The organism is Pseudomonas sp. Pseusp9, assembly GCF_059491265.1.
This window is the reverse complement of sequence record NZ_CP168500.1, coordinates 5,994,759-6,108,478: the sequence shown is the minus strand read 5'-3', so window position 1 is coordinate 6,108,478 and position 113,720 is coordinate 5,994,759. Positions and strand designations below refer to the sequence as shown.

Below are 113,720 nucleotides of genomic sequence, written 5' to 3'. Positions count from 1 at the left end.
GGCTGAGACCTTTGGCGCTCACGCCAAAGTGATGCCGGGCTGCTGCCTCAGCACCAAACACTCCTTCATCCCACTCGACACTGTTGAGGTACACCTCAAGAATTCGCTGCTTGGGCCAGAGCACTTCAATCAACGCGGTAAACCAGGCCTCCAGGCCTTTGCGCAGCCAGCTGCGACCGGACCACAGGAACAGGTTTTTCGAGACTTGCTGGCTCAGGGTGCTGGCGCCACGGATCGAACCGCCGCGTTCGTTATGGGCAAACGCTGCCTGAATTGCGCCGATATCGAAGCCCCAGTGCTCGGAGAACTTCTGGTCTTCCCCGGCAATCACGGCGACCTTCAGGTCATCGGAGATCTCGTCCCAGGGTTTCCAGGTCCGTTGCAGGTCAATGGGTTCGCCATCGAACCAGGATTCGATCTTGCGCTCGGCCATCAGCGCCGTCCCCGGTGGCGGCACCACGCGAAAGATCAGCACCAGCAATACGCTGCCGCCCATGAACCAGAGCACGGCCTTGGTGAAAAGACGAAAATAGATACGCAGCATAGAGATGGCTTGGCCGAACCCGTTGAGCGGGCCATTATACAGACACTGTTGATCGAGTCTGACTGGAGTTCTGCATGCTGCGTGGCTTTCTGCTGCTGACCGCTTTTTTCGGCTTCACCGGTGTCGGCCTCGGGGCCTTTGCCGCCCACGGCCTGAAAAGCCGTCTGACCCCTGAATATCTGACGATTTTTCATACCGGCGTCACCTATCAGCTGGTGCACACCTTGGCGCTGCTGGGCGTGGCGCTGCTGGCCACGCAGATTCCCGGCCGCTTGCTCACCTGGGCCGGTGCGTCCTTTGCCGTTGGCATCCTGCTGTTCTCCGGCAGCCTGTACGTGCTCACGCTGACCGGTATCAGCAAGCTTGGCATCGTCACCCCGTTTGGCGGCCTGGCCTTCCTCGCGGGCTGGCTCTGCCTGGGCCTCGCCGCCTGGCGCTTGCCGCTGACCACTTGACGCTTATTGCTGACCTTTAGGTCACGATCGGGCTAGAATGCCTGCCCCAAAAAATGATGGCGGCATCCGGCATGCGCATTCAGTTGAACGGCGAATCCTTTGAACTGCCCGACGGTGAAACCGTTGCGGCCCTGCTGACCCGTCTGGACCTGACCGGACGCCGGGTGGCGGTCGAACTCAATCTGGATATCGTCCCGCGCAGCCAGCACGCAGACACCAGGTTGAACGACGGCGACAACGTCGAAGTCGTGCACGCCATTGGCGGCGGCTAACAGCCTCGGCCGAGTGGCCACAGAATTCTGCAAGAACCTCACCCCTACAGAGGATTTCCCATGAGCATCGTTCGTAGCGACAAGCCTTTCGTCCTGGCCGGTCGTACTTACCAGTCGCGTTTGCTGGTTGGTACCGGCAAGTACCGTGACATGGAAGAAACCCGCCAGGCCATCGAAGCCTCGGGTGCCGAAATCGTCACTTTCGCCGTGCGCCGCACCAACCTCGGGCAGATCGAAGGCGAGCCGAACCTGCTTGAAGTGTTGTCGCCGGATCGCTACACCTTCCTGCCGAACACCGCCGGTTGCTACGACGCTATCGAGGCCGTGCGCACCTGCCGCCTGGCCCGTGAGCTGCTCGATGGCCACAACCTGGTGAAGCTGGAAGTGCTGGCAGATCAGAAAACCCTGTTCCCCAACGTGATCGAAACCCTCAAGGCCGCTGAAACGCTGGTCAAGGAAGGCTTCGACGTGATGGTCTACACCAGTGACGATCCGATCATTGCCCGGCAACTGGCGGAAATCGGCTGCATCGCGGTCATGCCGCTGGCCGGTCTGATCGGTTCGGGCCTGGGGATCTGCAACCCGTACAACCTGCAGATCATCCTCGAAGAAGCGAAAATCCCGGTGCTGGTGGATGCCGGTGTCGGTACCGCTTCCGACGCCACCATCGCCATGGAGCTGGGTTGTGATGCGGTGCTGATGAACTCGGCCATCGCCCACGCCCAGCAGCCGGTCATGATGGCTGAAGCCATGAAACATGCGATCGTCGCAGGCCGCCTGGCCTACCTCGCCGGCCGCATGCCGAAAAAACTCTATGCCAGCGCCTCTTCGCCGCTGGATGGTCTGATCAAGTAAGAGCCATTGATGACTGAATCGAACGACACGCCTATCCAGACGGAAGAAGGCGACGAGCGCCAACACCGCCGTATCAAGAGTTTCGTGATGCGCGCCGGGCGCATGACCGAAGGCCAGCAACGCGGCCTGGAGCAGGGCGCGCCACTGTTCGTGCTGCCGCTGGCCGACGCGCCGGTGGATTTTGACCAGGTGTTCGGTCGCTCGGCACCACGCTCGCTGGAAATCGGTTTCGGCATGGGCCATTCGCTGCTGGAAATGGCAGCGGCGGCTCCGGATCAGGATTTCATCGGCGTCGAGGTTCACCGTCCGGGTGTCGGGGCGCTGCTCAATGGCGTGCTGACCCAGGGTTTGACCAACCTGCGGGTCTACGATTGCGACGCCATCGAAGTGCTCAACCGCTGCGTGGCCGATAACAGCCTCGATCGCCTGATGCTGTTTTTCCCGGACCCGTGGCACAAGAGCCGCCACCACAAGCGCCGTATCGTTCAGGCGTCCTTCGCTGAACTGGTGCGCAGCAAATTGAAGGTCGGCGGCATTCTGCACATGGCCACCGACTGGGAACCGTACGCCGAGTACATGCTGGAAGTGATGAATGTCGCGCCGGGTTACCGCAACCTGGCCGAAGACGGCAAGTGCGTGTCACGCCCGGCCGAGCGCCCGATCACCAAGTTCGAACGCCGTGGCGAACGTCTTGGGCATGGCGTGTGGGATCTGAAGTTCGAGAAGCAGTCCTAAACTTCACGCAATCCAAACTGTAGGAGCGAGCCTGCTCGCGATGAATCCGAGAGCGACGCGGGCATTCAGAATCCCTGCGTCATCGTTCACGACCATCGCGAGCAGGCTCGCTCCTACAGTGGTTTCGTGTTGGTCAAAAATTCAGCGGCGATCGGCGACCACGCCGATCAGCACCAGCACCACCAGCAGTACCGGCGCCAGGCTGTAGTTGTTGAACTGACTCAAGCCGCGCACGACCCATGGCGTGGCGTAGATCAGCGCCGCGCCACTGCCGATCATGCACAGCAGGGACATCAGTGGTACGCGCAAGGCGCCGGCGATGCTGCCCAGGCGCTGCTCGACCCAGCCTTTGAAATCCGCACCGAACAGCACCAGCAGGCAGCCCACCAGGGCCAGGGCGATTTCCGAGAGGTTGCTGCGGCTCCAGCGGGATACTGTGGCCAGCAGGTCGAGTATCAGATCCATTCGATTTCCTTATGTCAGAAATTTTTGCAGCAAGTCGTTGAGGAAGAGCTGTCCGCGCTCGGTGGCCACCAGACGTGACGGTTCGACCTGTAACAGGCCGCTTTGTTCTGCGTCGCGGCGACCTTCGGCCAAGCTGTCCAGCGTCATGCCCGTGCGTTCCGGGTACAGTCGCGATTCGACACCCTCGGTCAGACGCAGGGCGTTCATCAGGAACTCGAACGGCATCTCTTCATTGCTCAGCGTTTTCTCGCCGGCCTTGAAGCTTTTCGCCGGATTCAGGTAATCCTTCGGCAGGCGGGTCTTCCAGGTACGGATGATGCGCCCGTCCGGGTGGCTGAGCTTGCCGTGGGCGCCAGCACCGATGCCGATGAAGTCGCCAAAACTCCAGTAATTGAGGTTGTGTCGCGCCGGTCGACCGGGCAGGGCATAGGCCGAGACTTCGTATTGTGCGTAACCGTGTTCGGCCAGCAGCGCCTGTCCGGCTTCCTGGATGTCCCACAGCGTGTCGTCTTCCGGCAGCGTCGGCGGCTGGTTCCAGAACACCGTGTTCGGTTCCAGGGTCAGTTGATACCACGACAGGTGTGTCGGTTTCAGAGCGATGGCTGTGCGCAGGTCGGCCAAGGCATCGTCCAGGGACTGATTCGGCAAGCCATGCATCAAGTCCAGGTTGAAGTTGTCGAACCCGGCCTGCCGCGCCATGCCGGCAGCGCGTACCGCTTCGTCACCGTTGTGAATCCGTCCCAGGGCCTCGAGCTTTTCTTGCTGAAAGCTCTGGATGCCGATCGACAGGCGATTGATCCCCAGTTTCCGGTACGCCACGAACTTGTCTTGCTCGAACGTCCCCGGATTGGCTTCCAGGGTGATTTCGATGTCGCTGGCAAAGGGGATGCGTTGCTCAACACCCTTGAGCAATCGGCCCAGAGACTCGGCGCTGAACAGGCTTGGCGTGCCGCCACCGAAGAAGATCGAACTCAGCTCACGACCATGGACGGCGTGCAGGTCCTGATCGAGATCGGCGAGCAAGGCGTCGACATACTCTTCTTCCGGCAGCACAGGGCTGGCGGTGTGGGAGTTGAAGTCGCAATAAGGGCATTTGCGTACGCACCACGGGATGTGGATGTACAGCGCCAGGGGCGGCAGTACAGGCAAGGCCGCCCGGGGCGATTGCGCATCGCCGCCGAAAATCAGCGGCGACGCGGATGATTCAGAGGTCATTTCAATCCCAGACGCTGGCGCAGCAGATCCATTGCACGGGCGCGGTGGCTGATCTGGTTCTTGTCGCTCGGGCTCAACTCCGCGCTGGAGCAATCGCGCTCCGGCACCCAGAACAGCGGGTCGTAGCCGAAACCGTGTTCGCCGCTGGCCTGGGTCAGGATGCGTCCGTGCCACAAACCTTCGCAGAGGATCGGCAATGGATCATCGGCGTGGCGCACCAGTGCCAGCACGCAGACGAACTGCGCACTACGTTCGGCTTCAGGTACGTCTTTCAACACGTCGAGCAGCTTGGCGTTGTTCGCCGCATCGCCCTTGCCATCGGCATAACGCGCCGAGTAGATACCTGGCGCACCGCCAAGGAAATCCACCGCCAGCCCCGAATCGTCGGCCAGCGCCGGCAGGCCGGAAATGCGTGCGGCATTGCGGGCCTTGAGGATGGCGTTCTCGACGAACGACAGACCGGTTTCTTCAGGCTCGACGCTGCTGAACTCGCCGATCGAGCGCAGTTGCACCGACTCGCCGAGCATGGCCTGGAGTTCCTTGAGTTTGCCGGCGTTATGGCTGGCCAGTACGAGTTGGGTGAAATTCATCATTGGCCGGGGAAAAGCTCTTGTTGGAAACTGATGGTGTTGGTTTTGTCGCCGGTCTGCACCTTGATATCGAAGGTGCGGACTTCCTGCTGATCCACCGGATACTGTGCAATGTAGTAGATCGCGCCTTGTTCGGTGATCTGTTTGAATTGCAGTGGCACGGCTTGGCTGGTCAGGTCTTTGACCGAACCGCTCACCTGGGCCATCAGTGGTTTGCCTTCCTTGAGTACCGCAATGTTGATCACGCCCTGGTTCTTGCTGCGGATCAGTTCGGCGGACTTGGCAATGTCCGGAGTCAGGTAGGTGGAATTGAAGGTGTTGTAATGCACCGTCACGTCACCGAAGGTTTCCTTGCGCTCGCCCTTGATGACGTCGGCGGCCATGGCGGTAACGCTCAGGCAGGCAGTGAGTAGAAATAACGCTAGACGACCCATGATCGTTCTCCTTGAAATGGGGTGGATCAGACCGCGACCTTGTGGTCGGAAAGTCCCGGGCTGCTGACGCGGTAGATTCCGATCTCACCTAACAGATTAGGCCATAGCTTACTGGCCCACCCGTGCCGATGCTGTTGATCCACGGCAAGCCGATCAATGACCTTCGCTTCACGTTCGCGACACAAGGCTTCAAAGTCCGCGAAGGTGCAGAAGTGAATGTTGGGCGTGTTGTACCAGGTGTACGGCAGGAACTCGGAAACCGGCATCCGGCCCTTGCTCGCCAGGTACCAGCGGCAGCGCCAGTGACCGAAGTTGGGGAAGGTGATGATGCACTGGCGACCGACGCGCAGCATTTCTTCGAGGATCCTGTCCGGGTAGTGCACCGCTTGCAGCGCCTGGGTCATGACCACGATGTCGAAACTGTTGCTGGCAAAGTTGCCCAGGCCCTTGTCCAGGTCCTGTTCGATGACGTTGATGCCCTTGGCCACGCACTCGGCGATGTTGTCGGCATCGTTTTCCAGGCCGTAACCGGTGACCTGCTTGTTATCGCGCAGCCAGGTCAGCAGTTCGCCATCGCCGCACCCGAGGTCGAGCACGCGGCTGCCGGCGGGGATCCATTCCTGGATGATTTCCAGATCAGCTCTCATGGCTTTCTCACAACGTAATGCGGTTCATGTAATTGCCGAATGCCTGCAGATAGCGCGGGATCGGAATCAGGAAGGCGTCGTGGCCTTGCGGTGCGTCGATCTCGAGGTAGCAGACGTCCTTGCGCGCAGCCATCAGTGCATCCACCAGTTCCCGCGAGCGGGCCGGGGAGAAGCGCCAGTCGGTGGTGAACGACATCACGCAGAACTTGGCCTTGGCACCTTCAAAGGTTTTTGCCAGGTTATCGTCGAAGTTCGCCGCCGGATCGAAGTAATCGAGTGCTTTGGTCATCAACAGATAGGTGTTGGCATCGAAGCGCCCGGAGAACTCTTCGCCCTGATAACGCAGGTAGCTTTCAACCTGGAACTCGACGCTGTGGAAGTCGTAGTTGAGCTTCTCGCTCTTGAGCCCGCGGCCGAATTTCTCGCCCATGGAGTCGTCGGACAGGTAGGTGATGTGCCCGACCATCCGCGCCAGCATCAGGCCGCGCTTGGGGATCACGTTGTGTTCCTGGAACGAGCCGCCGTGGAACTCAGGGTCGGTGAGGATTGCCTGGCGCGCCACTTCGTTGAACGCGATGTTCTGTGCCGACAGCTTGGGGGCCGAGGCGATGGCCAGGCAGTGGCGGATGCGGTCAGGGTAGGTGATGCTCCATTGCATCGCCTGCATGCCGCCGAGGCTGCCGCCGATCACGGCCGCGAACTGGGCGATGCCGAGTCGATCTGCCAGGCGCGCCTGGCTGTGCACCCAATCCTCGACGGTCAGGACCGGGAAGTCGGCGCCGAACGGCTTGCCGGTTTCCGGGTTGATGCTGCTCGGGCCGGTGGAGCCGTTGCAGCCGCCGAGGTTGTTCAGGCTGACCACGAAGAACTTGTTGGTGTCGATTGGCTTGCCGGGGCCGATGCAGCTGTCCCACCAGCCGGGTTTGCGGTCGTCCGGGCTGTGATAGCCGGCGGCGTGGTGGTGCCCGGACAAGGCGTGGCAGATCAGCACGGCGTTGCTCGCCGTGGCATTCAGCGTGCCGTAGGTTTCGTAGATCAGGTCATAGGCCGGGAGCGAACGACCACAGGCCAAGGCCAGCGGCTCGCTGAAGTGCGCCACTTGCGGCGTCACCAGACCAACAGAATCGGGGGGAAAGGCAGCTGGCATCGACCCTGCTCTCATTGAAATGAGGCGTAAGTCTAAAGACCGCTGGGGTTAGCGGCAAGCAAAGGCCGGGCCTGATTTCATCCAGCCAGGTGGAGGTGCGGCATTCGCGAGCAGGCTCGCTCCCACAGGGGGTATGCATTCCAATGTGGGAGCGAGCCTGCTCGCGAAAAACGATGACGCGGTCAACCCGCCGGGCGCACCAGCCCGGGCAAATCCGGCAGCTTCTTCGGTGAGCAAATCCGCACCCGTTTCTGCCGGTTCAACTCGCCACTGATCAGGCTGACCTGGCTCTTGGATACGCCAAAGGCCTTGGCCAGAAAGGCCATCAGGTGTGCGTTGGCCTTGCCCTCGACTGGCGGCGCGGTCAGGCGGATCTTCAGGCGATCGCCGTGCAGCCCGCAGAAATCATCGCTACGGGCTGCCGGTTGCAGGTGACACTCCAGAATCAGGTCGTCACCGTCCCAGTGGAAGTAGCTCATCAGATCAGGCCGAGCAGGCCCTGTGGCATGAAGGCATAGTACGCAAGGCGCGGGATCAGCCAGCTTTGCAGCAACTGGAGCGCGATGAACGCGAAGATCGGCGAAATATCGAGGCCGCCCAGGTTCGGGATGATGCGGCGGAACGGGGCGAGTACCGGCTCGGTAATCTGCGTGACCAGCTCAGCCCCCGGGTTGTGGCTGCCCGGAGCAACCCAGGACAGGATCACGCTGATGATCATCGCGTAGAACAGCACATTCAAAAACAGCGAGAACAGGGCGATCACCGACCATGGCACCAACAGCAGCCAGTCAACCTCGAAACCTTTGAGCGTGAGGATGACCGCCATCAGCAGCATCTGCACGATCAGCGCCAGCACCAGCGACGACATGTCCAGCCCGAACATGCTCGGAATGAACCGGCGCAGCGGCTTGAGCAACGGTTGGGTGGCTTTGACGATGAACTGGCAGAGCGGATTGTAAAAATTCGCCCGAACCAGTTGCAGGATGAAACGCATTAGCACGATCAGCAGATACAGGCTGCCCAGGGTTTTAATGATGAAAACGGCAGCGTCGTTGAGTCCTAGCATTATTGAGTCCTTTGTAAGAGCTGATTAGCGGCCAAGTTGCTCAGCCATCTCGGCCGAGCGATGCGCTGCAGCGCCGAGTGCTTTTTCGACCAGGGCTTCAAAGCCATTGGCCTGGAACGACTTGATTGCAGCTTCCGTGGTGCCTGCAGGCGAGGTGACACGGCGGCGCAACTCGGCAGCGTCGACGTCGCTGGAGACCGCCATGTGTGCGGCGCCCAGTGCGGTTTGCAAGGTCAGTTGCGCGGCGATGTCCGCTGGCAGGCCGAGTTTCACGCCGGCGGCGGTCATGGCTTCGATCAGCAGGAAGAAATACGCCGGACCGGAGCCGGAAACGGCGGTGACGGCGTCCAGTTGCTGCTCTTCATTCAGCCATAGGGCGATACCGACCGCGGAAAGCAGTTCCTGGGCCTGCTGACGCTGTTCGGCTGACACTTCGTCTGTCGCGAACAGACCGCTCGCGCCCTGACGCACCAACGCCGGGGTGTTGGGCATGCAGCGTACGATCGGCTGGGCGCCGAGCCAGTTGTTCATGCTGGCGCAGGTGATGCCCGCGGCAATCGAAACCACCAGTTGATCGGGCTTGAGGCTTGGGCGCAGGGCTTCGCACACGGCTTTCATCGCCTGAGGCTTGACCGCGAGAACGACAACGTCGGCGCCATCGATGGCCTGGGCGTTGTCGGCGAAGGTTTCGATACCGTGTTCGGCACTCACGCGTGCGCGGGTTTCTTCGCCCGGATCGCTGGCGCGGATCTGTGCGGCTTCCAGACCCTTGGCCCGCAGGCCGCCGATCAGGCTGGCGGCCATGTTGCCGGCACCGATAAAGGCAATACGTGTCTTGCTCATGTCAGGTCCTTGTTCAGAAGTGTGCCGGCCATGGTTCATGGCTGGCCGTGCATTGGTGAAGGGCCGCGAGCGCCGAACAGGGCGGTGCCGATTCGGACCCAGGTGGCGCCCATGGCGATGGCCGACTCGAGGTCGTGGCTCATGCCCATGGAAAGTGTGTCGAGCGGCAGGTTCAGGCTGGCTTGCAGGCTTTGCACGGCAGCAAATGCGGCATCCTGGGCGGCGCGATCTTCAGTCGGCTCGGGGATCGCCATCAACCCGCGCAACTTCAAGCGCGGCAGGGCGTTGATCGCGTTGGCCAGGGCCGGCAGGTCGGCCGGGGTGCAACCGGATTTGCTGGCTTCACCGCTCACGTTGACCTGAATGCAGATGTTCAGCGGCGGCAAGTCGGCGGGACGTTGTTCGGACAGGCGTTGTGCGATTTTCAGACGATCCACGGAATGCACCCAGTCGAAGTGCTCGGCGATGGCACGAGTCTTGTTCGATTGAATGGGGCCGATGAAGTGCCAGATCAAGGGCAGGTCGGCCAGTTCGAGCTGCTTGCCCAGCGCTTCCTGCAGGTAGTTCTCGCCAAAATCGCGCAGGCCGGCGGCGTAGGCTTCACGCAGGTCTTGCGCGGGTTTGGTCTTGCTCACGGCCAACAGCTGGACGCAGTTTTCGGCGCGATTGGCGGCGAGTGTCGCGGCATGGATGCGCGAACTAACTTCGAGAATGTTGTCTGCTATGGTGGACATCAAGAGGCGCCAGCGGTCTGAAGGTTCGCGGCATTCTACTGGAATTGAGGGGCGCAATGGATATCACCGAACTGCTGGCGTTCAGCGCAAAACAGGGCGCATCAGACCTGCACTTGTCCGCCGGCCTGCCGCCGATGATTCGGGTGGATGGCGATGTGCGACGCATCAACCTGCCGGCCATGGACCACCAGCAGGTACAGGCGCTGGTCTTCTCCATCATGAATGACGCCCAACGCATGGACTTTGAGAAACATCTGGAAATCGACTTCTCCTTTGAAGTACCCGGTGTGGCGCGTTTTCGGGTCAATGCGTTTAATCAGAACCGTGGTGCGGGCGCAGTGTTTCGCACCATCCCGGCAAAAGTGCAGAGCATGGACGAACTGGGCATGGGAGAAGTGTTTCGCAAGATGACCGACGCTCCCCGTGGCCTGGTGCTGGTGACCGGCCCGACCGGTTCCGGCAAATCCACCACGCTGGCGGCGATGATCGATTACCTCAATACCCATCGACATCATCACATCCTCACCATCGAGGACCCTATCGAGTTCGTTCACGAGTCGCGCAAATGCCTGATCAATCAGCGTGAAGTTCATCGCGATACCCGTAGTTTCGCCACCGCATTGCGTTCGGCGCTGCGAGAAGATCCGGATGTGATTCTGGTGGGGGAGATGCGCGATCTGGAAACCATTCGCCTGGCGCTGACCGCCGCTGAAACCGGCCATCTGGTGTTCGGCACGCTGCACACCACGTCGGCGGCGAAAACCATCGACCGGGTGGTCGACGTGTTTCCGGGGGACGAGAAGTCGATGGTGCGCTCGATGCTCTCCGAGTCGCTGCTGGCGGTGGTGTCCCAGACGCTGGTGAAGAAGGTCGGTGGCGGGCGTATCGCGGCCCACGAGATCATGCTGGGGACGTCGGCGATCCGGAACCTGATCCGCGAGGACAAGGTGGCGCAGATGTATTCGGCGATTCAGTCGGGAGGGGCGTTGGGAATGCAGACGCTGGATATGAGCTTGAAGGGCTTGGTGGCCAGGGGCCTGGTCAGTCGTGAGCATGCGCAGGAGAAGGCGCGGTCACCGGATGGGATTTGAGAGGAAATTGGCGCTTTCAAGGACGCCATCGCGAGCAGGCTCGCTCCCACATGGACTGCATCAATCCTGTGGGAGCGAGCCTGCTCGCGATGGGGTCATCATGTTCGATACGGGTTCAGGACACTGAAATCAGCGCTGAACCACACGCAACTGATTCGGCTCTTTCGGCAGAACCCGCTTGGCAACCACGTAGTGGTTTTCCCAGTACGGTTTCTTCAAAGTGTCGATGCTCACCGACTTGCCACGACGTGGCGCGTGGATGAAGCGGTCGTTGCCCAGGTAAATGGCAACGTGATTGACCCGACGGCTCTTGATGTTGAAGAAAATCAGGTCGCCCGGCTTCAGGTCGTCGCGATCGACTTTCTCCCCATGACCGCTGGCCATGGCGTTGGAGGTGCGTGGCAGGTCGAACGTGGCGTCATTGAACGCGTATTTCACCAGGCCGCTGCAATCGAAGCCCTTGCTTGGGCTGCTGCCGCCCCAACGATAGGGAGTGCCAAGGACGTTTACAGCGCGGCTCAGTACGTTGCTGCTGTCCTTGGTGCCCATCGGTGGAACCAGGCCGCTTTTGTCGCTGGCCAGGGTCGGAGCATGTTTAGCGGATTTTTTGTTTTTGCTCGTAGGGGCAGAAACGTGGGATTTGGGGGTGTAACCATTAACGTTAGGAAGACGTTGCTCACGATTGGTGGCGTGGGCGGCCAGTGGCATCAAAAGGCAAATGGTTAGCCATGTCTTGAAAAATGAACGCATTAGGCAAGGCTCTTAATAAGTTAGCGCGCAACTTTATAACAGCTTTTTTGCCGCCTCCGAGGCCGTTGGTCGATTCAATCTGGGGGGCAATGGCGGCAAAATAGCGGCAATTTGGCGCAATTGTCCGACACAAGTCAGGTGTTACAAGGCTTTGACGGGAGTGAAGGTAGCACCTGCCATACGTCGGGTGCCTGTAAAAAAGTCACAAAAAATTCAAGAATATTTATCTATCGCACGAATCGAGGTCATTCATGAACCCCTATCAACAGACAGTCCAGCAGCAAGACACCCACAGCAAAGTGATCGGTTACCTGCTGTGGATTTTCGGATTTACCGGCGCTCACCGCTTCTATTACGGCAAGCCGGTGACCGGGACGATCTGGTTCTTCACCTTCGGCTTGCTGGGCATCGGCTGGCTGATCGACGTTTTCCTGATCCCGTCCATGGACCGTGAAGCGGACCTGAGGTTCACCGCCGGGCCGATCGAATACAACGTGGCGTGGATTCTGCTGACGTTTCTCGGGGTATTTGGCGTGCACCGGATGTATCAGGGGAAATGGATCAGCGGGCTGCTGTACCTGCTGACGGGCGGGTTGTTCTTCATTGGCGTGCTGTATGACTTCTGGACGTTGAATGACCAGGTTTCCGTGCGTAACGCACAGAGTCGCTGATTTCTGCGGCGAGGGGTAGGCCCCCTCGCCGCAGGTTTTTACTTTTGGTGACTGGTCCAGCTATCTGCCCGCTTGAATTACAGCCTATGAGTGGTTACTGAAATGCTTTCAGTAATTGAAGCTGAAGCGTTAAAAATGCCATTGTGCTGAAGCTGTATAAGATTGAAATGATGAAGTGGTTTGGGATGGCCCAGTAATTTATGCTGTCGGCGAGAATCGCAAGCGATGCAATTGCAACTATTAATGCTGATATTTTTATCAAGGTTGAATTGGTGTGGCGGGCTTTTCTGTATAAAAATATTTGCATTAGGTGAAATATGAATAACACTAAGCCCGCAATCAGGATTGCGCCTACTGGTATTCCGATTGAGTCTCGATCTATGTCGTAAACACCTGCGCTCAAATTTCTTTCTATGGTAAATATTGCTACGCTGGAAGTGATCGCTAAAAGTAAAGGGTAGATGTAGTTCAGGTGTTTGTAGAGAGTCTTCATGTGGGCTCTTCCTGAGTGCGGAAGCTCATAAGTAAGGGTTTTTATACCACTTTTTTCATTTTGGCCAATCATGCAGCATATCCATTTCGGCTGAGGAAATAACGGGACCAACGCACAGTGGCAGTGAGTTAGTTTGCCCGTCGTTGGTGATGAAGACTTCACCGGCTCCCTGTCAGTCTGAAGTCGCATAGGCTCCCCAGTTGAACTCAAGGTTAACTGTAAGTCTGCCTGATTTTCCTTGTGCTGTTTTTATACTAAATGATGGGTATTGAATCTGCATTCAGTAACTTTGTAGGGTGTTTCTGTATGTTGCGAAGTTCTTTTCCTACAGATGAAGAGAAGTCAGTATTTTCTGTTTTTTTGGTGGTTTTATCCGTTATCGTTTGTAGAAGTATTCTTGAAGCGGATATGTTGTTTGGGGAAAGGCAGTGGAGGAGGGGCAGGAGGGTTCTATGAATTCTGGACGTTGAATGGCCAGGTTTCCGCGCGTAACGCACAGAGTTGCCGCATCCTTCAGTAAGTCTTCGCGAGCAGGTTCGCTCCCACAGTGGATTTGTAGTGACTCACAAATCTGCGGCTGTTCGCCAATCCTGTGGGAGCGAGCCTGCTCGCGAATGCAGGCGACGCAGTCTTAAGCCTGGTGGCTAATGCGGCCATCCACCAGGGTGTAACGCACCACACCCGGCAAACTGTGGCCAATGAACGGGCAGTTTTCGCCTTTGGACAACCAGCTTTCACCCGCCACGGTCGAGGCCATCGGGTCGAACAGCACGATGTCCGCCGCACCACCCACCGCCAGTTTGCCTGCCGGCAGGCGCAAGGCCTCGGCGGGGCCGACGCTCAGGCGTTTCAGTAGCGTCGGCAGGTCCAGCAAGCCGTCCTCGACCAGGGTCATTGCCAGTGGCAACAGCAGTTCGACGCTGCTGATGCCCGGCTCGGTCGCGCCGAACGGTGCCAGTTTGGCGTCACGCTCGTGGGGTTGATGATGACTGGAGATGGCCGAGACCACGCCCGATTTCACCGCTGCACGCAGGCCCTCGCGGTCGGCGCGGGTACGTAGCGGTGGCTGGACGTGATACAGGCTGCTGAAATCGATCAGCGCTTCATCAGTCAGGATCAACTGGTACAGCGCGACATCCGCCGTGACCTTCAAGCCGCGGGCCTGGGCCTGAGCGATCAGGGCTACGCCGCGGGCGCTGGTGAGCTGGCTGAAGTGTGCGCGCACACCGGTCTGTTCGACCAGCAGCAGGTCCCGGGCCAGGGCCACGGTTTCAGCGGTTTCCGGAATGCCCGGCAAGCCGAGGAAGCTGGCGGTAGGGCCTTCGTGAGCCAGGCCGCCCTCGGCCAGGTCGTGATCCTGGGAGTTGAAAATCACTGTCAGGTCGAAAGTCGCCGCGTATTCCAGCGCCCGGCACAGGGTTCGGGTATTGCGGAAACTTTCCAGGCCATTGCCGAAGGCCACGCAACCGGCATCTCGCAGTGCAACCAGCTCTGCCAGCTGTTCACCGTCCAGGCCTTTGCTCAGGGCGCCAATCGGGAAGACTTTGGTGTTGCCGGCCTCGCGGGCGCGGTCGAGGATCAGTTCGGCCACTGCGGAGGTGTCCAGCACCGGCTTGGTCTTCGGCGGGCAGCACAGGCTGGTCACGCCGCCAGCCGCCGCCGCGCGGGTTTCGCTGACAATCGAGCCTTTGCGGCTGTAACCCGGTTCGCGCAGGGCAACGTTGAGGTCGACCAGGCCGGGGGCGGCCACCAGGCCTTTGGCGTCAATGGTGTCGACGGCGACAAAACCGGCTGGCGCAGCACCAAGGGCGACGACTTTGCAGGCTTCAATGTGGATATCGGTCACTTGATCCAGGCCACTGGCCGGATCGATCACGCGGGCACCGAGAATGCTGAGCTTCACTGGGCGTTCTCCTGCTCGAATTGGCGTTGCGCAGTCTGCCCGCTCATGGCCATGGACAGTACCGCCATACGAATGGCGATCCCGTAGGTCACCTGATTGAGAATCACCGAGTGCGGGCCGTCGGCAACTGCCGACTCGATTTCCACGCCACGGTTGATCGGCCCCGGGTGCATCACGATGGCATCGGGCTTGGCGCCGGCCAGGCGCGCAGTGGTCAGGCCGAACAGGCGGTAGAACTCGCCTTCGCTCGGCAACAGGCCGCCGGTCATGCGTTCACGCTGCAGGCGCAACATGATCACCACGTCGACGTCTTTCAGGCCTTCGGCCATGTCGGTGTAGACCTTTACGCCGTATTGCTCGATGCCGATCGGCAGCAGGGTCTTTGGCGCGATCACGCGGATGTCCGGGCAACCAAGGGTTTTCAGGGCCAGCATGTTCGAGCGCGCGACCCGCGAATGCAGGATGTCGCCGACGATGGCCACCGAAAGGTTTTCGAAACCGCCCTTGTGCCGGCGGATGGTCAGCATGTCGAGCATGCCCTGGGTCGGGTGCGCGTGCCGGCCGTCGCCGCCGTTGATGATCGCCACTTGCGGGCAAACGTGTTCGGCGATGAAGTGCGCGGCACCGGAATCACCGTGGCGCACGACGAACATGTCGGCGGCCATGGCTTCAAGGTTGCGCAGGGTGTCGAGCAGGGTTTCGCCCTTGCTCGCCGACGACGTGGACACGTTGAGGGTGATCACGTCCGCCGAGAGCCGCTGGGCCGCCAGTTCGAAGGTGGTGCGGGTGCGGGTCGAGTTCTCGAAGAACACGTTGCACACGGTCTTGCCGCGCAGCAACGGGACTTTTTTCACGGCCCGGGCGCCGACTTCAAGGAAGGAGTCGGCGGTGTCGAGGATTTCCGTCAGCAGCTCGCGGCGCAAGCCGTCGAGCGAGAGGAAGTGGCGCAGCTGGCCCTGATCATTGAGCTGCAGCGGGCGCTTGGTTTCTAGAGGCGTCATCGCAAGGGGGACTCTCAATAGGGCGAATTAAAGGGCGAGGTCTTGCAGTTCGAGCGCGAGTTCCGGGCCGGACAGCTTTACCCGTTCGTGGGGCGCCAGCGACAGGGTGGCGCCAACCACGTTCGGGCGGATCGGCAGCTCGCCGGCGTCCAGATCCAGCAGGCACACCAGCGTCACGCTGGCCGGGCGGCCGTAGTCGAACAGTTCGTTCATGGCGGCGCGGATGGTCCGGCCGCTCATCAGCACGTCGTCGATCAGCACCAGGTGCTGGCCTTCGATCTCGAACGGCAGCGCCGATGGGCGAACCTGCGGGTGCAGGCCGCTCTGGCTGAAATCGTCGCGGTAGAAGGACACGTCCAGGGTGCCGAGGGGCTCCCTGCTGCCCAGTTCCTTGAGCAGGGCCTGGGCCACCCAGACGCCACCGGTACGGATGCCGATAAAACGCGGGTCGCTAATGCCTCGTTTGGCCAGATAAGCGTCAAGTCGGGTCGCCATCTGGCTGATCAGTTCGGCGGGATTTGGCAGGCTCATGGTTGCTCCTTCTTGGGCCCGGGCCGGTTGTGCTGCTGGTGGCTCGGGTTGTAGCTAATAGAGACGCGCAGCGGCTCTTCAGGATTCGAACAGTGCGCCATTCTCGTCGAGCCAGCCTTGCAGCAGCAGGGCGGCAGCGATGGCATCCACCGGGTTATCGCGGTAACTGCCTTTCTGGCCGCCACGAGCCAGGCGTTCGCCCTTGGCCTCGAAGGTGGTCAGGCGTTCATCGTGGGTATAAAAGGGCAGATTGAAGCGTCCGTTCAGGCGCCGGGCGAACTTTTCCGCGCGGGCGCACATGTCGCTGGGCGTGCCGTCCATGTTCAACGGCAGGCCGACTACCACGGCATCGGGTTTCCACTCTTTGATGAGCGCTTCGAGCTGGTTCCAGTCCGGAATGCCGTTCTGCGCTTTGAGGGTGCACAGCTCGCGGGCCTGGCCGGTAACCACCTGGCCGACCGCAACGCCGATCTGCTTGGTGCCGTAGTCGAATCCGAGAATCAGCCGCAGGGCCATCAGGCGTGCCCCGCCTGGCTGGTGAGCAGGCTGAGGTTGATGCCAAGGTGTTTGGCCGCCGCTTCCAGGCGCAGCTCGCTGCTGGTGTTGAACAGGATGTCGGCGTCAAACGGGCAGGTCAGCCAGGCGTTCTGCGCCAGTTCGGCCTCCAGTTGCCCGGCTTCCCAACCGGCATAGCCGAGGGCAATCAGGCTTTTTTCCGGGCCAACGCCGTCAGCGATGGCGAACAGTATGTCCTGGGTGGTCGACAGGGACAGGTCGTCTTCCAGATCAACGGTTGCCTGGAAAGTCTTGCCCGATGGGTGCAGGACAAAACCGCGATCGGTCTGTACCGGGCCACCGATAAAGATCGGCACATGCTGGCAGAGCGCCGGCGGCTCGATATCCGGGCGTAATTGCTCGAGGATATCGGCCAGGTTCAGCTCTTGCGGGCGGTTGACCACCAGCCCCATGGCACCATTGGCCGTGTGCTCGACGATGTAGGTCAAGGTGTGCGCAAAGTTCGGGTCGGCCATGTGCGGCATGGCGATCAGGAATTGATGCTTGAGGTAGCTGGGGCTGACGTTTTTCATGTGCGCTAGTGTGGCGTTCGGGGGGCGAACTGACAAGCTGGGGATGCACAGGAAATGCTGTAAACCTGTAATCAACCGGGATCAGATGTGGGAGCGAGCCTGCTCGCGAAGAGGGCGTGCCAGTGACATAAATGTTGCCTGACACACCGCATTCGCGAGCAGGCTCGCTCCCACAGGGATTTGTGGTGGTCAGTTGCTTGAGAGGCGATCGCCGCGGGCAAATTTCCAGGTGCGGATGATCTCCAGCCGGTCAACATCCGACAAATCCCCGGTAAACGGTGCGAATGGTGCTGCCAGCCGGACAATTCGCTGTGCGGCCTGGTCCAGCAGCGGCTGGCCGGAAGATTCCAGCACCAGCACTTCATACAGCGAACCGTCGCGATTGATCGAGACCATCAGGCGCAAATTGCCGTAGATCTGTTTGCGCCGCGCTTCGTCGGGGTAGTTGAGGTTGCCGATGCGCTCGACTTTCTTGCGCCATTCGTCCTTGTACCAGGCGCCCTTGTCGCGCATGGTCGAGGCCGCGCTCAGGCGGTGAATACGCGGGCGCTTGGCGTACAGCTGTTGTTCGGCGGCCAGTTCCGCTTCGAGGCTGGCGATGTCGCTGGACAGCTGCTCGCTGTCGAACGTCGGCGCCTGGACCTGGGGTTTGACCTCGGTCTTGGGCTCCTCGGTTTTGGCGGGGGCTTTTTTCGGCTTCGGCGCCACGGTGGTCACGGCCGCCTTCGGTGGCGCTTCCTGCACGTCAGGCTTTGCGGCCGGCGGTGGCGTGACTTTCTGTACCTTGTTGTCCTGGAAGGGCGCGACTTCGGTGGTCTTGGGAATCGCCTTTTTATCCAGGGTGCCGCTGCCTTGCTGATTCTCCTGGGCCAGGAAATCGGCTTTCTCAGGCTTCTTTTCGCTTTTGAAGGTGGCGAGGGTGATTTCCAGGGTTTTGCTGATCTGTTTGGGCTCAACCACCGCAAACCCGACACCCAGCAGCAAGGCCAGGTGGATCAGCGCTGCCAGAAACAGGGTAAAACCGAGGCGATCGGCCGGGCGCACGCCACGGTGGGCGAGTTCGGCAGGCAGATCGGACGGGAGTGTCATGACAAGGAAACCAACATCGCGTTTTTACAGGCCGCGCATGATAACGCAATGTTGGTTTGGCTAATCAACGTGCCTTGAGCTTCTGATCGATGGCGTCCATCAACAGGCCGCCGATGTCCGTGCCAAACGCATTGTCGATCTCGCGAATGCAGGTCGGGCTGGTGACGTTGATCTCGGTCAGGTGCTCGCCGATCACATCCAGGCCAACGAACAGCAGGCCTTTTTCACGCAGGGTCGGGCCGACTTGTGCGGCGATCCAGCGGTCCTTGTCGGTCAGCGGTCGGGCTTCGCCACGGCCACCGGCGGCCAGGTTGCCGCGGGTTTCGCCCTGGGCCGGAATCCGCGCCAGGCAATAATCCACAGGCTCGCCGTCGATCATCAGGATGCGCTTGTCGCCGTCCTTGATCGCTGGCAGGTAGGCCTGGCCCATGATCTGCTGGGCGCCGAGGGCGGTGAGGGTTTCGAGGATAACCGACAGGTTCGGGTCGCCCGCGCGGTGACGGAAAATCGAAGTGCCGCCCATGCCGTCCAGCGGCTTGAGGATGACATCGCCATGTTTGGCGGCGAACTCACGCAGTACGTCGGCGCGGCGGCTGACCACGGTCGGTGGCGTGCATTGCGGGAACAGGGTGGCGAACAGCTTTTCGTTGCAGTCGCGCAGGCTTTGCGGCTTGTTGACCACCAGCACGCCAGCGCGCTCGGCTTGTTCCAGCAAATAAGTGGAGTAGACGAACTCCATGTCGAACGGTGGATCCTTGCGCATCAGGATCACGTCCAGATCACTCAGCAACGCATCGCTTTCAGCGCCCAGTTCGAACCATTTTTCCGGGTTGGCGAATACCTGCAGCGGACGCATCCGCGCCCGCGCCTGGCCTTCGCCCTGATACAGGTCGCGCTGCTCCATGTAGAACAGCTCCCAGCCACGCTTCTGCGCGGCCAGCAGCATGGCCAGCGAGCTATCCTTTTTATAGGAAATGCTGGCGATAGGGTCCATGACAATCCCGACGCGAACGCTCATGGGTGTTTCCTCGAAATTTGGGGGCTATGGCGACTTGTAGGAGCGAGCTTGCTCGCGATGGACTTCAGAGCGCCGCGCTCATCCAGCGAATGCGCGTCATCGTTGACGACCATCGCGAGCGAGCTCGCTCCTACAAAAGATCAGCGTATAAAAGTGGCGTCAGAGTGGCGCCGAGTGTGTTCCCGGTCAAGGAAAAACCACCTTGCAGGCCGGCTGATAGATTGGTTCTGGAGACTGTGCTAAAAAGGCTGCCATGTCGTGCTGGCCCTTGAACTTCAAGGGTTTCGAGCCGAGTTAACCGGCAAACGGACAATTTGTTTCGCAAAGGCGACGGTAGAGCATTTTATGGAACGGCACCCCAGCGCCTTGAAGGTCATGGTGATCGACGATTCGAAAACGATCCGTCGCACCGCCGAAACGCTGCTCAGGAACGTGGGTTGTGAGGTCATCACGGCCGTCGACGGTTTTGATGCCCTGGCCAAGATTGCCGACAACCATCCAGGCATCATCTTCGTCGACATCATGATGCCGCGCCTGGATGGCTACCAGACCTGCGCCCTGATCAAGAACAACAGCGCGTTCAAGTCCACGCCGGTGATCATGCTGTCGTCCAAGGACGGGCTGTTCGACAAGGCCAAGGGGCGCATCGTCGGCTCCGACCAGTTTTTGACCAAGCCATTCAGCAAGGAAGAATTGCTTGATGCGATCCAGGCCCATGTTCCTGGTTTCGCCGCCGTTTTGCCGCAGTAGGACACGCACAGTGACGCTCGGTCATCGGGCCCGGCGTCGACAAGAAAATGGGGAAAACCATGGCACGTATTCTGATCGTCGATGATTCGCCGACCGAAATGTACAAACTGACCGGCATGCTGGAAAAGCACGGCCATGAAGTGTTGAAAGCCGAAAACGGCGCCGACGGCGTGGCCCTGGCCCGCCAGGAAAAGCCCGATGCGGTCCTGATGGACATTGTCATGCCCGGCCTCAACGGCTTCCAGGCGACCCGCCAGCTGACCAAGGACCCGGAAACCGGGCATATCCCGGTGATCATCATCACCACCAAGGATCAGGAAACCGACAAGGTCTGGGGCACGCGCCAGGGCGCCAGGGACTACCTGACCAAACCGGTCGATGAAGACACCCTGATCAAGACCCTGAACAACGTGCTGGCCGGTTGATCGTCAGGCCATGAACGAGTCGCTGACGGCATTCGAACTGCTGCTGCAAATCGACCAGCGCTGTCGGTTGCTGGCAGCGGACTTGCCGTCCCAGCTGGCCCGGCGGGACAGCTGGAGCGGTATCGGTTTTCGCTTGGGCGAACACTGGTATGTCGCACCCATGAGCGAAGTCAGCGAAGTCTTGCACGAGCCGCGCCTCACTCAGCTACCGGGGGTCAAACCCTGGGTCAAGGGCGTCGCCAACCTGCGCGGGCGTTTGCTGCCGGTCATGGACTTGTGCGGCTTCTTCGGGCACGAGCTTTCGGCGGTGCGCCGTCAGCGGCGGGTGTTGGTGGTGGAACATGAAGAGGTGTTCGCCGGGTTGCTGGTCGATGAAGTCTTCGGCCTTCAGCACTTTGTCCAGGACAGCCTGGAGCCGGTGCCGGCAGGTGAACTGAAGGGGACGATGGCGACGTTTGTCAAAGGCCGGTTTCAGCGCGAGCAGTGCTGGCAGGTGTTCAGCCTGTTTGCATTGACGCAGTCTCAGGGGTTCATGAACGTCGCGGTGTGACAGGAACAACACAGATCCAATGTGGGAGCGAGCCTGCTCGCGAAGGCGGTCGAACTGCCAATATGAGTGTCGACTGGTGCATCGCTTTCGCGAGCAGGCTCGCTCCCACAGATGCGGACCTCAGTAGACATCAAGGGTGTGGGTTAACAGGCGAGGAGCGATGATAAAAGCAAAAGCAGGCAAGCCAATGGAAGGGTCGCGCAGCAGGTCGCAGATTATCGTGCTGTTCATCGCGCTGATCGTCTTCATCATGCTGCTGTTCGCCAACTTCGCCTACCTCAACACCCAGGCTACCTACGACAAACAGTACATCGGCCACGCCGGCGAACTGCGCGTGCTGTCCCAGCGTATCGCCAAGAACGCCACCGAAGCCGCCGCCGGCAAGGCTGCCGCGTTCAAGTTGCTCAGTGATGCGCGCAACGATTTTGCCCAGCGCTGGGGTTATCTGAAAAAGGGCGACCCGGCCACCGGCCTGCCGCCTGCCCCCGCCACCGTGCGTCCAGAGATGCGCGCGGTGCAACAGGACTGGGAACGCCTGCTGAAAAACACCGACGCGATTCTCTCCAGCGAGCAAACCGTACTGTCGCTGCATCAGGTCGCCGCAACCCTGGCCGAAACCGTGCCGCAGTTGCAGGTCGAGTACGAAAAAGTCGTCGAGATTCTCCTGCAGCGGGGCGCCCCGGCGGCCCAGGTGGCGATGGCCCAGCGTCAATCGCTGCTGGCCGAGCGGATCCTTGGCGCGGTCAATACAGTGTTGGCCGGCGACGAAAACTCACAGCAGGCTGCCGATGCGTTCGGACGTGACGCGACGCAGTTCGGCAAGGTGCTCAACGGCATGCTCCAGGGCGACCCGGCGCTCAAGGTCAGCCAGGTCGAAGACCGCGATGCCCGTGCGCGGCTCGCGGAAATCTCCGAGCTGTTCGAGTTCGTATCGGGCTCGGTGGATGAGATCCTCGAAACCTCGCCGGAATTGTTGAAGGTCCGCGAGTCGGCCTCGAACATTTTCAGCCTGTCGCAAACCTTGCTCGATGAAGCCTCGCACCTGGCCAGCGGTTTTGAAAACATGGTCGGCGGGCGCACCACCGACACCATAGGCGGTTACGTGCTGGGCTTGTTGGCGCTGGCCTCGATCATCCTGATTGGCATGGTGATGGTGCGCGAAACCAATCGCCAGTTACGTGAAACCGCCGAGAAAAACGAGCGCAACCAGAATGCGATCATGCGCTTGCTCGACGAGATCGAAGACCTGGCCGACGGCGACCTCACAGTGACGGCCTCGGTGACCGAAGACTTTACCGGCACCATCGCCGACTCGATCAATTACTCCGTCGACCAGTTGCGCGATCTGGTCGCGACCATCAACCTCACTGCCGGCCAGGTTGCTGCCGCCGTGCAGGAAACCCAGGCCACCGCCATGCATCTGGCCCAGGCTTCGGAGCATCAGGCCCAGCAGATTTCCGAGGCCTCCATGGCGATCAACGACATGGCCGAGTCCATCGACCAGGTGTCGGCCAACGCGGCTGAATCGTCGGCGGTTGCCGAGCGCTCGGTGGAAATCGCCAACAAGGGCAACGAGGTGGTGCACAACACCATCCACGGCATGGACAACATTCGCGAACAGATTCAGGACACCGCCAAGCGCATCAAGCGCCTGGGCGAGTCATCCCAGGAAATCGGCGATATTGTCAGCCTGATCGATGACATTGCCGACCAGACCAACATACTTGCCCTCAACGCGGCCATCCAGGCGTCCATGGCCGGTGACGCCGGTCGTGGTTTCGCCGTGGTCGCCGATGAAGTGCAGCGGCTGGCCGAGCGTTCATCCGCCGCCACCCGGCAGATCGAAACCCTGGTGCGGGCGATCCAGACCGACACCAACGAAGCGGTCATCTCCATGGAGCAGACCACGACCGAGGTGGTGCGCGGCGCCCGGCTGGCGCAGGATGCCGGTGTGGCCCTGGAAGAAATCGAAGGCGTCTCCAAGACGCTCGCGGCGTTGATCCAGAGTATTTCCAATGCGGCGCAACAACAGACGTCGTCGGCCGGTCAAATCTCCCTGACGATGAACGTGATCCAGCAGATCACCTCGCAGACGTCGTCGGGTTCCACCGCCACTGCCGAAAGCATTGGCAACCTGGCGAAAATGGCCAGTCAATTGCGTCGTTCGGTGTCCGGTTTCACCTTGCCGGATGCCAAGGCGCAGGTTGTGGACAAAGCTTGAACCGCCCATGGGTATCTGAATTGTGATTGGAGTGGTTATGGGTGATCGGCACGACTATGTGGCCCTCGAGTGGGTCAAGGGCGAAATTGCCGAAACGCTGAAACAGGCTCATCACGCGATCGAAAACCTGCTCGATGACCCGCAGGCGACGCATGCGCTGGACTCTTGCCTGGCGTGCATCCATCAGGTCCACGGCAGTTTGCAGATGATCGAGTTCTACGGCGCGGCGTTGCTCGCCGAAGAGATGGAACAACTGGCCATGGCCTTGCAGGGCAACCGTGTCAGCCATCGCGACGAGGCGCTGCACCTGCTGATGCAGGCCCTTGGGCAACTGCCGATTTATCTGGACCGGGTGCAAGGCGCGCGCCGCGACTTGCCACTGGTGGTGTTGCCTCTGATCAACGACCTGCGCAGCGCCCGAGGCGAAAGCCTGCTGTCGGAAACCAGCCTGTTCAGCCCGCTGTTGCCCGAGTTACCGGCGTTGAACGCACAAACGCTGGCGCAGCTTGAACCGGACGAATTGCCCAATGTACTGCGCAAGCTGCGGCAAATGCTGCAACTGGCGTTGGTCGGGTTCCTGCGCGAGCAGGACAACGACACCAACCTCGATTACCTGGCCAAGGTCTTTACCCGCCTCGAAGCGCTGTGTGGCAACGCGCCCCTGAGCCCGTTGTGGCAGGTGGCATCGGCGCTGGTCGAAGGCATGCAGGGCGGTGTGATTGCCAACAGCCCGGCCTTGCGCAGCCTGTTCAAGGATGCCGACAAGGAACTCAAGCGCCTGCTCGAACAAGGCATGCACGGCATCAACCAGCCGGCCCCGCCGGAGCTGCTCAAGAGTTTACTGTTCTACATTGCCAAGGCCGAACATCCCACCGGGCAGATGCTGACCATGAAAGAACGCTACTCACTGGACGACGCGCTGCCCGACAGCGCGATGGTCGATGAAGAACGCGCGCGGCTGGCCGGTCCCGACCGGGACGCCATGCGCTCGGTGCTGGCAGCGCTGTGCGAAGAGCTGGTGCGGGTCAAGGAACGTCTGGATCTGTTCGTGCGCAGTGACCGCCAGCACACCTCCGACCTCGACAGCTTGCTGGCGCCGCTGCGGCAGATTGCCGACACCCTGGCGGTCCTGGGTTTCGGCCAGCCGCGCAAGGTGATCATCGATCAATTGGCGGTGGTGCTCAGCCTCGCTCAGGGCCAGCGCGAACCCAACGATGCCATCCTCATGGACGTTGCCGGGGCCTTGTTGTACGTCGAAGCGACGCTGGCCGGCATGGTCGGTACCGTGGAACCGGAGAGCCAGGACGACAACCGCCTGCCGACCACCGACCTGACGCAGATCCACCAGATCGTGATCAAGGAGGCCCGCATCTGTTTGCAGCAGGCCAAGGACATGATCGTCGACTACATCGACGCCGATTGGGACCGCCAGCATTTGCAGGCGCTGCCGGCCTTGCTGACCCAAGTGCGCGGCGCGCTGGCGATGATACCGCTGAGCCGCGCGGCGAGCCTGGTCGAAACCTGCAATCACTTCATTCGCGAGCACCTGTTGCTCGAGCCGGGTCAACCGGGCTGGCAGGAACTGGACAGCCTGGCGGACGTGATCACCAGCATCGAGTACTACCTCGAGCGCCTCAGCGACGACCCGCAAGCGCAGGGTGAAAACCTGCTCGATATCGCGCAAAAAAGCCTGGCGAGCCTCGGGTTCTTCCCCAGTGAGCAGCATGTGCCGGTGCTGGATGATGTGCTCAACCCGAGTGAAGCGCAGGTCATGCAGATGATGCAGGAGCTGGATGATCCGCAGATCGTCCAGACCCTGGCCGATGTACTCGCCAGCCCGGTTTCGAGCCTCAACCCGCCCGCGCTGAACACCCCGGGCAGCCTGCTGCCGCCGCCCTCGGGCGAAGAACCGGTGGACGAGGAGCTGCGCGAGGTGTTCCTCGAAGAAACCGACGAAGTCCTGGAAATCCTGCGCGAGTACTTGCCACGCTGGTCGATCAACCCTGACAACCGCTCGGCCCTGAGTGAGCTGCGCCGCGCCTTCCATACCCTCAAAGGCAGTGGCCGCATGGTGCGCGCCCTGGTGCTGGGCGAGCTGGCCTGGGCCGTGGAAAACCTGCTCAACCGCGTACTGGAAAGCAGCGTGGAGCCGGGCGCTACGGTGCAGCAACTGATCGGTGATGTGCTGCATCTGCTGCCGGAACTGGTGGCCGAATACGCCGCCAATGCCCAGCGCCAGCGCAACGATGTCGACCAGTTGGCCGCCCGCGCCCATGCCCTGGCCAAGGGCGAGGAGCCGGTGTCCGATGAGGATACGCAAGATGTCGCCGCCCTCGACCCGCTGTTGCTGGAGATCTTTCGCAAAGAGGCCGAAACCCACTTGGGCAGCCTCAATCGCTTCCTTGATCAGGCCGCCGAACATGTGCCGTTGCAGGCCAGCGACGAATTGCAGCGCGCCTTGCACACCCTCAAGGGCAGTGCCTCCATGGCCGGTGTGTTGCCGATTGCCGAACTGGCTGCACCGCTGGATCAACTGGCCCGGGAATACAAGGCGCACCTGATCACGCTGGATCTGGATGAAGTCGAATTGCTGCTGGAAGCCGAAGGACTGTTCCGTCTTGGTTTGCGCCAGCTCAAGACAGATCCGCTGGCGGAAATTCCCGGCGCCCGGGGTTTGTCCGAGCGAGCCAGGGTGCTGCTGGCCGAGCGTCTGGAAAACTTCCTGAGCACACCGAGCACGGGGCTGCGGATCAAGCGCGACCCGCAACTGATCAACAACTTCCTCGCCCAGGGCATGGACATCCTGCTGGACGCCGAAAGCCTGTTGCAGCGTTGGCAGCAACACCCCGGCGAGCGTCAGGAGCTCAGCGCGCTGCTGGACGAGTTGACCACCCTCGGCGAAGGCGCCCATCTGGCCGACCTGCACCCGGTGGATGAGTTGTGCGAGGCGTTGCTCGACCTGTACGGAGCCGTGGAAGAAAGCAGCCTTGCGGTCAGCGAACGGTTTTTCCATGAAGCACAGCATGCCCACGAAGCGCTGATCAACATGTTCGACGAACTGGCCGCCGGCCAGGAAGTCAGCCCGCAGCCGCAAAGGATCAGGGCCTTGCGCGAGCTGCTCGACGAGGGCCTTGATCCGTCGGCCATGGGTTTGATCCGCAGCGATGGCAGCCGGAGCCTGAGCATCCGCGAACTGGGTTCTGCCACCGAGGAACTCGAGCGCACGCTACCCCCTGTAGGAGCGAGCTCGCTCGCGATGGACTCAGATGCGCCGCGCTTATCCAATGACAACGCGTCATCGTTAACGCCCATCGCGAGCGAGCTCGCTCCTACAAAGGATCGCGCGGTCGAGCTGGACGATGAGATCGTTGCGATCTTCCTTGAAGAAGCGGTGGATATCCTCGAAAGCGCCGGTCAGGCCTTGCAGCGCTGGTTGCACGACTCGGACAACGCGGCGCCGCTGTCGTCGTTGCAACGGGATTTGCACACCCTCAAAGGTGGCGCACGCATGGCCGAGATCGGACCGGTCGGCGATCTGGCCCATGAACTGGAAAGCCTTTACCAAGGCCTGCTGGACCGTCGTTACGCCTTCAGCGATTCGCTGGCAGTGCTGCTGCAACAGAGCCATGACCGACTGGCGTTGTACCTTGAACAGTTGCAATTCAACCAGCCACTGCACGATTCCAATGAGCTGATCGAAGCCATTCGTGCCTACCGCCAAGGTCATGCGGGTGTCGCCGAGGCGGCCCGGCAAGCGATCGACAGCGACTCGGCTGCGCACGATCCGGAATTGCTGGAGATTTTCCTCGAGGAAGGTTTCGACATCATCGAAAGCTCTGGCGCGGCGCTGGAGCGCTGGCAGGCCCAGCCTTCGAATCGCCAGGAAGTGGAAACCCTGCTGCGCGACCTGCACACCCTCAAGGGCGGTGCGCGCATGGTGGAAATCGCCGCGATTGGCGATCTGGCCCATGAACTGGAGTTCCTCTACGAAGGCTTGTCCACTGGCGTGCTGCAACCGACGGAGCCGTTGTTCGCACTGTTGCAGCGCAGCCATGACCGCCTGGCGCAGATGCTCGACGCGGCCCGCGCCGGTGAGCCCATGCCGCCCGCTGACCGCTTGATCGACGCGATCAAGAACTTCAGTCATCCGGTCGAACCTGAAACACCCGCGCCGCTTGCGTCGCCGGCCACGCCCAAGGCCGAGCCGCTGGCGCCGCCGTCCGATGCTGGTGCGGACATGGTCAAGGTCTCGGCGGAGCTGCTCGACGATTTGGTCAACCTGGCCGGTGAGACCTCGATTTTCCGGGGGCGAATCGAACAACAGGTCAACGATGCACACATTGCCTTGAACGAGATGGAGACCACCATCGAGCGCATGCGCGACCAGTTGCGCCGCCTCGATACCGAAACCCAGGGGCGTATCCTCAGCCGCCAGCAAGTCGACGCCGAACGTTCCGGCTACGAAGAATTCGACCCGCTGGAAATGGACCGCCACTCACAGTTGCAGCAACTGTCCCGGGCGCTGTTCGAATCGGCCTCTGACTTGCTCGACCTCAAGGAAACCCTCGAACGCCGCAATCAGGATGCGGAAAACCTGTTGCAGCAGCAGGGCCGCATCAACACCGAATTGCAGGAAGGCCTGATGCGCACGCGCATGGTGCCGTTCGAACGCATGCTTCCGCGTTTGCAGCGCATCGTTCGGCAGGTGTCCAGCGAACTGGGCAAGGACGTGGATTTCATCGTCGATAACGCCGAAGGTGAGATGGATCGCAACGTCCTCGAACGCATGGCCGCGCCGCTGGAACACATGCTGCGCAACGCCGTCGACCACGGCCTGGAGTCCGTCGACGCGCGGCTGGCGGCGGGGAAACCGGCCAAGGGCAAGATCACCCTCGATCTGCTGCGTGAAGGCGGCGACATCATTTTCGACATCCGCGACGACGGGGCCGGTGTGCCGTTGGATGCGGTGCGACGCAAGGCGATCAAGCGCGGCTTGCTGGCCCCGGACAGCGTCATCAGTGATCACGACGTGTTGCAATTCATCCTGCAACCGGGGTTTTCCACCGCCGAGAAAATCACCCAGATTTCCGGTCGCGGCGTCGGCATGGACGTGGTGCACGAAGAGGTGCGGCAACTGGGCGGCACCATGAGCATCGACTCGGTGCCCGGGCAGGGCGTGCATTTCCGCATTCGCCTGCCGTTTACCGTATCGGTCAACCGGGCGCTGATGGTGCAGTGCGGTGAGGACCAATACGCGATCCCGCTCAATACCATCGACGGCATCGTTCGCGTCCTGCCCAACGAGCTCGAAGGCTATTTCCGTTTCGATTCGCCAACCTACGAATACGCCGGGCAACGTTACGAGCTGTGCTATCTGGGCGAGCTGCTGAAAACCAGTCCGCGCCCGAAACTGTTGGGCCAAAGCCTGCCATTGCCGGTGTTGCTGGTGCAGTGCAACGAGCGGCATATCGCCGTTCACGTGGATGCCATGGCCGGCACTCGCGAGATCGTGGTCAAGAGCCTGGGGCCGCAGTTTGCGGCGGTGCAAGGGGTGACCGGGGCGACGATTCTCGGGGACGGCCGGGTGGTGTTGATCCTGGATTTGCTGGCGCCGATCCGCGCCATGCAGGCGCGTATTCCCCAGCGTCCGGCGGGGCAGGAAGTCGAGGCCGAACCGCATCGTCCGCTGTTGGTGATGGTGGTTGACGACTCGGTCACCGTGCGCAAGGTCACCAGCCGTTTGCTCGAACGTCACGGCATGAACGTGCTGACCGCCAAGGACGGGGTCGATGCCATGCTGCTGCTGGAAGAACACATGCCCGACCTGATGCTGCTGGACATCGAGATGCCACGCATGGATGGCTTCGAAGTCGCGACCCAGGTGCGCAATGACGAACGCCTGCAACACCTGCCGATCATCATGATCACCTCGCGCACAGGGCAGAAACACCGCGATCGCGCCATGGCCATCGGCGTCAACGACTACCTCGGTAAGCCGTACCAGGAATCGGTGCTGCTCGAAAGCATCGCCTTGTGGAGCAAGACCCATGCTTGAGCACCGCACCAGCAACCTCACCGGCCTGCTGCTGCCGTTGGCCGACCGCATCCTGATTCTGCCCAACGTTGCCGTGGCCGAGCTGATCGATTACCAGCAGCCGGGGACTTTCGACCTCGACACACCGCCGTGGTACCTGGGTCTGGTGGCATGGCGCGACCGGCAGATTCCGCTGCTGAGTTTCGAGTCGGCCTGCGCGCAGAAAATCGTCATCGGCGAACGCGCGCGGATCGTCATCCTCAACACACTCGGCGGGCGACCCGAGCTGAAATTCATCGCGCTGCTGGTGCAGGGGATTCCGCGCTCCTGCAAGCTCGATAGCCAGTTGAGCTACGTGGATGTGCCGTTGTGTCCGCTGGAGCAGGCGGCGGTGCAGGTGGGCGAGCAAGTGGCCAAGGTGCCGGATCTGCTGGCGCTGGAGGAGCTGTTGGTGAATGCCGGGTTGACCTGACCGGCCCCTTCGCGAGCAGGCTCGCTCCCACATTGGAATGTGGTCCCCTGTGGGAGCGAGCCTGCTCGCGAAGGCGTCACTCCAGACAACCATTACCCTGAGCGTAACGATCCACCACTCTGCTTGATTGATGCCCCCACCCAACACTCCTAAGGTGATCCCCACGACAGCGAACCCGTGGAGTGGTCATGACAACAACAATATCCCCCGACTCGCGATGGACGCGGCGGCGCAGCGAAAAGCAGCGGCGCCTCGAGCTGGTGCGAGGTCTTGCCGACGGTGTGGTGTTGCCCACCGACAACATTGTCGCGGCGCTGGAGGCGTTGATCCTGCCCGGCGACCGTGTGGTGCTCGAAGGCAACAACCAGAAGCAGGCGGATTTCCTTTCGCGTGCCCTGGCCAAGACCGACCCCGCGAAGCTGCATGACCTGCACATGATCATGCCCAGCGTCGGCCGCGCCGAGCATCTGGACCTGTTCGAACGCGGCATCGCCCGCAAGCTCGACTTCTCTTTCGCCGGCACCCAAAGCCTGCGCATCAGCCAGTTGCTCGAAGATGGTCTGCTGGAAATCGGCGCGATCCACACCTACATCGAACTCTACGCACGGCTGGTGGTGGACCTGATTCCCAACGTCGTGTTGTCGGCCGGGTTCATGGCCGACCGCGCCGGCAACATCTACACCGGGCCGAGCACCGAGGACACACCGGCACTGATCGAACCGGCTGCCTTCAGCGACGGCATCGTCATCGTCCAGGTCAACCAGTTGGTGGACGACGTCAGCGACCTGCCCCGCGTAGACATTCCCGCTTCCTGGGTCGACTTCGTGGTGGTGGCCGACAAGCCGTTCTACATCGAACCGCTGTTTACCCGCGACCCACGGCACATCAAGCCCGTGCACGTGCTGATGGCGATGATGGCGATCCGTGGGATCTACGAAAAACACAACGTGCAGTCCCTCAACCACGGCATCGGTTTCAACACTGCGGCCATTGAACTGATCCTGCCGACCTACGGCGAATCCCTCGGCCTCAAGGGCAAGATCTGCCGCAACTGGACGCTCAACCCGCACCCGACCCTGATTCCGGCGATTGAAAGCGGCTGGGTCGAAAGCGTGCATTGCTTCGGTACCGAGCTGGGGATGGAGCACTACATTGCGGCGCGGCCGGATGTGTTCTTTACCGGGCGCGACGGCTCTCTGCGTTCCAATCGGATGTTCAGCCAACTGGCCGGGCAATACGCCGTGGACCTGTTCATCGGCGCGACGTTGCAGGTCGATGGCGACGGTCATTCCTCCACCGTCACCCGCGGGCGCCTGGCCGGTTTCGGCGGTGCACCGAACATGGGTCACGACCCGCGCGGTCGTCGTCACGGCACGCCTGCCTGGCTCGACATGCGCAACACCGACGTGGCCGAGCCGATGCTCGAACGCGGTAAAAAACTCGTGGTGCAGATGGTCGAGACCTTCCAGGAGGGCGGCAAGCCGACCTTCGTTGAAACCCTCGATGCGGTTGATGTGGCGAAGAAAAGCGGGATGCCCCTGGCACCGATCATGGTGTATGGCGACGACGTCACGCACCTGTTGACCGAAGAAGGCATCGCCTATCTGTACAAGGCGCGCTCGCTGGAAGAACGCCAGGCGATGATCGCCGCCGTCGCCGGGGTGACCGCCATCGGCCTGCGTCACAACCCCAAGGACACTGCACGCATGCGCCGTGAAGGCCTGATCGCCTTGCCCGAAGACCTCGGCATCCGCCGCACCGACGCCACCCGCGAACTGCTCGCGGCGAAAAGCGTGGCCGATCTGGTGGAATGGTCCGGTGGCCTCTACAACCCGCCCGCCAAGTTCAGGAGCTGGTAATGCACGCACTCAACCTGCAAGTCAAAACCCTGAGCCTGGCCGAACGGCTGGCGGACCTCGCGGTGGACGCGCTGATCGACGAGGCTGATCTGTCGCCGAAACCGGCACTGGTCGACCGTCGCGGCAACGGCGCCCACACCGATTTGCACCTGGGGCTGATGCACGCTTCGGCGCTGTCCTTGTGGTCGGCCTTCAAGGAAATGGCCGAAGCAGCCATCGAGTTCGGCGAAGTCGGATTGCCGCTGCGCGAGGCCGTGGGCCGCATCGGTCGTGAAGGCGAGCAGGCAATGCTCGACACCACCGGTGGCGTGAACACCCATCGCGGGGCGATCTGGGCCTTGGGCTTGTTGGTCACGGCCGTTGCACTGGACCCCAGGTCCACGGCTGCAAGCAGCGTATCGATTCGTGCCGCGCGTCTGTCGCTGCTCGACGACCGTCACGCGCCGCGCCCGCTGAGCCACGGCGCCCAAGTCGCCCAGCGTTTCGGCGCACGGGGTGCCCGTGAAGAAGCGCAACTGGGCTTCCCGGCGGTGATCCAGCGTGCGCTGCCGCAACTGCGTCGCAGCCGCGACGAAGGTCACGGCGAGCAAAACGCCCGGCTCGATGCACTGTTGGCGATCATGACCAATCTGGCCGACACCTGCGTGCTTTACCGCGCGGGTGAAGAGGGGCTGAACACCATGCAGCGGGGCGCCCGGGCGGTGCTCGATGCGGGTGGCAGTGCCAGCCTCGGCGGACGTCGCCGCCTGTATGAACTGGACCAACAACTGATCGCGTTGAATGCCTCGCCCGGCGGTGCTGCGGACCTGCTCGCAGCCTGCCTGTTCATCGACCGTATCGAGTCGGACGACGGCCTCATCCTCTGCCATTCAAGAAGGGAAGTGTTTTGATGGAAACTTTATCCTTTGAGTTCCCCGCCGGGCAGCCACCACGCGGCCGCACGCTGGTGGGCTGTGTCGGCTCGGGCGATCTGGAAGTGCTGATCGAGCCGGGTCAGGCCGGCAAGCTGACGATCAACGTGCAGACCTCGGTCAATGGCAGCGAACAACGCTGGCAGCATCTGTTCGCACGGATGTTCGACGGCCAGACGCCGCCGGCGATGGCCATCGACATCCATGATTTCGGCGCGACACCGGGCGTGGTGCGCCTGCGCCTGGAACAGGGCTTCGAGGAGATCGGTCATGACTGACAGCGCCTCTTTGCTGAACAAGCACAGCTTCGTCGAACTCGGAGCCCGGCAACGGGCCAGGGCCCTGCTCGACGCCGGAACCTTCCGCGAATTGCTCGACCCGTTCCAGCGCATCATGTCGCCGTGGCTCGAGCGCCAGGGCGTGGTCCCGCAAGCCGACGACGGCGTGGTGATCGCCAAGGGCAATCTCGCGGGCCTGCCCGTGGTGGTCGCGGCCATCGAAGGTGCGTTCCAGGGCGGCAGCCTCGGTGAAGTCGGCGGAGCAAAAATTGCCGGCGCACTAGAGCTGGCCGCCGAAGACAACCGCAACGGCATCCCGACCCGCGCCGTGCTGCTGCTGGAAACCGGCGGCGTGCGGTTGCAGGAAGCCAACCTCGGCCTGGCGGCGATTGCCGATATCCACGCGGCGATTGTCGACTTGCAGCAGTACCAACCCGTGGTCGGTGTCGTGGCGGGCAGTGTCGGTTGCTTTGGCGGCATGTCGATTGCAGCCGGGTTGTGCAGCTACCTGTTGGTGACCCAGGAAGCGCGACTCGGCCTGAACGGCCCGCAGGTGATCGAGCAGGAAGCCGGGCTCGAGGAATACGACTCCCGCGACCGGCCTTTCATCTGGAGCCTGAGCGGTGGCGAGCAACGCTTCGCCAGCGGTCTGGCGGACGGCTATGTCGCGGACGACGTGGCGCAGATCCGCCAGCAGGTCGGTGAATGGCTCAAGCAAGGTTTGCCGGCGCAACCCCGCAGCCGTCAGGCCGGGTTGTTCCTGCAACGCCTGGCGCGCCTGGATGCCGAACCGCAAATCGAGCCGTCGGTGGTTCGCGATCTGTACCAAGGAGAACGCCCATGAGTTCGTATTCCCTGCGTGGTTTGAACTGGTTCAACGCCTTGAGTGCCGGGGCGACACCGGTCGAGGGCTTGCCTGTTTCGCTGAAGGTCGCGGACGGTGCGCTGGGCGATCGGCCTGTGCGTTTCATCGCGGTGGTGGCTGACCCCGAAAACCGCTTCGTCCGGGCACGCAACGGCGAAGTGGGTTTGCTCGAAGGCTGGGGGCTGGCCAAGGCCGTGGATGAAGTCATCGCCGCCGATCAGGACAAGGCACAAAAACGCGCCCTGATCGCCATCGTCGACGTGCCGAGCCAGGCTTACGGTCGACGTGAGGAAGCCCTTGGCATTCATCAGGCGCTGGCCGCTGCGGCGGACAGTTATGCCCGTGCGCGTCTGGCCGGCCATGCGGTCATCGGTTTGCTGGTGGGCAAGGCCATGTCCGGGGCGTTTCTGGCCCACGGCTATCAGGCCAATCGCTTGATCGCCCTGCGCGATCCGGGCGTGATGGTGCATGCCATGGGCAAGGCGTCGGCAGCGAGGGTGACCTTGCGCAGCGTTGAAGAACTCGAAGCCTTCGCCGCCAGCGTGCCGCCGATGGCCTATGACATCGACAGCTATGCCAGCCTCGGGCTGCTGTGGGAAACCTTGTCGGTGGAACAGATCGAGCAGCCGACTGCGGCGGATCTGGCGCGGGTGACCGAGTGCCTGGGTCAGGCAATGGGTGACATCGCCGAGAAGGGCACGGATCTCAGTGGTCGTCTTGGTGCAGCCAACCGTGCGGCGTCGAGCAAGGTTCGCCAATTGCTGAGAGCGCAGTGGTGAATGCGCTTCTGGCTCACGACCTGCTGTGGGGCATGACCCCGCAGCAGTTGCCTGCGGATGCGCCTGCGTGGGTGATCGAGTCGACCAGTGCCGGCCAGCCGGTGGTGGTCCGTCGCGCCTTGAGCGCGGTGGGGCAGGTGGCGGTGGGCGTGCGCGGGCCGTTGCGCGAACAGCGATTTGCCGCACAGATGGAAGTCGCCGCCATCACGCGGCAAGTACGGCCGGAAGCGCTGTGCCATGTTCAAGGCCAGCGTGATTTCCCGGCACTACGTGCCTTGGCGCAGTTGCGCCCGCACCTCGATGACAGTGGCTGGGTCTGGGGTGTCAGTGGCAGTGCCGGGTTCGAGTTGGCCAGCGGATTTGCTGCATTGCACGAGGGCAGCGATCTCGATCTGATCCTGCGTACGCCACGTCCGTTGAGTCGTGCCGATGCGCAGGCCTTGGTGGCGATCCTGGACACGGCCGTGTGCCGCGTGGACCTGCAATTGCAAACACCGTCGGGCGCCGTTGCCCTGCGCGAGTGGGCCGGTGCTTCGTCGCGGGTCCTGTTGAAAAGTGCCACTCAAGCCAGCCTGGTCAGCGATCCGTGGAATCCACAGGAGCAAGCGGCTTGAGCAGCTTGCTGGTGTTCCCCGGCCAAGGCGCGCAACAACCCGGCATGCTGGCGCGTTTGCCTCGGGAAACGTTGAACGAGGCGAGCGACCTGCTCGGTGAAGCGGTGACGCAGCTGGATTCTGCCGAGGCGTTGCAGTCGACGAGGGCGGTTCAGCTTTGCCTGCTGATCGCCGGCGTCGCCGCTTCACGCCAGCTGGGCATGAACCCGGACTATGTGGCCGGCTTGTCGATCGGCGCCTACCCGGCCGCGGTGGTGGCCGGTGCCTTGAGTTTCAGTGATGCGCTGCATCTGGTCAGCCTGCGCGGTGAGCTGATGCAGCAGGCTTATCCACAGGGCTACGGCATGACCGCCATCATCGGTCTGGACCTGGCCACCGTGGAAGGGTTGCTGGCCCAGGTGCACAGCACGGAAATGCCGGTTTATCTGGCCAACATCAACGCCGAAAACCAGGTGGTGATTGCCGGTAGCGACGCGGCGATGAAGGCGGTGGCCGAGCTGGCGAAAGGTTGCGGAGCCGGCTTGGCCAAGCGTCTGGCCGTGAGCGTGCCGTCCCATTGCCCATTGCTTGAGGCCCCCGCGCAGCGACTCGCCGACGCCTTCGCCAAAGTGCCGCTGCATACACCGAAAATCGGTTACCTGAGCGGCAGTCGTGCGCGTCCGCTGATCAAGCCCGAAGCCTTGCGTGACGACCTGGCCTTCAACATGTGCCGCATCGTCGATTGGCGCGGCACGGTCCAAAGCGCTTACGAACGCGGGGTACGTCTACAGATCGAACTGCCGCCCGGTGCGGTGTTGACCGGGCTGGCGCGCCGGGTGTTCGAGCAGGGCACCGTGATTGCCTTCGACGGTGCGCGGCTCGATACCTTGCAGGCGCTGATGCGTGAGGAGGGAAGCCGCCACTCTTAAATCACCCGGCTTAAGGCTTCGAACAACAAAAACAACATTCGAAATGCACTTTGAGGACTACAACAATGATTATTTACGGTGTGGCGCTGTTGGCGATCTGTACGCTGGCAGGGGTGATCATGGGGGACATGCTCGGTGTATTGCTGGGTGTGAAGTCAAACGTCGGCGGTGTCGGGATCGCGATGATCCTGCTGATTTGCGCACGGTTGTGGATGCAAAAGCGTGGCGGCATGACCAGGGATTGCGAGATGGGCGTCGGCTTCTGGGGTGCCATGTACATCCCGGTGGTGGTGGCGATGGCGGCGCAACAAAACGTGGTCACGGCGCTGCATGGCGGTCCGGTGGCAGTGCTGGCGGCGATCGGTTCGGTGGTGGTCTGTGGTTGCACCATTGCCCTGATCAGCCGCACCCACAAAGGCGAACCCTTGCCCGATGAACCGGCGGAAGTAACGCCGGTTGGCACTCCAGTAGGAGGTCGCTGATATGTGGGAACTCATTGAGAAAGGCCTGGCAACCAACAGCCTGGTCACCGCATTCGCTTTTGTCGGCATCATCATGTGGGTGTCGGTCATTCTTTCCAAGCGCCTGACCTTCGGGCGTATCCACGGCTCGGCGATTGCCATCGTCATCGGCCTGGTGCTCGCCTGGGTTGGGGGCACAATGACCGGTGGGCAAAAAGGCCTGGCGGACTTGACGCTGTTTTCCGGCATCGGCTTGATGGGCGGTGCCATGCTGCGGGACTTCGCCATCGTCGCCACGGCATTCGAGGTGCAGGCCACTGAAGCGAAAAAAGCCGGCTTGATCGGCGTGATCGCGCTGCTGTTGGGCACGGTGCTGCCGTTTATTGTCGGTGCGTGCATGGCCTGGGCATTCGGGTACCGCGATGCGGTGAGCATGACCACCATTGGCGCCGGTGCCGTGACTTACATTGTCGGGCCGGTCACCGGAGCGGCCATTGGTGCCAGTTCCGATATCGTGGCGCTATCGATTGCCACCGGCCTGATCAAGGCGATTCTGGTGATGGTCGGTACGCCGATGGCAGCGCGCTGGATGGGCCTGGACAATCCGCGCTCGGCGATGGTGTTTGGTGGGCTGGCCGGGACGGTCAGTGGCGTGACTGCCGGGTTGGCGGCGACGGATCGGCGGCTGGTGCCTTATGGCGCGTTGACTGCGACGTTCCACACCGGGTTGGGCTGCTTGCTGGGGCCTTCGCTGTTGTACTTCATTGTTCGCGGGATTGTTGGGTAGATTCAGAAACCGAGTCGCACCCTTCGCGAGCAGGCTCGCTCCCACATTGGAATGCATTCTCCTGTGGGAGCGAGCCTGCTCGCGAATTGCCGCGATGCGGTTTCAGGCCTGCCGATTGGCATACATCCGGCATTCCGCCAGCAACGCCAGCAGGTTCGGATCCCGCTCCTTGGCCTTCAGGAACACCACGCCAATGTGCTGCTGCAAGCGGTACTTTTCCTGCAACGGGATCAGCTTCACCCGGTTCTCGTACACCGCGGCAATCCGCCCCGGCAGCAACGCGTAACCTACGCCCGAACTGACCATGCTCAGCAGGGTGAAAATGTCGTTGACCTGCATCGCCACCTTCGGCTCGAACCCTGCCTGCTCGAATACCCGCTTGCCGTCCTGGTGGGTGGCGAAGCCCTGGGTCAGGGTGATGAAGGTCTCGTCGCGAACCTCGGCCAGGTCGACTTCGTTGCGCTGGGCAAACCTGGAGTCGGCGGGCGTGGCGAGGAAGATGTCGTCGGAGAACAGCGGGATATGCTCGCAATCCGGATCGTTGATGCTGTCGTCCAGCGACACCAGGGCCGCATCGACTTCCATGTTCTTGAGCTTGTAGAGCAGGTCGATGTTGGAGCCCAGGATCAGGTCGATGTTGAGCTCGCTGCGGCGGATCTTCAAACCCATGATCAGCTGCGGCACGGTCTTCACCGTCAGTGAATACAGCGAGCCCAGTTTGAAGCGTTCGGCCGAGAACCCGGCGGCTTCGCGGGTCAGGCGCACACTTTCAACGACATCCTGAATCAGCTTCTGCGCCCGTTCTTCCAGCACATAGGCACTTTCCAGCGGTGTCAGGCTGCGCCCTTCGTGCTTGAACAACGGGCAGCGCAGGGCGCTTTCCAGGGAATGGATCGCCCGATGCACACTGACATTGCTGGTCTGCAGCTCGGCAGCGGCGCGTGCCAGGTTGCCGGTGCGCATGAAGGCCAGGAACACCTCGAGTTTTTTCAGGGTCAACTCTTCATCGATCAGCATGGGCCGGACTCTTTCTGGAATGACTCGATTGTGCCCAATTACGCCGGGCCCGTCGTACAGAAACATTGCGCTTTTACGCTCCAGGCCTGAGCCTTGCGCGTTGCAGCAATGAAATTCGAGGTGAGCAACACATGTATCACGGGGAACGATTGAATGCCTGGACGCATCTGGTCGGGGCAGTGGCGGCGTTTGTCGGAGGGGTGTGGCTGATTGTGCTTGCCAGCCTCGACGGCAGCCCGTGGAAGATTGTCAGCATGGCGATCTACGCCTTTACCCTGCTGGTGCTTTACAGCGCATCGACCGTGTACCACAGCGTGCGCGGGCGCAAGAAAGCGATCATGAAGAAGGTCGATCATTTTTCGATCTATCTGTTGATCGCCGGAAGCTATACGCCGTTCTGCCTGGTGACCCTGCGCGGGCCGTGGGGCTGGACGCTGTTCGGGATTGTCTGGGGGCTGGCGCTGATCGGCATCCTGCAGGAGATCAAGCCGCGTTCGGAAGCGCGGATTCTGTCGATCGTGATTTACGCGGTGATGGGCTGGATTGTGTTGGTGGCAGTCAAGCCGCTGCTCGCGGCGCTGGGCGCCGCCGGATTTGCGTGGCTGGCATCAGGCGGGGTGTTGTACACGGTGGGGATTATCTTTTTTGCCCTGGACGACCGGTTGCGCCATGCCCACGGGATCTGGCATCTGTTCGTGATTGCCGGCAGCCTGCTGCATTTTGTGGCGATTTTCTTTTATGTTCTTTAGACCGCGTTGCTGCCCTTCGCGAGCAGGCTCGCTCCCACAGTAGATCTCCAGTGAACGCCGATCAAATGTGGGAGCGAGCCTGCTCGCGAAAGCGGACTAGAAGTCACCCCAAAGCTGCTGAGCCACCGCCAACGCCACAACCGGCGCGGTCTCGGTACGCAACACTCGAGGACCCAGTCGAGCCGAATGGAAACCTGCCGATTTGGACTGATCCACCTCGGCATCCGACAAGCCGCCTTCCGGCCCGATCAAAAACGCCAGTGTGGCGGGCTTTGCATGGCTCACCAGCGGCTCGGCCACCGGATGCAGCACCAGCTTCAACCCGGCCTCTGTCTGTTTCAACCAATCGGCCAACAGCACCGGCGGATGAATCACCGGTACCCGTGAACGCCCGCATTGCTCGCAGGCGCTGATCGCCACCTGGCGCCAATGCAGCAGGCGTTTGTCGGCGCGTTCGTCCTTGAGTCGGACTTCGCAGCGTTCGGTGAAGATCGGGGTAATTTCAGTGACGCCCAGTTCCGTGGCTTTCTGAATCGCCCAGTCCATGCGCTCGCCCCGGGACAGGCCTTGGCCGAGATGGATTTGCAGCGGCGACTCGATCTGTCCGGCGAAGCTTTCATCGATCTGCACCACGACGCGCTTTTTGCCGACTTCGACCAGGGTGGCGCGAAACTCGTGTCCGGAACCATCGAACAGTTGCAGCGCATCGCCTTCGGCCATGCGCAGCACGCGGCTGATGTAGTGGGCCTGGGCTTCGGGCAGCTCGTGCTCGCCGGTGCTCAGGGGGGCGTCGATGAAGAAGCGGGACAGTCTCATTTTGGTTCTCTGTAGTTCATGTGTAGATCATGTCGACGCTTTCGCGAGCAGGCTCGCTCCCACAGTTGAGCGAATTCCCTGTGGGAGCGAGCCTGCTCGCGAAGACGTCAACACTGACGCCACGAAAGCTCAAGTGAAATCAATCAACCCGGATCACGGAACCCCGGATGGAAGTCCTTCGGCACGGCCACGCTGACGCTGTCACGGGTCGCAATGTCGATCCCTTCGCTGGCCACTTCGGCCAGGAAGTCGATCTGCTCCGGAGTGATCACATACGGCGGCAGGAAATACACCACACTCCCCAATGGACGCAGCAAGGCACCACGCTCCAGGGCGTGCTGAAACACCTTCAGGCCGCGACGTTCCTGCCACGGCCAAGCTTCTTTGCTGGCCTTGTCCTTGACCATCTCGATGGCCAGCACCATGCCGGTCTGGCGCACTTCGGACACGTTCGGGTGGTCGACCAGATGCGCCGTCGACGTCGCCATTCGCTGCGCCAGGGCTTTGTTGTTCTCGATGACGTTGTCTTCTTCGAAGATGTCCAGGGTCGCCAGGGCCGCCGCGCACGCCAGCGGGTTGCCGGTGTAGCTGTGGGAGTGCAGGAAGGCTCGCAGGGTCGGGTAGTCGTCGTAGAAGGCGCTGTAGACCTCGTCGGTAGTCATGCATGCTGCCAGCGGCAGATAGCCGCCGGTCAGGGCTTTGGACAGGCACAGGAAATCAGGGCGGATACCGGCCTGTTCACAGGCGAACATCGTCCCGGTACGGCCGAAGCCGACGGCGATTTCGTCGTGGATCAGGTGCACGCCGTAGCGGTCGCAGGCTTCGCGCAGCAGCTTGAGGTACACCGGGTGGTACATGCGCATGCCACCGGCGCCCTGGATCAGCGGCTCGACGATCACCGCCGCAACCGTGTCGTGGTTTTCGGCCAGGGTCTGTTCCATGGCCGCGAACATATTGCGCGAATGCTCTTCCCAGCTCATGCCCTCGGGGCGCAGGTAGCAATCCGGGCTCGGCACCTTGATGGTGTCCATCAGCAGCGCTTTATAGGTCTCGGTGAACAGCGGCACGTCGCCCACCGACATCGCCGCCATGGTTTCGCCGTGGTAACTGTTGGTCAGGGTGACGAAGCGTTTCTTGTTCGGCTGACCGCGATTGAGCCAGTAGTGAAAGCTCATTTTCAGCGCGACTTCGATGCAGGACGAGCCGTTATCGGCGTAGAAGCACCGGGTCAGTCCTTCCGGTGTCATCTTCACCAGGCGCTCGGACAGTTCGATCACCGGTTGATGGCTGAAACCGGCAAGGATCACATGCTCGAGCTGATCGACCTGGTCCTTGATGCGCTGGTTGATCCGCGGGTTGGCATGCCCGAACACATTGACCCACCAGGAGCTGACCGCATCGAGGTAGCGTTTGCCTTCGAAGTCTTCCAGCCACACGCCTTCCCCGCGCTTGATCGGGATCAGCGGCAGTTGTTCGTGATCTTTCATCTGGGTGCAGGGATGCCACAGCACGGCGAGATCACGTTGCATCCACTGATTATTCAGGCCCATTTTCACTCTCCTGGAGGCGGTCCGTAACCTGCGCGGACAAACAATCGCGCAAGCCTATGCAATGCGTGCCACGGGGACAACCCATTGTGTCGAATCAACTACTTTATCCAGGCGGATAGACGCTGCTGGCGGGTGTTTGAAGGCTGACGTATCCTTCGCGCTTCTTGAGCCGACTGGCTCGCAATACTGCTGTTTTCCTCGTGTAATTCCGGAGTTCGCTGAATGTCTGTCGGTTGGCTGCGCGCCTGTGCGCTGGTGATGTTGGGGCTGTTCAGCGTGTCTGCGCTGGCCAAGGATAAAACCGCGATCGTGATCGGCGGCGGCCTGTCGGGTCTGACTGCTGCATACGAGCTGCAGAACAAGGGCTGGCAAGTCACTCTGCTGGAAGCCAAGTCGAGCCTGGGCGGCCGTTCCGGCATGGCCACCAGCGAGTGGATCGGCAATGACAAGGCCCAACCGGTGCTGAACAAGTACGTATCGAACTTCAAGCTGAGCACCACGCCGGCCCCTGAGTTCGTGCGGACCCCAGGCTACCTGATCGATGGCGAGTATTTCTCCGCCGCCGATCTGGCGACCAAGCAACCGGCCACCGCCGAGGTGCTCAAGCGCTTCGACAAGTCCGTGGACGATCTGGCGCGCTCGATCGACGACCCACAGAACCCGGCTGCCAACAACACGCTGCACGCGCTGGATCAGATCAACGTGTCGAGCTGGCTCGACAAGCAGAACCTGCCGGCCACCGCTCGCCAGTTGATCAACCAGCAGATCCGTACCCGCTACGACGAACCTTCGCGCCTGTCGCTGCTGTACTTCGCGCAGCAGAGCCGCGTTTACCGTGGTGTCTCCGATCGTGACCTGCGTGCCTCGCGCCTGGTCGGTGGCAGCCCGGTGCTGGCCCAGGCCCTGGTCAAGCAGCTGAAAACCATCAAGACCAGCTCCCCGGTCTCGGCGATCATTCAGGACAAGGATGGCGTGACCGTCAAAGTCGACAACGTCAGTTATCAGGCTGACTACGCCGTACTGGCCGTGCCGCTGCGCGCGCTGAACAAGATCCAGATGACCCCGGCGCTGGACGCCCAGCACCTGGCGGCGATCAAGGGCACCAACTATGGCTGGCGCGACCAGATCATGCTGAAGTTCAAGACGCCGGTGTGGGAGTCGAAGGCGCGCATGTCTGGCGAGATTTTCAGCAACGCCGGCCTGGGCATGCTGTGGGTCGAACCTGCCCTGAAGGGTGGCGCCAATGTGGTGATCAACCTGTCCGGCGACAACGCGCGGGTGATGCAGGCTTTCGGCGACAAGCAGATGGTCGACCAGGTGTTGATCCGCCTGCATGCGTTCTATCCACAGGCTCGCGGTTCGTTCACCGGTTATGAAATCCGTCGCTACAGCACCGACCCATCGACTGGCGGTGCCTACCTGGCCTTCGGTCCTGGCCAGATCAGCAAGTTCTGGCGCCTGTGGGAACGTCCGGTCCAGCGTGTAGCCTTTGCCGGCGAGCACACCGACACCCTGTACCCTGGCACTCTGGAAGGTGCGCTGCGTACCGGTCAGCGCGCAGCCAGCCAGGTTGAAGACCTGGCGGCGGGCAAGTCGTTCGAGCCAGCGAAGCTGGTCCCGGCCGCCGCTGCGGCGGGCGCTGGTGCGGTGGCGGTGAAGAAAGGCAATTTCTTCAGCAACCTGTTTGGCGGCTCGGATGACGAGAAGAAGCCAGAGCCGGTCAAGGCACCTGAGCCGGTAGCACCGGCAACTCAGGCACCTGCTCCAGCACCGGTTGCTGCACCGGCTCCGGTCGAAACGCCGAAGCCTGTGGCACCGGTGAAAGCCGAGCCTGCGAAGAAGGCACCGGCCAAGGCCCCAGCCAAACCGGTAGCCAAGACCGAAACGAAAAAAGCCCCGGCCAAGGCTCCAGTGAAGAAAGCAGATGCGGCGAAGAAGCCAGCGGCCAAACCTGCGACGGACACTGTGACCAAGGGTTAGTAACGTTCAGGTGTAAAAAAGCGCGGCCCCAGGACCGCGTTTTTTTTCATCAAAAATGAAGCATCCGGTTTTTGCTGCGTGGTCCTACATGCTGTAGCGATGCATCAGAAGCTTCCCACAAAAGATTCAGAACTAAATGATAGCTGGATCATGATCTTTAACTTTATGCTCTTAAAATGACGGGAGAGCATATGAAATCACTAACACTAATAATCATGTTGATAGCACTTTCTGGCTGTGTAAGTAGTGAATGGTTTCCTAAGGGGTACGGCCATGAGCTGGCCTATAAGTGCCAGATAAATCCGTACGATCCTGATTGTTTACAACCACCTCCGGTTTTCAAAAGTTCTTAAGGGTGTAAATGGTTTGCATGGTTAAGTTAAAGAGGACCTAAGGAGAATTTCCAGGTTTTAATTTCCTCATCTTCAAATGAAATCTTGATCGGATTTGGCATTTGAAATGCGACCAGGGACGAATCCATAGCGGGCCCAGCACAGGCTTCCTGTACGCTGATCGTAAATGACCAAATTCCCATCATCTTGCATAATCATACAAGTGTTGTACCAAAGCGATTTATCAATGCTGTGAGTGCTTTCAGCAATCCATAAGCGCCTTCTGGACGGATCATAGAGAAAGCCACTATTGCTGATTACAAACATCAGAGGCTCTCGCATTCTTTTCGGATATGTAGTTCGGCTATAAGGCTGGTTGCTATCTGCAACCCAGATTACAGCTTCACCATCCTTAATGACCAGATTTCCATCAGTCTGCAATATCAACCTAAAGCGTCCGCTGGGGGGCATAAGGTACTGCCCCGGTGACATCCTTTGATTGGGAGGCAGCAACGGCGAGCCATTTGCTTGAAATGGGGTGTAAGTAATGGCCATGTTTTTCACCTTCAATAATGAGTTGTTGAGCCCTCATTCAATCAGGTTAAAAATCGGAAGTGGCTACACATATTTATATCTTTCCTAAAAAACTACATCACAGGTTAGTGTGAAACAGAAAAGGCAATGGCGGCCATCAAGGGCTCTGGATCGGTGAAGGTGCGCCGTCTCTCATCGTAGGAGCGAGCTTGCTCGCGATGGTCGTTAACGATGATGCAGACCCACTGGGTACCCGCGGTGTCCTTGAGCCTATCGCGAGCAGGCTGGCTCCCACAAAATCCTTAACTGATCAGCATTCGGCGCAGAGGGTGCTTTTTTTGCCTGAAGAAAAACGGGGACCCGAATCGAATAAACCTTTTGATACAGGTGTTCTCTGGTTTGTATTCACTTTTTCTCACAATTTCGACTTAATCTTTCCTTAACTCGCTGGCTTTAGGCTCTTGATCGCATTTTTCGATATTTCAAAGCAAATTTTTCGGCTTTAATTCGATAGATGGCTCGATAGTCTTGGGCCAGCACTTACAGGGATCTAGGCAATGCAGCTACGTAACACTACCTGCCGCTACGGCTGGGTCAGTATCTTCATGCACTGGGGTGTGGCACTGGCCGTGTTCGGTTTGTTCGCCCTCGGGCTGTGGATGGTTGGCCTGGACTACTACGACCCATGGCGCAAGGACGGGCCGGAACTGCACAAGAGCATTGGCTTGATCCTGCTGGGCGTCATGGTGCTGCGAGTGTTATGGCGCTTCGTCAGCCCACCGCCACCGGCCTTGACCAGCTACAGCCGCATGACACGTCTGGGCGCCATGTTCGGCCATGCCTTTCTGTATTTCTGTCTGTTCGCCGTGATGATTGCCGGTTACCTGATTTCCACCGCGGAAGGTGTCGGGATTCCGGTGTTTGACTGGTTTGAAGTGCCTGCCCTGCTTTCCGGACTGCCGGATCAGGCAGATAACGCCGGTGCGATTCACCTCTATCTGGCGTGGGCGCTGGTAATTTTTTCCGGCCTCCATGCGTTGGCAGCATTGAAACACCACTTTATCGACCGTGATGCGACCCTCAAGCGAATGCTGGGTCGCGAAGCCTGAAGTTCAACCTCGACTCCCAAGGAAAACAAAGCATGTTGAAAAAGACTCTCGCCGCTCTGGCAATCGGTTCCGCTGTGCTGTCCGCCAACGTGATGGCGGCTGACTACACCGTCGACAAAAAAGGCCAGCACGCTTTCGTCAACTTCAAGATCAGCCACCTGGGCTACAGCTTCATCACCGGTACCTTCAAGGACATCGACGGCAAGTTCAGCTTCGACGCCGCCAAGCCTGAAGACAGCAAGATCGAGTTCAGCGTGAACACCGCCAGCGTTTTCAGCAACAATGCTGAGCGCGACAAGCACATATCCGGCGATGATGATCTCCTGAACTCGGGCAAATTTGCCAAAGCCACCTTCGTTTCCACCAGCGTCACACCTACGGGTAAAAATGCCGCAGGCAAAGACACTGCTGACGTAGCCGGTGATCTGACCATGGTAGGCGTGACCAAGCCGATTGTGGTCAAGGCCACTTTCCTGGGAGAAGGCAAGGATCCATGGGGCGGCTACCGTGCCGGTTTCGAAGGTACTGCCAACCTGAAGCGCTCCGATTTCGGCAATCAAAAAAACCTGGGTCCAGCGTCCGATGCGGTCGAGCTGTACGTGACGTTTGAAGGTGTGAAAGCGAAGTAATTTTCGCGCCTGACAAAAAACGCCCGCTGCTCATACGAGCGCGGGCGTTTTTTATTGCCCCCCACATAACTCTGTAGGAGCGAGCCCGCTCGCGAGAAACCCGAGAGCACCGCGGGGTATCAGGTTGCCAGCGTTATCGTTGACCACCATCGCGAGCGAGCTCGCTCCTACAGGGATATGGTGGTGCAATAAAAATGCCCCGGATCTTTCGATACGGGGCATTTTTATTGCGGCGATAACTCAGCGATTGCGGGTCAGCAGCGCTGGTTTTTCACCACGAGGACGGCTTGGCAGTTGATCCAGTTGCTCAGGAGTCGGGAAGCGGTCGGCTTTCGATTCCTTGTGCATGATCTTCGGTGCCGGGCCACGCGGGTTCTGCACGGCCGGCTCGGAGCGCGACTGGTCGTCACGGGCCGGGCGGCGATTGCGCGAGTCTTCGCGGCGGGCCTGGCCGTCGCGCGGTGCGCCACTGCGTGGGCCGTTGCGCTTGGCCGGTGGGGTGCCGGTGCTGGCGCCCTCGCTGTTGCGCGGACCGCTCTGGCGACCTTGTGGCTTGCCGGAACGCGGAGCACCCGAACCTGCTGCGGTGCCTTGTGCCGGAGCACCCGGACGGCGGCCACGGCCTTGCGCGGGTTTCTGCTGCGGCACGTAGTCGACGCGATTACCGAAGTTATCGATGTCGTCGTCCAGGAACTCGTCCGGGGCACGGTCAGCGGCGGCGCGTGGTGGTTGGCTCGGACGCTGTTCGCGTGCCGGAGTACCTTCACGAGGCTTTTGCTGACGGGCAGGTCGCTCACCGCGCTCACCCGCCGGTTTTTCCTTGCCCTTGTCCTTGCCTTTGTCCTTGCGACCGCCACCGCCACCGCTGCCGTTCGGACCGTCGCCACGCGGGCCACGCGGATTGCGTGGGTTACGCATGTCCGGACGCTCGCGCACTTCAGGTTTCTCGGCTTCCACGGCGCTGGCATCGAAGCCCATCAGGTCGCCATCGGCGATTTTCTGCTTGGTCATGCGTTCGATGCTTTTCAGCAGTTTTTCTTCGTCCGGGGCGACCAGGGAGATCGCCTCGCCCGAACGACCGGCACGGCCGGTACGACCGATGCGGTGCACGTAGTCTTCATCGACATTCGGCAACTCGAAGTTGACCACGTGTGGCAACTGGTCGATGTCCAGGCCGCGGGCGGCAATGTCGGTGGCCACCAGGATGCGCACAGTGCCGGCCTTGAAGTCGGCCAGGGCCTTGGTGCGGGCGTTCTGGCTCTTGTTGCCGTGGATCGCAACGGCGCTCAGGCCGTGTTTGTCCAGGTACTCGGCCAGGCGGTTGGCGCCGTGCTTGGTGCGGGTGAACACCAGCACCTGTTCCCAGGCACCGGCGGTGATCAGGTGAGCCAGCAAGGAACGCTTGTGGCTGGCCGGCAGGCGGAATACGCGTTGCTCGATGCGCTCGACCGTGGTGTTCGGCGGAGTGACTTCGATGCGTTCCGGGTTGTGCAGCAGCTTGCCGGCGAGGTCGGTGATGTCCTTGGAGAAAGTCGCCGAGAACAGCAGGTTCTGGCGCTTGGCCGGCAGACGCGCCAACACTTTCTTCACGTCATGGACGAAGCCCATGTCGAGCATGCGGTCGGCTTCGTCCAGCACGAGGATTTCCACGTGGGACAGATCGACGCTGCCTTGGCCGGCCAGGTCGAGCAAGCGGCCGGGGCAGGCCACCAGCACGTCTACGCCGCGGGACATGGCCTGAACCTGCGGGTTCATGCCGACACCGCCGAAAATGCAGGCGCTGACGAACTTCAGGTCACGGGCATAGACCTTGAAGCTTTCATGCACTTGGGCTGCGAGTTCGCGGGTGGGGGTCAGGACCAGTACGCGCGGCTGGCGCGGGCCGTGACGCTGGGATTTGTCCGGGTGACCGTTGGGGAACAACCGCTCCAGGATCGGAAGGGCGAAACCGCCGGTTTTACCAGTACCTGTCTGTGCCGCGACCATCAGGTCGCGACCTTGCAACACGGCGGGAATGGCCCGCTGTTGCACCGGAGTAGGCTCGGTATAGCCCGCATCTTCGATAGCGCGGACCAAAGCCTCGGAGAGACCGAGGGAAGCAAAGGACATGAGTAATCCTGTTTTAGTTAGGGCTTGGCCCAATGGGAGTCTTGCCTGGCGCGAATGGCGTTTAAGAAGACGCTATCCCGTCCGGTCCTGCTGGGTCTCGAAGGCTCGCCTGCAAGCGCTCGCGCGGGCTGTGAAGCTGCGCAGTAGCGGGGTTGAGATGCCTTGAACGATTCCGAGCGTCCGGGCGTGAGCCTGGCGGGAAGGCCGGAGTATAACAGAGCAATCACTGTGCGCTGCTTTCCTGCTGCTCAACGGTTTTTTCCACGGCAACCGTGGCTTTTTCAGTCCTCACGCTGGCGGCCGGTTCCGCGCCATAGCGGGCACTCAGTTCAGCGTAGGCGGGTTCGCGCTTGAAGCGTTTGAGTTCGGCACCAAAACGCTGCACGAGCAGGTCCATGCCCGCATTGCGCCGCACCGCCAGAAACTGGCTTTGCTGGCTGATGATCGTGGGGTTTTCGGTGATCTTGTCGCGGATGCCCAGTTCATCGAGCAAATGCTGGCCGACTCGGCGGTCGGTAATCAGCAGGTCAATCCGCCCACGCACCAGTTTGCCGAAGTTGGCTTCATGGGTGGGGGCCGGTTCGCGGGTGAACAGCGTCGAATCACTGAAGTCCTTGCTGTACAGGTAACCCGGCGAAGTGCCGATGGTCAGGCCGCGCAAGTCATCAAGGGTGCGAAACGGATGGGGCCGGTCATTGGCGTAGAACATCACGAACTGGACATCAGACAGCGGTTCGCTGGGGTAGAGCAGGGTCGCATCACGCTCATCGCTGTGAAAGATGTCCAGTGCGCCGTCGGCCTGGCCTGACTCAAGCATCGACAGGCAGCGTTTCCATGGCAGGAACTGCCATTCCACTTCGATGCCCAGGCGCTTGAAGACAATGGCGGTGGTTTCGTAGTCCAGGCCCAGTGAATTGCCGTTGTCTTCATACACATAAGGTGCCCACGGCTCCGTGACAATGCGCAGCTTCTCGCCCCAGGCGGCGAAGCTCAGGCAAGTGAAGACAAGCACGGCGGTTAATTGCGTGATCAAAGGCATGTGCTTGAGATTACGACGAGAAACAGGAAAGAGCCAGAAACTGACCGCAGATGCTCTAACTCCGTGGATTGCCGCACATTAGTGGTTCGTTGAAAGCAAAAGATCGCAGGCTGCGAAAGCTCCTGAAGGAGCTTTCGCAGCCTGCGATCCATTGATCTTGCTATTGGCTTTCAGCGTTGAGCTGGCAATTGCTTCAGCGCGGCAGCTTCAGGTTATTCCACACTGCCAGGCTCGCTTCAGCCTGGTTCAGCGTGTAGAAATGCAGCCCTGGAGCGCCACCTTGCAGCAGTTGTTCGCACATCTCGGTGATGACCTGTTCGCCAAAGCGCTGAATGCTCTGGGTGTCGTCGCCGTAGGCTTCCAGTTGCTTGCGGATCCAGCGCGGGATTTCCGCACCGCAGGCATCGGAGAAGCGCGCCAGCTTGCTGTAGTTGGTGATCGGCATGATGCCCGGCACGATCGGGATATTCACACCCAACGCCCGTACGCGTTCCACGAAGTAGAAGTAGCAGTCGGCGTTGAAGAAGTACTGGGTGATCGCACTGTCGGCGCCAGCGTTGGCCTTGCGCACGAAGTTGGCGACATCGTCTTCGAAATTGCGCGCTTGCGGGTGCATTTCCGGGTAGGCAGCGACTTCGATGTGGAAATGATCGCCGGTTTCTTCACGAATGAATTCAACCAGGTCATTGGCGTGGCGCATTTCGCCACTGGCCATGCCCATGCCGGAAGGCAGGTCACCGCGCAGGGCAACGATGCGCTTGATGCCGGCTGCCTTGTACTGGGCCAGCAGACCGCGCAGGTCGTCTTTACTGTCGCCCACGCAGGACAGGTGCGGAGCGGCAGGGATTTTGACTTCGCTTTCGAGCTGCAACACGGTGTTCAGCGTGCGATCACGGGTCGAACCGCCGGCGCCATAGGTGCAGGAGAAGAAATCGGGGTTGTAGGCAGCCAGCTGGCGAGCAGTGGCGAGCAGTTTTTCTTGCCCGGCATCGGTTTTCGTAGGGAAGAACTCGAAGCTGTAGCGACGTTCTTGGGACATGGTCATATCCTTGGAAACACGTAAAGCGGACGCTGGCCCCTGTAGGAGCGAGCTCTGCTCGCGAAAAACGCCAGGACAACGCATTTATCCAGACAACACGCGTAATCGTTAACGTCCATCGCGAGCAAGCTCGCTCCTACAGAGGATGAGCAGGCCGATCAGTAGCGGTAGGCGTGCGGCTTGAACGGACCTTCGACGGTCACGCCGATGTAGTCGGCCTGGGTCTTGGTCAGTTGAGTCACTACGCCGCCGAAGCCACGGACCATTTCCAGGGCCACTTCTTCGTCGAGTTTCTTCGGCAGTACTTCCACGGTCAGGCGCTCGGCTTTCTGGGCTGGCGACAGGTCGGCGTACTTCTGGCCGAACAGGAAGATCTGCGCCAGGACCTGGTTGGCGAACGAACCGTCCATGATGCGGCTCGGGTGGCCAGTGGCGTTGCCCAGGTTAACCAGGCGGCCTTCGGCCAGCAGGATCAGGTAGTCGTCGTTCTGTGGGTCGAAATCACCAGCGCCGGTACGGTGGATCTTGTGCACCTGTGGCTTCACTTCTTCCCATGCCCAGTTCTTGCGCATGAAAGCGGTGTCGATTTCGTTGTCGAAGTGGCCGATGTTGCAGACAACGGCGCGCTTCTTCAGGGCTTTGAGCATGTTCGAGTCGCAAACATTGACGTTGCCGGTGGTGGTCACGATCAGGTCGATCTTGCCCAGCAGTGCCTTGTCGATGCTTGCTTCGGTACCGTTGTTGATCCCGTCGATGAACGGCGAAACCACTTCGAAACCGTCCATGCAGGCTTGCATGGCGCAGATCGGGTCGACCTCGGAGACTTTAACGATCATGCCTTCCTGACGCAGGGACTGAGCGGAACCCTTGCCCACGTCGCCGTAGCCGATCACCAGCGCTTGCTTGCCGGACAGCAGGTGGTCGGTACCGCGCTTGATCGCATCGTTCAGGCTGTGACGGCAGCCGTACTTGTTGTCGTTCTTGCTCTTGGTCACCGAGTCGTTGACGTTGATGGCCGGGATTTTCAGCTCGCCCTTGGCCAGCATGTCCAGCAGGCGGTGAACGCCGGTGGTGGTTTCTTCGGTTACGCCGTGGACGCGATCCAGTACTTGTGGGTACTTCTTGTGCAGCAGCTCGGTCAGGTCGCCGCCGTCGTCGAGGATCATGTTGGCGTCCCATGGCTGGCCATCCTTGAGGATGGTTTGCTCCAGGCACCACTCATACTCTTGTTCGGTTTCACCTTTCCAGGCGAAAACCGGGATGCCGGCGGCGGCGATGGAGGCAGCGGCCTGATCCTGAGTCGAGAAAATGTTGCAGGACGACCAGCGCACTTCGGCACCCAGGGCAACCAGGGTTTCGATCAGCACGGCAGTCTGAATGGTCATGTGGATGCAGCCGAGGATCTTCGCGCCCTTGAGCGGTTGCTCTTCGGAATACTTGCGACGCAGACCCATCAGGGCTGGCATTTCGGATTCGGCGATGATGGTTTCGCGACGGCCCCAGGCAGCCAGGGACATATCGGCGACTTTGTAGTCGGTAAAATCTGCAGGCGTGTTGACAGCGCTCATGAAGAGCCTCCATTCGTAATGTATGCGAATGGGCGCCGTTGTGCGTTTAGTGTCGGGCCGATCAAGGCCTGGCAACGCCCCATCCGAGCCTGACAGGTCTAGCCTGCTGCAGCGCCCCTCGGACAGGTGGCGGGAAAACGGTATCAAGTAGAGGTTACCGTTTTGAAACGGGGGCGATTATAGCGGGCTATGCTGATCTTCCAAAGCGTTTCTGTCAGTCAATGTCCGAACGGTAATCGCGACCATAGTCGAAGCTTGATAGAGCTCTAGCCCGGGCTCTGCCATGATGCCGGGCATCAATCGGCAAGATGGTCAGGAGTGCATATGAATTTCCACACCCGCAAATGGGTAAAACCCGAAGACCTCAACCCCAACGGCACTTTGTTCGGCGGTAGCCTGCTGCGCTGGATCGACGAAGAAGCGGCGATCTACGCCATCGTCCAGTTGGGCAACCAGCGAGTAGTGACCAAGTACATTTCCGAAATCAATTTCGTCAGCGCCTCGCGCCAGGGTGACATCATTGAACTGGGCATCACGGCTACCGAATTCGGCCGCACCTCGATCACCCTGACGTGTGAAGTGCGCAACAAGATCACCCGCAAGAGCATCCTCACCGTTGAAAAAATGGTGTTCGTGAATCTCGGTGAAGACGGCTTGCCGGCACCTCACGGCCGAACCGAGATCAAATACGTCAAGGACCAGTTCAAGGACGACGCCAGCGTCGAATGATGCAAGTCCTGTAGGAGCGAGCCTGCTCGCGATGGACTTGAGAGCACCACTGGGTGTCAGGTACCCAGTGTTATCGTTAACGACCATCGCGAGCAGGCTCGCTCCTACAGAACGGAATACCCGTCGTAGCTAAATAACCCGCCACTGGTGATGCTCAACCCACCACATCAAGCACAGCCGCACCGCGCCGCTGGCGATAGATGAAGAACAGCGCAGTCATTACGGTCAGCCCGCTGACCAGCGCACCGGTCCACGGCAAGTCCGCCAGATCCGCGCCGCTGGCCACCACCAGTCCGCCAATCCATGCCCCGGCGGCGTTGCCGAGGTTGAAGGCGCTCTGGTTCAAGGTCGAACCCAGGTTCGGTGCTTCATGGGCCTGATCGATGATCAGCAGTTGCAGAATCGGGCACAGGGCAAAGGCAAACGTTCCCCACAACACCAATGTGATGGCCGCCGGGATCACCGAATGGCTGGTTTGCTTGAATGCCGCGAGCACTAACAGCACCGCCAGTGCCATGCCTACCAGCGAGGGCAGCAAACGGCTGTCCGCCAGACGGCCACCGAGCATGCTGCCGGCGGTCAAGCCAACGCCGAACAACAGCAGCATGAGGGTGACACCGTGGGGGCTGACGCCGGTGATGTCCTGCAGGATAGGCGCGATGTAGGTAAAAACGCTGAACAGGCTGGTGGAGGCCAGCACACTCATGCCCAGGGCCAGCAGTACGTTGGCCTTGCCCAGCACCTTGAACTCGCTGGCCAGGTTGGCTTTATCCATCCTGATGTTTTTCGGCAGCCAGACCCATTGCGCAATCGCGGCCAGCACACCGATCACCGACACCGCCCAGAAGGTCGAGCGCCAACCAGCGAGTTGCCCGAGTGCGGTGCCCAGTGGCACGCCGAGGACGTTGGCCAGAGTCAGGCCGGTGAACATCATGGCAATCGCCTGAGCCCGTTTGTTGGGAGCTACCAACCCGGCGGCCACCACCGAACCAATACCGAAAAATGCGCCGTGGCACAGTGCCGTGATCACTCGCGCGGCCATCAGCGTGGCGTAATTGGGCGCCAGCGCGCAGAGCATGTTGCCGAGGATGAACATCAGCGTCATGCCCAGCAGGGTGGCCTTGCGCGGCATGTTGGCGGTGCCGACGGCGAGGATCGGTGCACCGAACACCACGCCCAGGGCATAGCCGGTGATCAGCAGGCCGGCATCGGGAATGCTCACGCCGAGGTCGCGGGCGACGTCGGGCAGCAGACCCATGATGACGAATTCGGTAGTGCCGATGCCGAAGGCGGCAACAGCGAGGGCAAGTAAAGCGAGTGGCATGCGCAAGGTCTCTGTCGGTAGTCTTGACGCTGTGATCAGGCATACGCAGGCCAACGACCGTTCTCGACGAGAGCGGGCCGGGCAGAATTTTTATTGGAATTAGTCTGTGCGCAACTGAGTGCGGCGTGGTCGCTTGCAGTATAAACAGCCACTGACATATGGCGAATCAATTCTCTACCTGCCCCCTGTAGGAGCGAGCTTGCTCCGGGCGGCGTTCCGACGATGGACGTCAACGAATACGCGTGCTTACTGCTTGAGCGCGTTGCCCTGACGTTTTTCGCGAGCAAGCTCGCTCCTACAAGGATCGTGGAGACAACATAAGGAGTAGGCCGTGCTTGCAACGGCGTTGGTGTTGGTGGCGGCGCTGTTGCATGCGGCGTGGAATACCCTGATCAAGTTCAGTGCGGAGCGGCTGTTGGTGGTGGCCTGCATGGACAGCGTGGCGCTGCTCTTTGTCGCGCTGATGTTGCCGTTCCTGGCCGTGCCGCCACTGGAGATCTGGCCGTGGATTCTGGCATCGGCGGCATTCGAGCTGCTCTATCGCTATTTGCTTATCCAGGCCTATCGGGTCGGCGACCTCGGGCTGGTGTATCCGCTGATGCGCGGTCTGTCACCGTTGGTGGTGCTGGCGCTGACGTTGATCTTTGCCGGGGAGGTGCTGACTCATCAGCAGATTTTCGGAATCCTGCTGATCCCGTTCGGCATGCTGTGCCTGCTCTGGCAGGGCGGCGGCGGTGCGCGTTTGCCGTGGTCGATGCTGCCGGTGGTGGCGTTGATCGGCCTGTGCATCGGTTGCTACACCTACATCGACGGCCAGGCGTTGCGGCGTTGGTCCCATCCGCTGGATTACCTGGTCTGGGTCACGTTGCTGAGCGCCTGGCCGTTTCCGTTGCTGGCCTGGGTACGCAAGCGTCCGGCGTTCAAGTTGTTCTGGCGCGAGCAATGGCGGCTGGGTCTGGCGGTCGGGTTCTGCGTGTTGTTCAGCTACGCTTTGGTGCTGTGGGCGATGCAGATGGGTTCGATTGCCGAGGCCGCAGCGCTGCGCGAGATCAGTGTGATTCTGGTGGTGCTGTTCGGCATGCGCTACTTGAAGGAACCCTTCGGCCGGCCGAGGCTCCTGGCTTGCGGGTTGGTACTGATCGGCATACTGGTGATGAAGTTTTGATCGCCCCCGATGGAATTCGACTCTCTGAAACCTGAAGAAAGGACGGCGTTATGACGGTGGCTCTGTGGTGCATTTTGATCGCGATTTTCCTGCCGTACGTGTGCACGTGGATCGCCAAGCTCAGTGGCGGGTTCAGGCTCAAAGACAATCATGACCCTCGGGGCTTTCTCGATAATCTGGAAGGCATCGGCAAGCGGGCGAATGCCGCGCAACTGAACAGTTTTGAAGTGATTCCGGCATTCGCCGCTGCGGTGATCGTGGCGCATCTGGCCGGCAATGCAGAACTTGTGACGATCAATGTGCTGGCCGTGCTGTTCATTACCAGCCGCCTGCTCTACATCATTTGCTACCTGGCGGACTGGGCGACGCTGCGGTCGCTGGTGTGGTTCGTGGGGATGGCGTTGATTACGGCGTTCTTCGTCGTGTCAGTCTGAATTTTCACCGCCTGTGAGGGCCTCTTCGCGAGCAGGCTCGCTCCCACATGGATTGTGCAAAACCTGTAGGAGCGAGCCTGCTCGCGAAAGCTATTCAACTGCCAATACTGCTCTCAGGGTTTTGTCTTCTCGGTATCAGCCACCTGCGGCACTTGCGGCAGCGCAGCACCCTTGGGCCAAAGCATCCAGATCTGCCCCTGTTGTTTCATGTCCCCGGCCAGTTGCCCGGCCGCATCGCCGGTGCCCCAGAACAGATCCGCCCGTACCTCGCCGGCAATGGCGCCGCCGGTGTCCTGTGCTGCCACGGGGCGAACCAGGGCGGTGCCGTCCGGCCTGGTGGTGGACAGCCACAACAGGCTGCCCAGCGGAATCACCTTGCGATCCACCGCCGCGCTGTAACCGGCGGTCAACGGTACGTTCAGCGAACCGCGCGGGCCTTCGTTGCTGTCCGGATTGCGGGTGAAGAACACGTAGCTGGGGTTGCTGCCGAGCAGTTCGGGAATCCGCGTCGGATTGGCCTTGGCCCAGGTGCTGATGGCACCCATGGTCACGTCTTCTTTTTTCAATTCGCCCTGTTCCACCAGCCAACGGCCGATCGGTCGATACGGATGGCCGTTCTGGTCGGCGTAAGCGATACGCAACTGGCGGCCATTGTCGAGCTGGATACGACCCGAACCCTGGATTTGCAGGAACTGCAGGTTCATCGGATCGGTCAGCCAGGCCACGACCGGTGCCTTGACCCCTTTGCTTTCGATGGTCGCCGCATCGTCGTACGGCTTGAGTACGCGACCTTCGAGTCGACCGCGCAGGCGCTTGCCCTTGAGTTCCGGGTAGATGCTGTCGAGGGCGACGACGATCATGTCTTCGGGGACGCCATAGACCGGGACATTGGCAGCGCCAGTCTGGGTCAGGCTGCCGGGATAGACCGGTTCGTAATAGCCGGTGATCAAGCCGTTGGGGTTGTCGTTGGCGGCGCGCAGGCCATAGACATCGAGGTTCTGTTTGAGGAAACCGCGAATGTCGCCGGCGGTTTGCGGCACGTTGGCAGCCGCTGCGCAGGTGCCGCCCCAGACCGGGTCGGCCTTGAGGCGGGTGCAGGCGCTGCGCCACGAACCGAAGCCGGCGACCAGGTCGTTGTCGGACACCGCCGGCAGCGCTTCCCATGTGGCACTGGAGTAGGTGGCCAGGGCATGGGTTTTCGGTTGTTTATTTTCGCCACCGGTGCAGCCTGCGAGCAGGGCCACCATCGGCAGGGTCCAGGCCAGGCTGTGACGCCATGCCTTGAAACGGCTGTTCATGGAGTGATTCCTTTGCCGGTTGCCTGGGCGCTCCATGCGCTCAAACAACCCTTGTTGATAATAGGGCTATTGGTCTTTGCCGATGACGCGAGGATACTGGCCGCCGTTTCCCGTGACCTGAAGCCACCATGACTCTTAAAAGACTTTCTGTTGTATTGCTGGCCTGCCTGACGTTGTCCGCTTGTGGCGGCGTCGACCCCAACTCGCCGCTCGGCCAGCGCAAGAGCATTTTCAAACAGATGCTCAAGACTGGCGAAGACCTGGGTGGCATGCTGCGTGGGCGCATTCCGTTCGATGGCCCGAAGTTCGCCGAGGGCGCGGTGAAGCTCGATGCGCTGTCCCGTGAGCCGTGGCAACATTTTCCGCAGGTCCGTGAGGAAGATCACACCAGCGCCAAGAGCGATGTCTGGGAACAGCAGGCGCGCTTCCAGGGCATGGCCCGTGACCTTGAATCCGCCACCGGTGAATTGGTGATCGCCAGCCAGGTTCAACCCTACAAGGCCAGCAACCTGGGGCCGGCGGTGCAGAAGGTCGAAGATGCGTGCAGTGCGTGTCATAAGGCGTTTCGGGATCATTGATTGGCGTTGACCGGTTCGACGTCTTCGCGAGCAGGCTCGCTCCCACGGTGATTGCGTTTCCCTGTAGGAGCGAGCCCGCTCGCGAATGCTGAGTGGATAGCGCCAACGATCTTCGGGGCTTGCCAGGTCTTACTTGTCCAACTCATCCAGAGCGTCCTGCAATTCCTTGCGGGCATCGGCCAGTTTGTCTTTGCGCTTGTTGATCTTGTCGGGGTCGCCTTTGCTCATGGCCTTGTCGAGGTCCGCCTGACGCTTGCTGACTTCGTGCCTGGCGTCGAGCACTTTGTTTTCCCGTTCCTTCTTCAGCGAGGCGTCGGTGCAATTCGCTTCGACTTCGCTCAGGGCTTTTTCCAGGCCTGCCTGCTGGTCGGCGTTGCCGTGGACCTTGGCCAATTCGATCTGGTTGACGATACCTTGCTTCTTGGCGGCGCAACCGGTCAGCCCGGGTGCTTCTTCATCCGCCATCAGCGGGGTGGCCAGTACGCTGCAAAGGGTCAACAGGGCGAGCGGTGAAAGAAATTTCATAAAAGCTCCATGTAAGAATGCAAGCGGGCCGGTGTGGCGATGGCTTGTTGGAGCCCGGCGGTCCACTTTGGGTTCCCGCTGGGCGCAGGGCCGGCCGCTAAAAGCCGTCAATCCCCGCATCACGTAACGTTTTACTCAAGGCCATGACCTGCGGATCGCGGAAAAAAGCGTTCAACTGCGCCGCGCGTCCTGGCCCGATACCAGCCTCGGCCCGCCATTGTTCGATGTCTCGCTGCGCCAGTGCCTGCCATGAATCACCGGTGTGCGCCTGACCTGTCGGCGGCATTCCCAGGGCTTTCAGCCAGTGCGCGAACGGGCGCTGTCGGGCCAGGTTGAAGCTGTCTGCAAGGCGAGTCGCGCTGCGCTCGCCGAAACCGTCAATGGTAGCAAGCTCTTGGGCATCGAGGGTCAACCAATCCAGCAGACCGTTCAGGCGGCCTGTTGCAAGAAGTTTTCCCCAAGTGCCCGGCCCCACATTGGGCAGCGCCAGCCCTTGTTTGCCGCTGAGCCAGGTGAGGCGTGCGAGAAACTGGCTCTCACAGCCCGGAGTCGGTTGCCAGCAACTCAAAAAATGAAAATCGGTCGCCAGCGGCACGTTCAATTCGGTGCGTTCGCTGCTGCGCAACACAACGCCATCGAGCCTGGGAATAGTCAGCCCGGCCAGGCTGATGGCGACCTGGTCGCCCGGACGTATGTCCAGTGCCTGCCAGCGTTGCAACGAGCTGACACTGACGCGTTTGATCTGCCGGTCATCGAGCGTCAACGGGGTCAGTTCAAGTACCGGAGTGATCCGCCCGGTCCTGCCGATCCTGAAATCAACCTGGCGGACTTCGGCCAGCGCTTGGGCGAAGGGGTATTTCCAGGCGATGGCCCAGTAGGGTGACTTGGCCTGCCAGCGTTCGGCGGCCGGGCGCTGGTTCTGGCGCAGGACGATGCCGTCGCTGGCAAAGGGCAGGGGGGAGCGGTACCAGTGTTCGCGCCAGCGTTCGGCATCGATGACGGAGGTGATTGGCTGGCTGTATGCCGTGGTACTCGGGAAGCCCAGCGCACTCAGTGCCGCGGCACGCTCGGGCACGCTCGCCGGCCCTTGGGGCCAATCCCAGACAAACAGATCGATTTCGGCGGCCTGTTCGGGGCTCAAGACCTTGCGCGCCATCAGGCCCGCCACCGTGCCGCGAGCGTTGAGGCTACCAGCCCGGGCCTGCACATGATCGGTCAGGCGCCAATACAGTTCGCCTTGCACGAGCAAGTCCCGGGCTTGCGACAGGCGTTGCGGGATGCCCGGAATCTGCCGTGCCGGAGTCGTCCAGTCCTTTCCGCTTTCGCCGTCGCCACGGCTGACTGCCTGGGTCAACACCCCGTCACGGTAAACCAGGGTCACCGCCACGCCATCGATTTTCGGCTGGGCCCAGACGTCCACCCGGCCATGCAGCCATTTTTCAACGGCTGGGCGATCGTGCAGTTTGTCCAGGCCGGTGTGGGCGATGGGGTGGCGCAGCGTGCCGCGTGCAGTGCGCAAGGGGTCTGCGGGCGGGGCCAGATTGAAGCACTGGCGCCATTGGGTGAGTCGCACACGGGACTGGTCATAGAGTTCATCGGCGACCAGTGAGCGCCCCAGGCGGTGATAGCTGTCGTCCCAGAGGTCGATTTGCTGTTGCAGCTTGCCGACTTCGTTCAGGGCGCGTTCGGGCGGCCAGTCAGGGCAGTCGGCGGCGCTGGTGGTCAGGTGGGCAAAGGTCAGTAGAGTGGCGAGAAACAGGCGCAGGTCGGGAAGCATCTTGAGCGTCCTTGCTCGGTGAGGTGCGTGAAGGCTAGGTCAGTATCGGTTGGCATGGCGGGCGGGGTTTTTACTGAGTGTTGCTGGTGACTGGACGGGCCTCTTCGCGGGCAAGCCCGCTCCCACAGTAAGCGCTGGTGCTCACAAATCATCTGACCCACTCATAACTCTGTGGGAGCGGGCTTGCCCGCGAAGGTCGCGATGCGGTGTAAAGCGAATGCCAATAAAAAGCCCCGCAGGGCGCGAACCGTGCGGGGCTTCGGGTGTAGCGGGGAAGTCTTACAGGCCGGCAGCAGCACGCAGGGCGTCGGCGCGGTCGGTTTTTTCCCAGGTGAACGTGGTGAAGGTGTCTTCGCCAACGGTCTTGGTTGCCGGGGTACGACCGAAGTGGCCATACGCAGCGGTTTCCTGATACATCGGGTGCAGCAGGTCGAGCATGGTGGTGATTGCGTATGGGCGCAGGTCGAACACTTCGCGGACCAGCTTGATGATCTTGTCATCGCTGATCTTGCCGGTACCGAAGGTGTTCAGCGAGATCGAAGTCGGCTGGGCAACGCCGATGGCGTAGGACACTTGAATCTCGCAGCGCTCGGCCAGGCCGGCAGCAACGATGTTCTTGGCCACGTAACGACCGGCGTAGGCGGCCGAACGGTCAACCTTCGATGGATCTTTACCGGAGAACGCGCCACCGCCGTGACGGGCCATGCCGCCGTAGCTGTCGACGATGATCTTGCGACCGGTCAGGCCGCAGTCACCCACCGGGCCGCCGATGATGAACTGGCCGGTCGGGTTGATGTGGAACTGGGTGTCTTTGCTCAGCAGTTCGGCAGGCAGCGCGTGCTTGACGATCAGCTCCATCACGGCTTCGCGCAGGTCTTTGTAGGAGACTTCAGGGTTGTGCTGGGTCGACAGGACTACCGCGTCGATACCGACAACCTTGCCGCCTTCGTAACGGCAGGTGACCTGGGACTTGGCGTCCGGACGCAGCCAAGGCAGCAGGCCGGATTTACGGGCCTCGGCCTGACGCTGCACAAGCTGGTGCGAGAAGGTGATCGGTGCTGGCATCAGCACGTCGGTTTCGTTGCTGGCATAGCCGAACATCAGGCCCTGGTCGCCGGCGCCCTGATCTTCAGGTTTGGCACGGTCAACGCCCTGGTTGATGTCAGGGGACTGCTTGCCGATGATGTTCATCACGCCGCAAGTGGCGCCGTCGAAACCAACGTCGGAGCTGGTGTAGCCGATATCGCAAATCACATCACGAACGATCTGCTCCAGGTCGACCCAGGCGCTGGTGGTCACTTCACCTGCAACGATGGCCACGCCGGTCTTGACCAGGGTTTCCACCGCTACGCGAGCGTGTTTGTCCTGGGCAATGATGGCGTCCAGCACTGCATCGGAAATCTGGTCGGCGATTTTGTCCGGATGCCCTTCAGACACGGACTCGGAGGTGAAGAGGGAGTATTCGCTCATCTCGATGTTTTCCTGAATTTACCGATGGTGAGTGTCGCCAGCCGGTCGCTGAAAATGGCGGACCTGGATCTGGAAACCATTGCGTAAGCCTACATAGAGGCTTTCCCCGGGAGCGAGTCCCGCAGCGGTGGCCCAACGGGCCAAATCGTCCTGTTCAAACCCCAGCCAGAGATCACCGCAGGCCTCCTTGGCCCAACTCTGGTTGTGGCTGCATAACTCTGTCACTAACAGGCTACCGCCTGGTTGCAGCAAGCGGGCCATGTGCTTGAGCGCATCGGCCGGCGCGGCAAAATGGTGCAGTACCATGTTCAGTACCACGCAATCGGCCTTGAGGCTGACGCCGTTCAATGCATCGGCCAATTGCAGGCTGACGTTTGTCAGCTTGTCGCGTTCGCAGACCTGGCGCGCCAGTTCGAGCATCGCGGTGCTGTTGTCCAGCGCCGTGACTTGCGAGAAGCGGCGCGCCAGTTCCGGCAGGAATGCGCCATCACCGGGACCGACTTCAATGGCCGTGGCGTCTTTGTCGAAGCTCAACTTGTCGAGCAAGGCCACCACGCTTTCGCGGTATTGCGGCAGGCCGGCGATCAAGTCTTGCTGGGCGCGAAACTTCTCCGCTACCCGTGAGAAAAAGTCCTGGCTGGCGGCCGCGCGTTGCCCATGGACCTGGGCGATGCGCGACTGTACGTCGGTCGGCAGCGTCAGGTTGTCCACTTCTTCGAGCAGGGCTGCGTGCAATTTGCCGCCCAACAGATCGGTGTGGGGCAGGGCGCGGCGGTAGAAAATCGCGTTGCCTTCGCGGCGGGTTGCCACCAGGCCGGCCTGGGCCAGTACCTTGAGGTGGTGGCTCATGCCTGACTGGCCGATGCCGAAGATCTGCGCCAGCTCCAGCACGCCGAACGAGTCGTTGGCCAGTGCGCGCAAAACATTCAACCGCAGGGGATCGCCGCCAGCCTTGCACAAGGCCGCCAGCTCATCGCAATCGTCATGTTGAATGGAGGGCACGCGTAAATTCATAAGGCCGGCAGTCTAGTCACGGGTCGAAGGCATCGCAAGAGCAATATCAAAAAGTTTTGATATTGCTCGATAGATGGCACTTCCTGACGTCAGGTTCAGTCAACCAAGCCGGAGCAGAAAGGTTTCACCACGTTAATACGTCGTTATCCATTGGAAAAACGCCTCCAGATGACTATCTGTCATTGCCCCGAGGCGTCCGGGTGAGGGAAAATGCTCACCTTTTTTCCGATTCGTTTTATTCAAGTCCCCCAGGAGAACAGCGATGCCTAGCCGTCGTGAGCGTGCCAACGCCATTCGTGCCCTCAGCATGGATGCCGTGCAAAAAGCCAACAGCGGCCATCCCGGTGCCCCAATGGGTATGGCGGATATCGCCGAGGTGCTTTGGCGCGACTACCTCAAGCACAACCCGAGCAATCCATCGTTCGCCGACCGTGACCGCTTCGTGCTGTCCAACGGCCACGGCTCGATGCTGATCTACTCGCTGCTGCACCTGACTGGCTACGACCTGTCGATCGACGACCTGAAACAATTCCGCCAACTGCACAGCCGCACCCCGGGCCACCCGGAACTCGGCTACACCCCGGGCGTAGAAACCACCACCGGTCCACTGGGCCAAGGCCTGGCCAACGCCGTGGGTTTTGCCCTGGCTGAAAAAGTCATGGCGGCGCAGTTCAACCGTCCCGGCCACAACATCGTCGACCACCACACCTATGTGTTCCTGGGTGATGGCTGCATGATGGAAGGCATTTCCCACGAAGTCGCTTCCCTGGCCGGTACCCTGGGCCTGGGCAAGCTGATCGCCTTCTACGATGACAATGGCATCTCCATCGACGGCGAAGTCGAAGGCTGGTTCACCGACGATACGCCAAAGCGTTTTGAGTCCTACAACTGGCAAGTGATCCGCAATGTCGACGGCCACGATCCGGAAGAGATCAGGACGGCGATCGAAACTGCGCGCAAAAGCACGCAGCCAACCCTGATCTGCTGCAAGACCACCATCGGCTTCGGTTCGCCGAACAAGCAAGGCAAGGAAGATTGCCACGGCGCCCCGCTGGGTGATGCGGAAATCGCCCTGACCCGTGCGGCGCTGAAATGGACCCACGGTCCGTTCGAAATCCCGGCCGATATCTATGCCGAGTGGGATGCCAAGGAAGCCGGTAAAGCTGTGGAAGCCGAGTGGGACCAGCGTTTCGCTGCCTACTCCGCGGCATTCCCTGCCGAAGCCAACGAGCTGGTGCGTCGTCTGAGCGGCGATCTGCCGGCGGACTTCAGCGAAAAGGCCTCGGCCTACATCGCCGAAGTGGCTGCCAAGGGCGAAACCATCGCCAGCCGTAAAGCCAGCCAGAATGCCCTGAACGCATTCGGCCCGCTGCTGCCTGAATTCCTCGGCGGTTCGGCTGACCTGGCCGGTTCCAACCTGACTCTGTGGAAAGGCTGCAAAGGCGTCACCGCCGAAGACGCCAGCGGCAACTACATGTACTACGGCGTGCGCGAGTTCGGCATGACCGCGATCATGAACGGCGTTGCCCTGCACGGCGGCCTGGTGCCTTACGGCGCGACCTTCCTGATGTTCATGGAGTACGCCCGCAACGCGGTGCGCATGTCGGCCCTGATGAAGCAGCGCGTGATCCACGTCTACACCCACGACTCCATCGGTCTGGGCGAAGACGGCCCGACTCACCAGCCAATCGAGCAGCTGGCCAGCCTGCGCTGCACGCCGAACCTCGACACCTGGCGTCCAGCCGACGCCGTTGAATCGGCGGTGTGCTGGAAATACGCACTGGAGCGCAAGGACGGTCCTTCGGCCCTGATCTTCTCGCGTCAGAACCTGCAGCACCAGACCCGCAATGCGATTCAGATCGAAGAGATCGCGCGTGGCGGTTACGTGTTGAAGGACTGCGCAGGCGAGCCTGAGCTGATCCTGATTGCCACCGGTTCGGAAGTCGGCCTGGCCGTTCAGGCCTTCGACAAACTGACCGAGCAAGGCCGCAAGGTACGTGTGGTTTCCATGCCATGCACCAGCGTGTTCGATGCCCAGGACGCCGGCTACAAGCAATCGGTCCTGCCGTTGCAGGTCAGCGCCCGTATCGCCATCGAAGCTTCCCATGCCGACTACTGGTACAAGTACGTGGGCCTGGAAGGTCGCGTGATCGGCATGACCACCTACGGCGAGTCGGCGCCTGCGTCGGCCTTGTTCGAAGAGTTCGGCTTCACCCTGGAAAACATCCTGGGTCAGGCTGAAGAACTGCTGGAAGACTAAGCACGACGCGGTGGTTTCATGACCACCGCGGTCCCCTGTAGGAGCGAGCTTGCTCGCGATGGTCGTTAACGATAACGCTGGCTGCCTGAATGCCCGCGTTGTCTGGGCCACCATCGCGAGCAAGCTCGCTCCTACAGGGGGATGTGTTGTTAACGAGAATTCGTTTGCCTGCGTCTATCGAGAACCCCCATGCCTCAACCGCGTCCCTACAAAGTTGCACTCAACGGCTACGGCCGGATTGGTCGTTGCGTCTTGCGTGCGTTGTTCGAGCGAGGCGACAAGGCCGGGTTCGAGATTGTCGCGATCAACGATCTGGCCGACATGGCCAGCATCGAATACCTGACACGCTTCGACTCCACCCATGGCCGGTTCCCCGGTGAAGTGAAGGTCGACGGCGATTGTCTGCATATCAATGGCGACTGCGTGAAGGTCCTGCGCAGTGCCACCCCCGAAGGCATCGACTGGGCGTCCCTGGGCGTCGATCTGGTGCTCGAGTGCTCCGGTGCTTATCACACTCGCGAAGACGGCCGGCGGTTCCTCGACGCCGGCGCCCCGCGTGTGTTGTTTTCCCAGCCGATGGCCAGCGAAACGGACGTCGACGCAACCATCGTCTATGGCGTGAACCAGGATTGCCTGACCGGCGACGAGTTGCTGGTGTCCAATGCGTCCTGCACGACCAACTGCGGCGTGCCGCTGTTGCGCCTGCTGAATCAGGCCATTGGCCTGGATTACGTATCGATCACCACCATTCACTCGGCCATGAACGATCAGCCGGTCATCGATGCCTATCACCACGAGGACCTGCGCCGCACCCGCTCGGCGTTCCAGTCGGTGATTCCGGTGTCCACCGGTCTGGCGCGTGGTATTGAACGCCTGCTGCCGGAACTTGCCGGACGAATTCAGGCCAAAGCCGTACGGGTGCCGACGGTCAACGTGTCCTGCCTCGATATCACGATGCAGACCGCCACCGCGACCGACGCCACCGAGGTCAACCGGATCCTGCGCGAAGCCGCCACCAGCGGCCCGCTCAAAGGCCTTCTGGCCTACACCGAGTTGCCGCACGCCAGCTGTGATTTCAACCATGATCCGCATTCGGCCATCGTCGATGCCAGTCAGACCCGTGTTTCCGGCCCGCGGCTGGTGAACATCCTGGCCTGGTTCGACAATGAATGGGGTTTTGCCAACCGAATGCTCGACGTTGCAGACCACTATCTGCAAATAGCTTCATCCAAAAAAACTGCTCTCTAAACAGCTACCCAGGAAATGCGACCCATGACCGTGTTGAAGATGTCCGACCTCGATCTGCAAGGTAAACGCGTATTGATCCGCGAAGACCTCAACGTCCCAGTCAAGGACGGTGTTGTCACCAGCGATGCGCGTATCCTGGCCTCGCTGCCGACCATCAAGCTGGCCCTGGAAAAAGGCGCGGCCGTGATGGTCTGCTCGCACCTTGGCCGTCCGACCGAAGGCGAATTCTCGGCCGAGAACAGCCTCAAGCCCGTCGCCGACTACCTGAGCCGTGCCCTGGGCCGTGAAGTGCCATTGGTGGCCGATTACCTGGGCGGCATTGACGTCAAGGCCGGCGACATCGTGCTGTTCGAAAACGTGCGCTTCAACAAAGGCGAGAAGAAGAACGCCGACGAACTGGCCAAGCAATACGCCGCCCTGTGCGACGTGTTCGTGATGGATGCCTTCGGCACCGCTCACCGTGCCGAAGGTTCGACCCACGGCGTGGCCAAGTTCGCCAAAGTCGCTGCTGCCGGCCCGCTGCTGGCTGCTGAACTGGATGCACTGGGCAAGGCCCTGGGCGCTCCGGCCAAGCCGATGGCTGCCATTGTTGCCGGCTCCAAGGTGTCGACCAAACTCGACGTACTGAACAGCCTGAGCCAGATCTGCGACCAGTTGATCGTCGGCGGCGGCATTGCCAACACCTTCCTGGCCGCTGCCGGTCACCCGGTCGGCAAGTCGCTGTACGAGCCGGACCTGCTCGACACGGCGCGCGCCATCGCCGCCAAAGTCAGCGTACCGCTGCCGGTGGACGTGGTGGTTGCCAAGGAATTCGCTGAAAGCGCCGCAGCGACCGTCAAGCTGATCGCTGACGTCGCTGCCGACGACATGATCCTCGACATCGGTCCGCAGACCGCCGCCAATTTCGCCGAGCTGTTGAAATCGTCGAAAACCATTCTGTGGAACGGTCCGGTTGGCGTATTTGAGTTCGATCAATTCGGCAATGGCACCAAAGTGTTGGCCCAAGCCATCGCGGACAGTGCTGCGTTCTCCATTGCCGGCGGTGGCGACACCCTGGCTGCCATCGACAAGTATGGCGTGGCCGAGCAGATCTCCTACATTTCCACCGGTGGCGGCGCATTCCTCGAATTCGTCGAAGGCAAGGTTCTGCCAGCCGTCGAAGTCCTGGAAAGCCGGGCCAAGGCCTGAGGGTCGCCCGTTTGACCAGGCAAGGGAGTGTTGACATGGTCAAGACGTTAGCGCTGTTGATCGTCGCCGGTTCACTGGCGGCTTGCGGGAGCAGCCCGAAAGCTACGCCGGAGCCCGAGGCGCCAGCGTCACGCAACGGCTGTTATCAGGCGGACTGGCAGGCGGAAACCAACCCGGTGCTCAACAAGCGCTCCGGGCCCGAGGGTCTGGACAAATATGAGACCCAGGCACCCGCCAAGGAACATGGCTGCCCTTGACGGGTCTGACTCTTTACTCAGGGCTGGCGGCGTGCGCCGTCAGCCGAGGGACACGGATGAAAGGTTTTATCGCCGTTACGGCGCTGGCGCTGTTGGCTGGTTGTGCTCAGTTGAACCTGTTCCAGTCGTCCGCACCTGTGGATAACTGGACCACATGGACCTGCGACAGCCAGGCTAAAGTGGTTTGGCGTTACACCGACGACAGCCGCAAAGAAGTCGACGTGCGCCTGGGCGGTGCCGATCAGGTCTACCGCTTGAAGCAGGAGCCGGGTGCATCGGGCTCGCTGTACAGCAATGACATGCTGGCGTTTCACATAAAAGGTGAGGAAGGCCTGGTTTACTGGGTCGCCACCAATGATTTGATTGGTCGTGGTTGCAAGGCGCAATAACTGACACACCTCGGAATTAATGTGGGAGCGAGCCTGCTCGCGAATACGGTATATCCGTCGACAGTTTTGTTGAGTGTCAGACCGCATTCGCGAGCAGGCTCGCTCCCACAAGGGTTCCATGCAGCTCTTGAGATTTTGCAACACCAGATTCGCAGTCCGGGCTTAACCCCCGATCTGCAATAACTTGAATAGCCGCCGCCGCTACGGCAGGCTGGCACGATTAACGACCCTCAACCGGGAGAGATACATACAATGGCACTTATCAGCATGCGCCAGATGCTGGACCACGCAGCCGAGTTCGGCTACGGCGTTCCAGCCTTCAACGTCAACAACCTTGAGCAGATGCGCGCCATCATGGAAGCCGCTGACAAGACTGACTCCCCGGTGATCGTCCAGGCTTCGGCCGGTGCTCGCAAATACGCCGGTGCACCGTTCCTGCGTCACCTGATCCTGGCAGCCATCGAAGAATTCCCGCACATCCCGGTGTGCATGCACCAGGACCACGGCACCAGCCCTGACGTCTGCCAGCGCTCCATCCAGCTGGGCTTCAGCTCGGTGATGATGGACGGCTCCCTGGGTGAAGACGGCAAGACCCCGACCGACTACGACTACAACGTCCGTGTCACCCAGCAGACCGTGGCCATGGCTCACGCCTGTGGCGTTTCGGTAGAAGGCGAGCTGGGCTGCCTGGGTTCGCTGGAAACCGGCATGGCCGGTGAAGAAGACGGCATCGGCGCCGAAGGCGTTCTGGATCACAGCCAGATGCTGACCGACCCGGAAGAAGCCGCTGACTTCGTTAAACGCACTCAGGTTGATGCCCTGGCCATCGCCATCGGCACCAGCCACGGCGCCTACAAGTTCACCAAGCCGCCTACCGGCGACGTGCTGGCGATCGACCGCATCAAGGAAATCCACAAGCGCATTCCGAACACTCACCTGGTGATGCACGGTTCGTCTTCGGTTCCGCAAGAGTGGCTGGCGATCATCAACCAGTACGGCGGCGACATCAAGGAAACCTACGGCGTACCGGTTGAAGAGATCGTCGAAGGCATCAAGCACGGCGTGCGCAAGGTCAACATCGACACCGACCTGCGCCTGGCATCCACTGGCGCAATGCGTCGCCTGATGGCCACCAACCCGAGCGAATTCGACCCGCGTAAATTCTTCGGTGCCACCGTGACCGCCATGCGCGACGTGTGCATCGCTCGCTACGAAGCCTTCGGTACTGCCGGCAACGCTTCGAAGATCAAGGCGATCTCCCTGGAAGGCATGTATCAGCGTTACCTGAAAGGTGAGTTGAACGCGAAGGTCAACTAAGACTGAACGTTAAACTGGTTTGATGAAAAACCCGTCGAGAGACGGGTTTTTTTATGGATGTAGGAATGATTACTGAAACAGGAGGTACTCTTCTGTTTGTTGTGTGTGTCTTTGACAGCGAGCCTTTCATTACGCTAAATAAATTGATCTTTGGCCGGATTGCCATTGATTAAACTTTCATGGAAGAGAGGTTTGTTTATGTATTCCCGTAAAAAACTCAGTGCTCTTGCTTTACCGTTTTTCCTGTTTGCGGTTAACGCCGTCAATGCTGCTGACTCTGTTTTAACTGCGTCGATTGATAGCAAGGGCAAGGTAATAAGGCAGTCCGGCGACTGGATCTACAGCGTGAAGCACTTCCCGCGGGCCGGCTATTTTTCCGAGTACGAAATAATTCCAAAGGCTGGGGTCTTTCAGCAGGCACCGGGTTACTGCGGTGTATCCGTAACTGATGTGGACTCCTACGATGATTTGCTGTTCGCCAATGCCAAGGTTGTCGGAACGCCAACGATCAAAGCCATCAAGGTGATCACCCAATTGGCAGCGGGTTCCGCGAAGGATGCAGCGACCTCTAAAAGTTTCATGCTGATGTGTGTTCGCTGATTGTCTGGGCGAGGAGAGCCGCTCCTCGCCACATTTTTGCACTTATTTATTGTGATCGATATCCAGCCTGCTGAAAGTTACCTTCCCGCCTTCATTGGTGTAGCCGGTGTTGTCCTGCACGTAGACCCCTGCCTTGAAGTACAGCGGTTTTTCGCGCCAGGTGGCGCTGATTTGTGTATCCCATTGATAGCCTGCCGCACTGATGCCCAAGGCGCCACCGGGGCTGAGGTGAATGAGATAGTTGAACTCCTGATCGAGTTTCACCCCCGTTGCAACGACGATCACCCGGCCCTCATCGTCATCGGGACGCATCCGGACCTTGGCGACGATGTTGCCGGTGGCTGTACTTGTCTTGTATTGGTATTCGACCTTCACCAGCGGTTTCTGGCTTTGAAAGGCATGGATCTGGCCGATGACGATTTTCCCGGAACTGGGCACCTGGTTAACGGCCAGCGTGGCATGCAACAAATTGTCGGCATCCGGGTAATACCAGTTGTGCAATGTGCCGTTGCTGTAGGTTTCACGCAGTTCGGTGCGCGGATAAATCGCGTTTTCGGTACGGGAACCGGTCACGGGCGACCAGAAAAACAATGTGCCGGTGTCGGAATGGAAGTATTGATCCTTGAAGCCATTCACCAGCTTGGAGGTTTCAACGGTGTACGGCGGGCTGCCGACGGGGACGCTGAGGTTCCAGGTTGCAAGATCGATCATGTCGGTTCTTCCACTTGATTCATGCTGCACGGACGTGCCAGAAGCTCTAGCCCGCGCCTTCGGGGGCGGCCTTTATAAGCGTAGCGGGAGATTTTGTTAACGTCCGTCTGACGGGTGGCTGACGTCAACATCCTGTCGAAACCCCATCTTTCGCGATTCCCATCGCCTGAACCATCGACCGTTAGTCGGTAAAAAGACACTATGATTAAATGATGGCCCACTGACACCTTCTGCTTTTGCAGAACCGGGTCTAGAGTGAAAGCACAGTATTTGTCCGGTTTTCACGAGAAGCCGGTATGACGCCCCGCAATCAGAGAAGCAGCATGGAATGCGCGCAACCCACGCCAGTAGAAGGCGGCTCAACCCTTTTAGTCGTCGACGATTACCCCGAAAACCTGATCAGCATGCGCGCGTTGTTACAGCGCCAGGACTGGCAGGTCATTACTGCCGCCTCGGGTTTCGAGGCCCTCGGCTTGTTGCTTGAACACGATATCGACCTGGTGCTGCTGGACGTGCAGATGCCGGGTATGGACGGTTATGAAGTGGCGCGCCTGATGCGCGGTAGCCAGCGGACCCGTCTCACGCCGATCATTTTCCTGACCGCCAACGAACAGTCCCAGGATGCGGTGATCAAGGGCTATGCCAGTGGTGCGGTGGATTACATGTTCAAGCCGTTCGACCCACAGGTCTTGACGCCAAAGGTCCATGCATTGCTCGAACACCAGCGAAACCGCCGGGCCCTGCAGCGCCTGAGTCATGATCTGGAGTCCGCTCGTGCCTTTAATGCGTCGGTGCTGGATAACGCTGCCGAAGGCATTCTGGTATTGAGTGAGGACGGGCTGATTCGTTTTGCCAATCCGGCAATGTCGCGGTTGCTCAATGCCACGGTGCAGGAACTGCAAGGCAAGGAGTTTCTGGACTACCTGCAAAAACCGCATATCCCGATCTGGGCCGATTCCGAGTTGCTGGCCGGATACAAACGCGGTGAGACCCTGCGCCTGCACGATGCCCTGCTGCGTACGGCGCCCGGCCAGCAAGTGCCGGTGGCCTTGTCCTGCGCGCCGTTGCCTGTCGAACAACATGCGATGGTAGTGACTGTGCTGGACATGTCGGTGGTGCGTCATCTGCATCAGCAGCTGGAATTTCAGGCAGTCACCGATCCGCTGACCGGGTTGCTCAACCGCCGGGGTTTCTACCAGACCGTAGAGAACCTGCTGTTGCGCGGTGAGCGTTCCGACAGTGTCTGGGGCTTGATGTACCTGGACCTCGACGGCTTCAAGCGCGTCAATGATTCGCTCGGGCACGATGCCGGCGATCGGGTGCTGCGTTGGGTCTCCGAACAGTTGAAGGCCTGCTTGCGGCCCTTCGACATTCTGGCGCGGATGGGCGGCGATGAATTCACCGCACTGCTGGATCTGGAGTTCCCCGAGCAGGCGGCGAAGATTGCCGAGAAGCTCATCGAGCGAGTGTCGATCTGTCAGCAGATCGACGGCCTCGATATCGCCCTGGGCGCCAGCATCGGCATCGCCACATTCCCTGATTGTGGTGCCAATCTCGACGGGATGCTACGCGCGGCCGACATCGCCATGTACGAAGCCAAGCGTGCCGGTCGCCAGCAATATCGCTTCTACGATCACGACATGAACGGCCGGGCACGCTCGCGGTTGATGCTGGAAGAAAGTGTGCGAACAGCCATCGAGAACCGGAATTTCAATCTGGTGTATCAGCCTCAGGTAGCGATTGCCGACGGGCGGATTCGTGGCTTCGAGGCCTTGTTGCGCTGGCAGCATCCGAGCGTTGGCGATGTCCCCCCGGGGCTGTTTTTGCCACTGTTGGAAGAGGCGCAGTTGATCAGTCGCCTGGGCAGCTGGATCTACCATCGCAGCGCCGGGCAACGCAAAGCCTGGGAGACCTTGTTTACCGAGGACCTGGTACTCGGCGTCAGTTTGAGCAGTACACAGTTCGGCATGCCCAACCTGGTCACTGAGTTGCGCCAGGTGCTGGAACGTCATGGCTTGCAACCGCATCATCTGGAGGTCGAGGTCACGGAAGAGGCCTTGATGCACAACCCCGAAGAAACCCGCAAGCAATTGCGCCTGCTGCACAATCTGGGCGTACGCGTGGCGTTGGATGACTTCGGGGCCGGACCCTGTTCCCTGTCGCACTTGCGCGACCTGGAGCTGGATACCCTCAAGATCGACCGGCATCTGATCGCCCGGTTGCCGGAGTCGGTACGGGATGCGGCGCTGGTGCGCAGTGTCATCGACCTGTGCACACAGTTCGGGATGCTGGTGATTGCCGAAGGGGTGGAAACCGTCGCGCAGTATGAATGGCTGAAGGCCAACGGCTGTGAATATGTGCAAGGCTTCCTGGTGGCCCGACCGATGATGGCCGAAGACACCGGGCGGTTTGTCCAGCCGTTTGACTGGAGCGCGCTGCCCCGCTGAATTCGCTACACTGGCGACCTTTTAGTGACGTGTATTGCCGCCCCGATGACCGTGTTGAAATATCTCCAGGCCTATCCTGCCACCTTGCAGGCTCAGGTGCGCCAGCTGATCGCCGACGGTCGACTGGGCGATTACCTGAGCCAGCGCTACCCGCAAAAGCACGGGGTGCAGAGCGACAAGGCGCTGTACACCTATGCCCTGGACCTCAAGCAGGAGTTCCTGCGTAATGCTCCGGCCATCGACAAGGTGCTGTTCGATAACCGCCTGGACCTGACCCACCGTGCCCTTGGCCTGCACACCACGATCTCCCGGGTGCAAGGTGGCAAGCTCAAGGCCAAGAAGGAAATCCGCATCGCTTCACTGTTCAAGGAAGCGCCCTGCGAGTTCCTGAAAATGATCGTGGTGCACGAGCTGGCGCATTTCAAGGAGTCGGACCACAACAAGGCCTTCTACAAACTGTGCGAGCACATGCTGCCAGGTTATCACCAAGTGGAATTCGATGTGCGGGTGTACCTGACCTGGCGGGATATGCCGGCGCCTGCAGGCGCGTAGTAATTGCCGCAGGCTTGGGCTGCGGTCGGACGATTTTCAGGAGCGTTGGATGGACGTAAGCAAGACCAAGAGCAGCTTCTATCGCCGGTTGTATGTGGCGTACCTGATTGACAGCGGGCTGGCCAGCAGTGTTCCGGCGCTGACCGAGGTCACAGGTATGCCACGGCGCACGGCGCAGGACACCATTGCGGCGTTGGCGGATCTGGATATCGTTTGTGAATTCGAGCAGGAAGAGGGCGCGCGCAACCATGCGGGGCGCTATCGGATTCGTGAGTGGGGTGCGATCGATCGCGGGTGGATCGAGCGTAACCTGCGGCAGATCAAAGCGGTGCTGGAGTATCCCTGAGTATTGGAGGCGCCTGAGCTGACGCCTTCGCGGGCAAGCCCGCTCCCACAGTGATCACGGTTGGATCAAAGTTTTTCAATCCAGTCGGAACCCTGTGGGAGCGGGCTTGCCCGCGATGGGGCCCTTAAATACGACGCATGCCGATGTGTGGAATGCCATCTTCCACATATTCCTCACCCGCCACGACAAACCCGTAGCGCCCGTAATACCCCTGTAGATGCGCCTGGGCCGAGAGGTAGATCGGCAGGCCGGGCCAGTATTTCTCGATCTGTTTGAGTGCCTGTTCCATCAACTCATGCCCCAGCCCGGCGCCGCGTGCCTGCGGGGCGATGATCACCCGGCCGATCACCACGTCGCCGCCCTGTGATTGCGGATCAAGCAGCCGCAGGTAGGCCACCAGTCGGTTACCGTCCCAAGCCATCACGTGGAGGGTGTCACCTTCCAGATCCTGGCCATCGATATCCTGGTAAACGCATTTTTGTTCGACGACGAATACCTCGGCGCGCAGCTGCAAGATGGCGTACAGCTGCTCCTTGCCCAGGTCGCTGTGGTGTTTGCAGATCCAGTCGACTGTCATGTTTTGATTCCCTGAAAACGTCGTTCCGATACTAAGCGCACTCACGCCAGAAGTCTTGATGGCGGAAGAATCTGTGATATAGGCCAAAATGCCATCATTCATTTCTCGCGCGCATGTCTTCTTTGTGTAATCTGGTTCGAGGCGCTGTGCCATGGCTTCGATGAGCTAATGTTTAGCACCCGGGTCTTGCCGATACGGGGCCTTGGAGTTTGGCTGAAAACACGTCGGGCAATCCGCCCGCTAAGGATTTTCAAGCATGCCGCGATTGCATCAAGCTTTTGCTTTGATTGGATTGCTGTTGCTGGTTCAGGGGGCAGCGGCAGAAAAACTGCGGTTGGTCGCGGATGCCTGGCCTCCCTTTACCGATTCCACGCTCGTCAACGGTGGATTGGCCACGGACATTGTCAGCACCGCGCTCGCCAGGGCCGGTTATGCCAGTGATTTCGAACAAGTGCCCTGGGCACGGGCCTTGATGGGATTGGGTGAGGGCCGGTATGACGTGCTGGTCAATGCCTGGTACAACGACGAGCGTACAACTCTCGGCCAGTTTTCCGGCGAATATCTGCTCAATCGCGTCCGTTTTCTCAAGCGCAAAGACGCCCCCATCGAGTTCAACAACCTGCTGCAATTGCACACGTATCCGATTGCCATCGTGCGCGGATACGCCTATTCGCCCACGTTCGACAACGACGACTCGTTACAGAAAATCCCTGTGCACAGTTTCGCCATGGCGGTACGCATGCTCGCGGCCGATCGGGTCAAACTGACGCTGGAGGATGAGTACGTTGCCCGCTACTACCTGTCCCGTGAGTCACCCAAGGTCCGCAACGCTGTGGAATTCCTGCCCAAGGCGTTGAGCGAGAACAGCCTGCACATACTGGTCAGCCTGAAGAATCCGCGGCATGAGCAGATCGTCGCCGGTTTCGACCGCGAGATTGCGGCCATGAAGGCGGACGGGAGTTATGACAAGTTGATGCGGCAGCATGGGATGTGAGTGGGCTGAGCCAGTTTCTGTGTTGTTGCTGATGGCCTCTTCGCGGGCAAGCCCGCTCCCACAGTGAGCTATGTTGTTCTCGGATTTTGTAAACACTGCCGATCCTTGTGGGAGCGGGCTTGCCCGCGAAGAGGCCCGCTCAGACACCGCAGATCTCAATCCTCACTGGTGTCCTTGATCAGATGCGCCGCCAATGTCCGCAACGGCCCGAGCTGACGGCAAATCAGTGCCAATTGCGTCTGTACCAGCCGCTGCCCTTCATCGATTTCATCGGGCATCTGTTCCAGTTCATTGGCCAGTGCTTCTTCTTCATCGCTCTGAATCGCTATCGACGACTTGCTCGCCAGCCCTTGGGCGATTTCGTCGATGCTGCTGGCCAGTTTCACCCCGGCCCCCTCGATCAGGTGCTCATGTACGCCCGCCGGCAGTTGGGTTTCCCGGTGCGCGCCCAGGCCCGAGAGGTAACTGAGCAGCGTGTGCGACAGCACCAGGAAGCGAAAGCCCACATCCGCCTCCTTTCGGAAATGCCCAGGCTCCATCAGCATGTTGGCCAACGTGGTCGACAGCGCCGCGTCGGCGTTGTGGGCGTTGCGGCGGGCCAGGCGGTAGGCCAGGTCGTCGCTTTTGCCTGCCGCGTATTGCTGCATGATCTGGCGCAGGTAAATGCTGTTGCAGGCCAGGGTGTTGGCCAGCACTTTGTTCAGGCGCCGTCCCTGCCAGTCCGGCAGGAACAGGAACACCGCCAGCCCGGCGATCAGGCTGCCGAGCAAGGTATCGAACAAACGTGGCAGGAACAGCCCGTAACCGTCACCCACCTGGTTGAAACAGAACAACACCATCAAGGTGATTGCCGCCGTCGCCAGGGTGTAGCGGGTGGTGCGGTTGGTAAAGAACACCACGCCGGCGGCAATGGCGAAGCAGGACTGGATCAGCGGGTTCGGGAACAGGTCGAACAGCGCCCAGGCCAGGGTCAGGCCGATGGCGGTGCCGATGATCCGTTGCCCGAGTTTGCGGCGGGTGGCGCCGTAGTTCGGTTGGCAGACGAACAGCGTAGTGAGGATGATCCAGTAGCCTTGGGACGGGTGAATCAAATGCACCATGGCGTAGCCGATGCTCAGCGCCAGGGGCAATCGCAGGGCATGACGGAACAGTAGTGAGGTCGGCGTCAGTTGCGTGCGCAAGCGCAGCCACACGTCCTTGAGATTGCGCGGCGAACGGTCAAGCAAACTGCTGTCGGTGGCGTCGGCCAGGGCGTCAGGGTTACTGGCATCGCTGAGTAAGCGGTCGAGGGTGCCGAGGTTGGCCGCCAGTGCCCGCAGTGAACGCAGCAAGCCGCGCCAGGCCGGGTTGCTCTGGACGCGCAGGTGTTCGAGGGATGCATCCAGATCGCTCAGGGCCTCGGCGAAACCTGCGTCATAGGTGAACGGCTGGCGCATCTGGATCGATTCGGCCAGGGCCCGGCAGGCTTTGCCTTGCTGGCGCAACAGGCGCTGGCAGCGGAACAGCACGTCACTGTGGAAGAAGGCCTCGGCCAGGGCGTTGTAAGGGTAGTGCGAAGAGCTGGCGCGTTCGTGGATGTCCTGGGCGAGGAAGTACAGTTTCAGGTAGCGGCTGACTTTCGACCCCGGTCGACCGTTACCGACCCGGTGCAGGATGATCTCCTTGGCGGCGTTCAGTGCCGCCACCACCCGGCCGTTCTGCTGGGCCAGTTTCAGTCGTCGCGCCTCCACGTCCATCTGCCGGACTGGCTCGAACAGCGAGGATTTCAACTTCAGGTAATAGCCCAGCTCGCGGAACAACCGCGCCAGGCTCTGCTGCACCGGCTGATTGGAAAACAGCGCCTGCCACAACACCGAGAGCAGGCCATACCAGGCAGCACCGGCCACCAGCAGCACCGGCTCGTGCCAGACATCGGTGACCGCACCGCCACGCTGGTCCACGCCGATCATGGTGTAGACCGACAGGATCAACGTCGCCGAGGCAATCGCGCCATAGCGCTCGCCGAGGGCGCCGAGCATGGTCAGGCAGAACGCGGCCAGGGCGAAGGCAACGATAAACAGTGAGGGGTAGGGGAAAAGCAGTTCTACAGACAGGGCGGCAACGGCGAAACACACCAGCGTCACGGCCAGCGCGTTGAGACGGCCCTGCCAGCTGTCGTCGGTCTCGGCCAGGGCGCTGGCGATAATCCCCAGGAACAACGGGATCAGCAGGCCCATTTCGTCCTGATACCAACACAGCGCCATGGTGCCGGTCAGGGCAATGAATACCCGCACGCTGTAGCTGAACTTATCCAGCGCCCAAAGGCGACGCAGAGACTGGCGGAATGAAGTCGATGACATGAAATGCGAAGGCCTTCCGAGGCAATGACGCTAAATTGAGCCACTAATGACGCCGACGCAATGGCGTCGATCACATCAGACAGCAAAATCTGTTCCTTTATCGATCAATGCAAAATCAATGTGGGAGCGAGCCTGCTCGCGAAAGCGGTGTGTCAGGCAACTCAATGTTCTCTGGCACTCCCTCTTCGCGAGCAGGCTCGCTCCCACATTTTGTTATGTGTACGGTCAGACGTACTGCGCGGCCGCGTAACCGGAAGCCCAGGCCCACTGGAAGTTGAACCCGCCCAGATGCCCGGTCACGTCGAGCACTTCGCCGATGAAGTACAGCCCCGGGCTTTTCAGCGATTCCATGGTCTTGGACGATACTTCATTGGTATTGACGCCGCCCAGGGTCACCTCGGCGGTGCGATAGCCTTCGGTGCCTGCCGGCACGACTTTCCAGCTCGCCAGTTTTTCCGCGACATCGGCCAGTTCGGCGTGGGTGTACTGCTTCATCGGTTTGGAAACGAACCAGTTGTCCGCCAGCAGGTTGGCCATCTTCTTGGTGAAGATTTCCCCGAGCAGGGTTTTCAACTCGCTGTTGGGGCGTTCGGCCTGTTGCTGTTGCAGCCAGCCCGGCACGTCGTGATCCGGCAGCAGGTTGATCTCGACGGTATCGCCGGACTCCCAGAACGACGAAATCTGCAAGATCGCCGGGCCGCTGAGGCCCCGGTGGGTGAACAGGATGTTCTCGCGGAAGCTCTGGTCGTTGCAGCTCACCAGGCAATCCACCGACGTACCGGACAACTCGGTGCACAACGCCTTGAGCTGATCGGTGATGGTGAACGGCACCAGACCGGCGCGGGTCGGCAGCAATTCATGACCGAATTGCCTGGCCACTTGATAGCCGAAACCGGTGGCGCCCAGGGTCGGAATCGACAGGCCGCCGGTGGCGATCACCAGCGATTCGCAGGTGATCTGGCCCATTGTGGTGTCCAGCAGGTAGCCCTTCTCAAGCCGCTCGATGGTCTGGATCGACGTGTCCAGGTGCAGGCTGACGCCGGCCTGATCGCACTCGGTCAGCAGCATTTCGAGGATGTCGCTGGATTTGTTATCGCAGAACAACTGACCGAGTTTTTTCTCGTGGTACGGCACGCCATGTTTGGCCACCATGCCGATGAAATCCCATTGGGTGTAACGGGCCAAGGCGGATTTGCAGAAATGCGCATTCTGCGAGAGGAAATTGCCCGGCTCTGTGTACATGTTGGTGAAATTGCAGCGACCACCGCCCGACATCAGGATTTTCTTGCCGGCCTTGTTGGCATGGTCAAGCAGCAACACCTCGCGCCCGCGCCCGGCGGCGGTCAGTGCACACATCAACCCTGCGGCGCCAGCGCCAATGATCACGACTTCGGTAGAGCGCAAAACGATGTCCTCTAAATGTCTCACCACAAAAACTGTGGGAGCGGGCTTGCCCGCGATGAGGCCGGGACATCCAACATAAGTGTTGTCTGTCAGTCCGCTATCGCGGGCAAGCCCGCTCCCACAGGTATACGTGCAGTTCTTACAAAATACGCACGCGCAACGAACGGCCCTTGATCTTGCCGTCGTTCAGGCGCTGCAGGGCCTGCTTGGCGACGCCGCGCTCCACGGCCACGTAGGCCTGGAAGTCGAAAATCGCGATCTTGCCGACCTGGGCGCCGGGGATGCCGGCGTCACCGGTCAATGCGCCAAGAATGTCGCCCGGACGAACCTTGTCCTTGCGGCCAGCCGCGATGCACAGGGTGCTCATCTGCGGCAGCAGGGGGCCGCCGCCCTTGGAGGTGAGGTTGTCCACCTGGTCCCAGGTCAACGGCGTCTTCTGCAATTGTTCGATGGCTTGTGCACGCTGCGCTTCGGACGGCGCGACCAGGCTGATGGCCAGGCCTTTCTCACCGGCACGGCCGGTACGGCCAACGCGGTGAATGTGGATTTCCGAATCACGGGCCAGCTCGACGTTGATCACCATGTCCAGCGAATCGATGTCGAGGCCGCGGGCGGCGACGTCGGTGGCCACCAGTACCGAAGTACTGCGGTTGGCGAACATTGCCAGTACCTGGTCGCGGTCACGCTGTTCCAGATCGCCGTGCAGGCCGACGGCGGAAATGCCTTTGGCGGTCAGATGATCGACGGTTTCCTGAACCTGTTGCTTGGTGAAGCAGAAGGCCACGCAGGACGCCGGGCGGAAGTGGCCAAGCACCTTGGTCACGGCACTCATGCGGTCGTCCGGGGAAATCTCGTAGAAGCGCTGTTCGATCTGCGTGTCGTCGTGGAACGCTTCGGCCTTGACCTGCTGCGGGTTGCGCATGAACTTCGAGGCCAGCTGCTTGATGCCGACCGGATAGGTGGCGGAGAACAGCAGGGTCTGGCGACGCTCCGGGGCCTGCATGATGATTTCTTCGATGGAGTCGTAGAAACCCATGTCGAGCATGCGGTCGGCTTCGTCGAGGATCAGCGTGTTCAGGCCGTGGAGGACCAGCGAGCCCTTGCGCAGGTGCTGTTGGATGCGCCCCGGGGTGCCGACGATGATGTGCGCGCCGTGTTCCAGCGAAGCGATCTGCGGGCCGAGGGACACGCCGCCGCACAGGGTCAGGACCTTGATGTTGTCTTCGGCACGGGCCAGGCGACGGATTTCCTTGGCGACCTGGTCGGCCAGCTCACGGGTCGGGCACAGGATCAGCGCCTGGCAACCGAAGTAGCGCGGATTGATCGGGTTCAGCAGGCCGATGCCGAACGCGGCGGTCTTGCCGCTGCCGGTCTTGGCCTGGGCGATCAGATCCATCCCCTTGAGGATCACCGGCAAGCTTTGCGCCTGGATCGGCGTCATCTGGGCATAACCGAGGGAGTCCAGGTTAGCCAGCATGGCGGCGGACAGCGGCAAAGTATTAAATTCGGTGGCGATGGTGGTCACGGGACTGGCCTGCAAAACAAAATGTCGCGCAGTGTACCAGTCCGGTGGCCATTCGCCCTAAGGCTCTATGTGCTGTTCCGGACGTTTAACACGCCGTCCGTCATTCCGTGACAGCTGGGAAAAGATCGTCGCGGCCAACATGGCCATGATTCCGACGGTCACAAAGGTCAGTTGGAACGCGCCTAATACCGTATCCACGCCATCGTTACCAATCTCCGCCGTAAAGCCACCGAGCAGCGCGCCCGCACACGCAACCCCCAGGCTCAGGGACAATTGCGCGACCACCGACAGCAGGCTGTTGCCGCTGCTGGCGCTGGCGTCGTCGAGGTCGATCAGGGTCACGGTGTTCATCGCCGTGAACTGCAGGGAGTTGATCGCGCCAAGGATCGCCAGCAGGCACAGCAGCAGCCAGTACGGCGTCTGCTCGCTGACCAGGCCCATGGCGGCCAGCATGATGCCCAGCGCCAGGGTGTTGCCGGTGAGCACGATGCGATAACCCAGACGCTCGATCAGTGGCCGCGCGACCCACTTGGCGATCATCGCCGCCGCCGCCAGTGGCAGCATGCTCATCCCGGCCTGGGACGGCGAGTAACCCAGTGCCACTTGCAGCAGCAACGGCACCAGAAAGGGCAGGGCGCCGCTGCCGAGACGGGCGAACAGGTTGCCGAGAATACCCACGGCGAAGGTCCGGGTCTTGAACAACGACGGCGCAAACAGCGGATTCTCGACATGCCCGGCGCGCAGCCAGTACGCCGCCAGGCAAGCCATGCCGCCGAACAGCAGCAACATCACCCGCAGGTGTGGCAGGTGCAGTTCGCCCAGGCCCTCCATGGCGATGGTGATCAGAATCATCGCCGCGCCAAACAGTACGAAGCCCAGGCTATCGAAACGGGTGCGCTCGGTACCGCGCAGGTCCGGGATGAATTTCCACACGGCGTAGCAACCGACCAGCCCCACCGGCAGGTTGATCAGGAAGATCCAGTGCCAGGTCAGGAATTGCACCATCCAGCCGCCCATGGTCGGGCCGATCAACGGGCCGAGCAGCCCGGGAATGGTGATGAAGCCCATGATCCGCACCAGCTCCGAGCGCGGGTAGGCACGCAACACCACCAGCCGCCCGACCGGCAACATCAGCGCGCCACCCAGGCCCTGGATCACCCGCGCGCCGATCAGCAGGCTCAGGCTGCTCGACAGTGCGCAGAGCAGCGAGCCGAGACTGAACAGCAGGATCGCGCCGAAAAAGATCTTCTTGGTGCCGAAGCGATCGGCGATCCAGCCCGAAGCGGGAATCAGCAAGGCGACCGTGAGCATGTAGGCGATGATCACACCCTGCATGCGCAATGGGTCTTCGGCCAAGTCGCGGGCCATGGCCGGCAGGGCGGTGTTGAGAATCGTCCCGTCGAGGGACTGCATGAAAAACGCGATGGCGACGACCCACGGCACCCAGCGGGCGGTGACAGCGTCGAGAGGCGGGCGGTTGGGCATGGGACCTCTTGTCAGTGTGAATCAGGGCGTCCGTGGTGACTTCTTCGCGAGCAGGCTCGCTCCCACAGGTTATTCATCATCCATGTGGGAGCGAGCCTGCTCGCGAATGCTTTCAAAGGGTCAAGGTCAACCGGCTCACGAGCGCCCCCGGCAACAACGCCGACGCTGTCGCCCGCTGGCTATAGGTGCTCGCCGACAGCAACAACTCCCGCTCTGCGGTCAGCGCTTCGAGCTGCGAACCGAGCAGGCTGAAGGCGCTGTCATCAAAGCGCATGGTGCTGACCGGTGCCTGAATCTCGCCGTTCTCGACCCAGAACGTGGCAAAGCGGGTCATGCCGGTCAGGCGTGCGGCCGGTTGATCCGAGAAGTTCAGGTACCACAGGTTGCTGATGTACAGCCCCGTGCCCAGTTGCTTGAGGATGTCAGTGTCAGGCAACAGCCCGGCTTTCATGTTCAGCGCGCTCGGTGATTCACCGCCGCTGGCGCCATTGGCAGTCAAACCGTATTCCGCGGCGCTACGCGAGCTGACCAGCTGTGCCCCGGCCTTGCCATCGACGATCAACCCAAGGTCACTGCGTGGATAACCCTCATCGGAAAACGCCGGGCTCAGCGAGCCGCTGACTTTTTCATCCAGCGAGACCATCGTGCTGAAAGCGCTGTCGCCCCCGTAGAGCTTTTGCAGCGGGCTGCTCTTGCTGGCAATCGACTGTGCCGAGAAACCACCCCAGCACAACATGCCCATGATTTCTTCCAGCGCCGCCGGTGCCAGGTAAGCGCGGTACTGGCCGGGCGCCAAAGTGCGCAGCGGTCGCCCCAGAAATTCAAGCTGCTCGCGGGCTTGCCGGAAGCGCTTGGCAAAGTCTTCGCTGCTCCAGTCATGCCCGGCGTAGCTGGCTTTGACGGCCTGGCCGTTCTCGTGGAACAGGCTGAAGTCGAAATTGAAACTGTTGGCCTGATGCCAGCCGAAGGCACCCGAAGAACTGGCAAAACCACGGCTGATGGGGCCGGCCGCGTAAAAACCGACAAGATCCAGTCCTTCGGCGGCCTGGGTAATCTGCGCGACCACCTGCTCGGTGTCCGGCAGCGGATGCGACTGCACGTTGCTGCTTTGCCAGCCATTGTGGTTGAGCAGCAGATAAGGATCCTGAGGCAGCAGCGGCAAGGTTTCCCGCAGCTGTTGCAGGCCTTCGGTCAAGCGTTGCAGATCAACCTGGGGATCGCCGGCGAGGGTGATGTTCAGGTCGGCATGACGGCCTTCGTTGATCAGCTTCAGGCCGATACTCGCCTGCTGCACCTGACCGGCCTGACGAACCTTGGCGTGGTTGAAGCGCACGAAGGCCGACGATTCGGCGGCGTAGCTGAGGGTGAACTGCTCGGGCTCGCGAAGTGCTTCACGCAGGCTGTTGACCAACGCCTTGAACGACGCGGACGAACTGTTTGAAGGATTCATCAGGCGTCTCCTCCGAATACATCGACATTGCTGAACACGCAGGCCGGTGACGCGTGGCCGACGCGGATCACCTGGTTCGGTTCACCCTTGCCGCAGTTCGGTGTGCCGAGGACCTTGAAGGTACTGGCATTGCCGACGGCGCTGAGGCTCTTCCAGAACTGCGCGGAGATACCCCGGTAATTGGGGTTCTTCACCACGCCCTTGAGTTCGCCGTTTTCGATCAGTTGGCCCCATTCGCAACCGAACTGAAATTTGTTGCGAGCATCGTCGATCGACCAGGAGCGGTTGGTCGACATCAGCACGCCGTGTTCGATGCCGCCGATCAGCTGTTCGATGGACTGATCGCCAGGCTCGATGTTGAGGTTGGCCATGCGGTCGATCGGCGGACGGTTCCAGCCGCAGGCACGGCTGTTGGCGACGCCGTCCATGCCGGCACGGAATTGCGAAAGCGCACCGCCGAGCGGGCGCAGCAACAAGCCTTCACGGATCAGGAACTGCTTGCTGGCGGGCGTGCCGTCGTCGTCATGGCCGTAGCTGGCGAGTTCCTCGGGGATGCTCGGGTCGAAGGTCACGTTGAGCAGACCGGAACCGTATTGCAGGCGGCCGAAATCTTCGGCTTTGACGAAACTGGTGCCGGCGTAATTGCGCTCGTCACCGAGGATGCGGTCCAGTTCCAGCGGGTGACCAATGGATTCGTGGATTTGCAGCATCATCTGGTCGGGCATCAGCAGCAGGTCGCGCTTGCCTTGCGGGGTGTTTGGCGCCAGCAGCAATTGCAGGGCCTGATCGGCCACCTGGGCACCGGCACCGATCAGCCCGCAGCGGCTGATGACGTCCGCCGCGCCTTGCTGGCCGAAGTTCTCGCGACCCAGGCTGCGGGTCTGGCTGTCGTTGCCGTCGTAGGCCGTGACATCCAGGCCAGGGTACACAAAGCGTTGGGCCTGGCGCAGTTCGGCACCGGCGGTGTTGAGGTAGATCTGCTCGACGTGGGTGATGCCGAGGCTGACCTGCCAGTTCACCAGACGCTCGTCTTTCGGTACGGCGGCGGATTCGGCGCCGAGTAATGCGTAGCAGTCGCTCAGGGACGGGAAGGCCTGGTCGAAGTTGGGCGAAAAGTAGTCGGCGCGGTCGCTGGAAACGGCCTGCTCGCGCAAGTCCAGCAAGGCGTGGGGCTTGAGTCGACGGGCCTGGAGCTCGGCGCGGTCGAGGGCGGCTTGCAGGCCTTGTTGCGACAAGTCGTTGGTTGCGGCATAGGCTTCGACGCCATTGACCCGTACGGTCAGCATCGCCCCTTCGTCACGGCTCAGGCTTGGCGGCTCGGCGACGTTCTTGCGCACCGACAGGTACTGCCCGGATTCGCGCACATAACGCAGGGAAAAGAATTCGGCACCCGTGCGCAAGGCGGCGAAGCGCTGCTTGAGCTGGGGGTAGAAATCGAACATTCGTGAACCTCCTGGGTATGGAGTGGCGGCGCAGCGGTGTTGCGAGGGGAAGAGGTGAAACGTTTGCGTGGCGCTAGATTAGGCCTGCGAGGGGGGTGGGATCAAGGATAGAGCGGTGTGGGAGGGGATTGTTGTGTTGTTCTTCAGGGCCTCTTCGCGAGCAGGCTCGCTCCCACATTTGATTTCCGGTGTTCACAAATATTGTGTTCACCGAAGCTTCCCTGTGGGAGCGAGCCTGCTCGCGAATAGCCTTGATGCGGTGTAACGGTGTTATGCGGTCTGAGTCACTTCCCGCACCGGCTTGCCCTTCACCGGCGCTCCGCCCGCCACATAGTAAGTGGCGGAGCTGCGCGGCAACGGCTTGCGGCCACGGATCTTGTCGGCGATTTTCTCGGCCATCATGATCGTCGGCGCGTTGAGGTTGCCGGTGGTGATGATCGGCATGATCGAGGCATCGACCACCCGCAGGCCTTGCATGCCATGCACGCGACCTTCGCCATCGACCACGGCCATTTCGTCGGCGCCCATCTTGCACGAGCAGGACGGGTGGAACGCGGTTTCAGCGTGTTCGCGGATGAACTTGTCCAGTTGCTCGTCGGTTTGCACCTCGATGCCCGGGCTGATCTCGCGACCACGGAAGGCGTCCAGTGCAGGTTGCTGCATGATTTCACGGGTCAGGCGGATGCCGTCGCGGAATTCCTGCCAGTCCTGCTCGGTGGCCATGTAGTTGAACAGAATGCTCGGGTGCTGGCGCGGGTCCTTGGATTTGACCTGGATGCGACCACGGCTAGGCGAACGCATGGAACCCATGTGCGCCTGGAAGCCGTGCTCTTTCACACCGTTGCTACCGTTGTAGTTAATCGCCACCGGCAGGAAGTGGTACTGGATGTTCGGCCATTCGAATTCCGGGCGGGTACGAATGAATCCGCCGGCTTCGAACTGGTTGCTGGCGCCGATGCCGGTGCCGTTGAACAGCCACTCGGCACCGATGGCCGGCTGGTTGTGCAAGAGCAGCGACGGGTACAGCGAGACCGGTTGGGTGCAAGCGTATTGCAGGTACAACTCAAGGTGGTCCTGCAGGTTTTCACCGACGCCCGGCAGGTCGTGGACCACTGGAATGTCGAGGCTTTGCAGCAGTTTCGCCGGGCCCACGCCGGAGCGTTGCAGGATCTGCGGCGAAGCGATGGCGCCGGAGCACAGCAGCACTTCCTTGCGCGCCTTGACCTCAACACGCTCTTCAGCCGCGCCCACCAGGTAACGCACGCCGACCGCACGCTTGCCTTCGAACAGGATCTTGTCGGTCAGGGCGTGGGTGACGATGGTCAGGGTCGAACGCTTCTTGGCAGTGTCCAGGTAGCCGCGAGCGGTGCTGGAGCGACGGCCTTTAGGCGTCACGGTACGGTCCATCGGGCCGAAGCCTTCCTGCTGGTAGCCGTTGAGGTCTTCGGTACGCGGGTAACCGGCCTGCACGCCGGCTTCAACCATGGCGTGGAACAGCGGGTTGTTGCCGGCTTTCGGTGTGGTCACGCTGACCGGGCCTTCGCCACCGTGGTAATCGTTCGGGCCGATGTCGCGGGTTTCCGCTTTTCTGAAATAGGGCAGGCAGTCCAGGTACGACCAGTCCTCGAGACCTGGCAATTTTGCCCAGCCGTCGTAGTCCATGGCGTTGCCGCGGATGTAGCACATGCCGTTGATCAGCGAGGAACCGCCGAGGCCCTTGCCGCGACCGCACTCCATGCGGCGACCGTCCATGTGCGGCTCCGGATCGGTTTCGTAAGCCCAGTTGTAGCGACGGCCTTGCAGCGGGAACGCCAGGGCGGCCGGCATCTGCGTACGGAAGTCCAAACGGTAGTCCGGGCCGCCCGCTTCGAGCAGCAGGACGGTGACGCCTGCGTCTTCGGTCAGACGGGTCGCCAGGGTGTTACCGGCGGAGCCGGCACCGATGATGATGTAATCGAATTCTTGGGACATTGAATGCACCCTCTTTGAAGTTGGTTCAGGTCAGGCCATGGCGAGTGCTACGCACTCGATTCGCGAGCAGGCTCGCTCCCACAGTGGAACGCGTACTCCTGTGGGAGCGAGCCTGCTCGCGAAGAGGGCCTTGCGAGCAATACAAGGCTCGGGTTCTTAGAACACCGAGGCGTAATCGCCCAGCTCGACCTGTACCGATTTGATGCGGGTGAAGTTGTTCAGCGAGCTGATCCCGTTTTCACGACCAACACCGGACTGCTTGTAGCCGCCAACCGGCATCTTCGCGTCGGACTCGCCCCAGGCGTTGATCCAGCAGATACCGGCTTCCAGCTGATGAATCACGCGGTGCGCGCGGTTCAGGTCGCGGGTGACGATACCGGCGGCCAGGCCGAAGTCGGTGTCGTTGGCGCGGCGGATTACTTCCTCTTCGGTTTCGTAGGTGAGGATCGCCATCACCGGGCCGAAGATTTCTTCACGCACGATGGTCATGTCGTCGGTGCAGTCGGTGAACACGGTCGGCGCGACGAAGGCACCTTTGGCGAATTCGCCGTCGGTCAGACGCTCACCGCCACACAGTACGCGGGCGCCTTCTTCCTTGCCCTTGGCGATGTAACCCAGCACGTTTTCCATGTGGGCGAAGCTGACCAGCGGACCGAAGTTGGTGTTTTCGTCTTGCGGGTTGCCGATGCGGATGCGCGCTACACGCTCAACGATCTTGGCTTCGAAGGCGGCTTTCAGGTGAGCTGGCACGAACACGCGAGTGCCGTTGGTGCAAACCTGACCGGAGCTGTAGAAGTTGGCCATCATCGCGGTGTCGGCGGCGCGATCGAGGTCGGCGTCGTCGCAGATGATCAGCGGGGACTTGCCGCCCAGTTCCATGGTCACGTCTTTCAGCGAGGAAGCCGAAGCGCTGGCCATGACTTTCTTGCCGGTGTCGGTACCGCCGGTGAACGAGACTTTCTCGATGCGCGGGTGCTCGGTCAGCCAGGTGCCGACTTCACGGCCGCTGCCGGTCAACACGTTGAACACGCCGTTCGGCAGGCCGGCTTCGGTGTAGATCTCGGCCAGTTTCAGAGTGGTCAGCGAGGTGACTTCGCTTGGCTTGAAGATCATCGCGTTACCGGCAGCCAGGGCTGGTGCGGATTTCCACAGGGCGATCTGGATCGGGTAGTTCCACGCGCCGATACCGGCCACGATGCCCAGCGGCTCGCGACGGGTGTAGACGAACGAGGTGGTGCGCAGCGGAATCTGCTCGCCTTCGATGGCCGGAACCAGGCCTGCGTAGTACTCCAGCACGTCAGCGCCGGTGACGATGTCGACGTATTTGGTTTCGGAGAATGCTTTACCGGTGTCCAGGGTTTCCAGGGCAGCCAGTTCATCGTTGCGCTCACGCAGGATTTCCACGGCGCGACGCAGGATGCGCGAACGCTCCATGGCGGTCATCGCCGCCCAGATTTTCTGGCCCTTTTCGGCGCTGACCACTGCGCGCTCGACGTCTTCCTTGGTCGCACGTTGTACTTTTGCGAGGACTTCACCGTTAGCCGGGTTGATGGCTTCGAAAGTAGCGTCGCTGCTGGCGTCGCTGTAAGCACCATCGATGTAGAGTTTTTGCAGTTCGAAACGGGCCATAAAGTCCTCGCAAGAGCATCAAGTGGTTGGCGCGGTTCAGGGGTTGAGCGCTTATGTGTGCTCTAACTCACCCGCTTGGCCAGTTGGGTATCCATGTATTCGTACGCAATCTGTTGCGCCTGCTCGGTGTCGAAAGCATCTCCCGACAGCGCGCCGCGCAACCACAAGCCGTCGATCAACGCTGCCAGGCCACGGGCGGCGCTGCGCGCATCATTGAGCGGCAGCACACGGCGGAACTGGCAGCACAGGTTGGAATACAGACGGTGATCGTTGATCCGCTGCAACCTGTGCAAAGACGGCTGGTGCATGCTGGTGGCCCAGAAGGCCAGCCAGGTTTTCATTGCCGGGCCATTGACCTGGCTGGCGTCGAAGTTGCCTTCGATGATCACCTGCAGATGCGCCCGCGGGCTGTCATCTGTCAGCGCCAATCGGCGCGCGGTGACGTTCTCGCTCAGGACAGTCATCAGGTACCCCATGGTGGCGGCGATCAGGCCATTCTTGTCCTGAAAGTAGTGACTGATGATGCCATTCGAGACACCGGCCAAACGGGCGATCAGCGCAATGCTGGCGTCCCCCATTCCGACCTGATCGACAGCCAGCAAAGTGGCTTCGATCAATTGCTGGCGGCGGATGGGTTGCATACCGACCTTGGGCATCTTGCACATCTCCTTAGGCCTTGCGGCAGACGTCAGACGGCTACCGGCTTGAGGGCCAGTCTATTTTGTTTTGATTGAACGTTCAATCAACAAAGAATAAGATCTGCGACAAATCGTCGCTGCTTACAGATTTTTCCTACGTGTAAATGGCGGCAAACCGACATCCGAAACGGCTCGAAGCCTGTACGCCACGGCGTCTCACGGGCTTCGGGCTTTTTTCGGGCTGTCTTTATATCACCCGCCGGTCGGCTGCCCACTAACCGATTGGTCGGGTAACCCGTTTGTCTTGCGTTCTTCTCTCGCACTGCCCGGAGCATCTGTGCCATGAGTTCTGCCTCGCTAATAAAGACCCCACCCGAGAAGGTGACGGTCAACGGTTGGGTGTTCTACACCTCTACCGCGTTGATTCTGTTGTTGACCGCCATTCTGATCATCGCCCCGCAAGAGGCCGGCAGAATGCTGGGTACGGCGCAAGCCTGGTTGTCCCGCAGCTTCGGCTGGTACTACATGGTGGTGATTGCCGCCTACCTGATTTTTGTCGTCGGCCTGGCGTTTTCGTCCTACGGCAAACTCAAGCTCGGCAGCAAGGACGATACCCCGGACTTCAGCTACGGCGCCTGGGCGGGGATGCTGTTCTCCTCGGGTATCGGTATTTCGCTGCTGTACTTCGGTGCTTCCGAGCCGCTGGACCACTACTTCAACCCGCCGGAAGGTGTGGCCGGCAGCAACCTTGCCGCCCGTCAGGCGGTGCAACTGACCTTCCTGCATTGGGGCCTGCATGGCTGGGCGATCTACGCGCTGGTCGGCCTGGCGGTGGCGTACTTTGCCTACCGGCATAACCAGCCGCTGGCGTTGCGCTCGGCGTTGTACCCGCTGGTGGGTGAGCGTTGGGTCAAGAGCGCGGCCGGGCATGCGGTGGACGGCTTCGGCATGTTCGTGACCCTGCTGGGTCTGGTGACCAACCTGGGGATTGGTTCGCTGCAAGTGTCGTCGGGGCTGGAAAACCTGTTCGGCATGGAGCACAGCAACACCAACCTGCTGATCGTGATCATCGTGATGAGCACCGTGGCGACCATTGCTGCCGTGTCGGGCGTGGAAAACGGCATCCGTCGTCTGTCCAACCTGAACATCGTGCTGTTCAGCGGCCTGCTGATTTTCGTCCTGTTGTTCGGCCCGACCCTGCACCTGCTCAACGGCTTCGTGCAGAACGTCGGCGACTACCTTAACGGCGTGGTGCTGAAGACTTTCGACCTCTATGTGTACGAAGGCGACAGTGAGAAGTCCGACCGCTGGCTGGGCCTGTGGACCCTGTTCTACTGGGCCTGGTGGATTTCCTGGGCACCATTCGTGGGCATGTTCATCGCGCGTATTTCCCGTGGTCGCACCGTGCGTGAGCTGGTCGCCGGCGTGCTGTTGATTCCGCTGGGCTTTACCCTGGCGTGGCTGTCGATCTTCGGTAACTCGGCCCTGGACCTGGTGATGAACCATGGGGCGGTAGAACTCGGGAAGACCGCGCTGGAACAGCCATCCATGGCGATCTACCAGTTGCTTGAGCATTACCCGGCATCGAAAGTGGTGATCGGCGTGTCGATCTTTGTCGGTTTCGTGCTGTTCCTGACCCCGGCGGATTCCGGCGCGGTGATGATGGCCAACCTGTCCTGCAAGGGCGGCACCGTTGATGAAGACGCACCGCACTGGCTGCGGATTTTCTGGTCGGTGGTGATCACCCTGGTGACCATCGGCCTGCTGTTCGCCGGCAACTTCGAAGCCATGCAAACCATGGTGGTGCTGGCCGGTCTGCCGTTCTCGGTGGTGCTGGTGTTCTTCATGTTCGGCTTGCACAAGGCCATGCGCCAGGACGTACAGATCGAACAGGAACAAGCGGAGCTGGCGGCACGCGGTCGCCGTGGTTTCACTGAGCGTTTGACCCAGTTGGACCTGCAACCGAGTCAGTCGGTGGTCCAGCGCTTCATGGACAAGCACGTGACGCCGGCGCTGAGCGATGCGGCTGTGCAACTGCGTACCCAAGGGCTGGAGGTGCAGACACTGCTGGGCAAGTCCAAGCGTTGCATGGGCCTGCGGATCGAGATGGAAGAGGGCAACCCGTTTGTCTACGAAGTGAGCCTGGACGGCTACCTGGCCACGCCAACCGAATCGGCTCAGTCCGATGAGGCGCGCCAGCGTTACTACCGTGCCGAGGTGTACCTGCACAACGGCAGCCAGGACTACGACTTGATGGGCTTCACCCAGGATCAGATCACCCGTGACGTGCTCGACCAGTTTGAAAGCCATCGGCAACTCCTTGGCCGGGTTTACAGCTAAGTAGTGAACTGATGCGGTGTTCCTGTCAGGACCACCGCGTCCGCTTCTTCGCGAGCAGGCTCGCTCCCACATTGGAATGCTTACCCCTGTGGGAGCGAGCCTGCTCGCGAAGGGGTCATCAGCCCTGACGCTGCATCACCCGATATCCCCACAAACAAAAACGCCGCGATACTCTCGCGGCGTTTTTGCATCTGTTGCCTTACCCCAGGTTCTTGCCGAGCAGTGCGTGATACAGCTCACTGTCGCCAAGAATCCCCACCACATGGTTGTTATCGTGCAGCACCAGCTTGTTGCCGGTCTGATAACGAATCTGCAGCGCGTCGCGCATGCCGATACTGGAATCCACCAGCGTCGGCTTGCGTTCCAGGCCTTCGACGGCTTGCCCCGGCATCCAGTTCTGCAGGTCCATGCTCGAGCCGTTCTTGCGTGCGCCTTTGATGGTGTTGCCTTCAGCCAGGTCCAGCCACGAATCGCCGCCCGGATCGAGGCATACCGAACCGTTGATGCGTTTGCAGTTGTCCAGGGTGCGCATCAGGCTGCGACCGCACAGTACGTTCAGCGGGTTGGTGTGGGCCACGAAGGTCCGCACATAATCGTCCGCAGGGTTGAGGACGATTTCTTCCGGTTTGCTGTACTGGATGATCCGGCCGTCTTTCATGATCGCGATACGGCTGCCCAGTTTCAGGGCTTCGTCGAGGTCGTGGCTCACGAACACGATGGTCTTGTGCAGCTTGCGTTGCAGTTCCAGCAGTTCGTCTTGCAGGCCTTGGCGGATCAACGGGTCGAGTGCCGAGAACGGTTCGTCCATCAGCAGGATGTCGGCGTCCATCGCCAGCGCACGGGCCAGGCCAACACGTTGCTGCATACCGCCGGACAGCTCGTTGGGTTTCTTGTTGCGCCACTGGGTCAGGCCCACCAGCTCAAGCTTGTCGTCCACCAGCTTGCGGCGTTCTTTCTCGGGGCGACCCTGCATCTCCAGGCCGAAGCTGATGTTCTCGCGAACGGTCAGCCAGGGCATCAGGGCGAACTTCTGGAACACCATCGCAATGCGCTTGGTGCGCATCATTTTCAGCTCGGCGGCGGAGCAGGACGCAATGTTGATCTGCTTGCCTTCGTGTTCGACGAACAGCTTGCCGCGGCTGACGGTGTTGAGGCCGTTGATGCAACGCAGCAGGCTGGATTTGCCGGAGCCGGACAGGCCCATCAGCACACAGATTTCACCTTTTTCGATATCCAGGCTGGCCTTTTCGACGCCAACGATCTGCCCGGTCTTTTTCAGGATCTCGCTGCGGGTCAAGCCTTGATCGAGAAGTTTCAGTGCCTCGCGTGGATCTTTGGTGAAGATCACGTCGACGTCTTCGAAGCGAATTATGCTCATGCGTCACCCCCTACTTTGGCTTCGGGTTGTTTGCAGATACGGTCGAGCATGATCGCCAGCAGTACGATCGCCAGGCCCGCTTCGAAGCCCAGGGCGATATCAGCGGTATTCAGTGCGTTGACCACCGGTTTACCCAATCCGTCGGCGCCTACCAGTGCCGCGATCACCACCATCGACAACGACAGCATGATGCACTGGGTGATGCCAGCCGCGATGCTCGGCATGGCGTGAGGCAGTTCGATCCGCGTCAGCAGTTGGCGACGCGAGCAGCCAAAGGCCTTGCCGGCGTCCATCAATTCTTCCGGGACATCGCGGATACCCAGGTAGGTCAGGCGGATGGGCGCGGCAATCGCGAACACCACCGTGGAGATCAGACCCGGGACCACACCCAGCCCGAAGAGGGTCAGGGTAGGAATGAGGTAAACGAAGGTCGGTACGGTCTGCATCAGATCGAGTACCGGACGCATTAAAGTGTAGAACATCGGCTTGTGCGCCGCGACGATGCCCAGCGGCACGCCGATGACCACGCAGACCAGGGTGGCGAACATCACCTGGGCGAGGGTTTCCATGGTTTCCTGCCAGTACCCCAGGTTGAGGATCAGCAGAAAGGAGGCAACGACAAATGCAGTCAGGCCCCATTTTCGTTGAATGAAGTGTGCCAGTAGCGCGATCAGGCCGATCAGTGCCAGCGGGTTGAACCAGGTCAGCGCAAACGTCACGCCGTGGATCATCGTTTCCAGTGACACGGCGATTGCGTCGAAGGTGCTGGCGCCGTGTTGCGTCAACCATTCAACGAAGCCCGCGATGTACTGGCCTAAAGGGATTTTCTGATCAATCAGCATGGTAGTGAACGTCCGCATGCAAGGAAATAAACAGCCCGGACGGCCGGAGCCGTCCGGCATAAGCGATTACTGATTCAGCTTGGCTTTCACGGCGTCCAGGCCAGGTTTACCGTCAGTGGTGGTCACGCCAGCGAGCCAGGTATCGAGCACCTGTGGATTCTTTTTCAGCCAGGCCTTGGCGGCCGCGTCAGGCTTCATCTTGTCGTCCAGGATGTTGCCCATGAGTTCGCTTTCCATGTCGACAGTGAACTCCAGGTTTTTCAGCAGTTGGCCCACGTTGCTGCATTCCTCGGCGTAACCCTTGCGGGTGTTGGTCGCCACGGTGGCAGCACCGAAATCCGGGCCAAAGAAATCGTCGCCGCCGGTCAGGTATTGGATCTTGAAGCGCTTGTTCATCGGGTGCGGCGCCCAGCCGAGGAAGACCACGGCGGTGTCGCGTTTCTGCGCACGGTCGACCTGCGACAGCATGCCGGCTTCGCTGGACTCGACGACCTTGAAGCCTGCGTCCTTGAGGCCGAAGGCGTTCTTGTCGATCATCGTCTGGATCAGGCGGTTGCCGTCGTTGCCAGGCTCGATGCCGTAGATCTTGCCATCGAGGTCTTTCTTGAACTTGGCGATGTCGGCGAAGTCATGCAGCCCCTTGTCGTACAGGGCTTGAGGTACGGCGAGGGTGTACTTGGCGCCCTTGAGGTTGGTGCGCACGGTGTCCACGGTGCCGGCATCGCGGTAGGCCTTGATGTCGTTTTCCATGGTCGGCATCCAGTTGCCGAGGAACACGTCCATGTTCTTGCCGTCGGCCAGGGACTTGTAGGTCACGGGCACGGAAATCATGGTGGTCTTGGTCTTGTAGCCGAGGGCGTTGAGCACGACGCTGGTTGTCGCGGTAGTCGCGGTGATGTCGGTCCAGCCGACATCGGAGAAGTTTACGGTACTGCACTGCGCCGGTTCTGCGGCTTGCGCCAGAACCGGCAGACTAAGCATGGCGGCCAACAACAACGACGGGGAACCTTTCATGGATGGACTCCTTGGTGTTTTTTTTGGCAGTGTTCCGACTGGACCACCGCACTTATAGGTTGCGGTTGGATGGCGTTCTGGAGACAGCTCTACCACGGCGCCTTGCAATCGAGTCGATATGATCATGTACCAGTGAAAATCTGACGCCTACAGGGCGCGTCGTATCCAGTACAGGGATGGTCGCATCCAGTGTCGGTGACGTCGTTTACAGATTTTTTCAGCCCATTTTCTCGCTCTGAACCGCAAAAAAACGGCGAAAACACGGCGTAAAAGACACGCGGCGCTGGTGGGCATGAGTGCGTCGGTTAGAGACGTCGAACAACACGATAAAAGCTTGATGATGCGGTCATCTCGACGGATTGCAGCTTGAGCGTAGCAGCTCCGTCACCGTGCGTTTTTGCGTGCGCAGTGGGCCCATCCAGGAGTTCGGCAGTAATGGCTATCAGTGTTTTCGACCTGTTCAAAATCGGCATCGGTCCTTCCAGTTCGCACACCGTGGGACCCATGCGGGCGGCGGCGTTGTTCGTGCAGGGCTTGCGCGAGCGCGGATTGCTGGAGCGGGTGCAGCGTGTCGAAGTCCGGCTGTTCGGCTCGTTGTCGGCCACCGGCATCGGTCACGGCAGCGACAACGCGGTGATCATGGGCCTGATGGGCGAGTGGCCGGACGCGATCGATCCGTCGCAAATCGGCATCCGTATCCAGGCCCTGCGCGAAACCCATACGCTGTTGCTCGACGGTCGGCTGTCGGTCCCGTTCATCTGGGCCAGGGACATGCGCCTGATCGACGAAAATCTGCCGTATCACCCTAATGCCATGACCCTGATTGTCGAAGACGACCATGGCGAGTTTCATCGCGATACCTATTATTCGGTCGGCGGCGGTTTTGTCGTTGATCAGGCACAAGCCTCCAGCGGTGTGGTGGACCTGGATCGCACCGTGCTGCCCTACGATTTTTCCAGTGCCGTCGAGTTGCTGGCGCTGTGCAAGCGCCACAACCTGAGCGTTGCGCAATTGATGATGGCCAACGAGAAAATCTGGCGCAGCGAAGAGGAAATCCGCAGCGGCCTGATGAAGCTCTGGCGCGCCATGCAGGATTGCGTCGAGCAAGGCCTGAAGCACGAAGGCATCCTGCCCGGCGGGCTGAACGTGCGCCGCCGCGCGGCCAAGCTGCACCGCAGCTTGCAGGAGTTGAACAAGCCCAACGTGATCGGCTCGACCTTGAGTGCCATGGAGTGGGTCAACCTGTTCGCCCTGGCGGTCAACGAAGAAAACGCCGCCGGCGGGCGCATGGTCACGGCACCGACCAATGGCGCGGCGGGGATCATTCCGGCGGTGTTGCATTACTTCATGAAGTTCAGCGAAGCGGTGACCGACGCCAATGTCGTCGACTACTTCCTCGCAGCGGCGGCGGTGGGAATCCTGTGCAAGAAGAACGCCTCGATCTCCGGTGCTGAAGTCGGTTGCCAGGGCGAAGTCGGATCGGCCTGCGCCATGGCGGCGGCCGGGCTGGCAGAAATTCTTGGCGCCACGCCAGAGCAACTGTGCAATGCGGCGGAGATCGGTCTGGAACACAACCTCGGCTTGACCTGCGACCCGGTGGGCGGGCTGGTCCAGGTACCGTGCATCGAGCGTAATGCGATAGCCGCGGTCAAGGCGATCAATGCGGCGCAAATGGCTTTGCGCGGCGATGGCCAGCACTTTATCTCGCTGGATCGGGTGATCCGCACCATGCGCGATACCGGTGCCGACATGCATGACAAATATAAGGAGACATCGCGGGGTGGGTTGGCGGTGAGTGCGGTGGAGTGCTGAAACCGAGTTGGCCCCTTCGCGAGCAGGCTCGCTCCCACAGTTGATGTGTATTCCAATGTGGGAGCGAGCCTGCTCGCGAAGGCGGCAGACCAGTCAAAATTGCGCGCCAAGTGAACACCCGCTCGAAACCGCGCCGCCTTTTAGTGCGTCGCTCACAGATAAATCGTCTTGCCAGCGGTCGGAGTCATTCAAGCCTTCGACCATTCGTCACCCGTGCCTGCGGTGACACTCTTTTCCAGCCGCTCGTAGCCCTGTTCCCACAAGTGCTACCGAATTGCTCACAGCTTGTGGGCCGGGGCGCTTGCCAGCCCTGATGGCCATTTAAATCCCCACTCCCTGCGCGTCATATATAGACACATTCCGACGTCGTTTTTAGGAGTTATTGAACGCGCATTCAAATTTAGGCATGGCAATTGCTCTGTCATTACAAAGCCCGTCTCCCACGCGAGAACGATGGCAATAAAAAGAGCCTCCGCCTGAGGCCATCACCCGCTTTGTGTGAGGAGATACCGCGATGACGACGTTCAACTCCGGGGCCCAACCCCAGAACCGTGCGCCTCAATCCATCGGCTTTCTGCTGCTGGACAATTTCACGCTGATTTCTCTGGCCTCCGCAGTGGAACCCCTGCGCATGGCCAACCAATTGTCCGGTCGCGAGCTGTATCGCTGGACCACCCTCACTGTCGACGGCGGTCAGGTCTGGGCCAGTGACGGTCTGCAGATCACTCCCGACGCCTCCATGCACAAAGCCCCGCCAATGGACACTGTCATCGTCTGCGGCGGTATCGGTATTCAGCGCACTGTTACCCGGGAACACGTTTCATGGTTGCAAAGCCAGGCTCGCCAGTCCCGCCGCCTCGGCGCGGTGTGCACCGGCAGCTGGGCCCTGGCCTGCGCCGGTCTGCTCGACGGCTTCGATTGCAGCGTGCACTGGGAATGTCTGGCGGCGATGCAGGAAGCTTTCCCGCGGGTAGCCATGAGTACCCGTCTGTTCACCCTCGACCGTAACCGTTTCACCAGCTCGGGCGGCACCGCGCCGCTGGACATGATGCTGCACCTGATCAGTCGTGATCACGGTCGTGAACTGTCGGCGGCCATTTCGGAAATGTTCGTCTACGAGCGCATCCGCAACGAACAGGATCACCAGCGTGTGCCGCTCAAGCACATGCTCGGCACCAATCAGCCAAAACTGCAGGAAATCGTTGCGCTGATGGAAGCCAACCTCGAAGAGCCGATCGACCTCGACGAACTGGCGGTGTATGTCGCGGTGTCCCGTCGTCAGCTCGAACGCCTGTTCCAGAAATACCTGCACTGCTCACCGTCGCGTTACTACCTCAAGCTGCGCCTGATCCGCGCCCGGCAACTGCTCAAGCAAACGCCGATGTCGATCATCGAAGTGGCGTCGGTCTGCGGTTTCGTGTCCACGCCGCACTTCTCCAAGTGCTACCGCGAGTACTTCGGCATTCCGCCGCGTGACGAGCGCGTAGGCTCCAACACTACCCAGCAAGTGGCGATGATGCCGCTGCCGCAAGCGCTGGTGCTGTCGCCGTTGTCCGGGCCGTTGTCGGCGCTGAGCCAGGCGCGTAACGAATCGACGTTTGCCAGTGTAAGGCTCTAGACCGAGGCGTTTTCATCGCGAGCAGGCTCGCTCCCACAGGAAATGCGCCATATTCGAAACGGCGCAGGACCTGTGGGAGCGGGCTTGCCCGCGATTGGATTTATCGGCCTGGGTGGCTCTGCTGATACTCCGCCAATGCCGGCAACAGCTGCTTGTCGATCGCCTGGCGCACCGCCGGCAGGATGGTCGCGCTGCTGGTGTACATCTGCTTGACCATGGTCCGCAGCACGATTGCCCGTTCGTTGTTCAAACCTCGCACCGCATACTCGCAGGCCTGCTCGGCCGTAGCGCCGCTCGGCACTTGAAAGCCCAACGACTTGAGCTGGCCCAACAGGTCTTCCTGGTCTATCAAATCGGCGTGCATCATGACGCAATCCTTCTTCAGGGAACGGTGTCGTGGTTCGATTCTGGTGGGGGTGCCGGGTGTCGGCAAGGGCGATTTGTCGCAATGGCTCAATTGGTTATGAGCATGTCGTTTTCGGCTAACCTGGTCCGCAGGGGAGTAGGCACACTGGACTCAGCTCGCTTCACGAAGGTTTGGTCACCCTCGCACGGCGGCTCCTCAACAGTACCCTCTGCCTCGATCCTGTCACGGCTTGATCGGGGCTTTTTTTGCCTGTGAATCAGTGGGGTTTGTGTTGGCTGACAGGCCGTATTCGCGAGCAGGCTCGCTCCCACAGGGGCTGCGAATAATCTGTGGGAGCGAGCCTGCTCGCGAAGAAGATGACTCGGTCTAACGTTGCAACACCAGGATGCGCGACAACAACTCATCCCGGTCGACATAGCAGCCCTGGAAATGCCGCGCCCCGGTGGCAGGGTCGAAGGCGTTGCGGGCATGCAGGGTGCGGCGGTTGTCGAAGCACCACAGCTCACCGGGATTGAGCCGCTGCTTCAACCTGAATCGAGGCTCGCGGGTCATCGCGATAAAGCGCCGGTAGGCCTTGTACAGCCTGGGCATCTGCTCCACCGAGGCATCGAACGGCCCGCGCAGAAAGTTCGCCATGCGGATTTCCGATACCTGCCCCAAGGCGTCCAGGGCAATGATCGGCGCGAGACAGCGGTAGTCGCTGTGACGGTCCTTGTTGCGAAACTCCACGGGGATTTCGCAGAGGCTTTTGAAGGATTCGGGGTCTTCCCGGCGCAAGGCGTCGGCAATGGCAAAACCGTCGACAAAAATGCTCTCGCCACCCTCGGCGTCATTGACCAGGCAATGCAGGAATTGCAGCCCAGGTTGCAGCTCCCGGGTCGGCAAATCGCTATGCAATGGCAGGTTGAAGGCGGTGTAGGCGTTGCTGTCGGCGTCGGCCTTGGATTGCACGTTGAACAGCACGCCGAAATTGCTCTCGCGGATGAATGAAATCCGTTGGGCGATCAGCTTCAGAGAGCCGGGTTCGGTGGGCACGCCACGGACCTGGGTCAATCCGACATCCCGCACCGCCAGCAGCCATTGCAACAAGGCGTCGGAGTCGTTCATCAGCGCTTGATATTCGAACACCGGCAACTGCAAATCGCTGTGCCAGAGCCTGGCTTTCGGCTTGCGCTGCTGGCGCTCGGCGCGGGACTCATCGTCATAGGCGTGGGCGCGTAGCCAGCCAGGGTCGAAGCGACTGCAGTGGCCGTCCTGCCAGGCAACCAACAGGCAGCCATCGTTATCGATACTGGCGTTCTCGGCCAACAGATCTTCAGCCACATCGACGATTTCCAGCACTTGCTCGCGGGTCACGGTGTAGACGCACTGCGGGCACGGGCAATTGTCCCGTAGCCATTGATGGTGGAAAGGGCTGACGCGATCGTCGGCCCACCTCACCAGAACACGGTCCGCCAGTGTCTTCACGCCAGTCAGCGCGCTGATCAACGGATAGGTACGAAAGTCGGCAAATGCAGCGGCGGTGTTCATGGCGATCTCCTTGTTATTTTTTTGGGGGTAATGCGATCACTCGGCCAATGTACGCAGGTGTCGGCAGGTCCGCCTGTTCGGCGACGATGGCTTGCAGTCGGCTCAGGGACTGCTCGCTGAACGGTGCCGAACGCGGCCCGGCAAGATCCACGTGCAACAGCATCTGTTCGTTGCCTGCAAGTTCCTCGGTATCACCGACCAGATGCAGGCTGTGATAGAGGTGCACGCGCTTGCTGTCGTGGGCGATGATTTGGGTGTGCACTTCGACTTGGGCGTCGAGCTTCACTTCGTGCAGATAATTGAGGTGCAGTTCGAGGGTGAACAGCGAGTTGCCGCTGGCTTCCCGGCTGTTGCTGTCCAGGCCCAGGCGATCCATCAGCGCGTCGGTGGCGTAGCTGAAAATCAGCAGGTAGAAGGCGTCGCGCAGGTGGCCGTTGTAGTCGACCCAGTCGGGGATGATGGTGGTCTGGTAGGTGGTGAGGGTGGGCATGATGTTAGTTCCAACATTGATGGTGACTGGACTGCCGCTTTCGCGAGCAGGCTCGCTCCTACAAGGACCGCGCATGACTTGTGGGAGCGAGCCTGCTCGCGAAGGGGCCGGGCCTGCTGACTGATTACTCGCTGAACGCCATCCCATGCTTCTCTTTGGTGGTCTTCACCGCCTCCAGCACCGCCAGCAGGCAGTCATCACGATAGCGCTCCAGCGCCGAAATGCTGTGTTTGCCCAGTTGATCGCTGGTGCCATCGACCACGTCGTCGATCAGCTTGTCGGTCAGCTCCGGTGCCGGCAGGTAAGTCCAGGGTAACTGCAATGCCGGGCCAAACTGCGCCATGAAGTGACGCATGCCGGCATCACCACCGGCCAGGGTATAAGTCAGGAACGTGCCCATGAACGACCAGCGCAAACCGGCGCCGAAGCGGATTGCATCGTCGATTTCGCCGGTAGTCGCCACGCCGTCGTTGACCAGGTGCAGCGCCTCGCGCCACAGCGCTTCGAGCAGGCGGTCGGCGATGAAGCCCGGTACTTCCTTGCGCACGTGCAACGGGCGCATCCCCAGGGATTCATAGACTTTCATCGCCGCTTGCACGGCTTCAGGCGCGGTGTTCTTGCCACCGACCACTTCCACCAATGGCAGCAGGTAAACCGGGTTGAACGGGTGACCGACCACACAGCGTTCCGGATGCGTGGCGCTTTCGTAGAATTCGCTCGGCAACAGGCCGGAGGTGCTGGAACCGATCAACGCATTGGGCTTGGCCGCCGCGCTGATTTTGCTGTGCAGCTCCAGTTTCAGCTCCAGCCGTTCCGGGGCGCTTTCCTGGATGAAATCGGCATCGCGCACGCACTCTTCGATGGTCGCGACAAAGCGCAGGCGATCCTGTGATGCACCCGGCGCCAGGCCTTGTTTTTCCAGTGCGCCCCAAGCGTTGGCGACACGCTTGCGCAGGGCCGCTTCGGCACCGGGAGCCGGGTCCCAGGCCACTACATCCAGGCCATGGGCGAGGGCGCGGGACACCCAACCGCTGCCGATGACGCCGCTGCCTAACGCTGCGAATGTTTTGATTTCGGTGATAAAGCTCATGGTGATTTCCTGAATTTGGCTCTAAAAAACTGTGGGAGCGAGCCTGCTCGCGATGACGTCGGTACATCCGATGCATCATTTGAGGCAGGTAAACCGCTATCGCGAGCAGGCTCGCTCCCACAGGGGGAAAGGTGTTTAAGGTCAACCGCGCTTGGTCAGGCCCATTTTCTTGCGGCCTTCAGCCGGCGTGAGGACGCGGGCACCGAGGCGGCTGAGGATTTCCGTGGCGCGCTCGACCAGTTGGCCGTTGGTCGCCAGTACGCCCTTGTCCAGCCACAGGTTGTCTTCCAGCCCGACCCGCACGTTGCCGCCGAGCAACACCGCTTGCGCCGCCATCGGCATCTGCATGCGACCGATACCGAAACCCGCCCAGACCGCGTCGGCCGGCAGGTTGTCGACCATGGCTTTCATGGTGGTGGTGTCCGCCGGCGCGCCCCAAGGGATGCCCAGGCACAGCTGGAACAGTGGGTTGTCGAGCAGGCCTTCCTTGATCATCTGCTTGGCGAACCACAGGTGGCCGGTGTCGAAGATTTCCAGCTCGGCCTTCACGCCCAGCTCTTGGATGCGTTTGGCGCCAGCGCGCAGCTGGGCCGGGGTGGAGACGTAAATGGTGTCACCGTCGCCGAAATTCAGGGTGCCGCAATCCAGGGTGCAGATTTCCGGCAGCAGTTCTTCGACGTGGGCCAGGCGGGTCAGCGGGCCGACCAGATCGGTGTTCGGGCCGAACTCCATCGGATTCTCGCCGGCGCCGATTTCCAGGTCGCCGCCCATGCCGGCGGTGAGGTTGACGATGATGTCCACGTCCGCCTCGCGGATGCGCTCCATCACTTCGCGATACAACGCCACGTCACGGCTGAACTTGCCGGTTTGCGGGTCGCGCACATGGCAGTGAACCACGGTGGCACCGGCCTTGGCGGCTTCCACGGCAGCTGCCGCGATCTGTTTCGGGGTGACCGGCACGTGTGGGCTCTTGGCGGTCGTGTCGCCAGCACCGGTGAGTGCGCAGGTGATGATGACGTCGTGGTTCATTTGGCGGTTCCTTACAGGCGAGTTTTTGGTTTTGGCCAGGCGTGGTGGTCCCGTTCGCAGCCCGTTGGGGCTGCGAGCCGGTGGTTCGTTCGGGTTTATTTACTGGTCAGTTGCAGGTTTTCAGCGGCTGGTTTGCCATCGAAGGTGGTGACGCCTTCAAGCCAGCGTTTTTTGTCCTGCGGGTGATCCTTGAGCCATTGCTTGGCCGACTCGAAAGCGTCCTTGTGATCCAGCAGCGGCTGCATCATCCGGCTCTCGTCTTCGGCGGTGAACGTCAGGTTGCTCAGCAGGCGACCGATGTTCGGGCATTGTTCGGTGTAGGTCGGCGCAGTGACGGTCCAAACGGTGGCCTTGCCTTCGTTCGGGCCGAGGGCATCGTCGCTGCCGGTGAGGTAGGTCATTTTCACATTGACGTTCATCGGGTGCGGCGCCCAACCGAAGAACACCACGGCTTCGTTGCGACGCACGGCGCGATCCACCGCGGCGAGCATGCCGGCTTCGCTGGACTCGACCAGTTGGAACTTGCCGAGGCCGAACTGGTTCTTGGAGATCATTGCCTTGATCTGGGTGTTGGCGCCCGAGCCAGGCTCGATGCCGTAGATCTTGCCGCCCAGTTCTTTTTCGAATTTGGCGATGTCAGCGAAGGTTTTCAGACCCTTGTCGGCGAGGTAGGTCGGTACGGCGAGGGTCGCACGGGCGTCTTGCAGGCTTGGTGCTTCAAGCACCTTGACCTGTTTGGCGTCGACGAACGGGGTGATGGTCTGGGTCATCAGCGGGTTCCAGTAGCCGAGGAACAGGTCCAGACGCTGGTCGCGGATCCCGGCGAAGATGATTTGCTGGGAGGCGCTGGTTTGTTTGGTGCTGTAGCCGAGGCCATCGAGCAGTACCTGGGTCATGGCGCTGGTCGCGATCACGTCGGTCCAGTTCACTACACCCATGCGCACGTTCTGGCACGCGGCGGGTTCGGCGGCCATGACACTGGCGCTCAGCAAAGCGGTACCACTGAGTGCAAGAACACAGCTGCTGATCAGTCGTTTCATCTCGGGTTCCTCGGCAGTTCGTTTATTGTGAGTTCCGGTGTCTGATGCGCCGGTGATGCCAAGTTACGCAGCTAAGCGCCCATGAAAGCGCACTGCGGCGACCGACTCTTGCACTGCAGCGACCTGTGCTCTTGAATGCTGCTTGCAAGTGGCGTATCAACATCCTCACGCTCCCCGCTCTCTCGCTATCTGCCAATCGAGTGCGCTCCATGTCCCAGGATTTCTACTTCTTGTTGATGCCGGGTTTCTCGGCCATCGGGTTTATCTCGGCCATTGAGCCGTTGCGGGTCGCCAATCGCTTTCGCGGCGAGCTCTATCGCTGGCATGTGCTGAGCGCCGACGGCGGGGCGGTGCTGGCCAGCAACGGCATGTCGGTCAACGCCGATGCGGCGCTGGAACCATTGAAAAAAGGCGCGACGCTATTAGTGGTCGCCGGGTTCGAACCGCTGAAATTCGCCACCCCGGCGCTGGAGCACTGGTTGCGCCGGCTGGACAATGAAGGCGTGACCCTCGGCGCCATCGACACCGGCAGCTTCATCCTCGCCGAGGCGGGTTTGCTCGACGGCCATCGCCTGACCCTGCACTGGGAGGCCATCGACGCCTTCAAGGAATCCTATCCACAGCTCAGCGTCACCCAGGAGCTGTTCGAGATCGACCGCCGACGCATCACCTCCGCCGGCGGCACCGCTTCCATCGACCTGATGCTGGATCTGATCGCCCAGGCCCACGGCCCCGAGCTGGCGATCCAGGTCAGCGAACAATTCGTGCTCGGCCGCATTCGCCCGCGCAAGGACCACCAGCGCATGGAGGTCGCCACGCGATATGGCATCAGCAACAAGAAACTGGTACACGTGATCGGCGAGATGGAGCAACACAGCGAACCGCCGCTGAGTACGCTGGAACTGGCGGAATCGATCAAGGTGACGCGGCGGCAGCTGGAGCGCCTGTTTCGGTTGCACCTGAACGACACACCGAGCAATTTCTACCTGCGCTTGAGGCTGGAGAAAGCCCGGCAGTTACTGCGCCAGACAGACATGAGCGTGCTGGAAGTGAGCATTGCCTGCGGGTTTGAATCACCATCGTATTTCACCCGCAGTTATCGGGCGAAATACGAGCGGTGCCCACGAGAGGACCGGCGTACCGCGAAGGCATGAACAATCGAGCTCCACTGTAGGAGCGAGCTCTGCTCGCGAAAAACGCCTGGGCGACGCGCTCATTCAGGTAGCACGCGTAATCGTTAACGTCCATCGCGAGCAGAGCTCGCTCCTACAGGGTTGAAGGTTACTTTTTCAGTAGCGCCGAGCCAGCAGCCTTGTATGCCTCATGCTGATATTTGTTCAGCGTTCCCGGCAGTTCGAAATTGTGCTTCTTGGCCTGCGCATTGATGGTCTGTGGCGACAGCAAGGTCACTTCGCAATTCTCCAGCAACTGGAAAACCCCTTCGATCTTGAACGTGGTCGGCCCACCGGCGAATTCGCCTTTCTTGCTGCGCTTCTTGATCGCGATGCGGTCGATGGAATTTTCACGGACAAACGAAGCGACCTGAACGGCGAACACTTTGACGTTGGCGGCTTCGTCGTCATCGTCCAGGGCAATTTTCTTGGTGGCGAGCGCGACATGGCTCAGCGCCTGACCATCCAGCATGGCCACGGCAATGATCGCTTCGCTGCCCTTGATTTCGATGCCGCAGACTTTCATGTTGAATCCCGTTAGTGACAGAGGGTGTGCAGTTTACAGCTCAAGCTGACTGGCGTTGATGCCGAAAGCCGCAGCGATTTTTTCGCGGGTGGCCTTGCGAGGCTTGGCGACCGTTTCTTGCTGGGCGAAAGCCGGCTGGGTAATGCCCATGCGTTTGGCCACTTCATCCTGTGTAAGGTTCAAGTGTTCGCGCCAGGCGCGGATGGGGGTGGCGCCATCGACAATACGACTCACCACCTCGTGAGGAATAAGGTCGGGTTCGATTTTCTGCGCGATGTATTGCGCGTAGGGAATGACGACGAACGCGGGATTGCCGTTTTCGTCATTGATGATTTGAACGTCAGTAGGTGCGTTCATCGCGTTTTTTGACCTCTTGAATACTGACCACTTTGATCGCGCCATCCCGATTGAACATGACCCTGTAATTACCGACGCGCAGTCGATAAGCGTAGTCATGACCAATGAGTGCCTTGACCTGACTTACGTCAGGCATGTCAGCGAGCGCCGCGATGGCATCACGAACCTGAATCTGGTGAGCGGAATGCAATCTCAAGAGCTGCTTTACGGCCTTTCGAGTCCAGTGAATGCCGTTCATGGAAGAATATAAGTCTTTTATAAGATTTGCGAATATTTACTTATATTTTCCAGTTGGCCAACAAACAAATCTTGTCAGGCTATTGCGCCGGTAGGAGCGTCAACGCTCCTACCGGCAAGGAGATGTGGGATTGGTCTGGGAAAGCTGCGGGAATAGTCTTTTTTGAGCGCGATAGCTGATGGTTCTACCCGCTTTCGCTGGTTGAATCAGGATTACTCCTGCCCAATCGACTCCAAAAACTCCGACCGTTCGTCACTCATCCGCGCAATGCAATCGTTCTGGGCAATGGTGAACGCCTTGCTGCCGCTGGTGGCCGGGAAGGCTTCGACGGCGCAGTCGGCATCCCGGGTCTTCTGCCATTGCTGTTGGGCGGCCTTGAGCTTGGTCGTGATGTCGGCCAGTTGCGACGGGTTTTTGCCGTATTGCGACTGCATGCGCTCGGTCAGGCCCTGGAGGTTTTCCTTGAGCAGGTCTTCGGCGGTGGTTTTGCTGAAGGCCGAGCACTCGAGGGTCTGGACGTCGTTTTCGACTTTGTCGCACGGGTTGTCGTCGGACACTTCCGCTGCGTGCACGCCGGTCGCAATCAATGCCAAAGCCAGAAGGATGGATTTCATTCAGGTCGCCGCTCTATTCCAGTGATGCGGCGAATTCTGGCCCAAGCCGAGGGCCTTGAACAGGTCGGTGATTGTGCCTGACGACGACCCTTTGTCGCGGATTGACGCTTTCGGCAAACCCCCTGTCGTTTTTGCACCCGGCTGCCCCCGCACCGAGGCATATGCTGGCCCCAAAGCGCCGGCAGACGATTCGGCGCATGAATCGCTAATAAGGGGACAGCCTGATGAGCCCAGCCGAATTGCACGCCGACAGCATCGTTATCGACGGGCTGATTATTGCCAAGTGGAACCGTGAACTGTTCGAAGACATGCGCAAAGGCGGTCTGACTGCAGCCAACTGCACCGTGTCGGTGTGGGAGGGCTTCCAGGCCACCGTCAACAACATCGCCGCGAGCCAGAAGCTGATCCGCGAGAACAGCGACCTGGTGATTCCGGTGCGTACCACCGCCGACATCCGCAAGGCCAAGGAGCAGGGCAAGACCGGCATCCTCTTCGGCTTCCAGAATGCCCACGCCTATGAAGACCAGATCGGCTATGTCGAGGTGTTCAAGCAGCTCGGCGTTGGTATTGTGCAGATGTGCTACAACACCCAGAACCTGGTGGGCACCGGTTGCTACGAGCGCGATGGCGGCCTGTCTGGCTTTGGTCGCGAAATCGTCGCCGAGATGAACCGGGTTGGCGTTATGTGCGACCTGTCCCACGTCGGCTCCAAGACTTCCGAAGAAGTCATCCTCGAGTCGAAGAAGCCGGTCTGCTACTCCCACTGCCTGCCGTCGGGGCTCAAGGAGCACCCGCGCAACAAGTCCGATGAAGAACTGAAGTTCATTGCCGACCACGGCGGTTTCGTCGGCGTGACCATGTTTGCGCCGTTCCTGGCCAAAGGCATCGATTCGACCATCGACGACTACGCTGAAGCCATTGAATACACCCTGAACATCGTCGGCGAAGACGCCATCGGTATCGGCACCGACTTCACCCAGGGTCACGGCCAGGACTTCTTCGAATACCTGACCCACGACAAGGGCTACGCCCGCCGCCTGACCAGCTTCGGCAAGATCATCAACCCGCTGGGCATCCGCACTGTGGGCGAGTTCCCGAACCTGACCGAGACGTTGCTCAAGCGCGGCCACTCCGAGCGCGTGGTGCGCAAGATCATGGGCGAGAACTGGGTCAACGTGCTCAAGGACGTCTGGGGCGAGTAAGCCGCAGCACTTCTGAATCTTTCCCCCCGGCCATCTGCACCGGGGGCAATACCAAAATTTTTCTGGAGTTAAGTTTCCATGGCCAAGATCGCCCCGCAATTGCCTATCGAAGTCGACAGCGAAACCGGTGTCTGGACCTCCGACGCCCTGCCGATGCTGTACGTACCGCGGCATTTCTTCGTTAACAACCACATGGGCATCGAGGAAGTGCTGGGCGCCGAAGCCTACGCCGAAATCCTCTACAAGGCCGGCTACAAGTCCGCCTGGCACTGGTGTGAAAAAGAAGCCGAATGCCATGGCCTGGAAGGTGTCGCGGTGTTCGAGCACTACATGAAGCGCCTGTCGCAGCGCGGCTGGGGCCTGTTCAAGATTCAGGACATCGACCTCGATAAAGGCACCTGCAGCGTCAAGCTCGAACACTCGGCGTTCGTCTACGTGTACGGCAAGGTCGGGCGCAAGGTCGACTACATGTTCACCGGCTGGTTTGCCGGCGCGATGGATCAGATCCTCGCCGCTCGCGGCAGCAAGATCCGCACCGTGGCCGAGCAAGTCTACGGTGGCTCCGAAGAGGGCCACGAAGACGGCTTGTTCACCGTCAAGCCGTTGTAAGTCGAGGAACCCGCCATGGCTTTCGAAGCAATGTTCCAGCCGATCCAGATCGGCAAACTGACCATCCGTAACCGCGTGCTCAGCACCGCGCACGCCGAGGTCTACGCGACCGACGGCGGTATGACCACCGATCGGTACGTCAAGTATTACGAAGAGAAGGCCAAGGGCGGGATCGGCCTGGCGATTTGCGGCGGCTCGTCCGTGGTGGCCATCGACAGCCCGCAGGAATGGTGGAGTTCGGTGAACCTGTCCACCGACCGCATCATTCCGCACTTCCAGAATCTGGCCGACGCCATGCACAAGCACGGCGCCAAGATCATGATCCAGATTACCCACATGGGCCGTCGCTCACGTTGGGACGGCTTCAACTGGCCGACGCTGATGTCGCCGTCGGGCGTGCGCGAGCCGGTGCACCGTGCCACTTGCAAAACCATCGAGCCGGAAGAAATCTGGCGGGTGATCGGCAACTACGCGCAAGCTGCGCGTCGCGCCAAGGCCGGTGGCCTGGACGGCGTCGAACTGTCGGCCGTGCACCAGCACATGATCGACCAGTTCTGGAGCCCGCGGGTCAACAAGCGTACCGACGAATGGGGCGGCACCTTCGAAGGCCGCATGAAGTTTGGCCTGGAAGTGCTCAAAGCCGTGCGTGCCGAGGTCGGTGACGATTTCTGCGTGGGCATGCGGATCTGCGGTGACGAGTTCCACCCGGATGGCCTGTCCCATGAAGACATGAAGCAGATCGCCAAGTATTACGACGACACCGGCATGCTCGATTTCATTGGCGTCGTGGGCTCGGGTTGCGACACCCACAACACCCTGGCCAACGTGATTCCGAACATGAGTTATCCGCCGGAACCGTTCCTGCACCTGGCGGCCGGTATCAAGGAAGTGGTCAAGGTTCCGGTACTGCACGCGCAGAACATCAAGGACCCGAACCAGGCCACCCGTATTCTGGAAGGCGGTTACGTCGACATGGTCGGCATGACCCGCGCGCACATCGCCGACCCGCACCTGATCGCCAAGATCAAGATGGGCCAGGTCGACCAGATCAAACAATGCGTCGGTGCCAACTACTGCATCGACCGTCAGTATCAGGGCCTGGATGTGTTGTGCATCCAGAACGCGGCGACCTCCCGTGAATACATGGGCGTGCCGCACATCATCGAGAAAACCACCGGTAAAAAACGCAAGGTGGTGGTGGTCGGTGCCGGTCCTGCGGGGATGGAAGCCGCCCGCGTGGCCGCCGAACGTGGCCACGAGGTGACCCTGTTCGAGAAGAAGGAATTCATCGGCGGGCAGATCACCACGGCGTCGAAAGCGCCGCAGCGTGACCAGATCGCCGGTATCACCCGTTGGTATCAGCTGGAACTGGCACGCTTGAAAGTCGACCTGCGCCTGGGCACCGCGGCGGATGCGCCGACCATCATGGACCTGCGTCCGGATGTGGTGGTGCTGGCGGTCGGCGGTCATCCGTTCATCGAGCAGAACGAGCACTGGGGCGCGGCTGAAGGCCTGGTAGTCAGCAGTTGGGACATCCTCGATGGCAAGGTAGCACCGGGCAAGAACGTACTGGTCTACGACACCATTTGCGAGTTCACCGGCATGTCGACCGCCGACTTCATCGCCGACAAGGGCAGTCAGGTCGAGATCGTCACCGACGACATCAAGCCTGGCGTGGCGATCGGCGGTACGTCGTTCCCGACTTACTACCGCAGCATGTATCCGAAAGAAGTGATCATGACCGGCGACATGATGCTGGAGAAGGTCTACCGCGAAGGCGACAAACTGGTGGCGGTACTGGAAAACGAATACACCGGCGCCAAAGAGGAGCGGGTGGTGGACCAGGTAGTCGTGGAAAACGGCGTGCGCCCGGACGAAGAAATCTACTACGCGCTGAAGGAAGGCTCGCGCAACAAAGGCCAGATCGACGTCGAAGCCTTGTTCGCGATCAAGCCGCAGCCTTGCCTGGAGCAGAGCGGCGACGGCTACCTGCTGTTCCGCATCGGCGACTGCGTGGCCCAGCGTAACGTACACGCGGCGATCTACGACGCGCTGCGGCTGTGCAAGGATTTCTAAGAGCTTGCACATAACCCCTGTAGGAGCGAGCTCGCTCGCGATGGACGTGAACGATGACGCGGGCAGTCTGATTTAACGCGACGTTCTCAGGTTTTTCGCGAGCAAGCTCGCTCCTACACAGGGAGTCGAGCAAGGCATCCAGGTAGTTAAGCCCGAGGTCTTTGGGAGCTTCACCATGTTGAACACCCTTCTTCCAATCCTGTTGTTCGCTGCCCTGGGCCTTGCGGTTCTGGGCGCTTTGCGGCGGGTAAACATGTGGCGCCGGGGCCGGGCCTCGAAGGTCGACCTGATCGGTGGCCTGTTCGCCATGCCCAAGCGCTACATGGTCGATTTGCACCATGTGGTGGCGCGGGACAAATACATTGCCAATACCCACGTCGCTACGGCTGGCGGAGCGGTAGCGTCCGTCGTGCTGGCGATTCTGGTGCACGGTTTTGGCCTGCATAACCGCTATCTTGGCTATGCCTTGTTGTTGATGTCGGCGGTGATGTTCGTCGGCGCGATCTTTGTTTACCTGCGTCGGCGCAATCCGCCGTCGCGCCTGTCGAAAGGCCCGTGGATGCGCCTGCCGAAAAGCCTGCTGGCGTTCTCGGCTTCGTTCTTCCTGGTGACCCTGCCAGTGGCCGGGATTCTGCCGGAAAACTTTGGCGGCTGGCTGGTGGCGGCGATTCTCGGGGTTGGCGTGTTGTGGGGCGTGTCGGAGCTGTTCTTCGGCATGACCTGGGGCGGGCCGATGAAGCACGCCTTCGCCGGTGCCTTGCACCTGGCCTGGCACCGTCGCGCCGAACGCTTTGGCGGCGGTCGTTCCACCGGGTTGAAACCGCTCGACCTGAACGATTTGAGCGCGCCACTGGGTGTGGAAAAGCCCAAGGATTTCACCTGGAACCAGTTGCTCGGCTTCGACGCCTGTGTGCAGTGCGGTAAATGTGAAGCCGCGTGCCCGGCCTTCGCTGCCGGCCAGCCGCTGAACCCGAAAAAACTGATTCAGGACATGGTCGTCGGCCTGGCCGGCGGCACCGATGCGAAGTTCGCCGGCAGTCCGTATCCGGGCAAACCGATCGGTGAGCACGCGGGTAATCCGCATCAGCCGATCGTCAACGGCTTGGTGGACGCCGAGACCCTGTGGTCGTGCACCACCTGTCGCGCCTGCGTCGAGGAATGCCCGATGATGATCGAGCACGTCGATGCCATCGTCGACATGCGCCGTCACCTGACCCTGGAAAAAGGTGCGACCCCGAACAAGGGCGCCGAAGTCCTGGAAAACCTGATCGCCACCGACAACCCGGGCGGCTTCGCGCCGGGCGGGCGGATGAACTGGGCGGCTGACCTGAACCTCAACCTGCTCAGTGAAAAGAAATCCACCGACGTACTGTTCTGGGTTGGCGACGGTGCCTTCGACATGCGTAACCAGCGCACCCTGCGCGCGTTCGTCAAAGTGCTCAAGGCGGCGAAAATCGACTTCGCCGTGCTCGGCCTCGAAGAGCGCGACAGCGGTGACGTGGCGCGACGCCTGGGCGATGAGGCGACCTTCCAGCTGTTGGCCAAACGCAACATCCAGACCCTGGCCAAATACAGTTTCAACCGCATCGTCACCTGCGACCCGCACAGCTTCCACGTGCTGAAAAACGAGTACGGCGCATTTGATGGCAACTACCTGGTGCAGCACCACAGCACCTACATGGCGGAAATCATCGATGCTGGCGCGCTCAATCTCGGTCAGCACAAAGGCGACAGCGTGACCTACCACGACCCGTGCTACCTCGGCCGCTACAACGGCGAGTACGAGGCACCGCGTCAGGTGTTGCGTGCCCTCGGGATTGAAGTGAAAGAAATGCAGCGCTCCGGTTTCCGTTCCCGCTGCTGCGGCGGTGGCGGCGGCGCGCCGATCACCGACATTCCCGGCAAGCAACGCATTCCCGACATGCGCATGGAAGACATCCGCGAAACCGGTGCCGAACTGGTGGCCGTGGGTTGTCCACAATGCACCGCGATGCTTGAGGGCGTGGTCGAGCCACGGCCGCTGATCAAGGACATTGCCGAACTGGTGGCCGATGCGTTGCTCGAAGACGCCACGCCCGCCAAGACACCCGTCAAGCGCGAACCTGCGGAGGCCCACTGATGAGCGACATTATCCGCCGCGACCCGCGGGCCGAATGGATCGCCCGCAACCGTCTGCATCCACTGCATGCGGCCATGCAACCGGCGCAACACAGCTGGATGGGGCCTAACGGCGTCATCCGCAAGAATCCCCACGGGATCGGTTTTATCGGTCCCAATGGGATCAAACGGATCGATCGCAGTGGCGCTCAGCAGGGCGGGACGACTAAACGCTCGGCCGCGGTTGAAGTGCAATTGCCGCTGCATCAAGTGGCTGCGCCCGCGTTCTACATCAGCGTGGTGCCGGACATGGTCGGCGGCCGCTTGAGCAGCCACGACCGCGACTTGCTCGGCCTGGCCCATCAACTGGCCGGCAAGGACGGCGCGGTACTGGCTGTCATCTTCGGCGAGCACAAGGAAAACGCCTTTGCCACGGCCGGCGTTGACCGCTTGCTGGTGCTGGAAGGCGAAGAATTCAACGGTTATGCACCAGAGCAACGGGTCCAGGGCCTGCGGGCTGTGGATAACCAGTTCGGCCCGCGTCACTGGTTGCTGCCGGACAGCCGCAGCGGTGGCGGCGAGCTGGGACGGCGCTTTGCTACCGCACTGGGCGAGCGCCCGGCCACGCGGGTCTGGCAGGTCAAGGATCAGGAGTGCATCGGCCGCGCCGGTGCGGGTCTGCAGGACCTTGCCCGTCCGCTGGCACGACTGATCCTGGCGGCTGCCGAGTGCGCCGAACCGGTCAGCGAAACCCGTCACGAAGCGCTGCCCGTGGAGTTATCCACAACCGTGGCACGCAGCCTGTCGCGGATCGAAGACCTGGGCGCGGTGGCAGTCGATCCGGCGGCCATCCCCATGGCCGAGGCCGAGTTCATTTTCTCCGGCGGCAACGGGGTCAAGGACTGGGGACTTTTCCACCGGACCGCCGAAGCCCTCGGCGCGACCGAAGGTGCATCGCGGGTGGCGGTGGACGACGGATTCATGGCCCGCGACCGTCAAGTCGGGGCATCCGGCACCTGGGTCACCGCACGGGTCTATGTGGCCGTGGGGATTTCCGGAGCGATCCAGCACCTGCAAGGCATTGGTGCCTGCGACAAGGTGGTGGCGATCAACCTCGACCCTGGTTGCGACATGATCAAGCGCGCGGACCTCTCGGTGATCGGCGAGAGCGCAG

General features: G+C 60.8%; 106 protein-coding genes, 1 pseudogene and 1 riboswitch (2 of these 108 cut by a window edge). Of the genes and pseudogenes, 49 read left to right on the top strand and 58 right to left on the bottom strand.

Annotation, left to right across the window (positions count from 1 at the left end; all coding sequences use genetic code 11):
• Positions 1-544, bottom strand: the 5' portion of a protein-coding gene (gene mtgA, locus ACEN8E_RS27905; protein ID WP_495590626.1) for a monofunctional biosynthetic peptidoglycan transglycosylase. The gene continues 179 nt to the left of window position 1, outside the view; only the first 544 of its 723 coding nucleotides appear in the window; the start codon lies at positions 542-544; the stop codon falls past the left edge of the window.
• Positions 545-618: 74 nt separating this feature from the next.
• Between mtgA and ACEN8E_RS27900 the strand changes: the two genes are divergently transcribed.
• The 4 genes from ACEN8E_RS27900 (at position 619) to trmB (ending at position 2,861) form a co-directional block, all read left to right on the top strand.
• The gene (locus ACEN8E_RS27900) at positions 619-999 is read left to right on the top strand and encodes a DUF423 domain-containing protein (protein WP_495590625.1); all 381 of its coding nucleotides are present in this window, start codon (positions 619-621) and stop codon (positions 997-999) included.
• Positions 1,000-1,070: 71 nt separating this feature from the next.
• Positions 1,071-1,271, top strand: a complete 201-nt coding sequence (gene thiS / locus ACEN8E_RS27895; protein WP_162130286.1) for a sulfur carrier protein ThiS — start codon at positions 1,071-1,073, stop codon at positions 1,269-1,271.
• Between the two features lie 60 nt (positions 1,272-1,331).
• Positions 1,332-2,126 carry a thiazole synthase gene (locus ACEN8E_RS27890; protein WP_008019974.1) on the top strand — a complete coding sequence of 265 codons (795 nt, stop codon included), beginning with the start codon at positions 1,332-1,334 and terminating at the stop codon, positions 2,124-2,126.
• A gap of 9 nt (positions 2,127-2,135) precedes the next feature.
• Positions 2,136-2,861 (top strand): tRNA (guanosine(46)-N7)-methyltransferase TrmB, encoded by a 726-nt coding sequence (gene trmB, locus ACEN8E_RS27885; protein WP_495590624.1) that lies wholly within the window; start codon positions 2,136-2,138, stop codon positions 2,859-2,861.
• A 141-nt stretch (positions 2,862-3,002) separates the two neighbouring features.
• Here the strand turns inward: trmB and ACEN8E_RS27880 are convergent, their stop codons facing one another.
• The 10 genes from ACEN8E_RS27880 to ACEN8E_RS27835 all read right to left on the bottom strand — a co-directional run bounded on the left by ACEN8E_RS27880 (position 3,003) and on the right by ACEN8E_RS27835 (position 10,002).
• Entirely contained in the window at positions 3,003-3,326 is a 324-nt protein-coding gene (locus tag ACEN8E_RS27880; RefSeq protein ID WP_008019970.1) for a DUF3392 domain-containing protein, read from the bottom strand.
• A 9-nt stretch (positions 3,327-3,335) separates the two neighbouring features.
• A complete protein-coding gene (gene hemW / locus ACEN8E_RS27875; protein ID WP_495590623.1) occupies positions 3,336-4,541 on the bottom strand; it encodes a radical SAM family heme chaperone HemW in 1,206 nt (401 codons plus the stop codon).
• A complete protein-coding gene (rdgB, locus tag ACEN8E_RS27870) occupies positions 4,538-5,134 on the bottom strand; it encodes an RdgB/HAM1 family non-canonical purine NTP pyrophosphatase (RefSeq protein ID WP_495590622.1) in 597 nt (198 codons plus the stop codon). Before rdgB ends, hemW begins: the two co-directional genes overlap by 4 nt.
• Positions 5,131-5,565: a DUF4426 domain-containing protein gene (locus ACEN8E_RS27865; protein ID WP_495590621.1), complete on the bottom strand. Its 435-nt coding sequence runs from the start codon at positions 5,563-5,565 to the stop codon at positions 5,131-5,133. Before ACEN8E_RS27865 ends, rdgB begins: the two co-directional genes overlap by 4 nt.
• A 26-nt stretch (positions 5,566-5,591) precedes the next feature.
• Positions 5,592-6,212 carry a methionine biosynthesis protein MetW gene (gene metW / locus ACEN8E_RS27860; protein ID WP_223456686.1) on the bottom strand — a complete coding sequence of 207 codons (621 nt, stop codon included), beginning with the start codon at positions 6,210-6,212 and terminating at the stop codon, positions 5,592-5,594.
• Between the two features lie 7 nt (positions 6,213-6,219).
• Positions 6,220-7,359, bottom strand: a complete 1,140-nt coding sequence (gene metX / locus ACEN8E_RS27855; protein ID WP_085716370.1) for a homoserine O-succinyltransferase MetX — start codon at positions 7,357-7,359, stop codon at positions 6,220-6,222.
• 182 nt (positions 7,360-7,541) lie between these two features.
• The gene (locus ACEN8E_RS27850) at positions 7,542-7,838 is read right to left on the bottom strand and encodes a DUF167 domain-containing protein (RefSeq protein ID WP_495590620.1); all 297 of its coding nucleotides are present in this window, start codon (positions 7,836-7,838) and stop codon (positions 7,542-7,544) included.
• The gene (locus tag ACEN8E_RS27845; RefSeq protein ID WP_495590619.1) at positions 7,838-8,425 is read right to left on the bottom strand and encodes a YggT family protein; all 588 of its coding nucleotides are present in this window, start codon (positions 8,423-8,425) and stop codon (positions 7,838-7,840) included. The genes ACEN8E_RS27850 and ACEN8E_RS27845 overlap by 1 nt, the downstream gene beginning before the upstream one ends.
• A 24-nt stretch (positions 8,426-8,449) precedes the next feature.
• Positions 8,450-9,268, bottom strand: a complete 819-nt coding sequence (gene proC, locus ACEN8E_RS27840; protein WP_495590618.1) for a pyrroline-5-carboxylate reductase — start codon at positions 9,266-9,268, stop codon at positions 8,450-8,452.
• Between the two features lie 35 nt (positions 9,269-9,303).
• The gene (locus ACEN8E_RS27835; RefSeq protein WP_495590617.1) at positions 9,304-10,002 is read right to left on the bottom strand and encodes a YggS family pyridoxal phosphate-dependent enzyme; all 699 of its coding nucleotides are present in this window, start codon (positions 10,000-10,002) and stop codon (positions 9,304-9,306) included.
• 56 nt (positions 10,003-10,058) lie between these two features.
• Here ACEN8E_RS27835 and ACEN8E_RS27830 point away from each other — a divergent pair, with 56 nt between their 5' ends.
• Complete coding sequence (locus ACEN8E_RS27830; RefSeq protein ID WP_495590616.1) at positions 10,059-11,093, top strand: type IV pilus twitching motility protein PilT; 1,035 nt, start codon at positions 10,059-10,061, stop codon at positions 11,091-11,093.
• A 129-nt stretch (positions 11,094-11,222) separates the two neighbouring features.
• Here the strand turns inward: ACEN8E_RS27830 and ACEN8E_RS27825 are convergent, their stop codons facing one another.
• Positions 11,223-11,843 carry a C40 family peptidase gene (locus tag ACEN8E_RS27825; RefSeq protein WP_495590615.1) on the bottom strand — a complete coding sequence of 207 codons (621 nt, stop codon included), beginning with the start codon at positions 11,841-11,843 and terminating at the stop codon, positions 11,223-11,225.
• A 251-nt stretch (positions 11,844-12,094) separates the two neighbouring features.
• Here ACEN8E_RS27825 and ACEN8E_RS27820 point away from each other — a divergent pair, with 251 nt between their 5' ends.
• A complete protein-coding gene (locus ACEN8E_RS27820) occupies positions 12,095-12,514 on the top strand; it encodes an NINE protein (protein WP_429366869.1) in 420 nt (139 codons plus the stop codon).
• Positions 12,515-12,608: 94 nt separating this feature from the next.
• Here ACEN8E_RS27820 and ACEN8E_RS27815 read toward each other — a convergent pair whose 3' ends face one another.
• The 8 genes from ACEN8E_RS27815 to gshB all read right to left on the bottom strand — a co-directional run bounded on the left by ACEN8E_RS27815 (position 12,609) and on the right by gshB (position 19,637).
• Positions 12,609-13,007: a hypothetical protein gene (locus ACEN8E_RS27815; RefSeq protein WP_495590614.1), complete on the bottom strand. Its 399-nt coding sequence runs from the start codon at positions 13,005-13,007 to the stop codon at positions 12,609-12,611.
• Positions 13,008-13,638: 631 nt separating this feature from the next.
• On the bottom strand, positions 13,639-14,910 hold the full coding sequence (locus ACEN8E_RS27810; RefSeq protein WP_495590613.1) for a dihydroorotase: 1,272 nt from the start codon (positions 14,908-14,910) through the stop codon (positions 13,639-13,641).
• Entirely contained in the window at positions 14,907-15,911 is a 1,005-nt protein-coding gene (locus ACEN8E_RS27805; protein WP_495590612.1) for an aspartate carbamoyltransferase catalytic subunit, read from the bottom strand. The genes ACEN8E_RS27810 and ACEN8E_RS27805 overlap by 4 nt, the downstream gene beginning before the upstream one ends.
• 27 nt (positions 15,912-15,938) lie before the next feature.
• Positions 15,939-16,442: a bifunctional pyr operon transcriptional regulator/uracil phosphoribosyltransferase PyrR gene (gene pyrR / locus ACEN8E_RS27800; protein ID WP_495590611.1), complete on the bottom strand. Its 504-nt coding sequence runs from the start codon at positions 16,440-16,442 to the stop codon at positions 15,939-15,941.
• 78 nt (positions 16,443-16,520) lie between these two features.
• Positions 16,521-16,958: a Holliday junction resolvase RuvX gene (ruvX, locus tag ACEN8E_RS27795; protein WP_008019952.1), complete on the bottom strand. Its 438-nt coding sequence runs from the start codon at positions 16,956-16,958 to the stop codon at positions 16,521-16,523.
• Positions 16,958-17,530, bottom strand: coding sequence for a YqgE/AlgH family protein (locus tag ACEN8E_RS27790; protein WP_043302493.1), 573 nt, complete (start codon positions 17,528-17,530; stop codon positions 16,958-16,960). Before ACEN8E_RS27790 ends, ruvX begins: the two co-directional genes overlap by 1 nt.
• Positions 17,531-17,719: 189 nt before the next feature.
• Positions 17,720-18,619, bottom strand: a complete 900-nt coding sequence (locus ACEN8E_RS27785; RefSeq protein ID WP_008019950.1) for an energy transducer TonB — start codon at positions 18,617-18,619, stop codon at positions 17,720-17,722.
• A 64-nt stretch (positions 18,620-18,683) separates the two neighbouring features.
• Positions 18,684-19,637 carry a glutathione synthase gene (gene gshB / locus ACEN8E_RS27780; RefSeq protein WP_347909569.1) on the bottom strand — a complete coding sequence of 318 codons (954 nt, stop codon included), beginning with the start codon at positions 19,635-19,637 and terminating at the stop codon, positions 18,684-18,686.
• A 345-nt stretch (positions 19,638-19,982) separates the two neighbouring features.
• On the opposite strand from gshB, the gene pilG reads away from it, so the two are divergent.
• From pilG to madM, 15 genes are all read left to right on the top strand, one after another.
• Positions 19,983-20,387, top strand: a complete 405-nt coding sequence (gene pilG / locus ACEN8E_RS27775) for a twitching motility response regulator PilG (RefSeq protein WP_495590610.1) — start codon at positions 19,983-19,985, stop codon at positions 20,385-20,387.
• 59 nt (positions 20,388-20,446) lie between these two features.
• Complete coding sequence (pilH, locus tag ACEN8E_RS27770; protein WP_007987790.1) at positions 20,447-20,812, top strand: twitching motility response regulator PilH; 366 nt, start codon at positions 20,447-20,449, stop codon at positions 20,810-20,812.
• A gap of 10 nt (positions 20,813-20,822) precedes the next feature.
• Positions 20,823-21,362, top strand: a complete 540-nt coding sequence (locus ACEN8E_RS27765) for a chemotaxis protein CheW (RefSeq protein WP_495590609.1) — start codon at positions 20,823-20,825, stop codon at positions 21,360-21,362.
• Between the two features lie 160 nt (positions 21,363-21,522).
• On the top strand, positions 21,523-23,583 hold the full coding sequence (locus tag ACEN8E_RS27760) for a methyl-accepting chemotaxis protein (RefSeq protein ID WP_413703879.1): 2,061 nt from the start codon (positions 21,523-21,525) through the stop codon (positions 23,581-23,583).
• 37 nt (positions 23,584-23,620) lie between these two features.
• The gene (locus tag ACEN8E_RS27755; protein WP_495590608.1) at positions 23,621-29,638 is read left to right on the top strand and encodes an Hpt domain-containing protein; all 6,018 of its coding nucleotides are present in this window, start codon (positions 23,621-23,623) and stop codon (positions 29,636-29,638) included.
• Entirely contained in the window at positions 29,631-30,089 is a 459-nt protein-coding gene (locus ACEN8E_RS27750; protein ID WP_495590607.1) for a chemotaxis protein CheW, read from the top strand. Before ACEN8E_RS27755 ends, ACEN8E_RS27750 begins: the two co-directional genes overlap by 8 nt.
• A 188-nt stretch (positions 30,090-30,277) precedes the next feature.
• The gene (gene mdcA / locus ACEN8E_RS27745; protein WP_495590606.1) at positions 30,278-31,948 is read left to right on the top strand and encodes a malonate decarboxylase subunit alpha; all 1,671 of its coding nucleotides are present in this window, start codon (positions 30,278-30,280) and stop codon (positions 31,946-31,948) included.
• Entirely contained in the window at positions 31,948-32,838 is an 891-nt protein-coding gene (locus tag ACEN8E_RS27740) for a triphosphoribosyl-dephospho-CoA synthase (RefSeq protein WP_495590605.1), read from the top strand. Before mdcA ends, ACEN8E_RS27740 begins: the two co-directional genes overlap by 1 nt.
• A complete protein-coding gene (locus ACEN8E_RS27735; RefSeq protein ID WP_008001147.1) occupies positions 32,838-33,137 on the top strand; it encodes a malonate decarboxylase subunit delta in 300 nt (99 codons plus the stop codon). The genes ACEN8E_RS27740 and ACEN8E_RS27735 overlap by 1 nt, the downstream gene beginning before the upstream one ends.
• Positions 33,130-33,981, top strand: coding sequence for a biotin-independent malonate decarboxylase subunit beta (locus tag ACEN8E_RS27730; protein ID WP_495590604.1), 852 nt, complete (start codon positions 33,130-33,132; stop codon positions 33,979-33,981). Before ACEN8E_RS27735 ends, ACEN8E_RS27730 begins: the two co-directional genes overlap by 8 nt.
• Positions 33,978-34,781 carry a biotin-independent malonate decarboxylase subunit gamma gene (gene mdcE / locus ACEN8E_RS27725; protein ID WP_495590603.1) on the top strand — a complete coding sequence of 268 codons (804 nt, stop codon included), beginning with the start codon at positions 33,978-33,980 and terminating at the stop codon, positions 34,779-34,781. The genes ACEN8E_RS27730 and mdcE overlap by 4 nt, the downstream gene beginning before the upstream one ends.
• A complete protein-coding gene (locus tag ACEN8E_RS27720) occupies positions 34,775-35,395 on the top strand; it encodes a malonate decarboxylase holo-ACP synthase (protein WP_495590602.1) in 621 nt (206 codons plus the stop codon). Before mdcE ends, ACEN8E_RS27720 begins: the two co-directional genes overlap by 7 nt.
• Positions 35,392-36,303, top strand: a complete 912-nt coding sequence (gene mdcH, locus ACEN8E_RS27715; protein WP_495590601.1) for a malonate decarboxylase subunit epsilon — start codon at positions 35,392-35,394, stop codon at positions 36,301-36,303. The genes ACEN8E_RS27720 and mdcH overlap by 4 nt, the downstream gene beginning before the upstream one ends.
• A gap of 65 nt (positions 36,304-36,368) precedes the next feature.
• Positions 36,369-36,785, top strand: a complete 417-nt coding sequence (madL, locus tag ACEN8E_RS27710) for a malonate transporter subunit MadL (RefSeq protein WP_098966045.1) — start codon at positions 36,369-36,371, stop codon at positions 36,783-36,785.
• 1 nt (position 36,786) lies between these two features.
• A complete protein-coding gene (madM, locus tag ACEN8E_RS27705; RefSeq protein ID WP_495590600.1) occupies positions 36,787-37,551 on the top strand; it encodes a malonate transporter subunit MadM in 765 nt (254 codons plus the stop codon).
• A gap of 102 nt (positions 37,552-37,653) precedes the next feature.
• Here the strand turns inward: madM and ACEN8E_RS27700 are convergent, their stop codons facing one another.
• Positions 37,654-38,568 carry a LysR family transcriptional regulator gene (locus ACEN8E_RS27700; protein ID WP_495590599.1) on the bottom strand — a complete coding sequence of 305 codons (915 nt, stop codon included), beginning with the start codon at positions 38,566-38,568 and terminating at the stop codon, positions 37,654-37,656.
• 131 nt (positions 38,569-38,699) lie between these two features.
• Here ACEN8E_RS27700 and trhA point away from each other — a divergent pair, with 131 nt between their 5' ends.
• Positions 38,700-39,317, top strand: coding sequence for a PAQR family membrane homeostasis protein TrhA (gene trhA, locus ACEN8E_RS27695; protein WP_495590598.1), 618 nt, complete (start codon positions 38,700-38,702; stop codon positions 39,315-39,317).
• Between the two features lie 96 nt (positions 39,318-39,413).
• Here the strand turns inward: trhA and ACEN8E_RS27690 are convergent, their stop codons facing one another.
• Both ACEN8E_RS27690 and ACEN8E_RS27685 read right to left on the bottom strand, forming a co-directional pair.
• The gene (locus ACEN8E_RS27690; RefSeq protein WP_495590597.1) at positions 39,414-40,133 is read right to left on the bottom strand and encodes a 16S rRNA (uracil(1498)-N(3))-methyltransferase; all 720 of its coding nucleotides are present in this window, start codon (positions 40,131-40,133) and stop codon (positions 39,414-39,416) included.
• A gap of 143 nt (positions 40,134-40,276) precedes the next feature.
• Positions 40,277-41,683 carry an adenosylmethionine--8-amino-7-oxononanoate transaminase gene (locus ACEN8E_RS27685; RefSeq protein WP_057712946.1) on the bottom strand — a complete coding sequence of 469 codons (1,407 nt, stop codon included), beginning with the start codon at positions 41,681-41,683 and terminating at the stop codon, positions 40,277-40,279.
• A 222-nt stretch (positions 41,684-41,905) separates the two neighbouring features.
• Here ACEN8E_RS27685 and ACEN8E_RS27680 point away from each other — a divergent pair, with 222 nt between their 5' ends.
• On the top strand, positions 41,906-43,663 hold the full coding sequence (locus tag ACEN8E_RS27680; protein ID WP_495590596.1) for a flavin monoamine oxidase family protein: 1,758 nt from the start codon (positions 41,906-41,908) through the stop codon (positions 43,661-43,663).
• Positions 43,664-44,042: 379 nt separating this feature from the next.
• Here the strand turns inward: ACEN8E_RS27680 and llpB are convergent.
• A pseudogene (gene llpB, locus ACEN8E_RS27675) lies at positions 44,043-44,550 on the bottom strand (lectin-like bacteriocin LlpB).
• A gap of 536 nt (positions 44,551-45,086) precedes the next feature.
• Between llpB and ACEN8E_RS27670 the strand changes: the two are divergent.
• Positions 45,087-45,638, top strand: coding sequence for a cytochrome b (locus tag ACEN8E_RS27670; RefSeq protein WP_495590595.1), 552 nt, complete (start codon positions 45,087-45,089; stop codon positions 45,636-45,638).
• Positions 45,639-45,670: 32 nt separating this feature from the next.
• Positions 45,671-46,267, top strand: a complete 597-nt coding sequence (locus tag ACEN8E_RS27665; RefSeq protein ID WP_495590594.1) for a YceI family protein — start codon at positions 45,671-45,673, stop codon at positions 46,265-46,267.
• Between the two features lie 240 nt (positions 46,268-46,507).
• Here the strand turns inward: ACEN8E_RS27665 and rhlE2 are convergent, their stop codons facing one another.
• The 4 genes from rhlE2 to ahcY all read right to left on the bottom strand — a co-directional run bounded on the left by rhlE2 (position 46,508) and on the right by ahcY (position 52,022).
• On the bottom strand, positions 46,508-48,376 hold the full coding sequence (gene rhlE2, locus ACEN8E_RS27660) for an RNA helicase RhlE2 (protein ID WP_495590593.1): 1,869 nt from the start codon (positions 48,374-48,376) through the stop codon (positions 46,508-46,510).
• A gap of 223 nt (positions 48,377-48,599) precedes the next feature.
• Positions 48,600-49,415 carry a substrate-binding periplasmic protein gene (locus ACEN8E_RS27655; protein WP_495590592.1) on the bottom strand — a complete coding sequence of 272 codons (816 nt, stop codon included), beginning with the start codon at positions 49,413-49,415 and terminating at the stop codon, positions 48,600-48,602.
• 193 nt (positions 49,416-49,608) lie between these two features.
• Positions 49,609-50,454 carry a methylenetetrahydrofolate reductase [NAD(P)H] gene (metF, locus tag ACEN8E_RS27650; protein WP_495590591.1) on the bottom strand — a complete coding sequence of 282 codons (846 nt, stop codon included), beginning with the start codon at positions 50,452-50,454 and terminating at the stop codon, positions 49,609-49,611.
• 158 nt (positions 50,455-50,612) lie between these two features.
• Entirely contained in the window at positions 50,613-52,022 is a 1,410-nt protein-coding gene (gene ahcY, locus ACEN8E_RS27645; protein ID WP_085716412.1) for an adenosylhomocysteinase, read from the bottom strand.
• Positions 52,023-52,045: 23 nt separating this feature from the next.
• A riboswitch (S-adenosyl-L-homocysteine riboswitch) is annotated at positions 52,046-52,148 on the bottom strand.
• A 198-nt stretch (positions 52,149-52,346) separates the two neighbouring features.
• Here ahcY and ACEN8E_RS27640 point away from each other — a divergent pair.
• Entirely contained in the window at positions 52,347-52,751 is a 405-nt protein-coding gene (locus ACEN8E_RS27640) for an acyl-CoA thioesterase (RefSeq protein WP_056853937.1), read from the top strand.
• Between the two features lie 154 nt (positions 52,752-52,905).
• Here the strand turns inward: ACEN8E_RS27640 and ACEN8E_RS27635 are convergent, their stop codons facing one another.
• Positions 52,906-54,075: an MFS transporter gene (locus ACEN8E_RS27635; protein WP_495590590.1), complete on the bottom strand. Its 1,170-nt coding sequence runs from the start codon at positions 54,073-54,075 to the stop codon at positions 52,906-52,908.
• A 331-nt stretch (positions 54,076-54,406) separates the two neighbouring features.
• Here ACEN8E_RS27635 and ACEN8E_RS27630 point away from each other — a divergent pair, with 331 nt between their 5' ends.
• Entirely contained in the window at positions 54,407-55,240 is an 834-nt protein-coding gene (locus tag ACEN8E_RS27630) for an EamA family transporter (protein WP_495590589.1), read from the top strand.
• Positions 55,241-55,290: 50 nt separating this feature from the next.
• Entirely contained in the window at positions 55,291-55,674 is a 384-nt protein-coding gene (locus ACEN8E_RS27625) for an MAPEG family protein (protein ID WP_495590588.1), read from the top strand.
• Positions 55,675-55,787: 113 nt separating this feature from the next.
• Here the strand turns inward: ACEN8E_RS27625 and mltA are convergent, their stop codons facing one another.
• Positions 55,788-56,972: a murein transglycosylase A gene (gene mltA, locus ACEN8E_RS27620; protein WP_495590587.1), complete on the bottom strand. Its 1,185-nt coding sequence runs from the start codon at positions 56,970-56,972 to the stop codon at positions 55,788-55,790.
• A gap of 128 nt (positions 56,973-57,100) precedes the next feature.
• Between mltA and ACEN8E_RS27615 the strand changes: the two genes are divergently transcribed.
• Positions 57,101-57,550, top strand: coding sequence for a c-type cytochrome (locus ACEN8E_RS27615; protein WP_429366833.1), 450 nt, complete (start codon positions 57,101-57,103; stop codon positions 57,548-57,550).
• Between the two features lie 129 nt (positions 57,551-57,679).
• On the opposite strand, the gene ACEN8E_RS27610 is transcribed toward ACEN8E_RS27615, so the two are convergent.
• The 4 genes from ACEN8E_RS27610 to ACEN8E_RS27595 form a co-directional block, all read right to left on the bottom strand.
• Entirely contained in the window at positions 57,680-58,075 is a 396-nt protein-coding gene (locus ACEN8E_RS27610; protein ID WP_085716416.1) for a DUF1090 domain-containing protein, read from the bottom strand.
• Positions 58,076-58,172: 97 nt separating this feature from the next.
• Positions 58,173-59,852: an NAD-dependent DNA ligase LigB gene (ligB, locus tag ACEN8E_RS27605; RefSeq protein WP_495590586.1), complete on the bottom strand. Its 1,680-nt coding sequence runs from the start codon at positions 59,850-59,852 to the stop codon at positions 58,173-58,175.
• 279 nt (positions 59,853-60,131) lie between these two features.
• Entirely contained in the window at positions 60,132-61,322 is a 1,191-nt protein-coding gene (metK, locus tag ACEN8E_RS27600; protein ID WP_057398198.1) for a methionine adenosyltransferase, read from the bottom strand.
• Between the two features lie 18 nt (positions 61,323-61,340).
• A complete protein-coding gene (locus ACEN8E_RS27595) occupies positions 61,341-62,336 on the bottom strand; it encodes an ArsR/SmtB family transcription factor (protein WP_495590585.1) in 996 nt (331 codons plus the stop codon).
• A gap of 262 nt (positions 62,337-62,598) precedes the next feature.
• Between ACEN8E_RS27595 and tkt the strand changes: the two genes are divergently transcribed.
• From tkt to ACEN8E_RS27560, 7 genes are all read left to right on the top strand, one after another.
• A complete protein-coding gene (gene tkt / locus ACEN8E_RS27590) occupies positions 62,599-64,596 on the top strand; it encodes a transketolase (protein ID WP_495590584.1) in 1,998 nt (665 codons plus the stop codon).
• A gap of 189 nt (positions 64,597-64,785) precedes the next feature.
• Complete coding sequence (gene epd / locus ACEN8E_RS27585; RefSeq protein WP_495590583.1) at positions 64,786-65,844, top strand: erythrose-4-phosphate dehydrogenase; 1,059 nt, start codon at positions 64,786-64,788, stop codon at positions 65,842-65,844.
• A gap of 24 nt (positions 65,845-65,868) precedes the next feature.
• The gene (locus ACEN8E_RS27580) at positions 65,869-67,032 is read left to right on the top strand and encodes a phosphoglycerate kinase (RefSeq protein WP_495590582.1); all 1,164 of its coding nucleotides are present in this window, start codon (positions 65,869-65,871) and stop codon (positions 67,030-67,032) included.
• Positions 67,033-67,067: 35 nt separating this feature from the next.
• Complete coding sequence (locus ACEN8E_RS27575; protein ID WP_008019897.1) at positions 67,068-67,289, top strand: hypothetical protein; 222 nt, start codon at positions 67,068-67,070, stop codon at positions 67,287-67,289.
• A 56-nt stretch (positions 67,290-67,345) separates the two neighbouring features.
• Positions 67,346-67,678, top strand: coding sequence for an MliC family protein (locus tag ACEN8E_RS27570; protein WP_495590581.1), 333 nt, complete (start codon positions 67,346-67,348; stop codon positions 67,676-67,678).
• 252 nt (positions 67,679-67,930) lie between these two features.
• Complete coding sequence (gene fba, locus ACEN8E_RS27565; protein WP_007981624.1) at positions 67,931-68,995, top strand: class II fructose-bisphosphate aldolase; 1,065 nt, start codon at positions 67,931-67,933, stop codon at positions 68,993-68,995.
• Between the two features lie 198 nt (positions 68,996-69,193).
• A complete protein-coding gene (locus ACEN8E_RS27560) occupies positions 69,194-69,595 on the top strand; it encodes a hypothetical protein (protein ID WP_495590580.1) in 402 nt (133 codons plus the stop codon).
• Between the two features lie 42 nt (positions 69,596-69,637).
• On the opposite strand, the gene ACEN8E_RS27555 is transcribed toward ACEN8E_RS27560, so the two are convergent.
• Positions 69,638-70,306: a polysaccharide lyase family 7 protein gene (locus ACEN8E_RS27555; protein ID WP_495590579.1), complete on the bottom strand. Its 669-nt coding sequence runs from the start codon at positions 70,304-70,306 to the stop codon at positions 69,638-69,640.
• Between the two features lie 323 nt (positions 70,307-70,629).
• Here ACEN8E_RS27555 and ACEN8E_RS27550 point away from each other — a divergent pair, with 323 nt between their 5' ends.
• Genes ACEN8E_RS27550 through ACEN8E_RS27540 form a run of 3 tightly spaced genes read left to right on the top strand, consistent with a single transcriptional unit; the run spans position 70,630 to position 73,651 of the window.
• Complete coding sequence (locus tag ACEN8E_RS27550; RefSeq protein WP_495590578.1) at positions 70,630-72,753, top strand: putative bifunctional diguanylate cyclase/phosphodiesterase; 2,124 nt, start codon at positions 70,630-70,632, stop codon at positions 72,751-72,753.
• Between the two features lie 45 nt (positions 72,754-72,798).
• Positions 72,799-73,305 carry a YgjP-like metallopeptidase domain-containing protein gene (locus ACEN8E_RS27545; protein ID WP_495590577.1) on the top strand — a complete coding sequence of 169 codons (507 nt, stop codon included), beginning with the start codon at positions 72,799-72,801 and terminating at the stop codon, positions 73,303-73,305.
• 49 nt (positions 73,306-73,354) lie between these two features.
• A complete protein-coding gene (locus ACEN8E_RS27540; protein ID WP_007894945.1) occupies positions 73,355-73,651 on the top strand; it encodes a winged helix-turn-helix domain-containing protein in 297 nt (98 codons plus the stop codon).
• A gap of 124 nt (positions 73,652-73,775) precedes the next feature.
• On the opposite strand, the gene ACEN8E_RS27535 is transcribed toward ACEN8E_RS27540, so the two are convergent.
• The gene (locus tag ACEN8E_RS27535; protein WP_495590576.1) at positions 73,776-74,228 is read right to left on the bottom strand and encodes a GNAT family N-acetyltransferase; all 453 of its coding nucleotides are present in this window, start codon (positions 74,226-74,228) and stop codon (positions 73,776-73,778) included.
• A gap of 256 nt (positions 74,229-74,484) precedes the next feature.
• Between ACEN8E_RS27535 and ACEN8E_RS27530 the strand changes: the two genes are divergently transcribed.
• Positions 74,485-75,222: a substrate-binding periplasmic protein gene (locus ACEN8E_RS27530; protein WP_495590575.1), complete on the top strand. Its 738-nt coding sequence runs from the start codon at positions 74,485-74,487 to the stop codon at positions 75,220-75,222.
• A 155-nt stretch (positions 75,223-75,377) separates the two neighbouring features.
• On the opposite strand, the gene yccS is transcribed toward ACEN8E_RS27530, so the two are convergent.
• From yccS to betI, 9 genes are all read right to left on the bottom strand, one after another.
• On the bottom strand, positions 75,378-77,561 hold the full coding sequence (yccS, locus tag ACEN8E_RS27525) for a YccS family putative transporter (RefSeq protein ID WP_495590574.1): 2,184 nt from the start codon (positions 77,559-77,561) through the stop codon (positions 75,378-75,380).
• Positions 77,562-77,786: 225 nt separating this feature from the next.
• Positions 77,787-78,965: a BaiN/RdsA family NAD(P)/FAD-dependent oxidoreductase gene (locus ACEN8E_RS27520; protein WP_495590573.1), complete on the bottom strand. Its 1,179-nt coding sequence runs from the start codon at positions 78,963-78,965 to the stop codon at positions 77,787-77,789.
• A 139-nt stretch (positions 78,966-79,104) separates the two neighbouring features.
• Complete coding sequence (gene dbpA, locus ACEN8E_RS27515) at positions 79,105-80,442, bottom strand: ATP-dependent RNA helicase DbpA (protein ID WP_230853210.1); 1,338 nt, start codon at positions 80,440-80,442, stop codon at positions 79,105-79,107.
• Between the two features lie 105 nt (positions 80,443-80,547).
• Positions 80,548-81,975, bottom strand: coding sequence for a multidrug transporter subunit MdtD (mdtD, locus tag ACEN8E_RS27510; RefSeq protein WP_495590572.1), 1,428 nt, complete (start codon positions 81,973-81,975; stop codon positions 80,548-80,550).
• Between the two features lie 112 nt (positions 81,976-82,087).
• The gene (locus tag ACEN8E_RS27505) at positions 82,088-83,425 is read right to left on the bottom strand and encodes a TldD/PmbA family protein (RefSeq protein ID WP_495590571.1); all 1,338 of its coding nucleotides are present in this window, start codon (positions 83,423-83,425) and stop codon (positions 82,088-82,090) included.
• Positions 83,425-84,867 carry a TldD/PmbA family protein gene (locus ACEN8E_RS27500; protein ID WP_495590570.1) on the bottom strand — a complete coding sequence of 481 codons (1,443 nt, stop codon included), beginning with the start codon at positions 84,865-84,867 and terminating at the stop codon, positions 83,425-83,427. Before ACEN8E_RS27500 ends, ACEN8E_RS27505 begins: the two co-directional genes overlap by 1 nt.
• A gap of 270 nt (positions 84,868-85,137) precedes the next feature.
• Positions 85,138-86,838: a choline dehydrogenase gene (betA, locus tag ACEN8E_RS27495; protein ID WP_495590569.1), complete on the bottom strand. Its 1,701-nt coding sequence runs from the start codon at positions 86,836-86,838 to the stop codon at positions 85,138-85,140.
• A gap of 156 nt (positions 86,839-86,994) precedes the next feature.
• On the bottom strand, positions 86,995-88,467 hold the full coding sequence (gene betB / locus ACEN8E_RS27490) for a betaine-aldehyde dehydrogenase (protein ID WP_495590568.1): 1,473 nt from the start codon (positions 88,465-88,467) through the stop codon (positions 86,995-86,997).
• A 62-nt stretch (positions 88,468-88,529) separates the two neighbouring features.
• On the bottom strand, positions 88,530-89,123 hold the full coding sequence (gene betI / locus ACEN8E_RS27485) for a transcriptional regulator BetI (protein ID WP_223589762.1): 594 nt from the start codon (positions 89,121-89,123) through the stop codon (positions 88,530-88,532).
• Positions 89,124-89,504: 381 nt separating this feature from the next.
• Here betI and ACEN8E_RS27480 point away from each other — a divergent pair, with 381 nt between their 5' ends.
• On the top strand, positions 89,505-91,445 hold the full coding sequence (locus tag ACEN8E_RS27480; RefSeq protein ID WP_495593402.1) for a BCCT family transporter: 1,941 nt from the start codon (positions 89,505-89,507) through the stop codon (positions 91,443-91,445).
• Positions 91,446-91,644: 199 nt separating this feature from the next.
• Here ACEN8E_RS27480 and choV read toward each other — a convergent pair whose 3' ends face one another.
• The 3 genes from choV to ACEN8E_RS27465 form a co-directional block, all read right to left on the bottom strand.
• Positions 91,645-92,823 carry a choline ABC transporter ATP-binding protein gene (gene choV / locus ACEN8E_RS27475; protein ID WP_495590567.1) on the bottom strand — a complete coding sequence of 393 codons (1,179 nt, stop codon included), beginning with the start codon at positions 92,821-92,823 and terminating at the stop codon, positions 91,645-91,647.
• Positions 92,820-93,665 carry a choline ABC transporter permease subunit gene (choW, locus tag ACEN8E_RS27470; RefSeq protein WP_008019482.1) on the bottom strand — a complete coding sequence of 282 codons (846 nt, stop codon included), beginning with the start codon at positions 93,663-93,665 and terminating at the stop codon, positions 92,820-92,822. Before choW ends, choV begins: the two co-directional genes overlap by 4 nt.
• Positions 93,666-93,731: 66 nt before the next feature.
• A complete protein-coding gene (locus ACEN8E_RS27465; protein ID WP_495590566.1) occupies positions 93,732-94,679 on the bottom strand; it encodes a choline ABC transporter substrate-binding protein in 948 nt (315 codons plus the stop codon).
• Positions 94,680-95,114: 435 nt separating this feature from the next.
• On the opposite strand from ACEN8E_RS27465, the gene ACEN8E_RS27460 reads away from it, so the two are divergent.
• Together ACEN8E_RS27460 and gbdR are read left to right on the top strand one after the other, a co-directional pair.
• Positions 95,115-96,491 carry an L-serine ammonia-lyase gene (locus ACEN8E_RS27460; RefSeq protein ID WP_495590565.1) on the top strand — a complete coding sequence of 459 codons (1,377 nt, stop codon included), beginning with the start codon at positions 95,115-95,117 and terminating at the stop codon, positions 96,489-96,491.
• Between the two features lie 514 nt (positions 96,492-97,005).
• Positions 97,006-98,109: a choline metabolism transcriptional regulator GbdR gene (gene gbdR / locus ACEN8E_RS27455; RefSeq protein WP_007975492.1), complete on the top strand. Its 1,104-nt coding sequence runs from the start codon at positions 97,006-97,008 to the stop codon at positions 98,107-98,109.
• 100 nt (positions 98,110-98,209) lie between these two features.
• Here gbdR and ACEN8E_RS27450 read toward each other — a convergent pair whose 3' ends face one another.
• The 6 genes from ACEN8E_RS27450 to ACEN8E_RS27425 form a co-directional block, all read right to left on the bottom strand.
• Positions 98,210-98,476, bottom strand: coding sequence for a hypothetical protein (locus ACEN8E_RS27450; protein WP_495590564.1), 267 nt, complete (start codon positions 98,474-98,476; stop codon positions 98,210-98,212).
• A gap of 366 nt (positions 98,477-98,842) precedes the next feature.
• A complete protein-coding gene (locus ACEN8E_RS27445; protein WP_495590563.1) occupies positions 98,843-100,006 on the bottom strand; it encodes a gamma-butyrobetaine dioxygenase in 1,164 nt (387 codons plus the stop codon).
• A 13-nt stretch (positions 100,007-100,019) separates the two neighbouring features.
• On the bottom strand, positions 100,020-100,496 hold the full coding sequence (locus tag ACEN8E_RS27440) for a thioesterase family protein (RefSeq protein WP_495590562.1): 477 nt from the start codon (positions 100,494-100,496) through the stop codon (positions 100,020-100,022).
• Between the two features lie 124 nt (positions 100,497-100,620).
• On the bottom strand, positions 100,621-101,586 hold the full coding sequence (locus ACEN8E_RS27435) for an L-carnitine dehydrogenase (RefSeq protein ID WP_007975496.1): 966 nt from the start codon (positions 101,584-101,586) through the stop codon (positions 100,621-100,623).
• 141 nt (positions 101,587-101,727) lie between these two features.
• Positions 101,728-102,615 carry a 3-dehydrocarnitine:acetyl-CoA trimethylamine transferase CdhC gene (gene cdhC, locus ACEN8E_RS27430; protein ID WP_103396696.1) on the bottom strand — a complete coding sequence of 296 codons (888 nt, stop codon included), beginning with the start codon at positions 102,613-102,615 and terminating at the stop codon, positions 101,728-101,730.
• 95 nt (positions 102,616-102,710) lie between these two features.
• Entirely contained in the window at positions 102,711-103,655 is a 945-nt protein-coding gene (locus tag ACEN8E_RS27425; RefSeq protein ID WP_414913435.1) for a choline ABC transporter substrate-binding protein, read from the bottom strand.
• Between the two features lie 209 nt (positions 103,656-103,864).
• On the opposite strand from ACEN8E_RS27425, the gene ACEN8E_RS27420 reads away from it, so the two are divergent.
• Positions 103,865-104,809, top strand: coding sequence for a GlxA family transcriptional regulator (locus ACEN8E_RS27420; protein WP_085716447.1), 945 nt, complete (start codon positions 103,865-103,867; stop codon positions 104,807-104,809).
• A 127-nt stretch (positions 104,810-104,936) separates the two neighbouring features.
• Here ACEN8E_RS27420 and ACEN8E_RS27415 read toward each other — a convergent pair whose 3' ends face one another.
• The 4 genes from ACEN8E_RS27415 to ACEN8E_RS27400 form a co-directional block, all read right to left on the bottom strand.
• Positions 104,937-105,353 (bottom strand): DUF3010 family protein, encoded by a 417-nt coding sequence (locus ACEN8E_RS27415; protein WP_495590561.1) that lies wholly within the window; start codon positions 105,351-105,353, stop codon positions 104,937-104,939.
• Between the two features lie 33 nt (positions 105,354-105,386).
• A complete protein-coding gene (locus ACEN8E_RS27410) occupies positions 105,387-105,710 on the bottom strand; it encodes a helix-turn-helix domain-containing protein (RefSeq protein ID WP_429366805.1) in 324 nt (107 codons plus the stop codon).
• Positions 105,694-105,948: a type II toxin-antitoxin system RelE family toxin gene (locus ACEN8E_RS27405; protein WP_495590560.1), complete on the bottom strand. Its 255-nt coding sequence runs from the start codon at positions 105,946-105,948 to the stop codon at positions 105,694-105,696. Before ACEN8E_RS27405 ends, ACEN8E_RS27410 begins: the two co-directional genes overlap by 17 nt.
• Positions 105,949-106,160: 212 nt before the next feature.
• Entirely contained in the window at positions 106,161-106,562 is a 402-nt protein-coding gene (locus ACEN8E_RS27400; RefSeq protein WP_495590559.1) for a lysozyme inhibitor LprI family protein, read from the bottom strand.
• Positions 106,563-106,786: 224 nt separating this feature from the next.
• Here ACEN8E_RS27400 and ACEN8E_RS27395 point away from each other — a divergent pair, with 224 nt between their 5' ends.
• From ACEN8E_RS27395 to etfA, 5 genes are all read left to right on the top strand, one after another.
• Positions 106,787-107,764 (top strand): dipeptidase, encoded by a 978-nt coding sequence (locus ACEN8E_RS27395; protein WP_096514542.1) that lies wholly within the window; start codon positions 106,787-106,789, stop codon positions 107,762-107,764.
• Positions 107,765-107,842: 78 nt separating this feature from the next.
• Positions 107,843-108,373 (top strand): DUF5943 domain-containing protein, encoded by a 531-nt coding sequence (locus ACEN8E_RS27390; RefSeq protein WP_020796073.1) that lies wholly within the window; start codon positions 107,843-107,845, stop codon positions 108,371-108,373.
• A gap of 15 nt (positions 108,374-108,388) precedes the next feature.
• A complete protein-coding gene (gene dgcA / locus ACEN8E_RS27385; RefSeq protein WP_495590558.1) occupies positions 108,389-110,449 on the top strand; it encodes a dimethylglycine demethylation protein DgcA in 2,061 nt (686 codons plus the stop codon).
• A 175-nt stretch (positions 110,450-110,624) separates the two neighbouring features.
• Positions 110,625-112,568, top strand: a complete 1,944-nt coding sequence (gene dgcB / locus ACEN8E_RS27380; RefSeq protein WP_495590557.1) for a dimethylglycine demethylation protein DgcB — start codon at positions 110,625-110,627, stop codon at positions 112,566-112,568.
• On the top strand, positions 112,568-113,720 hold the 5' portion of the coding sequence (gene etfA, locus ACEN8E_RS27375; RefSeq protein ID WP_495590556.1) for an electron transfer flavoprotein subunit alpha. Its footprint extends 68 nt past the window's final position; only the first 1,153 of its 1,221 coding nucleotides appear in the window; it begins with the start codon at positions 112,568-112,570; its stop codon lies off the right edge, out of view. Before dgcB ends, etfA begins: the two co-directional genes overlap by 1 nt.

Coding starts and splice junctions, on each gene's coding strand:
- mdcA (WP_495590606.1), top strand. CDS start 30,278: ATGACAACAACAATATCCCCCGACTCGCGATGGACGCGGCGGCGCAGC.
- hemW (WP_495590623.1), bottom strand. CDS start 4,541: ATGACCTCTGAATCATCCGCGTCGCCGCTGATTTTCGGCGGCGATGCG.
- ACEN8E_RS27435 (WP_007975496.1), bottom strand. CDS start 101,586: ATGAGCTTTATCACCGAAATCAAAACATTCGCAGCGTTAGGCAGCGGC.
- ACEN8E_RS27820 (WP_429366869.1), top strand. CDS start 12,095: ATGAACCCCTATCAACAGACAGTCCAGCAGCAAGACACCCACAGCAAA.
- thiS (WP_162130286.1), top strand. CDS start 1,071: ATGCGCATTCAGTTGAACGGCGAATCCTTTGAACTGCCCGACGGTGAA.
- ACEN8E_RS27460 (WP_495590565.1), top strand. CDS start 95,115: ATGGCTATCAGTGTTTTCGACCTGTTCAAAATCGGCATCGGTCCTTCC.
- ACEN8E_RS27535 (WP_495590576.1), bottom strand. CDS start 74,228: ATGACAGTCGACTGGATCTGCAAACACCACAGCGACCTGGGCAAGGAG.
- ACEN8E_RS27555 (WP_495590579.1), bottom strand. CDS start 70,306: ATGATCGATCTTGCAACCTGGAACCTCAGCGTCCCCGTCGGCAGCCCG.
- ACEN8E_RS27410 (WP_429366805.1), bottom strand. CDS start 105,710: ATGAACGCACCTACTGACGTTCAAATCATCAATGACGAAAACGGCAAT.
- ligB (WP_495590586.1), bottom strand. CDS start 59,852: ATGCTTCCCGACCTGCGCCTGTTTCTCGCCACTCTACTGACCTTTGCC.
- ACEN8E_RS27805 (WP_495590612.1), bottom strand. CDS start 15,911: ATGACGCCTCTAGAAACCAAGCGCCCGCTGCAGCTCAATGATCAGGGC.
- metX (WP_085716370.1), bottom strand. CDS start 7,359: ATGCCAGCTGCCTTTCCCCCCGATTCTGTTGGTCTGGTGACGCCGCAA.
- fba (WP_007981624.1), top strand. CDS start 67,931: ATGGCACTTATCAGCATGCGCCAGATGCTGGACCACGCAGCCGAGTTC.
- ACEN8E_RS27680 (WP_495590596.1), top strand. CDS start 41,906: ATGTCTGTCGGTTGGCTGCGCGCCTGTGCGCTGGTGATGTTGGGGCTG.
- ACEN8E_RS27595 (WP_495590585.1), bottom strand. CDS start 62,336: ATGAATTTACGCGTGCCCTCCATTCAACATGACGATTGCGATGAGCTG.
- ACEN8E_RS27400 (WP_495590559.1), bottom strand. CDS start 106,562: ATGAAATCCATCCTTCTGGCTTTGGCATTGATTGCGACCGGCGTGCAC.
- metW (WP_223456686.1), bottom strand. CDS start 6,212: ATGAGAGCTGATCTGGAAATCATCCAGGAATGGATCCCCGCCGGCAGC.
- metF (WP_495590591.1), bottom strand. CDS start 50,454: ATGTCCCAAGAACGTCGCTACAGCTTCGAGTTCTTCCCTACGAAAACC.
- ACEN8E_RS27670 (WP_495590595.1), top strand. CDS start 45,087: ATGCAGCTACGTAACACTACCTGCCGCTACGGCTGGGTCAGTATCTTC.
- ACEN8E_RS27530 (WP_495590575.1), top strand. CDS start 74,485: ATGCCGCGATTGCATCAAGCTTTTGCTTTGATTGGATTGCTGTTGCTG.
- ACEN8E_RS27540 (WP_007894945.1), top strand. CDS start 73,355: ATGGACGTAAGCAAGACCAAGAGCAGCTTCTATCGCCGGTTGTATGTG.
- ACEN8E_RS27790 (WP_043302493.1), bottom strand. CDS start 17,530: ATGAAAAACGTCAGCCCCAGCTACCTCAAGCATCAATTCCTGATCGCC.
- ACEN8E_RS27415 (WP_495590561.1), bottom strand. CDS start 105,353: ATGAAAGTCTGCGGCATCGAAATCAAGGGCAGCGAAGCGATCATTGCC.
- ACEN8E_RS27890 (WP_008019974.1), top strand. CDS start 1,332: ATGAGCATCGTTCGTAGCGACAAGCCTTTCGTCCTGGCCGGTCGTACT.
- ACEN8E_RS27880 (WP_008019970.1), bottom strand. CDS start 3,326: ATGGATCTGATACTCGACCTGCTGGCCACAGTATCCCGCTGGAGCCGC.
- ACEN8E_RS27865 (WP_495590621.1), bottom strand. CDS start 5,565: ATGGGTCGTCTAGCGTTATTTCTACTCACTGCCTGCCTGAGCGTTACC.
- tkt (WP_495590584.1), top strand. CDS start 62,599: ATGCCTAGCCGTCGTGAGCGTGCCAACGCCATTCGTGCCCTCAGCATG.
- ACEN8E_RS27825 (WP_495590615.1), bottom strand. CDS start 11,843: ATGCGTTCATTTTTCAAGACATGGCTAACCATTTGCCTTTTGATGCCA.
- ACEN8E_RS27625 (WP_495590588.1), top strand. CDS start 55,291: ATGACGGTGGCTCTGTGGTGCATTTTGATCGCGATTTTCCTGCCGTAC.
- ACEN8E_RS27685 (WP_057712946.1), bottom strand. CDS start 41,683: ATGGGCCTGAATAATCAGTGGATGCAACGTGATCTCGCCGTGCTGTGG.
- ACEN8E_RS27830 (WP_495590616.1), top strand. CDS start 10,059: ATGGATATCACCGAACTGCTGGCGTTCAGCGCAAAACAGGGCGCATCA.
- yccS (WP_495590574.1), bottom strand. CDS start 77,561: ATGTCATCGACTTCATTCCGCCAGTCTCTGCGTCGCCTTTGGGCGCTG.
- ACEN8E_RS27740 (WP_495590605.1), top strand. CDS start 31,948: ATGCACGCACTCAACCTGCAAGTCAAAACCCTGAGCCTGGCCGAACGG.
- mdcE (WP_495590603.1), top strand. CDS start 33,978: ATGAGTTCGTATTCCCTGCGTGGTTTGAACTGGTTCAACGCCTTGAGT.
- ACEN8E_RS27560 (WP_495590580.1), top strand. CDS start 69,194: ATGTATTCCCGTAAAAAACTCAGTGCTCTTGCTTTACCGTTTTTCCTG.
- ACEN8E_RS27610 (WP_085716416.1), bottom strand. CDS start 58,075: ATGAAATTTCTTTCACCGCTCGCCCTGTTGACCCTTTGCAGCGTACTG.
- ACEN8E_RS27465 (WP_495590566.1), bottom strand. CDS start 94,679: ATGAAAGGTTCCCCGTCGTTGTTGTTGGCCGCCATGCTTAGTCTGCCG.
- dgcB (WP_495590557.1), top strand. CDS start 110,625: ATGTTGAACACCCTTCTTCCAATCCTGTTGTTCGCTGCCCTGGGCCTT.
- ACEN8E_RS27615 (WP_429366833.1), top strand. CDS start 57,101: ATGACTCTTAAAAGACTTTCTGTTGTATTGCTGGCCTGCCTGACGTTG.
- ACEN8E_RS27760 (WP_413703879.1), top strand. CDS start 21,523: ATGATAAAAGCAAAAGCAGGCAAGCCAATGGAAGGGTCGCGCAGCAGG.
- mltA (WP_495590587.1), bottom strand. CDS start 56,972: ATGAACAGCCGTTTCAAGGCATGGCGTCACAGCCTGGCCTGGACCCTG.
- ACEN8E_RS27815 (WP_495590614.1), bottom strand. CDS start 13,007: ATGAAGACTCTCTACAAACACCTGAACTACATCTACCCTTTACTTTTA.
- ACEN8E_RS27735 (WP_008001147.1), top strand. CDS start 32,838: ATGGAAACTTTATCCTTTGAGTTCCCCGCCGGGCAGCCACCACGCGGC.
- madM (WP_495590600.1), top strand. CDS start 36,787: ATGTGGGAACTCATTGAGAAAGGCCTGGCAACCAACAGCCTGGTCACC.
- ACEN8E_RS27575 (WP_008019897.1), top strand. CDS start 67,068: ATGGTCAAGACGTTAGCGCTGTTGATCGTCGCCGGTTCACTGGCGGCT.
- ACEN8E_RS27690 (WP_495590597.1), bottom strand. CDS start 40,133: ATGAGACTGTCCCGCTTCTTCATCGACGCCCCCCTGAGCACCGGCGAG.
- betA (WP_495590569.1), bottom strand. CDS start 86,838: ATGTCCCAAGAATTCGATTACATCATCATCGGTGCCGGCTCCGCCGGT.
- ACEN8E_RS27730 (WP_495590604.1), top strand. CDS start 33,130: ATGACTGACAGCGCCTCTTTGCTGAACAAGCACAGCTTCGTCGAACTC.
- ACEN8E_RS27850 (WP_495590620.1), bottom strand. CDS start 7,838: ATGAGCTACTTCCACTGGGACGGTGACGACCTGATTCTGGAGTGTCAC.
- ACEN8E_RS27450 (WP_495590564.1), bottom strand. CDS start 98,476: ATGATGCACGCCGATTTGATAGACCAGGAAGACCTGTTGGGCCAGCTC.
- epd (WP_495590583.1), top strand. CDS start 64,786: ATGCCTCAACCGCGTCCCTACAAAGTTGCACTCAACGGCTACGGCCGG.
- ACEN8E_RS27900 (WP_495590625.1), top strand. CDS start 619: ATGCTGCGTGGCTTTCTGCTGCTGACCGCTTTTTTCGGCTTCACCGGT.
- cdhC (WP_103396696.1), bottom strand. CDS start 102,615: ATGAACCACGACGTCATCATCACCTGCGCACTCACCGGTGCTGGCGAC.
- dgcA (WP_495590558.1), top strand. CDS start 108,389: ATGGCTTTCGAAGCAATGTTCCAGCCGATCCAGATCGGCAAACTGACC.
- trmB (WP_495590624.1), top strand. CDS start 2,136: ATGACTGAATCGAACGACACGCCTATCCAGACGGAAGAAGGCGACGAG.
- pilG (WP_495590610.1), top strand. CDS start 19,983: ATGGAACGGCACCCCAGCGCCTTGAAGGTCATGGTGATCGACGATTCG.
- trhA (WP_495590598.1), top strand. CDS start 38,700: ATGTATCACGGGGAACGATTGAATGCCTGGACGCATCTGGTCGGGGCA.
- betI (WP_223589762.1), bottom strand. CDS start 89,123: ATGCCCAAGGTCGGTATGCAACCCATCCGCCGCCAGCAATTGATCGAA.
- ACEN8E_RS27440 (WP_495590562.1), bottom strand. CDS start 100,496: ATGCCCACCCTCACCACCTACCAGACCACCATCATCCCCGACTGGGTC.
- ACEN8E_RS27545 (WP_495590577.1), top strand. CDS start 72,799: ATGACCGTGTTGAAATATCTCCAGGCCTATCCTGCCACCTTGCAGGCT.
- ACEN8E_RS27700 (WP_495590599.1), bottom strand. CDS start 38,568: ATGCTGATCGATGAAGAGTTGACCCTGAAAAAACTCGAGGTGTTCCTG.
- ACEN8E_RS27580 (WP_495590582.1), top strand. CDS start 65,869: ATGACCGTGTTGAAGATGTCCGACCTCGATCTGCAAGGTAAACGCGTA.
- proC (WP_495590618.1), bottom strand. CDS start 9,268: ATGAGCAAGACACGTATTGCCTTTATCGGTGCCGGCAACATGGCCGCC.
- choV (WP_495590567.1), bottom strand. CDS start 92,823: ATGAGCATAATTCGCTTCGAAGACGTCGACGTGATCTTCACCAAAGAT.
- ACEN8E_RS27390 (WP_020796073.1), top strand. CDS start 107,843: ATGGCCAAGATCGCCCCGCAATTGCCTATCGAAGTCGACAGCGAAACC.
- pyrR (WP_495590611.1), bottom strand. CDS start 16,442: ATGAGCCTGCCAAATCCCGCCGAACTGATCAGCCAGATGGCGACCCGA.
- ACEN8E_RS27445 (WP_495590563.1), bottom strand. CDS start 100,006: ATGAACACCGCCGCTGCATTTGCCGACTTTCGTACCTATCCGTTGATC.
- ACEN8E_RS27665 (WP_495590594.1), top strand. CDS start 45,671: ATGTTGAAAAAGACTCTCGCCGCTCTGGCAATCGGTTCCGCTGTGCTG.
- ACEN8E_RS27785 (WP_008019950.1), bottom strand. CDS start 18,619: ATGACACTCCCGTCCGATCTGCCTGCCGAACTCGCCCACCGTGGCGTG.
- ACEN8E_RS27405 (WP_495590560.1), bottom strand. CDS start 105,948: ATGAACGGCATTCACTGGACTCGAAAGGCCGTAAAGCAGCTCTTGAGA.
- metK (WP_057398198.1), bottom strand. CDS start 61,322: ATGAGCGAATACTCCCTCTTCACCTCCGAGTCCGTGTCTGAAGGGCAT.
- ACEN8E_RS27655 (WP_495590592.1), bottom strand. CDS start 49,415: ATGCCTTTGATCACGCAATTAACCGCCGTGCTTGTCTTCACTTGCCTG.
- mdtD (WP_495590572.1), bottom strand. CDS start 81,975: ATGCCCAACCGCCCGCCTCTCGACGCTGTCACCGCCCGCTGGGTGCCG.
- betB (WP_495590568.1), bottom strand. CDS start 88,467: ATGGCCCGTTTCGAACTGCAAAAACTCTACATCGATGGTGCTTACAGC.
- ruvX (WP_008019952.1), bottom strand. CDS start 16,958: ATGGCCCTGCGGCTGATTCTCGGATTCGACTACGGCACCAAGCAGATC.
- ACEN8E_RS27425 (WP_414913435.1), bottom strand. CDS start 103,655: ATGAAACGACTGATCAGCAGCTGTGTTCTTGCACTCAGTGGTACCGCT.
- rdgB (WP_495590622.1), bottom strand. CDS start 5,134: ATGATGAATTTCACCCAACTCGTACTGGCCAGCCATAACGCCGGCAAA.
- gbdR (WP_007975492.1), top strand. CDS start 97,006: ATGACGACGTTCAACTCCGGGGCCCAACCCCAGAACCGTGCGCCTCAA.
- rhlE2 (WP_495590593.1), bottom strand. CDS start 48,376: ATGTCCTTTGCTTCCCTCGGTCTCTCCGAGGCTTTGGTCCGCGCTATC.
- ACEN8E_RS27550 (WP_495590578.1), top strand. CDS start 70,630: ATGGAATGCGCGCAACCCACGCCAGTAGAAGGCGGCTCAACCCTTTTA.
- ACEN8E_RS27750 (WP_495590607.1), top strand. CDS start 29,631: ATGCTTGAGCACCGCACCAGCAACCTCACCGGCCTGCTGCTGCCGTTG.
- ACEN8E_RS27635 (WP_495590590.1), bottom strand. CDS start 54,075: ATGCCACTCGCTTTACTTGCCCTCGCTGTTGCCGCCTTCGGCATCGGC.
- ACEN8E_RS27755 (WP_495590608.1), top strand. CDS start 23,621: ATGGGTGATCGGCACGACTATGTGGCCCTCGAGTGGGTCAAGGGCGAA.
- ACEN8E_RS27845 (WP_495590619.1), bottom strand. CDS start 8,425: ATGCTAGGACTCAACGACGCTGCCGTTTTCATCATTAAAACCCTGGGC.
- dbpA (WP_230853210.1), bottom strand. CDS start 80,442: ATGCTGGCTAACCTGGACTCCCTCGGTTATGCCCAGATGACGCCGATC.
- ahcY (WP_085716412.1), bottom strand. CDS start 52,022: ATGAGCGCTGTCAACACGCCTGCAGATTTTACCGACTACAAAGTCGCC.
- gshB (WP_347909569.1), bottom strand. CDS start 19,637: ATGAGCGTTCGCGTCGGGATTGTCATGGACCCTATCGCCAGCATTTCC.
- choW (WP_008019482.1), bottom strand. CDS start 93,665: ATGCTGATTGATCAGAAAATCCCTTTAGGCCAGTACATCGCGGGCTTC.
- pilH (WP_007987790.1), top strand. CDS start 20,447: ATGGCACGTATTCTGATCGTCGATGATTCGCCGACCGAAATGTACAAA.
- ACEN8E_RS27420 (WP_085716447.1), top strand. CDS start 103,865: ATGTCCCAGGATTTCTACTTCTTGTTGATGCCGGGTTTCTCGGCCATC.
- ACEN8E_RS27640 (WP_056853937.1), top strand. CDS start 52,347: ATGAATTTCCACACCCGCAAATGGGTAAAACCCGAAGACCTCAACCCC.
- madL (WP_098966045.1), top strand. CDS start 36,369: ATGATTATTTACGGTGTGGCGCTGTTGGCGATCTGTACGCTGGCAGGG.
- ACEN8E_RS27505 (WP_495590571.1), bottom strand. CDS start 83,425: ATGAATCCTTCAAACAGTTCGTCCGCGTCGTTCAAGGCGTTGGTCAAC.
- ACEN8E_RS27500 (WP_495590570.1), bottom strand. CDS start 84,867: ATGTTCGATTTCTACCCCCAGCTCAAGCAGCGCTTCGCCGCCTTGCGC.
- ACEN8E_RS27570 (WP_495590581.1), top strand. CDS start 67,346: ATGAAAGGTTTTATCGCCGTTACGGCGCTGGCGCTGTTGGCTGGTTGT.
- ACEN8E_RS27395 (WP_096514542.1), top strand. CDS start 106,787: ATGAGCCCAGCCGAATTGCACGCCGACAGCATCGTTATCGACGGGCTG.
- ACEN8E_RS27835 (WP_495590617.1), bottom strand. CDS start 10,002: ATGTCCACCATAGCAGACAACATTCTCGAAGTTAGTTCGCGCATCCAT.
- ACEN8E_RS27765 (WP_495590609.1), top strand. CDS start 20,823: ATGAACGAGTCGCTGACGGCATTCGAACTGCTGCTGCAAATCGACCAG.